The organism is Microbacterium meiriae (assembly GCF_032364335.1).
Classification (GTDB): Bacteria; Actinomycetota; Actinomycetes; order Actinomycetales; family Microbacteriaceae; genus Microbacterium; species Microbacterium meiriae.
Genome location: NZ_CP133984.1, coordinates 113230 through 226690 on the forward strand (window position 1 = coordinate 113230; position 113461 = coordinate 226690).

Consider the following 113461-nt stretch of genomic DNA (forward strand, 5'->3'; position numbering starts at 1 on the left):
AGGCCCGAGAGCGAGATGTCCCGCGTGGAGTTGAAGAACATGACGCCGGCGGGGAACAGCACCACGCCGATGATGAGCACCAGCGCGGGGGCGATCCACGGCAGCGCCTGGAGGAGGTCCCGCCCGCCGGGGCGACCGCGCACGGCCGTCCCGGCGTCCGGGGTGCGGGGGCGGCCGGTGGCCGCCCCCGCGAGGTTCGAGGATTCTGTCGTCTGGCTCATGGGGGATTCCCGAACCTCTCCGTTCCGCGGGTCAGCCGGCGTCCACCTGGTCCTGGATCTGCTTCAGCACATCGGCCGCCGGCTGGTCCTGGATCTGTCCGAACAGCGACTTGAAGGCGCCGTCCGCGGCCGACCACTTCGGGTTGGTCGACGGGTAGAACTGCGCGTCGGGCAGCACGTCGAGGAACGGCTTGAGGGCCTCCTCGCCGGACAGCTCCTCGGCGCCGGACTTCGTGACGGGGAGGAAGCCCTCCGCCTGTACCCACGGCACGTAGACCTCGGGCGAGTAGAAGTAGTCGAGGAACTTCGTGATCGCCTCCTGCTTGTCGCCGTCGTTCTCGAACGCCATCAGCTGGTCCATGACGCCGAGGGTGAACGGCGAGCCGTCCTTCGTCGGGATCGGGACGATGGAGTAGTCGAGCTCCGGGTTGTTCTCGGCGATCTGACCGACCGTCGGCGGCAGGCCGACCTGCATGCCGATCTTGCCCTGGATGAAGATGTCCATCAGCGGGGAGCGCTGCGTGGAGCCGGGGTCGGCCTGGGTCGCTCCGGCGTCGATCATCTTCTTGATCTGCTCGGCGCCGACCAGGTTCTCCGGGGTGTCGATGGTGATCTCCGACGCGTCGCCGAAGGATCCGCCGCCGCCCCAGAGCCACACGGCGGCCTCGGCCTGTGCCTCCTCCGAGCCGAGCGGCATGCCGTAGCCCGCGACACCGCCGCCGAGCCCGGACACCTTGGTCGCCGCGTCGAGCAGGGTGTCCCAGTCGGTCGGCGCCTCGACGCCCGCCTGGGAGAGGAGGTCGTTGTTGACGAACAGGGCGCGCGCGGAGGCGATCATCGGCAGCGCGTAGGCGGTGCCGTCGACCTCGGCGTTGGCGAGGAAGGAGTCCTGGAAGTCGGAGTAGACGTCGTCGGACACGACCTCCTCGACGGGGTAGAGCAGCTCGTCCTCGACGAAACCCGCGAAGGGACCGCCGTTGTAGATGTCGGGCGCCTCGCCGGCCTGGACCTTCGTGGAGATGACCTTCTCGAGGTTGTCCCACGACTGCACCTCGAGGTTGACCTTGATGTCGGGGTTCTTCTCGGTGAACCCGTCGATGACGTCTTCCCAGAGACCCTTCGTGGCGTCGGAGTAGCTGGGGACGAGCAGGTCGAGCGTACTGGTGTCGTCGCCGCCGCCGCTGTCTCCTCCCGATCCACCGAAACCGCAGGATGCGAGCGACAGCGTGGCGACGGCCGCGACCGCTGCGGCCCCGTATCGCCGTGACTTGTTCATGGGCATTGCATTCCTCACTGTGGGTGCTGCTCCAGCGGGCGGGATCCGCTCTCCGGAGAGGGGGGTGGTGCACAGTCGCAGAACACTCCACGCGACGGTGCGTGATGATCGCGCCGCCTGCGCGGTCGTGATCGTCCGAGCGGGGGCTCGGGGGAACTCGTCCTGATTATTTGTCAGGCAAACAAACAAATCAAGATGTTGCTCTCCTGGGACGAAATACTATGATCGGATAACGCCCGAAACAATCACAAGTACGCAACATCTCGTCCGAAAGGCCTCTTCATGACCGCTTCGCTGCCCGGCGCACACATGCGCGCAGAGCTCCGCTCCCAGCCGGAGATGTGGGCCACCGCCGCCGAACTCACCGCCGAGCAGGCTCTGCTGCCGGCCCGGGGTGCACGGGTCGCGGTCGTCGGCTGCGGCACCTCGTGGTTCATGGCGCAGTCCTACGCCGCGCTGCGCGAGTCGTCCGGCCACGGCGAGACCGACGCGTTCGCGGCCTCCGAGGCCTTCGTCGACCGCGGCTACGACGCCGTCGTCGCCCTCACCCGCTCCGGCACCACCACCGAGGTGCTGGAGCTCGTCGACCGCATCAAGGGGCGCACCCGCACGATCGGCGTGATCGGCGACCCCGACTCCCCGCTCGTCTCCCTCGTCGACGATGCCGTGCTGCTGCCGTTCGCCGACGAACAGTCGGTGGTGCAAACGCGCTTCGCCACGACCGCGCTCGCCCTCTTCCGGGCGTCGCTGGGTGAGGACCTCTCCGGAGCCATCGCCGACGCGTCGGCCGTGCTCGCCGAAGACGGGGACGACATCGAGCTGCGCGATGCCGAGCAGTACACGTTCCTCGGTCGGGGCTGGACGATCGGCCTGGCCCACGAGGCCGCCCTGAAGCTGCGCGAGTCGTCGCAGTCGTGGACCGAGGCGTATCCGTCGATGGACTACCGTCACGGTCCGATCGCCATCGCCGCCCCGGGCCGGGTGACGTGGCAGTTCGGAGAGGCACCGGAAGGACTGGCCGCGGAGGTGCGCGCCACGGGCGCCCGTTTCGAGCACCGCGCGATCGACCCGCTCGCCGACCTCGTGCGCCTGCACCGGACAGCCCTCGACCGTGCCGTGGCCCGCGGGCTCGACCCCGACCAGCCGCGCAACCTCACGCGATCCGTCATCCTGGATGCATGACGCCAGCGATCCCCGGAGCCGAGCGATGACCCCGAACGACGCCGCGGACGCGATCCCCGACGTCGCGAGGGACGAGGCCGGCGAGAAGCTCGCCGCGGTGCGCACGCTCGGCGCCGGGTCGCCCGTCCTGGCCTTCGACGTCGGAGGGACGGACATCAAGTCGGCGCTGTTCGATGCGGACGGGCGGGCGCTCGGTCTCCGCCGCACGCCCACCCCCACGGCCGACGGCGACCGCACCCCCGCGCTGCTCGACCGGCTGCAGGTGCTCGCCGCGCAGCTCCGCGACGAGCATCCCGACGTGACGCCGCGCGCCGCCGGGCTCGTGGTGCCGGGGATCGTCGACGCGGCCGCCGGGATCGGCGTGTTCGCGAGCAACATGGGGTGGCGGGACGCACCGCTGCGCGCGCTCGCCGCCGAGCGTCTCGGCCTCCCCGTCGCGTTCGACCACGACGTGCGCGCCGCGAGTTGGGCCGAGCACGAGCTGGGCGGCGCGCGGGCCTACGACGACGCGGTGATCCTCGTGATCGGCACCGGCATCGCCGGGGCCCTGCTCGTCGGCGGCCACCCCTACACGGCCGGAGGCTACGCCGGCGAGATCGGGCACTCCCCGATCGCCGACGGACCGGTGTGCCCGTGCGGTGCCCGTGGCTGTCTGGAGGCCGTGGCCTCGGCGGGCGCCATCGCGCGCCGCTACCGGGAGGCCACGGGGACGACCCCGGACGGTGCCAAGGACGTCATCGCCCGCGCGGCCGCCGGGGATCGGGTCGCCGCCGACATCTGGGACTCGGCGCTGGACGCGCTCACCCTGTCGCTCGCGCAGCTGACCGCCGTGGTCGCCCCCGAGGCCGTGGTGATCGGCGGCGGACTGTCGCGGGCGGGCGGTGCGCTCTTCGACGAGCTGCGGTCCCGTCTCGCCGCCCGCCTCAGCTTTCACCGCCTCCCCGCGCTCGTCCCCGCCGAGCTGTCCGGCAACGCGGGCCTGATCGGCGCCGCCCTCCGCGCCAGGGAGCTCGCATGATCCTCACCGTCACCCCGAACCCGGCTCTGGACCTCACCTGGCGGGTCGATCGCCTCGTCGCAGGCGGGACACACCGCACGGACACCGGGGCGTCCCGCGCCGGCGGCAAGGGCCTCAACGTCGCTCGGGTCGCGCACGCCGAGGGGGCGTCCGTCCTCGCGCTGACCACGGCCGGCGGTCCGGTCGGCGCGGAGTTCGCCGCGGAGCTCACGGCCAGCGGCGTGCCCCATGTGCTCGTGCCCGTCGCGGCCGACACCCGTCGCAGCATCGCCCTCGTCGACGAGGCCGCGGGCGACACCACGATCGTCAATGAACGAGGGGTGAACCCCACCGATGCCGAGTGGGGCGGGCTTCTCGCGGAGATCGTCGACCGGCTTCCCGGCGCCGGGGTCCTCGTGGTCTCCGGGAGCCTCCCCCCGGGAGCGCCGGAATCGCTCGTGCCGATGCTCGTCGCGGTGGGCGCCGACGCCCGGGTCCCGGTGATCGTGGACACCTCGGGCCCGGCCCTCCTGCGCGCCGCCGACGCCGGAGCCACCGTGCTCAAGCCCAATGCCGCGGAGCTCGCCGAGGCCACCGGCATCGACGACCCCGTCGAGGGGGCCCGGTCGCTGCTGGCCCGGGGCGCCGAGCTCGTGCTCCTGTCGCTCGGGGCCGACGGCATGCTCGCGGTGACCGCGACCGATCTCCTGCACGCCCGACTCGACGAGCCGCTCTCCGGCAACCCGACCGGTGCGGGAGACGCCGCGGTCGCGGCCTGCGCCGTGCTCTCCGCGGAGGGCGAGCGTGATCCCGAGGTCATCCTCCGTCGCGCGACCGCGTGGTCGGCGGCCGCCGTGCTCATGCCGCTCGCCGGCGACATCTCTCCCCGCTGGCGCGCGCTCGAGGAGCAGCTCCGCGTGTCCCGCCCCGACCCCGCCTCTTTCCGGAAGGACCCTTCGTGACCCTCGTCTCCGCCCGGGAGCTCGTCTCCGCGGCTGCCACCGCCGGCACCGGCATCGGTGCCTTCAACGTCATCCACCTGGAGACCGCGGAGGGCCTCGTGCGGGCCTCCGCACTCGCACAGCTCCCCGTGATCCTGCAGATCTCGCAGAACTGCGCCGACTATCACGGCGGTCTGGAGCCGATCGCGCTCGCGACGATAGCCGCTGCACGACGCGCGGAGACCCCGGTGGCGGTGCACCTCGACCACGCGGAGCGACCGGAGCTCGTCGACGAGGCGGTGGCCCTCGGCTTCGGCTCGGTCATGTTCGACGGCGGCGCGCTGCCCTACGACGAGAACGTGGCGGTGACCGCCGAGGTCGCCGCCCGGGCGCGCGCTGCAGGGGTCTACGTGGAGGGCGAGCTCGGCGAGGTGGGCGGGAAGGACGGCGCCCATGCCCCCGGCGTGCGCACCGATCCGGTCGAGGCGCGGGCGTTCGTCGCCGCGACCGGGGTGGACGCGCTCGCCGTGGCCGTGGGGTCGTCGCACGCCATGACCGACCGCACCGCCTCCCTCGACCTCGACCTCATCGCCCGCCTGCGGGCGTCCCTCCGCGGTGCCGCCTCCGACGGGACCGACGTGCCACTCGTGCTGCACGGCTCCTCCGGGGTTGCCGACGCCGTGATCGCCGACGCCGTGCGCGCCGGGATGACGAAGGTCAACGTCTCCACCCACCTCAACGGCTTCTTCACGCGCGCGGTCCGCGAGGTGCTCGCCGCCGACGAGCGTCTCGTCGACTCCCGCAAGTACCTCGCTCCCGCCCGCGCCGCCCTCGCGGACGAGGCCGCCCGGATGCTGCGACTGTTCGCCCTGCTGCCGTCGCAGAATCCCGCTCCGGTCGCAGAGGTTCCCGGCAGGGCTGCGACCTCGACGGGAAACGACGACCGGTGAAGCGCGCGGCCCGACTGCACGCGATCCTCGACCTCCTCGCGGCGGACGGGGAGGTGACGGTGGAGGAGCTGGTGGAGCGGTTCGGAGCCTCTCCGGCCACCACCCGCCGCGACCTCGACTCCCTCGCCGAGCAGCGGCTGCTCACCCGCACGCACGGCGGCGCCGTGGCGCAGACCGTCGCCTACGAGCTGCCCCTCCGCTACAAGAGCCATCTCCGCACCCACGAGAAGGAGAGCATCGCACAGACCGCGGCGGCGCTCGTCACCCCCGGTATGGTGGTCGGCCTCTCCGGCGGCACGACGACCACGGCCATCGCGGCCGCGCTCGCCGCCCGCGAGGACCTGGCAGCGGAGGGCGGGATCACGGTGGTCACGAACGCCGTGAACATCGCCGCTCAGCTCGCCACCCGGCCGGAGATCAAGGTGGTCGTCACGGGCGGTGTCATCCACTCGCGCACGTACGAGCTCGTGGGCCCGTTCGTCGAGCAGCTGCTCCGCGGGGTGCGGCTGGACCTCGCCTTCATCGGTGTGAACGGGATGGACGCGACAGCCGGGGCGACCACGCAGGACGAGCGCGAGGCGGCGGTGAACCGGATGATGGCGGAGCGTGCGCGGCGCGCCGTCGTCGTGACCGACGGCAGCAAGCTCGGGGTCGAGGCGTTCTCCACGGTCGGCGGGTCGGAGCTCTTCGCCACCGTGATCACGGATCGAGGAGCCGACGGCGCCGCGGTCGATGCGCTGCGCGCCGCGGGGTACAGCGTCCTCCTCGCCTGAGGCGCTCCGGCCGCCCGCGGACACCCCGAGGGCCTCGGCGTCCCCAGATCGCCGAGGCCCTGCGAGAGCGTCGCGGCTGCATACCGTGACGCTCCCGAGCAGATGGTGTCCGTCTCGTCTTCCCGCTCCCCAGCGGCGTTTCCCCAGAACCGACGGCGCCTCCCTCGGGCCTCTCCCTTCGAGGCCTGTCGCTCGACACCTTCCGAAGAACAGGAGAGGGTGGGTGCGATTCTGATACCTCGGTCCGGCAAAAAAGTCAGAATCCGTTGCCGTGACACTGGAATGGAGCGGAAACCCCCGTCGTCAGCGCGGCGCTCGCCAGGGCGTCGGCGGGAGAAGCGCCGGTCGAGAGGCCGTCGTGGACCGCGGTGAGGAGCTCGCAGGCGTCGTCGTCCGGCACCGTGACCGGGGCCGCGATCACCGAGTCCGCGCCCGCGTGCAACCAGACCCGCGTCATGCCCAGGGCCTCCTCCCCCCAGCGCACGGAGGAGCGCCCCAGCTCGCACGCCGAGAGGATCACGGTCCGTGGCACCCGGGGGATGAGGTCGACGTCGTAGCCGAAGAGCACCCCGTCGGCGAGCTCGAAGCCGGAGAACAGAGGATTGTCGACCGCATGGCGTCCGTGCGCGGCGATGTGGAGCACATCGACGGAACCGGCCAGTGCCGTGGCGGCGGTCACGGTCGCCTCGGTGCCCTGCAGCAGGCGGGTCGCCCCCCGCGTCGTCCATGAATCCGCCGCGCGCCGGACCTCTTCCGCCGCCCGCGGTACCCGTGGTCCCGCCGCGAAGCCCACGCTCGGGGTCGAGGCGGCGGCCGTCGTGCCGTGAAACCAGCGCGAGACCGAGGTCGCGAGGGTGAACGGCACGCCGTGCATGCCGGGGAGCATGGCCCACGGCACCCCGCCGAGGATCCCGGGAACGGTGACGACGAACCGCTCGGCGCCCGCGGCCGCCCGGCGCATCGGCCCGAGCAGCTCGTCGTCCAGGACTGCGAGGCGTGCCGTCAGAGCGCGCGCGGTCACCGGCCCCATCGCGCCGCCCCGCGTGAGCGCGGCCATGTCGAGGTCGGCGCGCAGGCCGTCGAGAGCGGTCCGTACCCGCGACCACGACAGGTCGACGACGGTCGCGCCGTCCGGCCGCACCACCACCCCGTGCAGGCCGGTGCCGGTGTAGACGTAGGCCAGCACCGCCGTATCGGACGGCAGGAGCGCGGAGGTCTCGGCGAGCGTCCGGCGCTCCCTCGTCGCTCCGGAGCCGGTGGCGGACCACTGCCGCTCCCGCACCCGGTCGCGGAGCGCGCGGACGGTGGGGTCGGTCGTCCAGTCCGCCCCCGCGAGGTCGGCGCGCAGCATCCGCAGTTCTGCGAGGTCGGCGGCGAGGGCGTCGTCGTGCGGGGGGCGCACGGGGGCGACCTGTTGGCTGAGGTGCCGGGCGCGCTCGGACCACTCGAAGAGCGTCGCAGGGTCGCGGCGGCGGACGGCGGCGGCGAGCCCGGTGAACACGAGGTCGCTGGCGTGCATGGCGACGGAGGCCTGCAGGTCGAGGGCGCCGAACGACCGCTGCCACGCCGACAGCAGGTCGAGCCCGGCGGCCGCGGCGCGCAGCGCCTCCCCGTCACGGCCGCGTCCGGCGGCGCGGGCCGCGCGGACCTCCTGCGCACGGAGCCGCAGCGGCGTCGGGGCCGAGGCGGGGACGCGGGGAGGCGGCCGGTGCCGTCGCGGCGGGCGCTCAGCCGCAGGGCCGTGGCCTCGGTGCGGAAGCCGCTCCGGTCGAGCTCCTGCGCCACGCGTTCCCACGCGTCCGCATCGAGGGGGCGGTCGGGCCGGATCCGCTGCCGCGCCTCCAGCTGCACCGCGGCGGCTCTGGCCGCCCAGCCGCTGCTGCCGAGGGCGGTGAAGCGTCGGGCGGCGGTGCGGGCGGCGCGCTCGGCCGCCCGAGGGTCGTGCCGGACGAGCGAGCGGGCGAGGTGGAATTCGGCCTCACCACGGGCCTGCCGCATCCGCTGCGCACCGAACTGCACGGCCACGCGGCCGAGCAGCGCCTCCGCCTCGGTCGTCAGGCCCGCGTCGCGGAGCACCTCGGCGCGGTCGAGGTCGCTGATGGCGGTGGCCAGGGCGCTGGTGGCCGCGAACGTCGGCCGGGACGCGGCCATCAGGCGCAGCGCCGACACGAGGTCCCCGCCGAGCAGCGCGGCATAGCCGAGGTTGTGCGTGGCCTCGGCGAGGGAGTCCCGTTCGTCGTGCGCCTCGTAGATCCCGATCGCACGTCGGAGGTCGGCCATGCAGGTGTCCAGCTGATGGCGCTGCATCCGCACCACCGACCGGTTCATCAGACAGTTCGCGAGGGCCGGCGTCTCGGCACCGGCAGCGGTGAGGGCGTCGATCGCGGCGGTCAGGCTCGCCTCGGCCTCCTCCATCCGTCCGCCGTGCATGCGGAGGGCGCCGAGCTGCCCGCCGAGGAGGGCGACCGTCTCGGCCTGCAGTCCGTCCCTGGCCAGGGCCTCCCGGCACAGCGCCTCCGCCGCCGCGGGCTCACCGGTCTGCGCGAGCACATACGCCGTCGTGCCGTCGATCCGCGCGCGGAGGTCGACGTCGTCCGTGCGGGCGGCGGCTTTCTCCAGCTCCCGCCGGGCGCGGGTGAACTGCCGGGCGTTGGCCGCCTCGACGCCGCGTCGGTGCAGCGCGCTCGCGGACAGGGGCATCCGTCCAGGATGCCGTGCCGGGGTGGTCGTGCGGAAGGGTGAGAGGCGTCAGGACCTCTCGTGCGGCGTCGGCAGCGACGTCAGGACGGCGGCGACGGCCTTCGCGGCGACGGCGGGCTTCACACCCTGGGTCGGGACGGCGCCGAGCTGGGCGGCGACCCGTCCGGCGATGCACGGAGCCGCGAAGGAGGTGCCGCTCCACACCGCGAAGCCGCCTCGGTAGTCGTCCGGGTCGAGCGTCTCGCGCGGCAGCCCGTCGACGTCTGCGCGGGTCGCGGCCTGCGCGCCGCCGACGAAGGCCGGCGAGGTGCTGACCACCGCGGCGCCCGGGGCGTACACCTGCACCCACGGGCCGACGTTCGAGAACAGGGCCACGGAGTGCGCCGACGGGTTCAGGGCGCCGACGGAGACGTGCGGAGCCCCGTCGTCGGACCGCAGCCCGTTGTCGGCGCCGGGCCACGGCCACAGCGACGCGGGGAAGGAGGGGCGGTCGATCGCGTCGTTGCCGGCCGAGCAGACGACCACGCAGCCGAGTTCCCTGGCCTTCGCGAGCAGCTCGTACAGCGTCGTGCTGAAGAGCCCGTCGGTCGGGGTCTCGTGGTAGTAGCTGAGGGAGAGGTTCAGCACGTCGATCGGGAAGCCCGTCGTCGGATCCTCCCGATGCCGCCGGAGCAGCTCCACAACCTGCGCCACGGTCTCGAGGAGCGTGCTCTCGTCCACCACCCCGAGCGCGCCGGCGACACGGATCGACAGGATGTCGGTGTCCGGAGCGGCCTGACGCACGAGGCCCGCGATGAAGGTGCCGTGCCCGGCCACCGCGTCGATCTCGCCGTCGAGCTGCCCGTAGAGGTCGGGGTAGCGCTCGGGGTCGGCGTCGTCCGTGAAGCCCACGGGGACGCCGTCGAGCTCCACGTGCCGGGTGACGATGTCGGACGGCAGCCAGGCGTGCTCCCCGCACCCGGTGTCGAGGATCGCCACGACCGGCCGTCGTCCGCGCTTCGGAGCGGCGGCGCGGGCCGGGGCGGGACCGAGCCAGGTGACCGGCTGCCGCGCCCCGCGTCCGGGCTCCAGGTAGTCGTCGCTGCCGCCTCCCCCGGGTGCCGCACCGCGGACGGGGTTCGTCCGGGTGAACGGGTTCGTCCGCGTGAACGGGTTCGTGCGGGTGAACGGGTTGAGCCCGACCGGGTCGATCGACAGCACGTGCTCGAGGCTGGTCCGCGGCATCGTCGAGCGCGACAGACGGCGCGCGCGTTGCAGCACCCGCCAGGCATCGGGCGCCACGGGGGACTCGCCCCTGGTCGGCTCATCCGGCGTGGTCAGGCGCGCCCGCACGAACCCCGCGACACCCGGCACGAGCTCGCCGTTCCCGATCTCGCGCTCCGGCGACTCCAGCTCCAGCCGCCAGCCGAAGGAGTCGGCGGCATCCCTCAGGGCGCGCAGCTCGCGGTCGTACGCCTCCTGCTCGTCGAGGGCGCGCGTGATCAGCAGGCGCTCCGGCAGGTACGCGGTGGGGAACGCTCGGATCCCGTCCACCGGTTCGGTGCTGGGGTCGAGGGCGGTCCCGCGGCGGATCGATCCCTCCGCGCGGTCCTGCCAGGTCCATCCCTGGGGCTGCTCCATCGGTCATCCTCTCCGTGGGCATCGACGGCGACGGCGCCGGCGATGCGGGGTCACAACTCGAACTGCGGGGTCTCCAGGGTGCGGGTCTCGTCGCCGACCGTCGCGGTCAGGCGCACGCGGCTGAGCCCCGACGGCACCTCGTCGAACATGAATCGGCCGGTCTCCGCCGGGGTCGTGCGGCGTTCGCGCTCGCCCTGCAGCAACACGATCTCCGCAGCGGCGGTGTCCACCCAGCCGTCGATCCGTCGTCGTCCGGACGCGGTCGTCGTGACGTGGAGGAGGATGCTCGTGCTGCCGTCGCTGAACTGGAGGGTGAGGGCGTCGGTCTCGCCGCGGACCGTGCCGAGCTGGCCTTCCACGAGGGTGAGCAGCGCGTACTCGCGGTTGAGGCCGTCCGCCGCGACCGCGGCGACCATCCGGTCGATCAGCCCGGCAGGGACCGGATCGACCTCTCCCCAGAGGCTGCGCAGGCGGGCGAAGAGCCGGGCGTCGTCCTCATCGCTCATGATCGTCCCTCCGTCCGACGGGCAGGGGCGTCGAGGAGGTCGCGGAGCTTCGCGAGGCAGCGGCTGCGGGTCGGCCCGATGCTGCCGACCGGCATGGACAGGTCGCGGGCGAGGCGCGCGTAGTCAGGGCGGTCCTCGAAGGCGATCACCCGGAGGAGACGCTGGCAGCGCTCGGCGAGGCGGCGGACCGCGGCCCAGAGCCGTCGGTTCTCGTCGTCCAGCGTGGCGTGCTCCTCGGCGGACGCCTGCTCCGGAAGGAGGGCGTCCAGGTCGTCGGATTCCGCGGTGTCGACGCGACCGTTCGCCTTGCCGACCTTCCAGGCCTCGCGGCGGGCGGTGGTCGTGAGCCACGCGGAGACGGCCCGCGGGTCGGCGATGGCACCGTGGCCGCGCACGAGCTGGAGCCAGGTCGTCTGCACGACGTCTTCCGCGAGGGTGCGTTCGAGGCCGTAGGCGCGCACGACGTGCCACAGCACCGGCGTCATCAGCCGCACCAGGTCGTCCATCGAGCGGCCGTCGCCATCGCGCCACGCATCGAACAGGTCCGCGGCACGTTCCCAGCGTGCGCGCCCGTCGTCGGATGCCGGATCGAAGGCGGCGCCGGGGGCACCGTCGATCATGAAGCCCATTGTGATCACACCTACCAGGAGCACGGCAAGGGCTCGGTGATACATGTCGCGGTCCAAGAATTCCGACGCCCGAATCCGTGGGGCGACGACACCCTCGATAGCGTGGAGGGGTGATCGCTCTCGTCGTCGTGCTGTTCCTCAATGCCGGCTTCAACGTGCTCGTCTGGCCGCGGTTCTACAAGCGGGTCGCGAACGATCCGCGCGCCAGGGACGAGAACGGCAAGGCCACCCCGTTCCTCCGCGTGCACGTCATCCTCATCGCGATCGCGCTGGCGCTCGCCGTGGCCTCCGCGGCGGCGGGGATCACCGTGCTCGCGGTCGCGCTCTAGCGCCCAATCCTCCGCCTCAGCCCGCCTCGTACTGGGCGGCGTGCGCGGCCCACCGAGACTCGACGGGGAGGCTGCGGAGGGCGCGATTCCCGATCGCGAGGGCGGCGGCCAGCACGCACAGGGCTGCGCAGATCAGGATGGTGCCCTGGCGTCCCGCCCACGCGAGGCCGAAGCCGGCGATGAGGGGGGCGAGCGGCATGGCTCCCATCGCAAGCACGCCGATGGCGCTGTTCGCGCGCCCCAGCAGTCGGGAGGGCGTGGCCACCATGAAGTAGCCCATCATCCCCGCGTTCAGGGCGGGGAGGAGGAGCACCGAGGCACCGAGGACGACCGCGACGGCCCACGGCGCGGACACGAACGACAGCACCACGGCGCAGAGGGCGACGACCGTGAGTCCGCCGATCGTCAGCACCCCCGCCGGGATCCGGGGCACGAGGAACGGGGCGACGACCGCGCCGACGAGCATCACGGCGCCGATCGCCGCGCTGACCGTGCCGATGAGCAGTTCGGAGTGCCCCGCCTGCTGCAGGGCGTAGACGACGGTGGTGATCGCGGCGTTGAAGCCGAGGTTGATGATCGTCATGATGAGCATGACGCCGCCGAGGTCGGGGCGGGACAGCAGCCAGCCGAATCCCTCCCGGAACTCCCGCCAGGCGTTCGGGCGGGTGGTGGGCGCGTCGAGGTCCGCGTCCTCCTCGGCACCGGTGTCGGCGATGCCCGCTCGCCTGGTCTGACGGCCGAGCAACCCGGCGGTCACGGCCGCGACGAGGTGGCAAAGGGTCATGACGGCACCGACGAGCCAGCCGCCCACGCCGAGCAACAGCCCGCCCAGGGGTCCGCCCGCGAGCTGGAGGGCGGCGTCGCGCCCCTGGTTCGCGGCCTGCGCCCGCCCCATCGCGTCGTCCGGGACGATCTCCTTCAATGCGCTCTCGCCGGCGACGTCGAAGAGGCCGCTCCGTGCGGCCAACAGCACGTCGATCACGAGGAGGGTCGCGAAGGTGAGAGCGCCGCCGAGAGCGAGGAGCGTGAAGGCTCCGGCCATCACGATCCCCAGGATCGAGCCGACGAGCATGAGCACGATGCGCCGGTGCCGGTCCGCCAGGATGCCGCCGACCAGCGTGAGCAGCAGGCGGGCCACCATGCCCGCACCTGCGATGACGCCGGCCTGCGCGGGGTCGTTCGTGATGATCAGCGCGAGCAGCGGCACGGCGAATCCGAACAGGGCAGACGCCAGGCCTTTGCTCGTGTCGCTGATGAGCCAGGTGAGGTAACGCGTGTTCCGCGACAGGCGGTGGGGGGCGGGCGTCATCGTCATGGCTCGACGATAGTTGCGCAAGACTAATTGCGCAACTATTCGTGCGGAAATGCGTGACTAGGATCGGGGAATGGCCGACGACGCGGAAACGACCTCCCGGGAGGACGCCGCCTTCATGACGTCGGCCATGCTCAAGGCCTACTCGCACCCGTTGCGCCGGCAGATCCTGCGTCTCATCGCCCGGCGGGGATTCCTGCGCGCGGCGGACATCGCGGGCGAGCTCGATGTGCCCGCCAACAGCGCCAGCTTCCACCTGCGAGTGCTCGCCGAGGCGGGGCTCATCGAGGAGGCGCCGGAGCAGGCCAGAGACCGCCGCGACCGCGTGTGGACGGGCCGCAAAGGGGCCCTCAACGTCGGCGGTCCGGAGAACCCCGTGCCCGACGAGGCGCTCGGCGGGGCCGTCGTGGCGGCGCTCGCCGAAGACCACCAGGACCTCGTGCGGCGGGTGATGGCCTGGACGCCGGAGTACGTCTCCGGCCGCACGGCCGAGGTGCACGCGTCATTCGTGCAGCGCACCATCCGCCTCACGGAGGCCGAGTTCGACGACGTGATGCACAACATCAACGACGTGCTCTCCGCCGCCGACGCCGCGCACGACGACACCGACCCGACCGGCCGTTACTGGCAGATGGACATCGTCGTCGCCGACGACACCATCTGAGTCACTCGTCGTCGTCGTCGGGGCGCTCGCCGCTGAGGATGAGGATGCGGCGGAGGTGCATCGCCGTCAGCACGCCCGGTCCCATCGAACTGCGGACGTCGAACGTGCGGTCGTCGACGCGCTCCAGCAGGAGCCGGATCGCCCGCGCCGCCTCGCCGCGACGGCGGTGCGCCGCGCTCGAGGCGGGGTCGTCCTCGGCGATGACGTCGGCGACGGCGTGGCAGGCCGCGGACAACGGCTCGGGCAGCGCGGGGTCGAGGGGCATGCCGGCGGGGCGCTCCCAGATCGTGTCGGCCGTGGCGTCGGCGATGTCGCGGATGAGGTGCGCGATCCGGTCCAGGGTGGAGAGCTGCTCGTGGATGTGGGCGGTTCCCGCGTGCCGACGGCGCGCTCGGGGGTTGTAGCGCACGCTCTCGTCGGCTTCGGCCAGGGCCGCACGGAGGTCGGCAGTGGTCTCGGCGAGCGCGGCGGCATCGTCCGCCCACTGCGCGGTCTCCGGCGGCCAAGATTCGGAGACCGCGGAGCCGATGTCGTGCAGGTGTCCCGCGAGCTGTCGGCGGAACTCGTCCACCCGCGCCTCTGCCGACCCGATGAGCGGTGCGGGCGCGAAGAGAAGGTTCACCACCAGGCCGATCACGACTCCGACCCCCATCTGGGCCAGGTAGCCGACGGAGTAGTCGTCCGCGTTCTGACCGCCGATGATGAGCACGAACAGCGCCGCCATCGGGACGTACTCCTTACCGACGCCGAACCAGCCGGTGCCGGAGACGAGGACGCCGAGGCCGACGACGAGGGGGATCGTCCACCACGTCGGTCCGACGGTGAGCACGATCACCGCAGCCAGACCGATACCGGTGGCCAGGCCGAACAGGGTCTGCAGGCTCGACCGCATGGACCCCATGAGCGTCGGATACATGCTCACGAGCGCGCCGAGGGGTGCGTAGTACGGGTACTCGTCGGTGACTCCCGGCATGTGCGGCGCGATGGTCCACGCGAGCCCGACGGCGAGCGCGGTCTTGACGACGAGGAGCAGGCGGGCGGGGCGGACCGCCTCGCGAATGGTGCGGGCGAGGTACGAGCGGCGCTCGCGGACGCGCAGGCGCGAAAGGTCAGGCGTCACGTCATCCTCTCCTCGCGGCGGTCGGGTGGTCCTCTCTGGCGAGGATAGGGCCGAGGGCCGCCTGCGGCCACCGGGTTGCCCCGGCTCGGGCCGCCGGGTAGAGGCGGTAGGACGCGGATGCCGCGACCGCGCGGGGTGCGCAGCCGCGGCATCCGCGGATTCGGATCCTCACGTCAGGGCGTGGCCCGACGGAACGCGAGGAACGAGATGACGCTGAGGACGGCCACGACCACGAGCCCCCAGAGCGCGAGGCCCACGGCGCCGAGGTCGAGGATGCCGAGCCACACGTCGCCCCACAGCTCGAGCCGTGTCACCAGGAACACGACCCCCACGAGGAGGAGCGCCAGGGCGACGCCGACGATGGTGAGGACCATCGGACCCCAGCTCTTGTAGATGGTCGCGCCGGTGAACCCGACCACGAAGAAGAATAGGGCGAGCGTGAAGTAGACGACGAAGGCGCCGAGCGGGCCGGCCTCCCACAGCCACGGCAGGTGGAAGACCCAGCCGTTCACGCCGTAGCCGTTGGTGGCGAGCTCGATCGCACCGCCCAGGAGGAACAGCACCCCGAGCAGTGCGCTCCCGAGGATCGCGGTCAGCAGCGTCCCGATGAAGAACTCGCGCCGGGTGACGCTCATGGCCTGCGAGAACGGGAAGGTCAGCGTCATGGCCGACAGACCGATCGCGAAGAAGTACCACAGCGGCGCCTGGCCGCCTCCGCCGTATTTGGGGGCATCGCCCGGGATCATCGCGTAGATGAGGACCGAGATCACGACGGCGGAGCCGAGGATGATCAGGGGGACCCAGACGAAGGTCTGCCGGTTGATGAGCTGCAGCCGGATGACGTTGAGTGTGCGTCGCATCAGCGGACTCCTTCCGTGGTGGCATCGGCTCTCGTGGCGCCGCGGCTCTCGGCCTTCTGGGTGAGGCGGACGATGAGCTGCTGCAGCGAGACGGGGGCGAGGTCGAGACCCGCGGCCCGCACGTCGGCGCGGTCGTCGGCGGTGAGGGTACCGAGCACGGTGACCGAGGCGACGCGGCCGAGCTCATCCCGGTGCAGCACCTCGCGGCCGGCGGTCCAGGCGTCGACCTTGGTGGCGTCGCCGACGACGGTCACGGCGCGGTCGCGGACGGCATCGGTGTCCTCGTTCAGGAGGATCTGGCCGTTGTCGATCACGATGACCTTCTCGATGAGGTTCGCGACCTCGTCGATCAGGTGCGAGGAGAGGATGATCGTGCGCGGGTGCTCCGCGTAGTCCTCCACGAGCCGGTCGTAGAAGATCTGTCGGGCGACGGCGTCGAGCCCCAGGTAGGGCTCGTCGAAGAACGTGATCTCGGCGCGGGAGGCCAGGCCGATGATGACGCCGACCGCGGAGAGCTGCCCGCGGGAGAGCTTCTTGATGGTCTGCTTCGTCGGCAGCTGGAACTCCGCGATGAGCTCGTCCGCGAGGTCCTGGTCCCAGTGCGGGAAGAACAGGCGCGCGGCGGCGAACGCGTGCCGCGGGGTCGCGTCGTCCGGGTACTTCTGGCTCTCCCGGACGAAGCAGATCCGGCCGAGCACGTGGGCGTTCTCGTACGGGTGCTCGCCGAACACCTTCACAGTGCCGGAGGACTCGAAGTTCTGCGCCGTGAGGATCGACATGAGTGTCGTCTTCCCGGCACCGTTGCGGCCGAGGAGCCCGTAGATCGAGCCTCCCTCGAGCGAGAGCGACACGTTGTCGAGCGCCCTCTTCTCCTTGTAGCGCTTGGTGAGGTTCTGCACCTCGATGACGGCGGTCATGCGGGGTTCTTCCCTTCTGGGGTGGGGGCGGATGCGGCGCGCTGCCGGAGCAGGTCCGCGAGGTCTTCCGCGCCGAGACCCAGCGTGCGGGCCTCCGCGAGGAGCGGGTCGATGTAGCGGTCGGCGAAGGCCGCGCGGCGCTCGCCGAGGAGCAGTTCCCTGGCGCCTTCCGAGACGAACATGCCGATGCCTCGGCGCTTGTGGAGCACTCCCTTGTCGGTGAGCATGGCGACTCCCTTCGCAGCGGTGGCGGGGTTGATGCGGTAGAACGCGGCGAGCTCGTTCGTCGAAGGGGCCTGCGCCTCCTCGGCCAGCGAGCCGTCGAGGATGGAGTCCTCGATCTGCTCAGCGATCTGGAGGAAGAGCGGCTTGCCTTCTTCGATCACGAGTCCTCCGTGGTTGCTGGGTTACTTACTTGACTAAGTAACCATGGGACCCGGTTCCGTGTCAACCCTCTCCTTCGCGGGCAGGCACAGCTTCGGAGATCTCTGTCGACACGCCGCCTGACGGGCGGTCCGGGCGGCGCGCCGATCGTCAGCTCCGAAGTTGTGCACGGGGAGGGGGTGAGGCGGGCCGCGTACAGTGGGCTGGTGCCGGAGTTCCCCTACAGTCGCCTGCGTCGCTGGCCCGACGTCGAGGCGGACAACCTCCAGGCCCACGATGCGACCGATCTGCTGCTCGTGGAACGGGCGCTCGCCCTCGACGTGCCAGGGTCCGAGACGGTCGTGATAGGAGACGAGTACGGCGCGATCACGCTCGCTCTCACGGCGGCCGGGCGGCGCGGGATCCGTGTGCACCAGGACCTCGCGACCGGACGCCGCGCGCTCGCCCGCAACGCCGAGGAACTCGGGATCGGCGGGTTCACCCCGCATGAACTCGACGAGAGCCTGCTCGCTGGTGCGCGCCTCGTGCTGCTGCAGCTCCCGAAGGCCCTCGCCGAACTGGAGGAGATCGCGGATGCGGTCGCCCGGTGGGCTGCGCCTGACGTGGTGCTCGTCGCAGGCGGTCGGGTGAAGCACATGACTCTGGCGCAGAACGAGGTACTGGGGCGGAGCTTCGCCCGGGTACAGGCGCAGCGCGCCGAGCGGAAGTCGCGGCTGCTCGTCGCCTCCGAGCCGCTCCCGGTGCCCGAGTCGCCGCCGTTCCCGGTCACCGCGCGGCACGGCGACCTCGTCCTCGTGGCCCACGGCGGCGCCTTCGCCGGGTCCCGCCTCGATATCGGCACCCGGGTCCTGCTCGAGGTGCTCGACCTGGGCGGTTCACAACTCAGGAGAACAGAGGTGACACGCGCCGAGAACGAGCGGAACGGCGGCGAGAGCAGCCGTTCTTCCGGAGTTGTGAACGGCGGACGCCGCGTGCTCGACCTCGGCTGCGGGACCGGAGCGCTCGCCGTGTCCTGGGCGCTCGCCCACCCGCGGGACCGCGTCGTCGCCACAGACCGCTCGGCCGCCGCCGTCGCCTCCGCCCGTGCCACCGCGTCGGCGAACGGCGTGGCCGACCGGGTCGAGGTCACGCACGACGACGCGGGTTCGGCGCTCGCCGCGGGGAGCTTCGACACGGTGCTCTTGAATCCGCCGTTCCACCTCGGCGCCAGCGTGCACACCGGCGCCGCGACCCGCCTGTTCGAGGCCGCCGCGCGTCTGCTCCGGCCGCAGGGGGAGCTGTTCACGGTGTACAACTCGAGTCTCGGCTACCGGGCCGAACTGAGCCGTCTGATCGGCCCCACCGACCAGCTCCGACGCACCCCGAAGTTCACCGTGACCCGCACCGTCCGGCGGCCGTGAGCGCGGCGCGCCGAGATTGCTAGACGCTCGTACTATCCCCCGGTCAGCGGCGGAAACCCGGGCACGGCTCCAGAGCAGGATTTGCCGCTGACCGGCCATTTCGTTACGTTGGTCAGCGGGCCTGACGGCCCATAGACCAGTCCGCGGTCACGTCCTTCCTTCGATGAGCTGTGCGGCGAAGAGGCGTGGGCGTACGGTCGATCCCCTCTGCGGCGGATCCGAAATCCGCCGCCTGTGCCGCCACAGCGAAGACGTCGAACGGCCTCGTGAGGATCACCCGGGCGTAACCGAAGCAGGCTCAGCCACCCGAAGGCCGAGCCGCAGGGGAAACGTGTCCGAAACAGCACTCGAAGCGCGCCATCTGTACAAGGTGTTCGGGAGGAATCCGAGCGCCGCCGTCCGCCGACTGAAGGCCGGGGAGAGCCGCACGGCCGTCGCCGACGCGGGGACCGCCGCGGTCATCGACGCCAGCTTCACCGTCAACCGCGGTGAGATCTTCGTCATCATGGGCCTGTCCGGATCGGGCAAGTCGACCATCATCCGCATGCTGAACGGCCTGCACGACATCACCGCCGGCACCGTCACAGTGGGCGGCGACCCGATCACGGGGATCCCGGCCGCGCGCCTGCGCGAGATCCGCCGCGACCGCATCTCGATGGTGTTCCAGCACTTCGCGCTGCTGCCGCACCGCACGGTCGCCGCGAACGTCGCCTACCCGCTCGAGCTCAAGGGGGTCGGCAAGGCCGAGCGCCAGGCCAAGGCCGAGGAGATCCTCGCCCTCGTCGGACTCGAGGGCCAGGGCGACAAGCTGCCCTCCGAGCTGTCCGGCGGTATGCAGCAGCGCGTCGGCATCGCCCGCGCCCTGGCCGCCGACAGCGACATCCTGCTCATGGACGAGGCCTTCAGCGCGCTCGACCCGCTGATCCGCCGCGAGATGCAGGAGCAGCTCCTGGAGCTGCAGCAGAAGCTCCAGAAGACCATCGTCTTCATCACGCACGACCTCAACGAGGCCATGTTCCTCGGCGACCGCATCGCCGTCATGCGCGACGGGCGCATCGTGCAGATCGGCACGCCGGAGGACATCCTCATGGACCCGGCGAACGACTACGTCGAGCAGTTCGTGCAGGACGTCGACCGCGCGCGCGTGCTCACCGCCGCGAACGTCATGGAGCGTCCGCGCCCCGTCGTCGCCGAGTCGGCCGGTCCCCGCACCGCGCTCCGCCAGATGCGGGACGCCTACATGTCGGCGACCTACGTGGTCGGCAAGGATCGCCAGCTGGTCGGCGTCGTCACCGACCGCGATGCCGTGAAGCTCGTCCGTCAGGGCGCCACGCGCCTCGACTCGATCATCAAGCCGGTGCTGCAGAGCGTCCGCGAGGACGACGTCCTCATGAACCTGTTCGTCCCCGCCGTCGAGTCGCCGCTGCCCCTCGCGGTGACGGATGCCGACGGCCGCCTCGCGGGCGTGATCCCGCGCGTCACCCTGCTCGCGGCGCTCGGTCCCGGGCCCGGAGCGACCGAGGAGATCCTGCTGCCGATGACCCCCATGCCCCAGGCTGAGATCGACGCCGTGCTCGACGACGGATGGACGGCCGAGCCCGGCCCTTCGACGAGCTCAGGGACCCAGGGTGGGTTCGGCTCAGAGGCCCAGGTCGACACGGAGGAGGTGCGCTGATGGACGGTTTCCGCATTCCTGTGGGCGACTGGGTCGCCGCCGGCGTCGACTGGATCACCGCCAACCTCGACGGCCTGCTCGACGCGGTCTCGTTCGTGGTGAGCTTCCTGGTCGACGGCCTGACCCGCCTGCTCCTCACCCCGCACTTCGCGGTCATCATCGTGATCGCCGCGCTGATCGCCTGGGTCGTGCGGTCGTGGCAGCTCGCGATCGGCACGATCCTGTCGTTCGGGCTCATCGTCGCCATGGACCTCTGGGTCCCGGCGATGCAGACGCTCGCGCTGGTCCTCGTCGCCGCCGTCGTGGCCGTGCTGATCGCGGTGCCACTGGGCATCTGGTCGGCGCGCAATGCGACGGTGCGCGCGACGTTGAAGCCGGTGCTCGACTTCATGCAGACCATGCCGGCCTTCGTGTACCTGATCCCGGCGATCGTGTTCTTCGGCATCGGTGTGGTGCCCGGACTCGTCGCCACCGTGATCTTCGCGCTGCCTCCCGGCGTGCGCCTGACCGAGCTGGGCATCCGCGGTGTCGACGCCGAGACCGTCGAGGCCGGACACGCCTTCGGAGCGACGCCGAGTCAGATCCTCCGCGGGATCCAGCTGCCGCTCGCGATGCCGACCATCATGGCCGGCGTGAACCAGGTCATCATGCTCGCGCTGTCGATGGCGGTCATCGCCGGTATGGCCGGAGCCGACGGGCTCGGGAAGATGGTCGTCGAGGCGATCTCGACGATCAACATCCCCAAGGGCGTCGAGGCGGGACTGGGCGTCGTGCTCATCGCCGTGTTCCTCGACCGGGTGACCGCCGCACTGGGCGCGCCCGGCGAGAACCGCTCCTCGCTCCTCGGCATGCTGAAGCATCGCGGTTCGTCCCGGCCTTCTGCCCCCGTGGCGTCGGAGCCCGCAGCCTCCGCGCCCGCCGATTCCGCCCCGACCGAGTCCGAGCTCGCCCGCGCCTGAGCGCCCCTCTCCCGCGCCCCCGTTTCCGTCCCCCACCCCCTTTCGTCCGGTGCGGGATGGAAAACGGGCGCCGGGGCGCGGCTCCCGGCACGGTTTCGATCCCGGCACAGCTGTCCCGCGGCCTCGTCCGCACCTCCTGAATCACATACGGAACGCAAGAGAGAGAGTCACATGAAGAAGAAGATCCTGACCATCACCGCCCTCGGTGCAGCCGCAGCGCTCACCCTCGCCGGATGCAGCGGCGACGGCGCCGGCGGCACGAGCGGCGGCGGCGACGGTGCCGAGGACAAGGGCACCATCACCCTCGGGTTCCTGCCCTCCTGGACCGACGGCCTCAGCACCGCCTACCTCCTGCAGGACCAGCTCGAGAAGATCGGCTACACGGTCGAGATGAAGACGCTCACCGAGGCCGGCCCGCTCTACACCGGACTCGCGCAGGGCGACGTCGACATGTACCCGTCGGCGTGGCCGGAACTCACCCACGCCTCCTACATGGACACCTACGGCGACGACATCGAAGACCTCGGCACGTACTACAAGAACGCCAAGCTGACCCTCGCGGTGCCGGAGTACTCCGAGCTCACCTCGATCGAGGACCTCGCGGGCAAGGGCGCCGACTTCGACGGCAAGATCTACGGCATCGAGCCGGGTGCGGGCCTGACCGCCCAGACCCAGAAGATGATGCCCGAGTACGGCCTCGACGGCGAGTACGAGCTCGTCACCTCGTCGACCGCGGCGATGCTCACCGAGCTGAAGACCGCGACCGACAAGAAGGAGGACATCGTCGTCACGCTGTGGCGTCCGTTCTGGGCGAACGACGCCTTCCCCGTGAAGGACCTCGAGGACCCGAAGGGTGCCATGGGCGAGGCCGAGGGCCTGCACTTCCTGGGCACCACGGGCTTCGCGGACGAGTTCCCCGAGGCGGCCGAGCTGATCAAGAAGATCAAGCTGGACGACGAGCAGTACGGCGCGCTCGAAGACCTCGTGGTCAACGAGTACGGCGAGGGCAAGGAAGCCGACGCGGTCGACGCGTGGCTCGAGGAGTACGGCGACCAGTTCGACTGGACCGTCACCAGCTGACACCCGTCGCACGTCTCGAAGGAGGGTCTCCCACAGCGGGAGGCCCTCCTTCGTCGTGGGCGACCCTTTTCGCTCGCGGTCACGGTCATGGTCGCGCTCAGCTATTCCGATCGTCCGGTCTGATCGCGCTGTCCCCCGAAGGGGGGACAGCGCGCCTACGACAGCCCGGGTACTGTCCTGTACAGGCGGGATGTTGAACTCGATACAAGAAGAGGTATCTGATGAATCGACAGAACCGATTCCCGCGCGTCGGTATCGCGACGGTACGGAGGAAGCCGTGGATGTCGTCTCGTCCGCCGCGGAGATCCATCCGCAGGCAGATGAAGTGACGCAGGTGCCGTTGCAGCCTCTGAACGGAGCGCTCGTCTCAGCCGGGGAGGACGCAACCGTATCCGTGCCTCGCGCCTTCTCGGACCCGATTGAAATCTCGCCGGCCGGTACGTGGGGAGGGGAGCTGACGGGCCTCACGATCGGTCTGCCTGAGCAGGTTCAAAGCGCTGAGGTGTCCGTTGCACAGGACGGGAGCGCGGTGGGCGAGGGGTCAGAGGTGACCGGGGTGATTCAGGCACTTGAGGGTGGTTTGCGCATTAGCACGGTCATCACCGGCCCGGATGCGCCCGGACGCTTGTCGTATGCGCTGCCCGACGATGTGGATATCGCGATCAACGAGGACGGCTCGGCTTCATTGAGCAGAACTGCCGTGGACGACGGCACTGAGGTACTCACCGCAATGATCGGAAGGATTGGCACACCGTGGGCTACGGATGCGAGAGGCCAGCGCATCGCGACGCACTACGAAGTCTCCGGCAGCAAGCTCGTCCAGGTCGTCGATCACCATCACGGTGGCGGTTAACGTCACATCCTTGGCAGGCGCGCTCCTTGGCTTCGGTGCGGCACTCCTTAACGTCTGCAACATCAAGAGCCGTGGTGTTTGGGTAGGGCACACCTGGGTGACTGGAGTTCTGCCCTTCGCCCCTACGGTGATGCGGTCCGGCTACTTCTGCGTGCCCAATTAGCGTGAAAGGGTCTCCTGCGGTGGAGAAAACCATGACCAATATGTTGTTAGCGGCGCTGATGGTTTTGTCCACGGGCGCCTTGATGTCGACCGACCTTCGCCATATACGAGTGGTGCACGTAACGCTGTGGGGGCTCATGCTCTCAGAAGTCGCCCTCCTCGCTCTGCTGGTCTTCGTCGATGGAGCGAGTGCTGCGGGGTGGGTGCCGCTGATCCTCTGCATCGTCGCGGGAGTGAACGTCGCATTGTGGATCGGAGCTATCGTCCGGTCGTCGGGAGGAGCCGGTAGCGAGATCTGACACCCGTCGCACGTCTCGAAGGAGGGTCTCCCACAGCGGGAGGCCCTCCTTCGTCGTGGGTGAGCCCCCCTTATGCTCACGCCCGGAAGGTGGAAGCATGGCCCGCACTCGCCGACCCGCCCGGGTCGCGGAGGGGGGAAGAGACCGATGTGCACAGGACTGAGCTTCACGACCGCCGACCACTACTTCGGGAGGAACCTCGATCTGGAGTTCTCCTACAACGAGACGGTGACCGTCACGCCGCGGAACTTCCCGTTCCCGTTCCACCGGCTGCCGTCGTTGCCGACGCATCACGCGATCATCGGGATCGCCACGATCGCCGACGGCTACCCGCTCTACTACGACGCCGTCAACGAGAAGGGGCTCGGCATGGCCGGGCTCAACTTCCCGGACAACGCGCACTATCCGGCACCGGGGTCGGGGGACACCGAGGTCACGCCGTTCGAGTTCATCCCCTGGGTTCTCGGACAGTTCGAGACCGTGGCCGAGGTGAAGGAAGCCCTGCGGTCGGTGAGTCTCGTGGACATCAACTTCAGCCCGGAGTTCCCGCTGTCGCCGCTGCACTGGATCATCGCCGACAAGAGCGCGTCGATCACGGTCGAGAGCGTGCGCGGCGGCCTCAGGGTGTATGACAACCCGTGGGGCGTGCTCACGAACAATCCCACGTTCGACATCCAGAGCTTCCGACTCAACGACTATCAGCACCTCTCGAAGCGGCAGCCGGAGAACACGTTCGCCTCGGACGTGCCGATGGATCTCTACAGCCGGGGCATGGGCGGGATCGGGCTGCCGGGCGACCTGTCGTCGTCGTCGCGATTCGTGAAGGCGGTGTTCACGCGCATGAACTCGGTGTGCGGGACGTCGGAGTCGGAGTCGATCAGCCAGTTCTTCCAGATCCTCGGCTCGGTCGCCCAGCAGCGCGGGTGCGTGCAGGTCGGCGACGAGGACAAGTACGAGATCACGATCTACTCGTCGTGCGCCAACACCGCCACGGGCGTGTACTACTACACGACCTACGAGAACAGCCAGATCACGGGTGTGGACATGCACAAGGAGGACCTCGACGGCTCCGAGCTCGCGGCGTATCCGCTCGTGAAGGGCCAGCAGATCGCGATGCAGAACTGAGCCGCGCTCCGCGCAACCCCCTCATGGGACGGGCGGCCGCGGCGTAGCCTGTGGCCGTGGACGGGTTCGCAGCGGTCGACTTCGGGTTCGCCCGCGAAGTCCTGCAGCGGGGCATCGCGGCGCTGTACCTCGTCGCGTTCGTCTCGACGCTGAACCAGTTCCGTCCGCTCCTCGGCGAGCACGGGCTCCTGCCCGCGCCCGTGCTGCTCGACTGGGTGACGCAGAAGCGCGAGCGCCGGAAGCTGCTGCACCCCACGCTCTTCACCCGCGTCCGCTACACGGACCGGCGCCTGGTGGCCCTGTCCTGGGCGGGGATCGTCGTCGCCGCGCTGCTCGTCGTCGGGGTTCCCCAGCTCGGACCGCCGTGGGTGCCGATGCTCGCGTTCCTCGCCCTGTGGTTCGGCTACATGTCGGTGGTGAGCGTGGGGCAGACGTTCTACTCGTTCGGGTGGGAGATGCTGCTGCTGGAGGCCGGGTTCCTCGCGGCGTTCCTCGGCTCGAACGACCAGCCGCCGCCGACGGTCGTGATCGTGCTGTTCTGGTGGCTGCTGTTCCGGCTGGAGTTCGGCGCCGGGATGATCAAGATCCGCGGCGGACGCGAGTGGCGCGATCTCACTGCGATGACCTTCCACCACGAGACGCAGCCGATGCCCGGGCCGCTGAGCCGCCAGGCGCATCTGCTCCCGCGGTGGTTCCACAAGCTCGAGGTCGTCGGCAACCACATCGCGCAGCTCGTCGTGCCGTTCCTCCTCTTCGCGCCGATCCTGTCCCTCTGGCTCCCTGGTCCGGTGCCGCAGATCGTCGGTGCCGTCGCCGGGGGGATCGTGATCGCGACGCAGCTGTGGCTCGTGCTCACCGGGAACTTCGCGTGGCTGAACTGGGCCACGATCGTGCTCGGGTTCTCCGCGATCGGCCTCCCCGGCATCGGGACTCCGGAGCGGACGCCGGAGACCTCGCTGCCGTGGACGGTGTCGGGCATGCCGCTGTGGTGGGTCGTGGCGACCTCGGCGGTCGGGGTGCTCTTCGTCGTGCTGAGCGTGCCCGCGGTGCGCAACCTCTTCGCGCGACGGCAGCTCATGAACGCGAGCTTCAACCGCTGGCAGCTCGCCAACGCCTACGGAGCCTTCGGCACGGTCACGCGGGAGCGGGTCGAGATCGTCGTCGAGGGGTCGGACGACGAGGAGGGCCGGCACTGGCGGGAGTACGAGTTCCGGGGGAAGCCGGGGGACGTGCGGCGGATCCCGCGGCAGTTCGCTCCGTATCATCTGCGGCTGGACTGGCTGATGTGGTTCCTGCCGCTCGGGCACTCGCTGGACGACTGGTTCTCCGTGTTCCTCGTGCGGCTGCTGGAGGCGGATGCCCCGACGCTGCGGATGCTGCGCGTCGACCCCTTCCACGGCGAGCGGCCGCGGTGGGTGCGAGCCGTGTCCTACCGCTACCGCTTCACGACCCGCGCCGAGCACCGTGCCGACGGCGCGATCTGGGTCCGGACGGGTCGCCGTGTGGTGCTCGGTCCGGTCGGGCTTCGCTGAGGTCGCAGATCCGCACGAGGTCGCACGGATTCCGGGCGAAGCTGCGACCTCAGCGAGAATCTGCGACCTGACGCAACCCGACGCGACGGAACGCGGCCGGGAGAACACGCGCCGAGCGCGGCGAAACGCCCCGGCCGGGGAGAGTCCCCGGTCGGAGCGTTCCGTCTCGCTGGACGTCGATCAGCTGACCTTCTTCCGGTAGGAGATGATCGCGAAGACGTAGGCGACCACGAGGATCCCGACGCACCAGGCGAGCGCGACCCAGATGTCGGACCCGACCGGCTCCCCCGCGAACAACGCCTGGATGGAGTTGACGATCGAGGTCACCGGCTGGTTCTCCGCGAACCACTGCACCGGAGCCGGCATGGTGTCGGTCGGTACGAACGCCGAGCTGATGAACGGGAGGAAGATCAGCGGATACGAGAAGGCGCTGGCCCCGTCGACGGTCTTGGCGTTCAGGCCCGCGATGATCGCCAGCCAGGTGAGCGCCAGGGTGAACAGCATCAGGATGCCGATCACTCCGAGCCAGGCCCAGACGCTCGCCCCGGTGCGGAAGCCCATCAGGAACCCGACCCCGAAGATGATCGCGAGGGTGATCGCGTTCGCCGTGAGGGACGTGAGCACGTGGGCCCACAAGACGCTCGACCGGGCGATCGGCATGGAGTGGAACCGCTCGAAGATGCCGCTCTGCATATCGGTGAACAGCCGGAACGCCGTGTAGGCGATGCCCGACGCGATCGCGATGAGCAGGATGCCCGGCAGCAGGTAGTTCACGTAGTTCTCGGCGCCGGTGCTCTGCTGGAGCGCGCCGCCGAAGACGTACACGAACAGGAGCATCAGGGCGATCGGGGTGACCGCGGTGGTGATGATCGTGTCGGGGCTGCGGAAGATGTGCCGCATCGAGCGGCCGGTGAGCGTCGCCGTGTCGGCGGCGAAGTGCGTGGTCATGCTGCATCTCCTTTCTTCACCTGGGTCCCTGAGCCCGTCGAAGGGTGGGTCCCTGAGCCTGTCGAAGGGCCGATGAGGGTGAGGAAGATCTCCTCGAGGGTGGGCTGCTTCTCGACGTACTCGACCTTCGCGGGCGGAAGGAGCCGCTTCAGTCCGGCGAGGGTGTCGTTCGCGATGATGCGGCCCTCGTGCAGGATCGCGATGCGGTCGGCGAGCTGCTCGGCCTCGTCGAGGTACTGCGTGGTGAGCAGCACGGTCGTGCCGCCGCTCGCGAGTTCCTTCACGACGTCCCACACCTCGATGCGCGACTCGGGGTCGAGGCCCGTGGTCGGCTCGTCGAGGTAGATGACATCGGGGTCGCCGACCAGGCTCATCGCGATGTCGAGCCGGCGTCGCATCCCGCCGGAGTACGTGCCGACCTTGCGACCCCCGGCCTCCGTGAGCCGGAACCGTGCGAGGAGCCGGTCGGCCACCGCACCCGGGTCGGCCAGGTGCCGCAGCTTCGCGACGAGCACGAGGTTCTCGCGTCCGGTGAGGATCTCGTCGACCGCGGCGAACTGCCCGGTGAGGCTGATCCTCTCCCGCACGCCGAGGGGGTCCGCCGCGACGTCGATGCCCTGCACCGACGCGGCGCCGGCATCCGCCTTCAGCAGCGTGGAGAGGATCCGGACCATCGTGGTCTTGCCTGCGCCGTTCGACCCGAGGAGGGCGAAGATCGATCCCCGCTCCGCCTCGAAGTCGACGCCGCGCAGCACGTGCAGGTCCTTGTACGACTTCTCGATGCCGCGGACGGAGATCGCAGGCGTCGTCATGATTCCTCCTCCTTCTTCTTCGCGTCGTCGAACGCCTTGATGAGGCGTGCGCGCTCCTTGTCGATCCACTGGCGACCGCCGTACGCCGCGGCGTAGTTCTCGGCGAACTCGACCGGGTCGTCGCCGACGATCGCGCTGACCGGGGTGCCGTCGATCGCGGCGCGCTCCCACATGTCGGCGATGTCGAGGAACATCTTCACGATGGTGTCGCCGTCGGTGAGGCCCCCGTAGTAGAGGTTGTAGCGCTGCTGGGCCTTCGCCATCTCCCGGTACGGTTCGGGGAGGGCGTTGATGCGGGCCTGCGCCTGCTTGTACTGCTTCTTCTCTTCGAGTGATCCGGTGATCGCTTCGATCCACTTCGCGGCCATGCTCAGTTCTCCTTGTTCTCGGTGTCGCGCTTTTCCAGCTGTTCGATGTGCGTCTTGAGGAAGCTCCAGGTGGTCCAGAACTCCTCCAGCTCCTGTCGGCCCTGGGCGTTCAGGGTGTACACCTTCCGGGGTGGGCCCTTCTCGCTCGGAACCTTCTCGACGTCGACGAGGTTCTTCTGCTCGATGCGCACCAGGAGTGCGTAGATCGTGCCCTCGGCGATGTCGGTGAACCCGTGGTCTCGGATCCGTGCGGTGATCTCGTATCCGTAGGCAGGCTGCTCGGCGAGGAGGGCCAGCACGATGCCCTCCAGGGTGCCCTTGAGCATCTCGGTCATCTGCTTGCCCATCGTCCCCTCCTCTCGTTGTTTGTCTTCCGTTCGGTACTCAGTGTTGCTGGGTACCGGTACAAAGTAACACTGAGTACCGGTACCTAGCAACACCGAATACTGAACTTTCTCACCCCTCTTTTCGCCGAGACCCCGGGTACGCGGCGAGACCCCCGCGTGGCGACGCGAAGAACGCGGGGTCTCGACGACAACCCGGGGTCTCAGCGGGACGGGGGGAGGGACGGGGGGAGGGGCGGGGGGAGGGGGCTAGGGGAAGAGGCGGCGGAGCAGGGGGAGGTCGTCGTCGTGGAGCGCTTGCGTGATCACGGCGGCCGTCTCGGGAGGCATGTCCTTCTCCAGGCGCTGCCACAGCCACCTCGCGGCGCCCAGGTCGGCGGTGGCGACGGCGGTCGAGAACGCCGCCACTCCGTCGTAGTACGCGATCGTGGAGGAGCCGGGCGCGGCGTTGTACGGCCCGTAGATGTCGACGAACGGAAGAGTCGGGTCCGGACGGAGGTAGAGGACGTCGCCCGGCGCGATCGGCTCGAAGCCGCGCACATGGTTGAAGCTGCCGACAGTGACGTAGTCGACGCAGAAGCGCTCGCCGATCGCGATCAGACTGTCGCCGGACTGCACCTCGTACGAGAAGATCCGCCCGTCCGCATCCAGGGTGACGGGTCCGCCCGCGAGCTCCGACGCGCCCATGTCCACGAGCTCGCCGAGGAGCTTCGCGTGCATCGGGGAGCCGTCGTCGCTGCCGATGGTGATGAACGCGTTGGTGGTGCAGTCCCCCGGTCCGCCGGCGGGAACGCTGATGCCGTCACCCAGGTCGACGAGTTCGTCCTCGGCCGTGTCCTCGGCTTTCAGGGCCGCCGGGGTGGGGGTCGGTGACGGTTCGGCGGCGAAGCGCTCCGACGCCCACGAGGTGACGTCGAACGCGGCGGACGCGGCGCTGACCACGACAGGAGCGGCCGCGACGATCAAGCCGGCGACGGCGACGGCGACGACGGCGGCGGTGATCGTGGTGGAGCGCTTCATCCCGGTCAGCATGGCATCGAAGCGCGCCGAGCACCAGGGCGGAAGCGTCAGCCGCGGAGATAGGCGAGGACGGCGAGGACGCGGCGGTGGCCGCTGTCACTGGCGGCGAGCCCGAGCTTGGCGAAGATGTTGCCGATGTGCTTGCTCACCGCGGTCTCCGTCACGAACAGGCGTGCGGCGATGGTGGTGTTGTCGAGGCCCTCGGCCATGAGCCCGAGCACCTCACGCTCCCGCGGAGTGAGGGTCTGCACGGGGTCGTCGGCGCGACGCCGGCTCATGAGCTGCGAGATGACCTCGGGGTCCATCACGGTCCCCCCGGCGGCCACCCGGCGCAGCGCGTCGACGAACGCGGCGACCTTGCCCACGCGCTCCTTCAACAGGTAGCCGAGGCCGTCCGCTCCCGCCGCGAGGAGCTCCCCCGCGTACCGGTCCTCCACGTACGCCGAGAGCACGAGCACCGGGAAGCCGGGGCGGCGGGCTCTCGCCTCGGCCGCGGCCTTGAGCCCCTCGCTGGTGAAGGTCGGCGGCATCCGCACATCGACCACCGCCGCATCGGCCTCGTCGAGGAGGGCGAGGAAGCCCTCCGCGTCCGGCACGGCGCCGATCACGTCGAAGCCCTCACTGCGCAACAGGAGCGCGAGGCCCTCCCGCAGCAGGGTGTCGTCCTCCGCGATCACGATCCGCATGGCAGCTCCGTTCGCAGGATGGTGGGTCCCCCGGCGGGACTCGACAGGTCCATCGTGCCCTCGAACGCCTCCACCCGGCGTCGGATCCCTGCGAAACCTCCGCCCGGACGCTCGACCGCGCCCCCGACCCCGTCGTCCTCCACCGTGATGAGGAGCAGCTCGCCCTCTCGCTCGACCCGCACCGTGGCGCGGGTCGCGGCGCTGTACTTGTTCACGTTGGTCAGCGCCTCCGCGACCACGAAGTACGAGGCCGACTCGACCGCTGCCGGCACCCGACCGACGTCCGCGGCGTCGAGCGTGCACGGGACGACGCTGCGCCCGGCGAGCGAGGCGAGCGCCCCCTCGAGACCCAGTTCGTCGAGGATCGGCGGATAGATGTCGTGCACCGTGCGGCGGAGGCCGGCGAGGGCATCGGTCGCCGCGTCCTGCGCGCGCCGCAGCGGCTCGAGCACGTCGCCACCCGTCTCCTGGGCGCGCTCCGCGATCCCCAGCATCATCACGACGTTCACCAGGCGGTTCTGGGCGCCGTCGTGCAGGTCGCGCTCGATGCGACGGAGCTCGGCGGCATGGGCGTCGAGGGCGGCCGCGCGGCTGAGAGTCAGCGCGTCGACGCGGGCGGCGAGGCGCGACTTCTGCGGCGTCGCGAGGAGCTTCGCCGAGACGAACGCCACCAGCCGGGCGACCACTGGCACGAGGAACAGCGCGGCCACCGCATAGGCGAGGGCGACGAGCGGCATGGTCCACGCCAGCTCCCACGACGTGACCGGGTACGGTGAGCCCACCGGGTCGTCGGCCGGGGCGAACTGCCAGTACCAGGTGGCCGCGAGGCTGTTGACGGCGGACAGCGGCAGCGCGAGCGTCAGCAGCGACAGCCACATCACCGGGAAGGCGTGCACCGTGAGCCACAGCGCGTCTCGGGCGGTGGCGCGGGAGAAGGCGTAGCGGAGCCGTTCGTCGATCGTCGCGCCGCGCGGCAGCGTGCGCGTGAGCGGGGGCAGGTCCTCGCCGCGCCGGCGTCCGATCCGGCGGCGCGCCCGGTCGCTCCAGGCATGCAGCACCTGCACGACCTGCGGGAGCAGCAGCACCCCGCCCGTGATGAGCATGAGCGGCAGCAGCACGAGGATGACGCAGAACAGCGCGAGGGACACGACGGAGGCCCCGAGTTCGACGGCGAGGAACCGCGCATCGGGCAGCCATCCACGCAGCCAGCGGCGCATCCATCCGTCGTTCACCCTGCAAGTCTGCCCGAGCGCCCCGCGTCCCGCGGTAGAGCCAGCTCCACCATCGATGCGGCACCGTGCGGGATGGGAGCCGTCGCGCGGCTTTCCTACCGTCGAAGCATGACCTCCCTCTCCTCTGCGCCGCTCGTCGAAGCGGCCCCCGCCGAGGCCCTGCGCCTCAGCGGCCTCGTCAAGACCTACGGTTCCGGCAGCACCCGGGTGACCGCACTCCGAGGCATCGACCTCGCCATCGCGCGGAGCTCGTTCACCGCGATCATGGGGCCGTCCGGCTCCGGCAAGAGCACGCTGCTGCACAGTGCCGCAGGCCTCGACCGCCCGACCAGTGGCACGGTGCACCTGGGCGGCACCGAGATCTCCGCGCTCACGCCCCGGCAGCTCACGGCCTTCCGCCGCGACCATGTGGGCTTCGTCTTCCAGGCCTACAATCTGCTGCCGGCGCTGAGCGTGGAGGACAACATCACCCTCCCGCTGCGCCTCGGCCGCCGCCCCCTCGATCACGGCCGGCTCGAGACGCTGCTCGACGCGGTGGGGCTCACCGACCGTCGCCACCGTCGCCCTGCCGAGCTCTCCGGCGGACAGCAGCAGCGCGTCGCGATCGCCCGAGCCCTCATCACCCGCCCGCACGTCGTGTTCGGCGACGAGCCCACCGGGGCACTGGACTCCCGCACCGGGAAGCAGGTGCTCGACCTCCTCGCGCACACCGCGAAGGAGCTGCATCAGACCGTGGTCGTCGTCACCCACGATCCCGTGGTGGCGTCCCACGCCGACCGGGTGATCTTCCTCGCCGACGGGGCCTTCGCCGGACATCTCGACGGCGGCACCCCGCAGCAGATCACGGATCGCATGAGCACGTTGGGGGAGTGGTGATGTCGGCCGCGCCGCTCGGGCTCGGACGGATCGTCCGCGCCGACCTCCGTCATCATCGGCGCAGTCTGGCCGGGGTCTTCGTCGCCATCTTCGTCGCGAGTGCGCTCGTCACCGGACTCGGCGTGCTCGTCGAGTCCGGCATCCGCGGCGGCCTCGCCCCGCAGCGCTACACGGCGGCCGAGGTGGTCGTCGGGGCGGTGCAGCAGGTCGACGTGCCGGAGGACCTGCCGGTGCCGCTGCGTGAGCGCGCTTCCGTCCCCGCCGACGCCGCGCGCGAGATCGCTGCGCTTCCGGGCGTCGAGGCCGTGGTCGCCGACGTGACCGTGCCTCTGTCGGTGCCCGGCGGGACGGCCCCTGCCGTGGTCGAGGCGCACCCCTGGTCCGCGACGGCACTCACCGGCTTCACGCTCGCGGAGGGGCGGGAGCCCGCCGCCGACGACGAGGTCGTGGTGGTATCCGGAGCCGGGCATGCCGTGGGCGACTCCCTTGCGCTCGCCCACGGCGGCATCGCGGCGACGTACACGGTCGTCGGTGTGGTCTCGGCGGAGAGCCTGCCGGAGCGCGCGGTGTCGGTGTTCCTGACGGACGAGCGCATCCGCGACCTCGACCCGCACGACGGGGCCCCGCAGGCGCTCGGCGTGTTCGTCGACGGGGACCCCGAGCGCACGGCGGTCGCGATCCGCGAGGCGTTCCCGGATCTGGTCGCCCGGACCGGAGACGCCAGAGGAGACGTGGAGTTCCTCGACTCGGCGGCGGCGCGCACCCTGCTCATCGCTATCGGCAGCGCGTTCGTGGGCACCTGCATCCTCGTCGCCCTCTTCATCGTCGCGGGGACGCTGTCGCTGTCGGTCCAGGCGCGTCGCCGCGAGTATGCCCTGCTCCGCGCGGTGGGGGCGACCCCGTCGCAGGTGCACGCCCTCATCGCGCGGGAGACGCTCGCGGTCGCCGTCGTCGCCGCGCTGCTCGGGGTCGCCCCGGGGTACCTGCTGTCCTCCGCACTGCAGTCGGCGTTCGTGGCCGGAGGAGTCATCCCCGGCGACTTCGCCCTCGCGCTGAGCCCGTTCCCGGCGTTGAGCGCACTGGTGCTGGTGCTCGGAGCGGCCTGGGGAGCGGCGCGCATCGCGGCCCGGCGGCCCGCCCGCCTCGATCCGATCGAGGCGCTGCGCGAGTCCTCGACGGGCCAGGGCCCGATCGGCCTGCCCCGCATCATCACCGGCATCGTGTTCGCCGCCGCCGGCGTCTCGGTCTCGACCGTCCCGCTGATGCTCCGCGGCGACGCAGCGGTCGGCGCCTCCGCCGGTGCCGCGATCATGCTCATCGTGGCGCTCGCGCTCCTGGGACCGTGGCTCGTCGCCCTGTGCGTGCGCCTCGTCGGGCCGGTGCTGCGTCGTTCGTCGGCCGCGGGCTTCCTCGCCGCCGCCCACACCACCGCGGGCGGTCGGCGGATGGCGGCCGCGATCCTCCCGATCGCCCTCGGCATCGGGTTGGGTCTCGTGCAGATCGGCGGGCCGGCGATCGTCGCGGATGAGGCCGCGACCCAGGCCCGGGCCGGGGTCACCGCCGACCTGCGTGTGGCCGCTCCGGCCGGGCTCTCCCCCGACGCCGTCGGCGCGCTGCGCGACGAGCCGGGGGTGACGGCAGCGACCGGCGTGGTCGTCAGCACCGCGGTGCTCGACTCGCTCGACATCGAAGGTCAGATCGAGCGCACGGAGTACGTGCTCCAGGGCGTGGACCCGACGACCGCGGACGGCCTGCTCGACCTGCGGGTGCAGGAGGGGTCCCTCACCGCCCTCGACGGCGGTGCGACCGTCGCGGTGAGCGCCGATGCGGCGCACACGCTCGGCCTCGACGTCGGCGACCCGGTGACGGGCGTCCTCGGCGACGGGGCGCCGCTGGAGGCGACCGTGGTCGGCATCTACGAGCGCGGTCTCGGGTTCGGCGATCTCACCATGGCGGTCGACCACGTCCGCGCGCACACCTCCGCAGCGCTCGACTCGTTCGCCCTCGTGTCGGTGGACGGAGACGCGCCGGCCGACGCCTTCGCCGCCGACGGTCTGCAGGTGGCCCCCGGCTCGGGTCAGAAGCCCAGCATGACCGGGGCCGTGTCGCAGCAGGGGTGGGTGAGCCTCATCGGTCTGCTGGTCATCCTCGGGTACATCGCGATCGCTGTCGTGAACACGCTCGTCATGGCGACGGGGGAGCGGTCCCGGGAGTTCGCCCTGCTGCAGCTCATCGGCGCCTCCCGGGGACAGGTGCGCGCCACGATGCGCACCGAGGCGATCCTGATCGCCGCCCTCGCGATGGTCTTCGGCGTGCTGGTGGCGATCCCGCCGCTGATGGGGATGAGCTACGGCATCTCCGGGCAGCCGCTCCCGGCGATGCCCGTGCTCGGCTCCCTCGCGATCGTCGGCGGCATGGGCGCACTCGCCCTCGTCGCGCTGCGGGTCGCGACAGGGGCCGCGCTGCGCCGCCGCCCGATCGAGGAGATCGGCTCTCGCGAGTAGGCCCGCGACCACCGGGGGGCGCATCGGGATCCCGGTGCGCCCTCCGGCGTGCCGTCCCGGGGTGAAAAGCAGGGGTGAATTCCCCCGGTTCGGTCGGGGGCCTCCGCGGCAGCCGGGCAGGCTGGCGGAGGCCCGGACCGAGTCCACCCTGCCCGAAAGGGTGCTCGGCGGTCGCCTGAGGGGGCGGGGGCTTCCGTGTGCGCGGATGCGTGCCGGAACGCGATGAATGGGGAGAGCAGTCATGGGATTCCGTGTTGCCCGCAAGGACCGCACGTCCGATGGCCTTCCGCCGGAGCGGCACAGCCGCTGGCGGGGCCGGACGAAGAGGCTGATCGGCGGAGCCGTGAGCACGGCGCTCGTCGCGTCGTCGATGATCGTCGTCGGCGGGACGCTGACCGCCGCGCCTGCCGCCGCGGCAGAGCCGTTCCTCTGCACGCCGGGAGCGGTGTACGTGCAGAGCGCCACCGAGGTGCGCGAGTTCGCCGTGAACGAGCAGGGCGGCACCCTCGGCGCCACGAGCATCGGCCTCGGCCACTCCGACAACGGGCTCGGCCTGTCGGCGGACGGAACGTACGCGTACACGGTGACCAACGTCGGCACGGACAAGGTGCTGGCCAAGCACGACCGTCGGGGCGAGGGAACGACGACCCGAACGCCGTTCACGCTGGGAACCAGCCGCACAGACTCCTCTGTCCTCCGAGGGGCCGTGCATCCCGTCACGGGCGTGTACTACTTCGCCAGCGGCACGCTCGATGGCGCCATCAACCTTTATGCGTGGAACGAGAGCGTCACGCCGCAGACCTACGTGCAGGTAGGCAAGCTGCGCCCGACTACCGGCAGCAGCGCCTTCGGGGCCAACGGCGACATGGCCTTCAGTGCCTCCGGTCAGCTCGTGCTGGTCGCCGACCGATACATCTACTCCGCCGACCTGCCCGCAACGCTCCAGCCCAGCACGGCCACGATCGATGCCAAGCAGGTGCACGACATGGGCGCGGGCGTGCAGGGCAACGGCATCGCGTTCGGGAACCTCGGCCACATCTTCGTCTCGGTTGGGGGGACCAACCCGTACATCGTCGAGGTCGATCTGCCCCGCGGACAGACCGTCAACACCACCTCGCTCGGGTCCTTCTCGCCCACCGACATGGCGAGCTGCACGTTCCCGAACACGCTGACGCTGAAGAAGGATCTCCCCGAAGGCCGACACGCCGGGACCGACCAGTTCGGGCTCCGCGTGCAGTCGCCGGTCGGCTACCAGGTCGCGCAGACCGACGCCGTCACCCGTGGCGACCGCTCCGGTCTGCAGCCAGACTACGTCGGCCCCGTGTTCACCAACCAGGGGGACACCTTCCGGCTGTCCGAGTCGGCGGCGGGCTCGACCGACCTCACGAAGTACGACGCCTCCCTCGTCTGCCTGCAGGTGAACGCCGACGGCTCGACCACCCCGGTGGCCGTCACCGCCGACGGACAGGTCACCCAGCCGTCCGGCCCGCTCGGCACCGACGTCACGTGCACCTACACGAACGTCCGCCTCGCGCCGGACCTCGCGCTCCGCAAGACCTCCGACCCCGCCGACGGCGCCGCCGTGCAGGCCGGCCAGCGACTGACCTACACGGTGCAGGCCGAGAACACCGGCAACACCCGCCTCGACCCGGTCACCGTGACCGACGACCTGTCGGGTGTGCTCGCCAACGCCGAGTACCAGGGCGACGTGGCCACGGCGATCGACGGCGACCCGGTGTCGTCCGGCGCCGCCACCGTCACGGGCGACGACCTCGCCTGGACCGGTGCCCTCGAGCCCGGGCAGGTACTCACGATCACGTACTCCGTCGTCGTCGACGAGGGCGTGGAGGGCGCGCGCATCGCCAACCGCGTCACCGTATCCGGCACGCCGCCCGGGGGTCTGCCTCCGATCACCCCTCCGGCCGTCACCACCGAGCACCCCGTCGCCGGCTTCGAGGTCGCGAAGACCTCCGATCCCGCCGCGGGCACCGTGGTGGAGCCGGGCCAGACCATCGAGTACACCGTCACGGGCACGAACACCGGGGCGACCGTCCTGAACCCGGTCACCGTCACCGACGATCTCTCCGGCGTGCTCGCGAGCGCCGCCTTCAACGACGACATCACGACCACGGTCGGCGGCACCACCGTCACCACGGGCGGCGCGACCCTGACCGGAAACGCCCTCGCCTGGACCGGAACGCTTCAGCCCGGACAGACCGTGACGATCACGTACTCGGTGACCGTGGGCGACGACACCTCCGGCGAGATCCTGCGCAACAGCGTGACCGGATCGGGCACTCCCACCACTCCGAACCCGGGCGACCCGACCGGGCCGCAGGTTCCGGGTGACCCCATCGTCCCGCCGACGGTCACCACCGAGCACCCCGTGATCGGCTCCGGCTTCACGATCTCGAAGTCGGCCGACCCCGCCTCCGGCACGGCCGTGTCCGCCGGTGACACGATCACCTACACGATCACCGGGACCAACACGGGCGACACCGACCTCGATCCCGCGGAGATCGTCGACGACCTGTCCGGCGTGCTCGGCTCCGCCGGCTACAACGACGACGTCACGGCCGACCGCGGCTCCGTGCGGGTCGCCGACGCCACCCTCACCTGGACCGGCGCTATCCCGCGCGGGGAATCGGTCACGATCCGCTACACCGTGACGGTGGACGCGGATGTCGAGAAGGCCCTGCTGCACAACGTCGTCACCGGATCGGCCACGCCGCAGATCCCGACCGACCCCGCCGACCCCTCCGGGGCGAAGACCCCGGGGACCCCGATCGTCCCGCCGGCGGCGGAGACGGAGCACCCCGTCGTCGACACGGGCTTCGAGGTCACGAAGTCGGCCGACCCGGCCTCCGGCACCGCCGTCCGCGCGGGTGACACGATCACCTACACGGTCTCGGGCGTCAACACCGGCAACACGGTCCTCGACCCCGCGACGATCGTCGACGACCTCTCGGCCGTCCTCGCGAACGCGGAGTACGGCGGCGACGCGAAGGCCTCGTCCGGATCCGTCACGCTCTCCGGCACCACCCTCACCTGGACGGGGACGCTTGCTCCCGGCGACCGCGTCGACATCACCTACACGGTGACGGTGGACGAGGATGCGACGGGCGTGCTGCTCCGCAACACGGTGTCCGGTGAGGGCACCCCGCTGATCCCGACCGACCCGACCGACCCGGAGAGTCCGACGACGCCGGGCATCCCGGTCGAGACCCCGCCGGCGACGACGGAGCACCCCGTCGCGACCCCCGGGTTCACCGTCACCAAGACGGCCGACCCGGCGACGGGCACGCGCGTCGACCCCGGCAGCGTGATCACCTACACCGTAACCGGCCGCAACACGGGCGACACCGTCCTCGACCCCGTCGAGATCGGCGACGACCTGCGCGCGGCGCTGGCCCACGCGTCGTACAACGACGACGTGTCCGCCACCCGCGGCGACGTCCGCGTGGCTGAGGGCGCCCTCTCGTGGAACGGCGTGCTGCGCCCCGGCCAGGACGTCGTGATCACCTACTCGGTGACCGTCGACTCCACCGCCGGCGGCGAGACCATCGCGAACACGGCGACCGGAGAGGCGACCCCGCTGATCCCCGCCGACCCGAGCGACCCGGAGAGCCCCACGACTCCCGGCACGCCGATCACGCCGCCGCCGTCGAGCACGGAGCACCCCGTGAACGAGCCCGGCTTCGCGTTCGCCAAGACCGTCGACCCCGCCGCCGGTACCGCAGTGGACCCCGGTGACGTGCTCACCTACACGCTGACGGCCGCCAACACGGGCCAGACGGCGCTCGAGCCGGTGACGATCACCGACGACCTGTCCGGCGTGCTGCCGTACGCGACGTTCAACGCGGACGCCGTGGCGAGCATCGCGGGTGCCGCTGCGGCTCCCGCGACCCTGGACGGCACCGAGCTGTCGTGGACGGGGGCGCTCGCGGTCGGCCAGACCGTGACCGTCACCTACTCCGTGACCGTGAGCGCCGAGGGCGTCGGCACCGTGATCGAGAACGCGGCGTCCGCGACGGCGACCCCGCCGGGGGGATCGACGATCACCCCGCCGCCCGGTGTCACGACCAACCCGGTCAACGAGCCCGGATTCTCGGTCTCGAAGAGCGTCGACCCGGCTGCGGGCACGGCGGTCGACCCCGGCGGCGTCCTCACCTACACGGTGACGGGCGTGAACACGGGGGAGACGGCTCTCGACCCTGTCACCATCACCGATGACCTCTCCGGTGTGCTGGCGCACGCGGAGTACAACGACGACGCGGCCGCGACGATCGGCGGCACGGCGACCACCGCGCCGACGGTGGCCCAGGAGGGGCTGTCGTGGACGGGTGCGCTGCAGGTCGGCGAGACCGTCACGATCACCTACTCGGTGACCGTGCGGGCGGATGCCGGCGGGTCCGTGATCGAGAACTCGGCCTCCGGCTCGGCGACCCCGCCGGGTGGCGTGCCGCCTATCGAGACGCCGCCGGCGACGACCGAGAACCCCGTGAACGAGCCGGGCTTCGAGCTGCGCAAGTTCGCCGACCCCGCCTCCGGCACGCGTGTCGACCCGGGCAGCGTCGTCACCTACACGGTGACCGGCGTGAACACGGGGGAGACGGCGCTGGCTCCGGTCCGGATCGTCGACGACCTGTCGGGCGTGCTCGCCCACGCCGCCTACAACGGCGACGCGACGGCGACCCTGAGCGACGGCACCGCCGCGATACCCGTCGTCGCGGGAGATGAGCTCACCTGGACCGGTGACCTCGCGGTCGGCGAGCGCGTCACGATCACCTACTCGGTGACCGTGCACGGCGACGCCGGCGGCGCGATCATCGCGAATACCGTCGAGGGCATGGCGACGCCTCCGGGTGGCGCCGAGCTGACCCCGCCGCCGGTGACGACGGAGAACCCCGTCGGCACCCCGGGCTTCACGTTCGTCAAGTCGTCCGACCCCGCGTCCGGCTCCGCCGTCGCGACGGGCAGCGTCGTGACCTACACCCTCACCGGCACCAACACCGGCGAGACGGGTCTGGACGAGGTCGTCGTCACGGACGACCTGGCCGGAGTGCTGCGGCATGCCGACCTCCGCGGCTCGGCGACCGCCACGGTGGGTGACCGTGCGGTGGCCGCGCCGACGATCGACGGCACGACGCTGCACTGGACGGGCAGCCTCGCCGAAGGGGAGCGTGTCGTGATCACCTACGCGGTGACCGTGCACGCCGACGCGGCGGGGGCGACGCTGCGGAACGTGGCCACCGCCTCGGCCACGCCTCCCGGCGGGGAGACGATCACGCCCCCGACGAGCACGACCGAGAACCCGGTGCTGACGCCGCTCGCCCTCACGGGTGGACAGCTGGCGCCGTGGGTCCTCGGGCTCGCGATCGCCCTGCTGATCGGCGGTGCCGTGCTGCTGCTGGTGCGCCGACGCCGCATGCAGAGCTAGCGGTTCCGCCGGAGAGCCCCGCCCGTCGTCTGCGACGGGCGGGGCTCTCGTCATCCGGGGAGGAGGCCGTGCCGGGCGGCCTGTTCGAGCGCCTCCGTACGGTTGGCCGCGTCGAGCTTGCGGTAGATGCTGCGGAGCTGCGTCTTCAGGGTGTTCGGCGAGACCTGGAGCTCCGCGGCGATCTCGGGCAGCGGCGCCCCGGTGGTGAGCGCGTGCAGCACCACCTGCTCCCGCGAGGAGAGCCTCGGGCGGGCGGCGAACGACGGCAACGCGGATCGGGCGGGCAGCGGAGCGCCGCCGATCGGAGCGAGGTCGGCGCGGACGGCGGCGAAATCCTCGGCGCTGAGCAGCGCCAGCGGGGTGCGCAGTCCGCGGTCGGCGAGCTGGGCGTTCAGCGCCTCGGTCACGGCCTGCGCGGCGGCGGGACTGACCCGGTGGAGGGCGGCACTCTGCACCGCCGCGGCCTCCGCGCGCTCGCGCGAGGTCGTCGGCTCGAGGCGCGTGTGAGAGAGGAGCCGCGCCGCCTCGGGCGCGCGACCGTCGATCAGGGCGACCCTGGCTCGTTCCAGAAGGGTGCCGAAGCGGTCCGTCCCGGCGTCACGCTGCTTGATGCCGCGCGCGGCGCGGATGTCGCCGAGGGCGAGGTGGAGCAGGATCCGCGGCCGGCTCAGCGCCTGGCGGGCCGGCGGAGAGCCGGCCTCGCGTCCGCGCAGCCGGGCGAACGACTCCAGTCGCTCCAGTCCGCCGGCGGCATCGCCCTCGTGCAGCGCGATCCAGGCTTCGACCGTCGCCATCGTCGTCCAGTGCTCGCTCGTCGCCCGGTGCGGGAGGAAGGCGCGCGCGTGGTGCTTAGCTGCGGCGAGGTCGCCGTCCTCGACCGCCAGCATCGCCTCGGCGACGCGGTAGAACGTGCCGCGGTAGCCGTCCAGCTGCGCGGGATCCCACGAGCCGTCGCGGATGATCTCGACATAGTGCCGGGCCTCCGGCAGATCGCCGTTGAGGGCGTGGATCCCGCCGAGGAGGCTGACGGCGTGGAACGCCTTCCCGCTGCCCTGCGACGCCGCGAGGGCGGCGGCCTCGTCGAAGAGGCGCACGGCCTGTTCCCGACGGCCGCCGTAGTAGAGCGAGATGCCGAGGTGCGTGCACAGCAGCGGCATCTCCATCGCGTACTGCTCCCACTGGGACTCGGGTGTCTCGGTGAACAGAGCCAGCGCGCGGGCGGCGACCTGCCCCGCTCTGTCGGGCATCCCGATCACGCGCAGCGCCGCACTCTCGGCAGTCCAGATGAACAGGCGCTCCGTCGGCGAGAGCGTGTTCCGACGGGCGTTCGCGGCGGAGATCGCCATCCGCAGCAGCTGCAGTCCGCGCACCCGCCGGAGCCGGTTGGCATTGAGGCAGATGCCCAGGAGCATGGCCACCAGCGGCTCCTGCTTCAGCCGGGCGAGAGGCAGGTCGCCCAGCAGCGCCACGACCCGGCGACCGTCGTGGTCCAGGAGGTGGCTCCACCCGGACATGATGACGTGGGCCGCGAGGTGGAGGTCGTCCTCCTCCATCGCGAGGCGCAGTCCTTCGAAGGGGGCGCCGCGGCGCAGGGCGCCCTCGATCGCGAGGCGTCGGAGCACGCGGATCTCGGCGGGGAACCGCCGCAGGAGGTCGTGACGCAGCAGAGTGCGGGCCGGCGCGGCGATCGTGAAGGTCCGGCGCCCGGAGTCCGTCGACCACCGGCCGAAGCCGAACGCCTCGGCCTCGTCGAGGGCCGCGCCGATGTCCGGATCGCTGCTGAGGGCCTGCGCCAACGGCAGGTCGACCGTGTCCGTGATGCTGATCCGGATAAGACCCTCCAGGACGCCGGCGCCGAACGTGCCCTCCTCCATGCGGCTGCGGAGGTAGTCGTCGACCGCCGCCGTCGCGACCTCCACGATCGTCGTGCCGTCGGGGGCACGGCCGCGGAGAGCGACGGCACGCACGACCGCCGCGAATCCCTCGGTGGCCGCCCGCACGGCGACGGCGGTGTCCTCGTCCACGTCGAGAGCGCGGCGGATCTCGTCGGTGTCGAACGCGAGGTCTTCCGGAGAGATCAGCGCGGTGTCGATCACGAGGCCGATGCCGTCGCTGTCGAAGGGACTGGGGCGATTCGTGGCGACGATCAGGCGGACGTGCGACGGGACGGCGACCGTGCGGCAGAGGTCGAAGACCGCATCCCGGTCGAGCGCGGCGGCGTCGTCCAGGACGATGACGACAGGCTCCTCGTGATCGCACAGGTAGTGCCCGACGGCGGGCCAGCCGTCCCCGGTGGCCGGATCGGTGCTGCCTGCGCCCGTGTCCGTGTCCGTGCCGCGCAGCACCCGCAGCAGCGCAGGTGCCAGTGCCGGGCTCGTCGCCAGGGCCGGTGTGACCGTGAGCCACACGACCCGGGCGGAGCAGGTGAAGGCCCAGCCGACCAGGGCGGTGGTCTTCCCGGAGCCCGCGGCGCCGCGCAGCAGCGTGAGCGGAGCTCCGGCGTCCAGCACCGCGTTCAGCCGCGGACGCCCGATCACGTGCGCGGAGACCCGCGGAAACCTCGTGTCCCCTTGCGCGCCGAAAGCCGGCATCGTCCCTCCCCAGGTACGCATCCCCACCCCTACGATATCCAAACCCGCACGGTGCAGGACGCTGCGGAGCGAGGGGCGCCGGGAGTTCTAGGCTCGGAGGAGTGAGTGGTCCGATATCGCCCGTGTCCCGCCGTGTGCCGACCAGCGCCCTGCTCGTGAGCGCAGCCCTCGGCGCGGTTCAGGCCCTCGTCTTCCTTGCTGTCGTCCCGGTCACGAGCGTGCTGGCCGCTGCCTCCCCTCCCGCGTATGCCCTGGTCGCGGCCGTGCACACCGCACTGCCTTTCCTCGCCCGCGTCGTCACCCGGGTCCCTGGCATGGCGACGCTGGCCGCCTTCGTGACCGGGGTGCTGACGCTCGCGGTGTCCCCCATCGGGCTGCTCGGGGTGGTACCGCTCGTCCTCGGCGGCGCGGTCCTCGACCTCGCGCTGCCGTTCCGGCGCGACGCCGCGGTCCCCCCGGGTCGTGTCCTGCTCGCCAGCGCCGTGACCGGAGTGGTTCTCTTCCTCGTCGCCCTCCCCGTGTTCTCGCCGGAGCATCTCGTCCCGCCGGTGCTCATCGCCACGCTGCTCGGCCGGGTGCTCGGGGAGCTCGCGGTGGCGGGAGTCGTCCTCGCCGTCCGCCGGCTGCTGCGTCGCGCGGGCGTCGCCCGCTGACTGCGGTCCACTATACCCCCACCGGGTATAGTGGACCCATGGCCGGTCGTCGCGTGCTCCAGAGGGCGCTGCTCGTCGTCCTCCTCGTGGGCGGCGTCGTGCTCGGGCTCCTCGGCATGCACGCGCTCGACACGCACGGCACCCCCGGAGCGCACGCGATGGCGGGCCACGCGGCACCGGGGCCCGCGCACCCCTCGGCGTCGGCGGCGCATGCGGTGTCCGTCGCCGAGGCGGCCGTCGCCCCCGACGCCTCCGCGGGGGATGGCGGCGCGGCCTGCGTCCTCGCGCTCCTCGGCGGACTGCTCCTGGTGCTGCGCCCCACCCGCGCGGCCGTGATCGCTCCCCTGCTGCGCGCCCTCCGCGTGCGCGCGGGAACCGCCGCCGCCCCTCTCCGTCCCCCCTCACTCCACGTCCTCTGCATCAGTCGGACCTGATCGGCGCTGGTGAGCGCCCGGGCTCCGCGACCGCGGACGCCCTTCCGACAGACAGAGATGAGAGAGAAATGAAGAATCGAACCGCTGCCGCCGCCGCCCTCGTGCTGGTCGGAACCCTCGCCCTCGCGGGATGCGCCTCGGCCGCGCCTGCGGGACCGGCTGACCACTCCGGTATGGATCACTCCACCTCGGACGCCCCGCTGGCCGGAGCGAACGAGGCCGATGCGATGTTCGCGTCCATGATGATCGTCCATCACGAGCAGGCCGTCGAGATGTCGGACATCGTGCTCGCGAAGGATGACGTCGACCCACGGGTGACCGACCTCGCCGAACGCATCAAGGCCGCTCAGGGCCCGGAGATCGAGCAGCTGCAGGGATGGCTCGACGACTGGGGTGCCGAGGCGGGTGACCCCGCGGAGATGGACCACGGTGACGGCATGATGAGCGACGACGACCTCGCCGCGCTCGAAGCCGCCGCGGGCCCGGAGGCGTCCCGGCTGTTCCTGGAGCAGATGATCGCCCACCACGAGGGCGCGGTCGAGATGGCCGAGACGGAGGTCGCGGACGGCGAGAACGCCGACGCGGTCGCCCTCGCGCAGGACATCGTCGACGCGCAGACCGCGGAGATCGCGGAGATGAAGGAGATCCTCGCCACGCTCTGACCTGCACCGGGCCCCGCGTCGCCTCCGCGGCGCGGGGCCCGTCGCCCTTCCGCGTCCTGTCCTTTCCGCGCTGTTCTGTACGTTTCGCACTACTATGGACTCATGAGCGAGATCGCGATCACGGAAGCCCGGGGGCGGCTGGCGTCCATCATCGACGAGGCGCGCAAGGAGCCCGTCTATCTCACCCGACGAAACCTCCCGGTGGCGGCTGTCGTCGATGCCAGCCTGCTGGAGCGACTCCTCGAAGACGCGGAGGAACTGGCCGACATCCGCGCGGTCGATGCCGCCTGGGAGGAGACAGCCCGACTCGCCGAGACGCCGATCCCGTGGGAGGAGGTGAAGCGGGACCTCGGGCTCGTGCCGTGACCTACGACGTCCAGGTCCTGCCTGTCGCCGTGCGGGCGATCCGCAAGCTCCCTCCTGAGGCGAGGCGACGTATCCAGGCCGTCATCGAGCTCCTCTCCGAAGACCCTCGGCCCCCCGCAGCACGCAAGCTCACCGGCCGACCGGAGTGGCGGGTGCGGACGGGGGACTACCGGGTTCTCTACCGGATCGAGGACGGGATCCTGACGGTCGTCGTCGTGCACGCCGGCCACCGTCGCGAGGTGTACCGCTAGCGATCGCGGCGGCGCAGGCGGCGCAGGCGGCGCAGCGGGGCAGACAGGCGGTGCCACAGCGTCGGCGCGGGCTCCTCGTCCTCCGCGGGCGGCGGGGCGACGGCGAACTGGACGAACTCCTCCGCGCCATGGTGCACGACGCGGTAGAGCGCCGTGCCGATGAGCACACCCAACGCGATCGACATGACGGAGACGAGGGCGGCGGTGAAGTCGGCGAGACCGTTGTCGGTCGCCACCGCCTCGGTGAGTCCCACCAGCCCGGCCGCTCCCGGCACCAGCAGCCAGAACGCGGGGAGGAACGTGAGCTGCGACGGGGCCCCGTGGCGCAGCCCGGCGATCCAGAACACGACCGGCGTGACGGCGACCGCGCCGACGAAGCCGCCGACCGCCGGGTCGATGAACTCCGTCCCCGCCCACTGGCCGAGGTAGGCGACGACCAGGGCGAGCAGCACCCACCCGAACGTGGACGGCGGGGAGGAGAAGTGCAGGTAGTTGCCGAGCGCGAACACGAGGATGCCCAGCAGCGGCACCCACCAGGGCAGGTACGACGAGGAGGCGTCGAGCGCCTCGTACGAGTCGCTCGAGACGCCCACCACCGCGCCCGCGGCGAGGATGCCGAAGGCGAGGAGGGCGAGCTGCACGAATCCGTAGATGAGGCGGGACGCACCGGAGATCATCTGCCCGGCTGCGAGCTCGACCGTCGCCGTGGTGAGCACGCCGCCGGGGAGGAAGGTCACCAGCGGCGCGATCAGCAGCCGGATCGGGTCGCCGATCTCGATCACCTCCGCGAGCAGGAACACCGCGGCCGCGCACACGAAGGCCGCGGCGATGGGCATGACCAGCTGCAGCGTGGGGGAGCGCACGAGCTTGAGCAGGCCGATCCCGAACCCGAGCACGAAGGCGACGAGCGCGCCCTGCCAGGTCGGCGCGAGCAGGAGCGCGAGGCCGGTCGTGAGGATGGCATGCCCGAGCGTGCGGGTGAACCAGCCGAGCCGCGGGCGCATCGCGCCGATCTCGTTGAGCCGCCGGATGCCGTCCAGCGGGTCCACGCCGCCGGTCTTCGCCTGCGCGATGAGGTCGTACAGCGCGGCGATCTGGTCGAAGCGGAACGAGGCGTTCGTGGCCGAGCGGAACGCGACCCGCTGCTCCTCCGCGTCCCCCGTCTCCACGATGATGATCGTCGGCAGGACGACGAAGTCGGCGCCGTCTCCCCCCGATGCCGTGGCCACCTCGGCGATCGTGTCCCGGATGCGGTCGACGGACTCCGCCGATGCATTCATGCCCTGAGCCAGTCCCAGGAGGAACTGCCGCAGCGCCGACCGGTCGACGACGTCGGTCATGTCACGTGAACAGGAACGACAGCGCCACCCCGACGACGATCGCCGTGCCGACGTAGACGAGGTTCGGCAGCTGGAACGAGTGGTCGATGACGAACTTGCCCATCTTCGTCGTTCCGGTCTGGTCGAACGCGACCGTCGCCACCTGGCTGCCGTTGGCGGGCAGCGTGTAGATGCCCATCGCCGCCGGCCACAGCCCCACCAGCAGGGAGGCGGGCAGACCGATCGTGATGCCGATCGGGACGATCGCGTTCGTGGCGCTCGATTGGCTGGTCGTGAGCATGGCGACCGCGAAGAGCGCCAGCGCGAACAGCAGAGCGCCGAGGAAGGCGGACGATCCGGAGACGACCGAGCCCAGCCCGTCGACGATGAGGGTCTGGTTCGCGGCGACGAACGTGTTGGCGAGCCAGGCGATGCCGAACAGGGCGATGGCCCCGACGATGCCCGCGGGGAACGTGGACTGCTTCGGCACGTCGGCGGCCTTGACCTTGCAGAACACGAAGATCAGCGCGGCGATGATGCCCATGACGACCTCGATGATCACCGTGACGCTCAGGCGGAGCGGGTCGCCGTCGTCATCGGTGCCGATGACCGGACGGAGGTTCTCGAACAGGCCGAAGAAGACGATCACCGCGACGCCCGCGAGGAACAGCGAGGCCGAGAGCACGGCGGTCGGCGGGAGCTTGTTCTCGTGCGCGTCGACGGTGGGCGGCTTGATCTGCCCCTCCGCCAGGCGCTTCTGGTACTCCGGGTCGTCCTCGAGGTCCTTGCCGTGACGCATCATGACCAGGGCGGCGACGAGCAGGCCCGCGATCGAGGCCGGCCACATGATGAGGAGCAGACCGCCGAGGTCGACGCCCTGCGGCGCGAGCAGCACGACCATCGATGCGGTGGCCGCGGAGACCGGCGAGCACAGGATGCCGACCTGCGAGGCGACGGCCGAGACCGACAGCGCCCGCTCCGGCCGGATCTTCTGCTGGTAGGAGACGTCGTAGATCACGGGCAGCAGCGGGTAGAAGATGTTGCCGGTCCCCGCACCGACCGTGAAGAGGAACGACATGGCCGGCGCGAGGAAGACGACGGACTTCGGGCGTTTGCGGATGACCTTCGCAGCCACAGACACCATCCAGTCGATGCCGCCCGCGGCCTGCATGGTCGAGGCCGCGGTGATGACCGTGATGACGATGAACACCGCGTCGACGGGGGCGTTGCCGGGGGCCTCCCCGAACACGAACACGAGCACCGCGACGCCGACGAGGCCCCACACGCCCAGGCCGATCCCGCTCGTGCGGGTGCCCATGAAGATCGCCAGGACGACGACGATGAGCTCGGCGACGAGGATCCAGACGCTGTCGTTCACGACGACGGCCCCTTCACGATCGGCGCCGCCCCGGTGAGGACCTGCACCGGCAGCTCGGTCTCGACGATATTCCCGTCGGCCGCCTCGACCTTCAGCGCCAACGCGTTCTCGACCGGGCTGACCGCCGTGACGAACTCGCTGTTCTCGAAGTGCAACGACTGCAGGTTGCCCACCGCATACCCGGTGGAGAGCTCGCCGCTGAGCAGGGAGGCGTGGAAGAGCGGCCGTCGCTGGTCCTCGGCGTCGTAGTGCGGACAGAAGCTGCCGTGCAGGAACCCGAGGCCCTCGGGGAGCACCTGCAGCGTGGGTCCGTAGCTGTCGGTCGTGCCGCCCTCGAACCAGCAGATGCCGCCCGCGCTGCCTCCCGTGAACACGACGTTCGACGAGGGGTCCTCCCACATCTCGCGCATGATCTCGTCGAGGCCCTGACGCTTCCAGACGTCGAGCATGTTGGCGGTGTTCCCGCCGCCGACGTGGATGACGTCGAAGCCCTTCACGAACCCGGCCAGGTCGTCGACGGCGCGATGGAACAGCGGCAGGTGGTGCGGCGCGCATCTGTCGGAGTCGTACGTGGAGTAGAAGCTCACGATGTAGGCGGTGTCATCGCCGGTCGCGGTGCCGACGAAGAGGACCCGAGGCCGCTCCTTGCCGGTGAGCTTCAGGATGTACTCGTGCGTCGGATCGTTCCGACGTTCCATCATGGCCTTGCCGGCCCCGGTTGCGACGACGTGCGACATGCCCCCACCTCACTGTCGAGTGTGAATGCGCTCAACCTAGCGTCGCGCCGTCACCGCCGTCCAGAGCGGTCACCCTGGCCGGGTGAATCCGGGCCTCTCAGCCGAAGACGCGAGCCGTGCCGACCATGCCTTCCAGGAGGGCGGCTGTGCGGGCGCGCGGTCCCTCCGGCGCGATGCCGAGGACGCGGGCGAGCTCCAGGGCGAGAGCGGCGTGTCCGGCGGCGCTGGGGTGGAAGGGGTCGTTCATGAGGCCCCACGGCATCCCGCCACCGCCCAGCTCCGCGAAGTGCGCGTACTGGTCGACGAGGATCACGTCCTCCGCGGACGCGACCCGACGGACGGCCTCGGCGAAGTCGGCGATCCGCGCCCGCTCCGGCGCGTTGCGGACGTCGATGGCGGGCGGCGTCTGGAGCACCGGGATGGCGCCGAGTTCGCGCACCCGGCTCACGAAGTCATGCAGGGAGGCGGCGTAGTCGTCCGGCGAGATCACCGGTCGGGGCCCGCCGTCCGAGGCGTCGTTGGTGCCGACCATGAGGGTGACGACATCCGGCTGCCAGCCCGAGACCCGACGCTCCCAGTCGTCGAGGATGTCGACGATCCGGTTGCCGCTGATCGCGGTGTTGAGCACGATGTCGCGGACGCGCTCGAGCTCGCCCCTGATCAGCTCGTGGAGGTGCTCCTGGTAGCTGCGCCCGCCCTGGGTGTGCACCAGGCCGTGGGTGATCGAGTCGCCGGTGATGACCCAGTTCAGCGGTGCCGGGTCGCGGAGCGCGTCGGCGAGGCGGCGGAGGTCGTCGTCGGCGGTGGCAGGGGAGGCGGAGGGGGCGATGGGCACGTTTCCGAGCTTATCCGGCGTAATGCTCAGGGGCCGTTCCCGTCCTGTTTGCCGAGGGGCGAGGCTGGGCATGTGAGCGCGGACGGGATCCGTGGCCCAGGACGTCGTCGAATCCCCAACCCGACGACGTGGAGAAATCGAGTCCCTCGTGCGGCGGGCTGCTCCCCCGGCCCGCCGCACATCCCCGGGTCTCGGGGCGTTCCGTCGGCCCATTCCGGAACGCCGATATACGCGCGGCTGCGAACACCTGCGATGCGCCGCATGAGGGGTACCGTCGTTGGCGGCCTGTGCGAGGGAGGGGAACCTTGCGGGCCGGGGGAGAGCTCCGCGGCATCGCCGCGGGCGGAGAGAGTGCGACGCCGCGCGGCGTGGAGACACGTGCGGCGTGCATCGTCGCGTTCCGCAATCCTGCGGAACGCGCGTAGTACGTCGGGCCCCGCCGTGTCTCATCTTCGACCGTGCCCACGTCGCGTGTGCGCGGCTGTCACCGGAGGAACACATGCTGACCCATTCGCCACCCGTCCGACCCCGCTCGGGACGGAGCCGCATCGCCCGCCGCGTCGCCGCCGTCGCCATGATCGTCGGCGGATTCGTCGGAGCCCTGCTCGTCCCCGTCGCGGCGACCGCGGCCCCGCCGTACACGACCGGCGCGACGGTCGAGTCCCTGGCCTTCACGGAGACGGCCGTCGCCAGCGGCACGAAGGCCGAGCTGACCGGCACCTGGTCCCTGCCGGACAACCCGGTCGCACCTGCCGGTTTCGTCGTCGAGCTCCCCGAGGGCCTCCGTGGGCTGCCGGACACCTTCCCGTTGCTCGACGCGGCGGGAGCTGAGGCGGGACGCTGCGTGACGACCGCCGCGCAGCTCGTCTGCGACATCGACAGCGCTTACCTCGAGGAGCACCCCGTCGGTCTCTCCGGAGGCTTCTCCTTCTGGGCGACGGTGACCACCGAGGTGAGCGAGACCACCACGGTCACCTACGACTTCGGTGACGTCACCGCTTCCGTCGATGTGAAGCCGGACCCCTTCATCTGCACGACCGACTGTGACTTCCGAGGCCGCGCGGACTTCAAGAGCGGGGAGTACCAGAACACCTCGGACACCATCGCGTGGGACGTCGCCGTCGGGGCGGGAGCGAAGGGCATGGCCGCGGGTCAGGAAGTCGTCGTCACCGACGTCATCGGCTCCGACCAGGAGCTCCTGCGCGAATCCGCCGCCGGGGAACGCTACCCGTCGCTGTGGGTCGCCACCGGTCTGCAGACCCTCCCCAGCGGTCTCGTCGTCCCGGGGCCGGTCACCGAGGTCGCTGCCGCCGACTACACCGTCTCCGCCGACGGGACCACCGTCACCTTCACCGCCGTCGAGGGCGGCTTCTACAACGTGCACTACCTCTCGCGGGTGACCGACGACGGTGCGGCCGGCACCTACCGCAACGCCGCCGAGATCCGGGTCGGCACCGAGACATCGTCGACGGTCACGTCGGAGGTCACCCGCCACGGCGGCTCGGGGACGGGGAACGGCACGCGCGTCGGGCGCTTCACGGCGCTGAAGACCCTCAGCGGTCCGGCGGCCGCGACCGAGCGGATCCCCGCCGGGACCCGGTACGTGCTGGAGTACACGTACCCGGCGGGGCCGGGCTTCCCGGCGGGCTCGGGGGTGCTCGATCTCGAGGCCGGATCGCCGGTGACGAGCCCGGCGCTGCCTGCCGGCGCGGAGGTCAGGGTCCGCGAGCGGGCGCCGGAGCCCGTGGCCGGCACCGCATGGGGAACGCCGGTGATCAGCCCGGAGCGGTTCACGGTGGGGGACGAGACCGTCACCGTGAGCGTGCAGAACCCGGTGGCCGTCGTGCCCCCGCCGCCCGTTCCGGCCACGCCGAGCACGCCGGCGACGCCGAGCACGCCGGCCACGCCGAGCACGCCGAGCACGCCGGCGGGCACTCCCGGGGGCTCGCTGGCCACGACCGGCGGGGAGATCGCGACAGCGGGTCTGCTCGCCGGGGTGCTGCTTCTGGGGATAGGAGGTGCGCTGGCGGCCGCGCGACGCGCACGCCGCGGGAACCGCTGATCGCACGCGCCGGGCGGGGTGCGGCCGACATCCGTCGGGTCGTGCCCCGCGTCGGCGCGAGAACGCACGGGTGAGGTCTGTCACCTCACCGACACAGGCCCTCGGGGGAAGGGAACACCATGAGCGACCAACGCAGAGACGAGGAGAGGGAACGCGACGCGGACCTGCTGGACCGAGTCCGCGGGGGTGACGAGCAGGCCTATGCGGAGCTGTGGGAGCGCTACGCACCCGCGGCGGCGGCCGTGGCCCGCAGCTACTGGTGGTCAGCCGATGCCGACGACCTCGTCGCAGAGTCCTTCACCCGAATCTATCAGGCGATCCAGGCCGGGAAGGGGCCCACGGCCGCGTTCAAGCCGTACCTGTTCGCCACGATGCGCAACCTCGCCATCAGCTGGGGCCGCGCCCGTCGCGAGGTGCCCATCGAGTACATCGAGGCGGTGGAGGACCCGAACAGCACGGATGCCGCGGCCGACGCCGATTTCGACGCCTCGCTCGTCTCGCAGGCCATCCTGGCCCTGCCGGAGCGCTGGCAGGATGTGCTGTGGTTCGGCGAGGTCGAGCACCTCTCCATGCACGAGATCGGCAAGCGCCTCGACATCAGCGAGCGCGCGGCCGCGGTCCTCGCCTTCCGTGCCAGGGAGGGGCTCCGCCAGGCCTGGATCACCGCGCACGTCGCGGCCCGCCCGCCGGCCTCCCGGGAGTGTCAGTGGACGATGGGGAAGCTGGGCGCGCACGCCCGCCAGCGCCTCACGCCCCGGGACACGGCCCGTGTGCACGCCCACCTCGACGAGTGCGCCGACTGCCGCGCCAAGGCCGAGGAGGCGCGTCACGCCAGCTCGCGCATGCTGTCCGTCCTCTTCCCCGCCGGCATCACGGTGGGGGCCGGTGCGCAGATCTGGCAGTCGCTGACATCTGCCGGACTGTCCGCCAGCGCCGCCCCGCTGCCGCCCGCGATCGCTGCTCCGGTCGCGGGTATCGCTGCCGCGAAGGCCACCATCGGTATCGTGGCCGCGGTCACCGCGACGACGCTCGCGGCGACCGTCGCCGCCACGGTGGTCGGGGGCACCGCCGTGGTCGCGGCGCCCGCCGCCACGGAGGTCGTGACGTGGAGCGTACCCACCCCGGTCCCATCCCCGGAGGCGACATCCGCCCCGGCGGCGACGCCGGTCGCGAGCCCTCCGCCGTCGGCCGCGCCGGAGCCGTCCGCTCCGGCAGCGCCGCCGCCGGAGCCGGAGCCGGAACCCGTCCCCGAGGCGAGCGTGCCGAGCCCTCCTGTCCTCATCGACGTGCCAGGGCAGGTCTCACGCACCGAGCTGCTGTCCGTGACCGTGGCGTGCGAGGTCGGTGCCGACCTCACGGTGTCCGCCTACGGCGCCACCCTGGCGGCGGGGACGTGCGCGGCGAACGAGCGATGGCAGGCGAGCTTCCGCGTCGACGCCTATCCGGTGCCCGCCGGGACCGCGGTGACCCTGAGTTTCGCGCAGTCCAACATCGCCGGGATCTCCGGCGCGGCGAGCGCGGAGGTGGTCATCGTGGATTGATTTCGGAACCGCGCGTAATCACCCCCGCGGATCGCCGTCCTGTAGGAGTCCGCCATCTCCGGATACCAGCGGATGAAGAGATCGAGATTGGAACCACATCGCCATGAGGAAACGATCGGGCGCCTTCGTGCTCGGATTGCTGCTCGCCCTGGGCGCCGTCGCTGCCGCGGCACCCGCTGACGCCGCGACGGGAGCCGCGACCATCGTCGACGCGAACACCGGCCGGTTCACGCTGCCGGACGGCACGATCGCCACCGCCACACTCGCCGGCGGCTCCCGCATCTTCGGCGGCGAGGGTAAGACGCTGAGCTCCTGGAGCGGCACGGACGCCATGTACGCGGCCGGTGTCTCGGCGAAGGACCTCGCGACGCTCGACGTCCACTCGAACGCGAACTGCGGGACGTCGTCGCGCTGCGGCGAGGGGCAGCTCACGATCACGTTCGATCGCCCGGTCGACGATCCCGCGATCCACATCGCCGAGTTCGGCGCCGGGACCGGCGGTACCGGACTCGGCGGGATCTCGGTCGCAGACGGCATCCGTTTCGCCTCCTCCGACGGCGGCGCCACCCGTGCGGTCGTCTCCGACGGCGCCACCTTCGTGGACGGAGGCGACGGCTACTCTCGCGGCGACATGAGGATCTCCTGCACCGCGGCCTCGCGCCCCGGCGGCTGCGGAAGCTTCACCGTCCCGGGCACCAAGATCACCCGGATCGTCTTCGATGTCGCCCGCTTCGCCCTCGGCGGCACGCAGACCGCAGCGCTGGACGGCTACGCCCTCGGGGTGACCGCCACCGCCACGCCGGACCCGAAGGTCGCCGGACTCTCGATCGCCAAGGTCGTCGACAAGGCCGCGGCCGCACCGGGCGACGTCCTCGACTACACCATCACCGTCCGGAACACCGGCGAGGCGGAGGCCCGACAGGTGCCCGTGACCGACACGCTCCCCGCCGGACTGCGCGATGCGACGGCCGATCAGGGCGGCGTGGTCGCCGACGGCGCGGTCGCCTGGACGATCGACGCCCTTCCCGCCGGCGGCACGAGCACCCTGCACGTCTCCGGGACCGTCGACCGCGCAAGCGCGGGCACCACCCTCGTCAACCGCGCCGTGGTGGAGAACCCCGCCGGTGTCCCGGCCGAGACGCCGACGCCCACGTCCTCCACGCCGTGTGCGGACGACGCGAGTGTCGCCTGCGCCTCCACGGTCGTCGCCGCCCTGCCGGCGTTGTCGCTCGCGAAGACCGTCGACAAGCAGGTCGCCGGCCATGACGAAGCGCTGTCGTACACCCTGGTCGTCGGCAACGCCGGGACGGCCCCGGCGACCGATGTCCCCGTGACCGATGTCCTTCCGCCCGCCTTGACCGCGGTCTCGGCCGATCAGGGCGGCGTGGTCGCCGACGGCGCCGTACACTGGACGCTCCCCGAGGTCCCGGCCGGCGGCGAGGTCGTGCTGCACGTGACCGGCACGACGCCGGGAGGGCTCGACGAGGCCCAGCTCGTGAACCGCGCCACCGTGCAGAACTCCGCCGCTGCGCCGAACGGGACGCCCGCGCCGACGGTGACCACCCCGTGTCCTGACGACCCGCAGCAGGCATGCGCCCTGACCGCGGTGGCCCCGCTCGCCTCGTTGGAGATCGACAAGACCGTGGCGCAGTCCGCCGCGCCGGCCGGGTCCATCCTCGACTACACGATCACCGTGTCGAACGTCGGCCCCGGTGCCGCGACGCAGATCCCCGTCGTCGACGACCTGCCCGACGGTGCGCGGTTCATCGCCGCCTCGACCGGGGGCGTCGCCGTGCAGGACAGGGTGGGCTGGGTGGTGCCGGAGCTCGGCCCCGGGGAGTCGGCCACGATGACCCTCCGCGCGCAGCTGCCGCGGGACGCCGAGGGCACCGTCGTCAACCGCGCCACCGTCGCCTATGACGAGTCGATGATCGCCGGCCTGCGGGCAGCGGCTGTCCAGGCCGGGATCGCCGTTCCGGACGACCTGTCCGGCCTGCCCGCGCTGCCGCCGCTGTCGGCGACGCACGCCTGCGCGGACGACGCGCAGTGGTCGTGCGCGGCGACCGTCGTCCGTGCCCCTGCCGCTGCAGGGCTCGCGCAGACGGGCGGCACGCCGCTCTCCGTCCTCCCCGCGATCGCGCTGCTGGCGGGTGGAGCTCTGCTCCTCATCGTCTCCGCGCGTCGCGCGACCCACCGATAACCACTGATCGCGTCAGCCACGGGGGACCTCCCTCCGGGGGCTGATCGAGGTACCCAGAAATGCACTTCTCACAGTCCACTTCGTCCGTTCCGCTGCCGAAAGGCTCCGTCATGATCGTCTTCGGGACCCGTCCCGAGATCATCAAGCTCGCTCCGCTCGTCCGCGAACTGGGAGATGCCGCCTTCGTCGTCCATACCGGGCAGCACTACGACCCGGGGATGTCCCGGGTGTTCCTCCGGTCCTGCGGGATCGAGCGCGTCGATCTCCAGCTGCATGTCGGCGGTCTCCCGCGCGCGGCGCAGATCGGGCGCGCCGCCGAGCAGATCGCCGAGGCCATCACCCGCTTCGAGCCGCGGTACGTCGTGGTCCAAGGCGACACGAACGCGACGTTCGCCGCCGCTCTCGCCGCGAATGCCGCAGGGGTGCGCCTCGGGCACGTCGAGGCGGGACTGCGGGCGAACGATCGCCGGATGCCCGAGGAGCACAACCGGGTTATGGTCGACCACATCGCCGACGACCTGTTCGCGGCGACGGCGGCGAACCGTGCCAACCTCCTCGCCGAGGGCATCGACGAGGAGCGCATCCTCGTCACCGGCAATCCGGTGGTGGAGGCGGTGCGCGCCCAGCGCGCGGGCGCGGCCGGCGATGCGGACGAGCTCGCGCGGCTCGGATTGACGCCTGCCGGCTTCGTCCTCGCCACCCTGCACCGTCAGGAGAACGTGGACACTCCGGAGAACCTCCTGGCCACCCTCCGCGCGTTCAACGCGATCGCGGAGTCGGGGTGGCCCGTCGTGTTCCCCGTGCACCCACGCACCAGGGCGATGCTCACCTCGCTGGACGCCACGCACCTCCTGGACGCACTGACCGCCGAGGAGCCGCTTCCCTACGAGCGGTTCCTGGCGCTCGCCGCCCACGCCGCTCTGCTGGTCTCCGACTCCGGCGGCATCCAGGAGGAGGCGACGGTGATCGGCCGCCCTGTCCTCGTCGTGCGGGACTCGACCGAGCGCCCCGAGGCGCTGGGCGCCTTCACCCGGCTCGTCACCCCGCAGGAGCTCGCTCCGGTCGCCTCCGCCCTGCTCGGCGCGGTGGAGCCGACCCTCGCCCGACTCGCCACCCTGCCGTCCCCCTTCGGCGACGGGCAGGCCACCGCGCGCATCGCGGCGCACATCCGCAGCACCGTCGCCTCGACCCGCACTGAGGAGTCCTGATGTACAGCAACGCCCTGACCACCCCGCTCGCCACGGTCGGCGCCCTCGCCGTCACAGGTCCGGAATCGATGACCACCTGGGTCATGGCGGCGGGGATCGCGGTGACCGTGGGGGCGGGGCTGCTCCTGCGCACCCGCCTGCTGCGGCGGTCGGCGCCGGCTCCCCGCCCGATCCGTCGTTCCGTCGCGCCGGAAGAGGACCCCGCGCGGGGGAGGACCCCCTGATGTTCCCGGTGCTCAACGCGTTCACGGTCCTGCTCGGCGTCGCGTTCGTCACGTACGTCCTGTTCATCCTCATCCCCTATCTCCGTTATCCGAAGACCACCCCGGGCGATCCGGCGAGCTTCGAATGGCACTTCTTCATCCCGTGCCGGGACGAGGAGGCGGTGATCGATACGACCGTGTCGCGGGCGCGGCGGGACTTCCCCGGCGCCCACGTCTGGGTGATCGACGACGACAGCGAGGACGCCACGGCGTCGATCGTCACCCGATGGGCCGGGGCCGACGGGCAGGTGCATCTCGTTCAGCGCCGTCGCCCCGAGGCGCGGACCGGCAAGGGCGACGCACTCAACGCCGCCTATCATCAGCTCCTGGCCTGGCTCCCCGCAGACGCCGACCACGATCGGATCGTCGTCGTCGTCATCGACGCTGACGGCGAGATGGAGCCCAACGCCCTCGAGATCTGCGCCGCCGACGACATCTTCGGCGACGAGAGCGTGGGGGCGGCGCAGATCGCGGTCTGGATGAAGAACCGCGACGACCCGAAGCCCTACCCGCACGGCGGGCGGTTCGCCAACACGTTCGCGCGGTTCCTGCTGCGGATGCAGGATCTCGAGTTCCGCACCACCATCGCCGCGATGCAGTCGCTCCGGGCGAAGACCGGGACCGTGGGGCTGGGCGGCAACGGCCAGTTCACCCGGCTCTCCGTGCTCGATGCGATCGGCGACACCTTCGGCGAACCGTGGCACGGCGCCCTGCTCGAGGACTACGAGCTGGGCGTCCATGTCGTGCTGGCGGGCTACCAGGTCCGCCACGTCTACGACACGCACGTGAACCAGGAGGCGCTGCCCTCGATCCGCCGTCTGCTCACGCAGCGCACCCGGTGGGCGCAGGGGAACATCCAGTGCGTCAAGTACATCCGCGAAGTGGTGAAGTCGCCGTACGTCGACAACGCCGGGGTCATCGAGACCGTGTACTACCTCGTGCTGCCCTTCCTCCAGATGCTCGGAGGGCTCTCGTTCCTCATCCTGTTCGGCGCCCAGGTCGGGTACTGGGTGCAGCAGCCGGAGCTCTTCCAGGTCGCGCTCGGCGACACCCTCGGCGTCCTCGGGCTGCTGTTCGCCTTCTCCGTCGCCCCGTTCGCCGTCTGGGGGTTCGTCTACAAGATCCGCTGCGAACCCCAGGCGAGCTGGCTGACGGCGCTGGGGTGGGGGCTCGGGGTGTGGCTCTACGTCTATTACATGTACATCTGCATCGCGCGGGCGTTCCTGCGCATCGTCCGGGGCAAGAACGGATGGGCCAAGACACGCCGCAATGCGGAGGCCCACGTCGTCGTCAACGGATCCGTCGCCGTGGAGGCCTGATGACCACCGTCACCGAGACCCTGCCCGCCCTCCGCGCCCGTCGACTGGATCGGGTGTCGCCGCCGAACCGTGCCGCGCGGGTGGTCGTGGCCCTGCTGATGCTCGCCGCGGGCGGAGCGCTCCTGGCGGTCAACACCTCCTTCCGCGCCGTCGAGGCGGTCGTCGCGACGTGGCTGCTCTCGCCGTTCGTCGAGGGCCAGCGCGCGGCGATCGGCGAGCACTATCTCGTCTGGACCCCGACCGGAGACCTGATCGCTCTGCAGATCACGGTCGAGTGCACCGCACTCCTGATCGGGCTCCCGCTCACCGTCGTCGCCGCGGTGATCCTCGCCTTCACCCGCGTGCGGTGGAGCCGGCTGTTCGGCGGGCTCGCAGCCATGTGGGGCATCGTCTTCGCGGTCAACATGCTGCGGCTCGTCCTGATCGGCTGGGCCACCCAGACCTGGGGTCTCGATCCGGGCTACAAGGTGAGCCACGTGTTCGTGGGTTCCCTCGTCGGCGTCCTGGGGTACGTCGTCGGACTCGTCGTGATGCTCCTGATCATCGGCGTCCGTGCCCCGCAGCGCCGGAATACTCGCCGTCCGCGGGCGTAATCGACCCCCGTCCCCACCGTCTCATTCGCGGCGAAGCACTCTGCTCGTCGTGTCCACATCAAGAAAGAGGCTTCATCATGAAGAGCATCCTCAAGACCGCGTGCAGCGCCGGTGTCGGCCTGCTGATCGTCGGGGGCTCGCTCCTCGGCGCGCAGGGGGCCATGGCCGCCGACCAGCCCGACTCCACCGACGGCGCATCGAGCGGCGGCATCTCCTCGGTCCGCAGCACGGAAGACGTCGACGGTCAGGCCTCGACCCGCGGCTACCTGGGTCGTGCCACCCAGACGGCCGCGACGGGCGTGACGCCGGGGTCGGAGATCAAGGAGGGCGCGATCGTGCAGCTCGTCAACGACGAGCAGATCGACGGCGTCTACAAGGTGATCCTGCCCGTGCCGGCGCACACGACCTTCGCATCGGCGACCAGCGGCGGTCAGCTCGTCGGTGGGAACGTCGTCTGGACGTTCAACGTCACGCACGACGGCGGCACCAGCATCGTCACCCCGATGGCGACGTTCACCGTCGACGCCGACTACTGGGGTCCGCAGATCACCAACAGCGCCAAGGTGCTCTACACCGGCGGCGTCTTCACCGACGACCACCGCTTCACCTACAACTACAGCCACACCTTCGCCGAGCGTCCGCCGGTGCCGGTGGCCGATCCTGCCGTCGGACTCGCGGGTGCCGGTGTGATCGCCGTCGGAGCCGCCGGCGCGTTCGCGCTGCGTCGTCGTCCCTCGGCGACCCGGTGACGGGCGCCGGACAGACACGGAGGAACAGAGACCTGTGAAGAAGACATCCTTTCTTCGGGGTGCGCTGACCGTGGGGGTGCTCACCGCTCTGGCGGCGGGCGCCCTCGCGGGTGCCCCCGCCGCCTCGGCGGCCGACGTCAACGGCTGGAGCGGATCGGGAGACACCCGCACCGCGTCGGCCGCCGGAGCGACGGCCCGCATCACCACCACCGACAAGGTGCAGATCAAGAGCTCCGGTGACGTCGTCAATCTCGCCACCGTGCGCGACGGCGGGGAGCTCGGGCTCAACGTGATCGGCCTCAACGAGGGCTACCCCTGCAAGAACGGCATCGAGTGCGTCCGCGGGAACGTCGTGGTCGACTTCGGCCAGCAGGTGACGAACCCGAAGATCACCCTCGCCAACCTCGGCGGTGACGTCTACTCCATCGGCGGCGTCGTGCAGTCCTCGGCGAAGTACACGCTGAAGACCCCCGGGGTGAGCCTCAGCGCCGTGAGCGGCAACCTCGACGTGACGTCGAACACGATCACCTCGACCTCCTTCGCCGCCAAGACCGGCACGGTGCAGGTCAACGGCACCGTCTCGAAGGTGGAGTTCCAGCTCAGCATGCGCTCGAAGGGCGCGTTCCTCGGGCTCGTGCCGACCTGGACGAAGGTGCCGAGCGACCTGCACAGCATCGACATCGACGTGGACAAGCCGACGGCGCCCGCGCTGACGGTGGACAAGAACGATCACCGCGACAGCGCCGTGATCGGCGACCAGCTCTCGTACGACATCGTGGTGCGCAACACCGGCACCGCTGCGGCGAGCAACGTCGTCGTCAGCGACGACCTGCCGGCCGGACTCACCGGTATCACCGCCTCGTACACCGCTGGCACGACCGGTCAGGTGTCGGTCACCGGGCAGCGCGTCCAGGGCACGATCCCATCGCTCGCTCCTGGCGCGTCCTCGACGATCACCGTGAAGGCGACCGTCGGGGCATCCACGCCGATCGGGAACCTGCGCAACAACGCCTGCGCCGTGGGAACCGCCACGAACCAGGCCTGTGACTGGGACGACACCACCATCACCAAGAAGACCACGCCCGTGCTGACGATCAGCAAGGACGACGGTCAGGGTGATGTGAAGCTCGGCCAGGACCTGACGTACGACATCGTCGTGCGGAACACCGGCGACGGTGCGGCCACGAACGTCGTGGTCAGCGACCCGCTCCCGGCCGGTCTCGACTTCGTCTCGGGCAGTGGCCCGTCGGGTGTGACGGTGAGCGCCTCCGGGCGCACCGTGACCGCCAACCTCGGCACGCTCGAGGCAGGGCAGTCGGTCACGCTGAAGGTGAACGCCAAGGTCAACCAGTCGGCTCCTCCCGGGGTGCTGACCAACCAGGCCTGCGCGATCGCCGGTAACGCGGCGAACGTCTGCGCGACCGACACCGACACCGTCAAGCGCGAGTTCTTCCAGTACACGTTCAACTCGAACCCGACCGACCCGACGCCGGGCCAGGCCGTGACGTACCGGATGGAGTTCGGCAACAACGGCAACGTCGACTCGGCGAACGCGGAGATCGCATACACGCTGGCGGGCATCCTCGACGATTCCAGCTGGAACCCGTCGAGCGTGACGGCCAATCGCGGCACCGTCACCGTGAGCGGCGACAGCATCGACTGGAAGGGACCCCTCGCCTCGGGTGAGACGGTCGTGATCACCTTCACCGGTGTCTGGAACGGGAACGGCGACGGTTTCGCCTTCCCCAACGTCACCTACTACGGCAGCGCGCGCTAGCCGGAACTCAGGCGAACGCGCGGGTGCAGGCCCATTCCTCTGGGGTGGCCTGTGCTCGCGCGTTCGCCTGTTTCCGCGCGTCGGCGGGGTCAGTCGCGGTCGGCGCGGCTGATGAGGTCCATCAGCTCGTCGAGCGTGTCGACGTCGATGACCTCGGTGCCGTCGGGCTCGCGCACCTCGATGCCGTCGACCTCCAGCTCCTCATCGAGCTGCACGAGGATGCGCGACTCCGGGAACTGCCGGGGGGCGACGAACGCGAGCAGCACGGCGTCCGCGAACACCACGACCGACGTGGCCTCGAGGTCGTCCCGCAGGTCGACCTGCTCGACCACCGGCTCCTCGTCCACCGCATCCTCGATGTCGAGCGCGACCTCCTCGACGATCGCCCGCCACCGCTTCTCGCTCATCGAGAGCACGCGCGCGATGGCCGCCACGAGCTCGTCCGGATCCATGTCCTCCGCGCTCTCGTCGCCGTCGAGCTCGGGGTCCACGTTCACGTTCACGACGGTGCCGGCGGCGTCCAGGCTCGCCCGTCCGTAGACGAGACCGTTCTCGGAGACGGGGTCTTCGAGCAGACCGCTCTCGACGATGCGGGACAGGAGGATTTCGAGCGCCATGCTTCCAGTCTCGCGCATCCTGCCTTCCGCGGCCTCTGGTTCTTCCGCGACCTCGGCCCAGGGTCGCGCGTAATCGAACACCCCTTCGCGCCTCTTGTTCACTGGACCATCCCGACTCGACGGCCCAGGGCCGCGTTCGAAAGGCAGGCTGCTGTGATCCGTCCCCTCTCCCGTGGCATCGGCGTGGCGCTCGCCGTCGGTGCCGTTCTCGCCCTCGCGATCCCGTCATCCCCGCTCCCGGCGGCTGCGGAAGTCGCCCCCGACACCCCCGCCCTGAACTGGGTCGTGAACACCGCCCCCGGCGGTCCGAGCGAGGAGACGCTGCGTGCGGCCCTCGCCGACGCGGGAGGGACGTTCCTGATCTCGTACCCGGAGATCGGTGTCACCGTCGTCCGGGCGCCCGAGGGCGGGTTCGCCGCGCAGCTCCGCGACCTCCCGTGGGTGCAGTCCGTCGGTCCCACCCGCACGTCGACCACGCCCGACCGCCTCCCCGACCCCGCCGAGTCCGCGGCAGGCGTCACGGAGGAACCCGAGGCGATGCCTGCCGAGGGCACCGCGTGGGACACGGTCGCCGTCGGCGCGACGACCCCGGGCGGCGCAGGTGTGGTCGTCGGGGTCGCGGACAACGGCATCGATGCGGGGCACCCCGACCTCGCCGACCGCATCGACCCCGCTCTCTCGGTCGGCTGCGGCATCAACGGCGTCCCGGACACCCGACCGGCGGCGTGGGCTCCGGGAGCGGGACTCTCCGGAGCCCACGGGACGCATGTGGCCGGCAGTATCGCGGGTGCTGCCGACGGCGCCGGCATCCGGGGGATCGCCCCGGACGCGCGGGTCGCCGCCATCAAGGTCGACAACCAGACCGGGCACATCTACCCGGAGGCCAGCATCTGCGCCACGATGTGGGCGGTCCGGCACGACATCCCGGTCGTGAACCACAGCTATTACGTCGACCCCTGGTACGTCTGGTGCGCCGGCGACGAGACGCAGTCCGCCGCGCTCGAGGCCCTCCGCCGCACATACGCGTACGCGCATGAGCAGGGCGTCGTCACCGTCGCCGCCGTGGGCAACGAGGCGCAGGACCTCGCCACCATGACCACCGACGTCGTCAGCCCCAATGACGGTGCACCCGAGCCGCGGCCGGTCGACTCGTCGTGCCTGAAGGCCCCGGCCGGGCTGCCCGACGTGATCTCGGTCGCCGCCGCCGACCAGGACGAGACCAGCGGCGCCGTCGTCATGGCCCGATTCTCCAACTACGGAGCGGGCACGGTCACCGTCACCGCACCCGGCGTCGTCTGGTCTGCCGTGACCCGTCAGGACGACGGCTCGATCTACGCGCTGTTCCCCGGCACCTCCATGGCCTCCCCGCACGTCGCGGGGCTCGCCGCGCGGCTGCTCGCGGCCGACCCGACGCTCACCCCGGACGAGGTCACGCGCCGTATCACGGCAACGGCCGACGGGGTCGCGGACGAAGGGCCGGACCGGATGGGCGCAGGCCTCATGGACGCCGACATCGGCGCCTCCGTCCCCGCTGTCGGCGTCTACTCCCGTGTCGCCCTCACCGGCCAGCCGTTCCGGGTGACGGGCAGCGGGTATCCGCCGCGGAGCAGTGTGGAGCTTCGCGTGGGCACGGCCACCATGCCGGTGCGGACCGACGGGCAGGGACGGTTCGCGACCGTGTTCCCCATCCCGGCGGATGCCCCTGCGGGCGTGAGCACTCTGACCGCCGGCGCGGCCCGTGCGCCCATCGTCATCCGCACTTCTCCGGCTGCGCCGACCATCCTCACCCCGAAGGCCGGAGCCACGGTCGCGGCGACCACCACGACGATCTCGGGTACCGGCGTACCGGGCTCGCGCGTCCGCGTGCACGTGCGCGACGGGGAGCTCACGCCGTTCCTGCGGTTCGTGACCGTGCGCGACGACGGCACCTGGACGGCGGACGCGCCGCTGACGCAGGGGACCTACGAGGTCGTGGCCCGGACGGTCATGGGCACCGACACCTCGGCCACCACCGCGCCGATCCGGTTCTCGGTGCACACGAAGTCGGCGATCGGCTACTCGGTCGAGCTATCCCCGCAGCCGGGAGCCGCGCAGGACACGCTGATCGTCCTGGACCTCGCCAACGCCGGGGCGGTGGGAGGACGGGCTGTCGTGGACATCGATCTGACGGCGTTCGCGGATGTCGAGGTCCCCGTGCCGCCGGTGGGCGAGGTCGAGCGGACGGCTCGGGGGCTGCGGTGGACCCTCACGCTGGACTCGGCGCAGAAGGCCCAGCTGCAGATCCCCGCGACCTCCGGCGACGACCCGGCGTTCCCCGTGATCGCCGTTCGATGAGACAGGCGGTCACGCCGGTTCAGGCGCTTTCCGGAAGCGATGGCCTGAATCGGCGTGACAGCCTGCGCGTCACAACCACTTCTTGTACTTGAACACCCCGAACAGGCCGACGGCGAAGGCAAGCATCGCCCCGATCGCCATCGGATAGCCGAACGCCCAGTGCAGCTCGGGCATCACGTCGAAGTTCATGCCGTAGACGGTGCCGACGAGGGTGGGCGCGAAGATGATGGCCGCCCACGAGGAGATCTTCTTGATCTCATCGTTCTGGGCCAAACCCGCCTCCGAATGCCGCCGGGCGACGAGCGCCGACTGCACGGTGAGGGCGTTCTCCAGGATCGCGCGGAACGAGTCCACGCGCTCGTTCACGCGGATCGTGTGGTCGAGCACATCCCGGAGCGAGCGCTGCAGCTCCTCATCGATGCGGTACTTCTCCGACCCGCGGCGCAGCCACTCCAGCATGCCGCTCAGAGGGTGCACGGCGCGCTGGAAGTTGATGACCTCGCGGGAGAGCTCGTAGATGCGGCGGGAGAGGGCGTCGTCGTCGCTGTCGCCGAAGAGCTGATCCTCGATCTCATCGATGTCGTTCTCGAGGCCGGCGACGACGGGCTCGTACTCGTCCACGACCTCGTCGAGGATCGCGTAGAACACCGCCTCCGGTCCCATCGCGAGCAGCTCCGGGTTCGCCTCCATCCGGCGGCGGACCGCGGCGAGGTTCGGCGACTCGGCGTGGCGGATCGTCACCACGAAGTCGGGGCCGATGAACAGGTGCAGCTCCCCGAACTCGATCGACTCCTCCTTGTCGCGGTACCGCGCGGGGCGCAGCACGGCGAAGAGGGTGTCGCCGTAGCGCTCCACCTTCGAGCGCTGATGGCCCGAGAGCGCGTCCTCGACGGCGAGCGGGTGCAGATCGAACTCGCGAGCGACGGAGGCGACCTCCTCGGGACTCGGTCGGTACAGCCCGATCCACGCGATCCCGCCGGCGGCATCCAGCATCCGGTAGGTCTCGTCCAGGTTCTTCGGGGTCTCCACGCGACGTCCGTGGACGTACACGCCGTTGTCGATGAGCGCCATGATGCGGCTCCGTTCTCGCGGGTGCACGCAGACGCGGGTCTGCGCGCGGGTTCGTCAGGGGGCGGGAGACGCCGCCGATGACTGCGAGGCGAGAGGCACGGACGCGGAGCGGGAGCTCAACGCGCAGATGCAGGGAAGCGCGACGCAGCGAGGGCGGCGTCGTTACTATCGTCGGACATCGCCATCACCGCCTCTCCGTGCTTCTCCGGGGGCCAGCTTACCCCTCCGTTTCGAATCGCCCGAATGGCCCCATTCCGACCGGAGATGCCGCCACGTGCGCGATTCGAAGGATCAGGGGATGATGGCGTCGATGTAACCGCCGTCGACGCGGACCGCGGCGCCCGTCGTCGCCGAGGCGAGCGGGGACGCGAGGTACGCGACCATGTTCGCGATCTCCTCCGGCTCGATGAGCCGCTGCAGCAGGGACTGGGGGCGGTGCACGCGCATGAACTCACGCTGCGCCTCCTCCCACGGCAGCTGCGGATCCACGAGCGAGTACACGAAGTCCTCCACGCCGCCGGTGTGGGTCGGGCCCGCGAGCACCGAGTTCACCGTCACGCCCGTGCCGGCCGCCTCCTTCGCGAAACCCCGGGACACCGCGAGCAGCGCCGTCTTCGACATGCCGTAGTGGATCATCTCGGCGGGGATCACGACCGCGGAGTCGCTGGCGATGTCGAGCACCCGACCCCAGCCGCGCTCGGTCATGCCGGGCAGGGTCGCGCGGATGAGCCGGACGGCGGCGAGCACGTTCACCTCGAAGTACCGCCGCCACTCGTCGTCGGAGATGTCGAGCGCGGGGGTCGCTCCGAAGATGCCGAGGTTGTTGACGAGGATGTCCACGTCTCCGGTGGCGGCGAGGACGGCAGCGGCACCGTCCTCCGTGGTGACGTCGCCCGGGGCCGGCACGAGGTTCCGGTCCGGATCCTCCGCCTGCAGCGTGGCGATGACCGACGACACGGTCTCGGGGTTCCGGCCGTTGACCGCGACCCGCGCTCCCGCGTCGGCGAGGGTCGTGGCGATGGCGAGTCCGATGCCCTGAGTGGAACCCGTGACGAGGGCGGTTCTCCCGGCGAGGTCGATGCGCATGATGTCTCCTCCGTGTCGCTGCGGCCTCCGGTGCAACACCCGCCGCGCCGGTTTCATGCCCGCTCGCTCGCCCGCCACGGAAGGGGCGGGGAGGCGGGCATGCGCGCACGGTGTGCCTGCGCGAGGGCCGGAGTGGGACGTGCCGTCTCCGTGCGGGACGGGAATCGCACCCGCGGGCCCTGAGTCAAGCGCGTTCTCGATCGGGCACGTGTCGACCCAGCGGGCCGGGAACTCGGCCATGCCGGTGGGTGCGGGACCGGAAACGGGCCCGGGACGGGAGCGGAAGGCGCGGTTTTGATCCCGCATGGCGGGACGCGGCACGTGCGGGACCGGAAACGGGCCTGGAGGGACGGGAGTGGGACCGTTTTCGATCCCGCGAGGTGCCGGTGGGAGGTGCGCACGCCCCGGGGGGCTAGAGGGGGATGGGGGTGCCGGCGCGGGACGCGGACTCCTGGGCGGCCTTCACGATCTCGACGGTGCGGATGCCGACACCGGCGTCGGGCTGGGGCTGACGGCCCGCGCGGACGGCCTGCACGAACTCCTCGAGCAGCAGGGCGTCGAGGTCGGCCCCGACCGGGGTCCAGGTCTCGCCGTGGGCATCGTGCCCGGCCACGCCCTTCGCGAAGGGGCTCACGGTCACGGTCCCGCGCTCTGCCACGACCTCGAGGGTGAGGCCGCCCCAGGTCGCCGAGCTCATCGGCCAGCTCCACGAGCAGTCGATCGTGGCGACCACGCCGCTCGGATACTGGATCGTCACGAGGCCCCCCGTCTCGACCGCGAGGTCGCGCTCCCCGTGCAGGATGCTGTTCGACACCGCGCGGACGGTCTGCGCACGCTCTCCCAGGAGCTCGTCGAGGAGGTCGGCGCAGTGCACGACGTGGTCGACCAGGGCACCGCCGCCGGCGAGCTCGGGATCGGTGAACCAGGCCCGGTCCTGCGGCAGCTTGCCGTTGTTGATGCCGGTGACGCCGAGGATCGCCCCGAGGCGTCCGCTGCGCAGCTCGGCGACCGCATCACGCACCGCGGGGGAGAAGCGCACCGGGTACGCGACCATCAGCAGCACGCCCGCGCGGTCGCAGGCGTCGCGCATCGCGACCGCGTCCTCGACCGTCGTCGCCAGCGGCTTCTCGCACAGCACGTGCACGCCCGCCGCGGCGGCCTGTTCGACGAGGGCGCGGTGACGGGAGTTCTCGGCGGCCACGACCACCGCGTCCGGGCCCCAGGCGAAGGCCTCGTCGTAGGTCTCGACGTAGGCGACCCCGAGCTCCGCGGCCAGAGCGGCGCCGCGCGGAGCGTCGTCCGGGGCGGAGGCGCCGTCGCGGTCGGCGGCGATCAGCTCGACGTCGGGCATCTGCTGCAGCGCGTGCACGTAGCTGAGGGCGTGCGTGTGCGCGAAGGACAGCACGGCGATCCGCAGCGGGCGGGGAGCGGTCATCGGGTGGCCTCCTCGGCGACGGCGACGGCGGGGGACGAAGCGGGGAGGGCGACCGGGGCTCCGGATGCGATCGAGGCGTAGGCGGCCTCGGCGACCGCGACCGCCCGGATCCCGTCCTCCGGGGTGACGGCGGCGTCGCGTCCCTCCGCGATCGCGGCCACGAAGTCGGCGATCTCCGCGTAGTACGGGCTCTCCTCCGGTGACATCGGCGGCAGGTAGTCGGTCGCGCCCTCGACGAGCACGGCGTCGGTGCGCAGCGTGTGGTCCTCGGCGCTGTCGTAGCGCAGGCGCCCCTCGGAGCCGGCGACCTCGACGCTCGTGCGGAAGGGCATGCCGGGCTGCACCCAGCTCGCGTGCACGTGGCTGATGACCCCATTGCGATGGGTCAGCACGACGTGCGCCGTGACCGGGGCCGGCACACGGTCGTCGACCGTCGGCGGGTTCTGCACGGCGTAGACGCTGTCGACCGGGCCGGCGAACCACAGCGCCTGATCGATGTCGTGGATCATGAGGTCGCGGATGACGCCGCCCCCGGCGCGCTCCGAGAAGAACCACGGGGCCTGGGGCGCGGCGCCGAGGCGACGGAAGCGCTGCATGGCAGGGGTGCCGATCTGCCCGGCGTCGATGCCGGCCTTGATCCGGGCGTACTCCCCCATGTACCGGACGACGTGGGCGGGGAACAGCCGCACTCCCGCGGCGGCTGCGGCGGCGGTCACCTCGGCGGCGGCCTCCGCGGTCGCGGCGAGCGGCTTCTCGCAGATCACGTCGAGCTTGCGGGCGATGGCGCGCAGGGCGAAGTCGGCGTGGGTGCTGCTGGGGGTGACGATGTCGACGACGTCGACCTTCTCGAGGAGCGCGTCGACGTCGGCCACGACCTCGAAGCCGTACTCGGCGGCGATCTCCTCGGCGCCCTCCTTCGAGGTGACGAAGCCCTGCACGCCGAGCGCCCGCCAGGCGTCGGCGTGCACGCGGGAGATCCCGCCCGCGCCGATGAGTCCGACCTTCAACGTGCTCATTGCTTCTCCTCGGGGTCGTCGCCGGCCGCGGGGTCGTGCGGCAGGGGGGTGATCGGTGGGGCGGGCATGTCCTCGATGCCGTAGATGTCGCCCGGATGCCGCTGGAACGCGTGCACGACGGCGCCGTGGGCGGCGGCTTCCGCTCCGAGCCGTGCCTCCGCGACGGGCACCTGGAACGGCAGTCCGAGGTGGCCGGGCAGAGCGGCGCGCAGGGGGTCGAGCAGCTGTTCGTGCGCGGCCGAGAGTCCGCCGCCGATCACGACCATGGCGGGGTCGACCGTCATGATCAGGGTCGCGATCCCGTGGGCGAGTTCATCGATGAAGCCGTCGAGCTCCTCCTGGGCGGCCTGCTCTCCGGTGCGCGCCAGGGCGAACACCTCGGCGGCCGTCGGGGCGGTGCGCCAGGAGATCTGCCCGGTCTCGGTGTTGAGGCCACGGAACGCCAGGCGACCGATGTCTCCCGCCGCGTTGTGGATGCCGCGTCGGGGACGGCCCCCGAGGATGAGGCCCATGGCGATGCGGTTGCCGACGGACAGGTAGATGACGTCGTCGACGAGCTGCGCGACGCCGAGGTGGTGCTCCGCGACGGCCGCGAGTCGCACGCCGTTGTCGACGGCCACGGGGCAGCCGAACGCCTGACGCAGCTGCGAGCCGATGTCGATACCGGACCACTCCGGGATGACGACCGACGTGGTGACCCGTCCGTCGTCGTCGACGATGCCGGGCAGGGAGACGCCGATCGCGCGCAGGCCGGTCCGCGGCAGCGAGAGCGGCGAGAGCGTGCGCCGGACGTCGTCGATCACCGCGGCGAGCTTGGCCGGGCCGTCCGGCTGCTCCGCGACGCCGGGGAACGCCCGCTGGGCGATGACCACGCCCGCGAGATCCGCGACGACGACCCGCACGCTCGCGACCCCGATGTCCACGCCCACCACCACACCGGCCGTGGCGTGAAAGGAGTAGCGGCGGGCCGGGCGCCCCGCGCCGCCGCCGTTCTGCGCGGGAGCGTCGACGAGGAGTCCGGAGTCGGAGAGCACCGCCACGGCGTTCTCCACCGAGGTGCGAGAGACCTCGAGCGAGCGGGAGAGGTCGCTGACGGTCGCCGGCCCCGCGTCCCGCAGCCGGAGTGCGGACCGCGCCACGATCGAGAGCGGACTGGTCGCGCCCATCGGGTCCCTCCTTCGTCTCCGCCGTTGGTGCGATCAAATTAGCACACCCGATTCTCAGATCGGGGATTGTTGTTCACGGCCGAGAAACACGGTCGAAACAAGCCTCTGAGAACTTGTGCTTGACGAATTATCCAAAGCCAATGTCATAATGAACCGTACTCAGCACGGTTTACGCAAAGGAGCACCATGCGCGTCAGCAAGATCACCGGCGTCGTCGCGGGAGTCGCGGCCGCCACCCTGTTGGCCGGATGTTCGGCCGGCGGAGGCAACACCGCAGAGGGCGAGCAGGACATCACGGTCTGGCTCTACCCCGTCATCGCCGACGAGGCGATGCACAAGGACTTCTGGGACTCGACCATCGAGGCGTTCGAGAAGGAGAACGAGAACGTCAACGTGAAGTACGAGATCTTCCCGTGGGCGAACCGCGACGAGGCCCTGCAGACGGCGATCGCCGCCGGCAAGGGACCGGACGTCGTCTACCTCATCCCCGACCAGCTCGCGGCGTACCAGAAGTCGATCGCGCCGCTGAACGACCTGCTCAGCGAGGAGCGCCAGGGCGACCTGCTCCCCAACGTCAAGGAGTCGGTCACGCTCGGCGGCGACATCCTCGGCGCCCCGATCCTCACCAGCGCGCAGCCCCTCATCTGCAACGCGGCCGCGTTCGAGGCCGCCGGCGTGACCGAGTACCCGGAGACCTGGGACGACATCGCCGAGATGGCCCCGGCCTTCGTCGACAAGGGCATGTACGCCCTCAACTACCCGGCGTCGGCCGAGAACACCCTCAACCTCACCTACTACCCGCTGCTCTGGCAGGCCGGCGGGGAGGTCTACACCGAGGACGGCGAGGTCGGCTTCGACAGCAAGGCCGGCGAAGAGGCGCTCACCTTCCTGACCGACCTGGCCGAGGAGGGCGCGCTCGACCCGGAGGCCCTCACGACCAACGTCCCGCTGGAGCAGACCGCCATCGCCCAGGGCAAGGTCGCCTGCACCTGGAACAACGCCGTGACCGAGGTCGCGCCGTTCTGGGGCGAGGAGAACGTCAAGGTCCTCGCGCCGCTGACCGATGAGGAGTCCGTCGCCTACGGCACCGTCGGCTCGCTGTCCGTGCTCAAGGGCTCGAAGGCCCCCGAGGCCGCAGCCGCGTTCGCCGAGTTCGCGACCGGCGCCGACGTCGTCGAGCCGTACCTCAAGGCCGCCGGCTACTTCTCGGCCCTCAGCACCACCGAGCCGCTGTACGCCGACGACCCGCTCCTCGGCGAGGTCGAGAAGTACGTCCCCGACACCACGGTGGGCGAGCTCGACGCCAGCTCCCGTGCGCTCATGGGCGTGCTCTCGCCGGAGATCCAGGCCGCCCTGCTCGGCCAGAAGTCCCCGGCCGACGCCCTGAAGGACGCCGCGGCCGCCGCAGCCCCGCTGCTGCAGAAGTGACACCCCGGGGGCGTGCGGGTACCCGCCGCACGCCCCCTCTCTCTGCCCCCCCACGTGAGGAATCGACAATGACGACGGCCACCACGGCGCCGAAGCCCGCAGGACGGGTCGCCCGGGTGCTCGCCCGACGGGAAGCGCGCGTCGCATTCCTGTTCGTGCTCCCCGCCTTCCTGCTGTTCATCGCCTTCCGCTTCGGCCCGAGCATCGCGGGTGTGGCGCTGAGCTTCTTCGACTACGACATCTCCGGCGAGATCGCCTGGCGCGGCCTCGACCACTTCCAGCGCCTCATCGCCGACCCGCTGTTCTGGCGGGCGCTGGGGACCACCCTCATCTACACGGTCTTCGCCGTGCCGATCGCGCTCGTGCTGTCGACGATCATGGCCCTCGGCGTGCGACGTGCCTTCCGCGGCGCCCGGTTCTTCCGCTCGATCTTCTTCCTCCCCGTCATCACCTCGCTCGTGCTGGCCGGCTCGATCTTCGTCTGGATCTTCTCCGCCAACGGTCCGTGGTCCGCCCTGATGACCCCGCTCGGCCTCGGCGGCTCCTGGCTCGGCAGCACGGTGCTCGTGATCCCCGCGATCGTCGTCGTCGGCGTCTGGTCCCGGTTCGGCTACGGGATGATGATCCTCATCGCCGCCCTGCAGGACGTGCCGCGCGAGCTGGAGGAGGCGGCGCTGGTCGACGGCGCGAACGCCTGGCAGCGCTTCCGGTGGATCATCCTCCCGCACCTGCGCCCGACGTTCTTCTTCCTCGCGGTGATCGAGACGACGGCCGCCTTCCAGGTCTTCGACGTCATCTACGTGATGACCCAGGGCGGGCCGGCGAACGCGAGCTACTCGCTCGTCTACATGCTCTACGACCAGGGCTTCCGCTACTTCGACTACGGCTACGCGGCCGCGGTGGGCGTGGCCCTGTTCATCATGACCCTCGTGGTCGCCCTCATCCAGCGCCTCGTGATCGGAAAGCAGAAATGACCGCCCTCCTGCAGCCGCCGACGCAGACGACGCCGCCCGCGACGCGTCCCGCCGCGCGGAAACGCCGCTCGTTCCGCGCGCTCGAGCCGACCGGCTGGGGCATCGCCGTCCGCTGGATCTGGCTCAGCCTCGCCGGCATCCTCAGCTTCTTCCCCTTCTACGCCATGGTCGTGCTGAGCCTGAAGCCGGGCATGCTCGTCGAGCTCCCCGGCTCGCTGCTCCCGTGGAACGACATCTCCTTCGAGGCGTACGAGCAGGTGCTCGGCGGGCAGAACATCCTCGTCTGGCTGTTCAACACGCTCGTCTACTCGCTCGTCTCGGTCGTGGCGGTGCTGTTCCTCTCCGCGCTCGCCGGCTACGCCTTCGCCAAGAAGCGCTTCCGCGGCAAGGAGGTCATGTTCTGGTCGTTCCTGGCGATGGTCATGGTGCCGTTCCACGTGACGCTGATCCCGACGTTCATCCTCATGGCGAACCTCGGCGGCATCGACACGTACTGGGGGCTCATCCTGCCGACGCTCGCGAACGCGCAGGCGGTCTTCCTCATGCGCCAGTTCATCCAGGGCCTTCCGGACGAGCTCTTCGAGGCCGCCCGCATCGACGGCGCCGGCGAGTTCCGCATCTTCCTGCGGATCGTGCTGCCGCTGTGCAAGCCGATCCTCGCGACGCTCGGGATCTTCGTCTTCCTCTGGCACTGGAACGACTTCCTCTGGCCGCTCATCATCGCCAAGTCCAACTCGATGTTCACCCTCACCGTGGGCATCTCGTCGCTGCAGCAGCAGGATGTGCCGCTCAGCACCATGCTCGCCGGCTCCGTCGTGGCGCTGCTGCCGATCTTCCTCGCGTACCTCATCGCTCAGCGGTACGTGCAGGAGGGCGTCACCGGCACCGGGATCAAGGGCTGAGAAGAAGGGAACCGCACCACCATGACGCAGTACGCATTCGCCTCCGAGGCCGAGCTCGAGGAGGCGCTCGCCACCCCGAGCGACGGGCTCGTGGCCGACCTCGCGCAGGGCTCCGGAGACCTCGTGATCCTCGGCGCCGGCGGCAAGATGGGCCCGACCCTGGCGATGCTCGCCCGGCGCGGCCTGGACGCCGCCGGCCGCACCGACGACGCGGTGTACGCGGTCTCCCGCTTCGGCGACGCCGCCATCCGCGAGCGCCTGGAGGCCGCGGGGGTGCGCGTCGTGCCGTTCGACCTCATCGAGAACGACGACCTCTCCGGTCTCCCCGATGCCCCGAACGTGGTGTTCATGGTGGGCGCGAAGTTCGGCGCCGCGACCAACGCCTCCTGGGCCTGGGAGGTCAACGCGGCTCTGCCCGACCGCATCGCCCGCCGCTACCGCGACAGCGCGATCTCGGTGCTCTCCACCGGGAACGTGTACCCGTTCGTCCCCGCCTCCTCCGGCGGCGCCGACGAGGAGACCACGCCCGCGCCGATCGGCGAGTACGCGCAGTCCTGCCTCGGACGGGAGCGCGTGTTCGAGTTCGGGGCGCAGGAGCGCGGCACCAAGGTCGCGATCATCCGCCTGAACTACGCCGTCGACCTCCGCTACGGGGTGCTCGCCGACATCGGCAGCGCCGTGCACGCGGGGGAGCCGGTCTCGGTCGCCACCGCCAACGTCAACGTGATCTGGCAGGGCTACGCGAACGAGGTCGTGCTGCGGAGCCTCGTGCACGCCTCCACCGACCCCTTCGTGATCAACCTCACGGGACCGGAGCTGCTCAGCGTCTCCTCGATCGCCCACCGTTTCGGCGCCCTGTTCGAGCGGGAGGTCGAGATCGTCGACGAGCCGATGCCGACCGCGCTGCTCAGCGACGCCCGGCGCTGCATGGCCCTGTTCGGCTACCCGTCCGTCTCCGCCGAGGAGCTCATCCGCATGCAGGCCGGCTGGATCAGCGACGGACTGCCGATGATCGCCAAGCCCACCAAGTGGGCCGTGCGGGACGGGAAGTTCTGATGACCGACGCCGCTGCGCACACGGCGACCGTGCCGTCGCTGCGCCCTGAGGCCGCCGCGACCCTGGCCCGCGGCGCCGTGATCCCGGCCCATCCGCTCGCCCTCACCGCAGAGCGCACGCTCGACGAGCGGCGGCAGCGGGCCCTGTCCCGCTACTACCTCGACGCCGGGGCCGGTGGTCTCGCCGTCGGCGTGCACACGACGCAGTTCGAGATCCGCGACCCGGAGCACGCGCTCTTCGAGCCGGTGCTCGCGCTGGCCGCGGAGGAGATGAACGCCCGCGGCGACGCGACCCTCGTGCGCATCGCCGGAGTGGCGGGCGACACCGCGCAGGCGGTCGCCGAGGCGGAGCTCGCCCGCTCCCTCGGCTACGACGCCGTGCTGGTGAGTCCCCGCGTCGCGGGTGCGGACGAGCGTGCCCTGCTCGACCGCGCCCGCGCCGTCGGCGAGGTGCTGCCGCTGGTCGGCTTCTATCTGCAGACCGCGATCGGCGGGCCCGTGCTCGACCGCGAGTTCTGGCGGGAGTTCGCCGCGATCCCGTCCGTCGTCGCCGTGAAGGCGGCGCCCTTCGACCGTTATCGCACGCTGGAGCTCGTGCGCGGCGTGGCCGCCTCGGGACGCGCCGACGAGATCGCGCTGTACACCGGCAACGACGACGCGATCGTCGCCGACCTGCTCTCCGAGTTCCATGTCGACTCCCCGTCCGGGCGGCGCACCCTCCGGTTCGTCGGCGGGCTGCTGGGCCAGTGGGCCGTCGGCACGCATGCGGCCGTCGCGCTGCTGGAGCGTGTGCACCGAGCCCTCGCGGGAGACGCGGAGGCCTACCGGGAGGTGGGACGCCGTGCCTCGGACATGGTGGACGTGAATCAGGCCGTTTTCGATCCGGGCAACGACTTCCACGGGGTCATCGCCGGGGTGCACGAGATGCTCCGCCAGCAGGGCCTCCTCGAGGGCATCTGGTGCCTCGACCCGGCCGAGGGCCTCTCCCCGGGGCAGGCGGAGGAGATCGCCCGTGTCCGGCAGGCGTACCCGGAGCTCAACGACGACGCGTTCATCGCCGAGAACCTCGAGGCCTGGCTGCGATGACCGCGAGGACGGGCGCACCGACCGTGGTCGCGGTCGTCTCCGCCGAGCTGTTCGCGGAGTTCTTCTCGACGGACGATGCGGCGCGTCTGGAGGACGTCGCGGCGCGGCTCGGCGGGTCGTTCGTGCGGGTGGACCGCCTCGCGGAGGCAGTGCTCGACGAGGCGCGCGTCGTGGTGACGAGCTGGGGCGTGGGTCCTTTCGACGACACCGTGCTCGCCACCCTCCCGAAGCTCGAGCTCATCGCGCACACCGGCGCCACGATCAAGCCCTTCGCCACCGACGCGCTGTTCGACCGCGGCGTGCGGGTGACGCAGGCCGGAGCGGGGATGGCGCGGTCGGTGGCGGAGGTGTCGCTGACGTTCACGCTCGCCCTGCTGCACCGCGTGCCGGAGATGCACGACGCCCTGCGCGCCGGCGACGGCTGGTGGGACGCGGACGCCGTCGGGGTGCAGCACGAGATCCTCGGGGCGCCCATCGCGGTCATCGGCGCCTCCCGGACCGGGCGGGCGTACCTCGAGCTGATCCGGGCGCTCGGCGCGCAGCCGCTGCTCGTCGACCCCACGCTCGACGCGGCCGAGGCGTCGTCCCTCGGGGCGGAGCTCGTGGCGCTCGACGACGCGCTCCGCGGCGCGCAGATCGTCGCCGTGCACGCCCCGACGCTGCCGGAGACGCACCACCTGATCGGTGCGCGCGAACTCGCCCTGATGCCGGATGGCGCGGGCCTGGTGAACACGGCGCGCTCGTGGCTGGTCGACGAGGCCGCCCTGCTCGCCGAACTCCAGCGCGGTCGGTTGAGCGCGGCCATCGACGTGTTCGACGAGGAGCCGTTGCCCGAGGGGAGTCCCTTCCGCTCGGCACCGCGGGTGCTGCTCACCCCGCACCGCGCGGCCGGGACCAGGGAGGGGCGGCTGCGGCAGGGGCGGATCGTGGCGGACGAGCTCGACGCCTTCGCCGCAGGGCAGCCCCTCGGACACGCCGTCGACCGCGACCAGCTCTCCTCGATGGCATGAGCGCCGTGCTCGTGCGGTCGGCGCGCGCGGAGGATCAGTCCGCCCTCGCTGCACTGTGGGCGGCCGCCTTCACGCCGCCCCTCGCGCCGGACCAGTGGCTGGTGGACGACGAGCGGCTGTGCCGCACCGTCGTCGCGGAGGACGAGGACGGCCTGTGCGGGTCGATCTACGGGTTGCCGAAGCGCCTGCGGGAGTCGGACGGCGGCGTGGCGCAGGTGCACGCGATCGGCAGCGTTGCGGTCGCCGAGCGGGCTCGCGGTCGGGGGCTGGCCCGCCGGCTCGTGGCGGCCACCCTGGACGCGGCGGGCGACGCCGACTGGGCCCTGCTGTTCACCGGGACTCCCGAGGTGTACCGGTCGAGCGGCTTCGCGACCATCTCGATGCCCCGCACGATGGCCGGGCCGTGGACGGCGTCGGCGACGGCCGCAGAGCACGCCTCGGTCCGCCGTGAGTCCGTGGGACTCGGTGTCCTCGGCCCGGTGCGCGAGGTCTACGAGCGCTCCCGCACCGGTGCGGTCGTGCTCGCTCCGGTGCGCAGCGACCGCGACTGGACGATGGCGGAGGTGCGGCTACGGGGCGCGACGCTGTACCGGCTCGCCGAGGCGGAGACGACGGTCGGCTACGCGGTGGCGGAGGTGCGCGACGGCGTCGGGCTGCTGCACGAGAGCGCCGCCGATCCCACCGTGGCCGATCCTGCCGCGGTGCGTCGCGCTCTGCTGGACGCGGTGGCCGCGGACTGGGCCGCGGCGGGCGTCCGCACCTGCGAGCTGGCCGTCCCCGCGCTCGCCGCGGAGGAACGCGCCGTCCGCGCGTTCGCTCCGGCGGCCGTGCGGCAGGACGACCGCACCGGGATGATCCGGCCGCTGCGCCGCGAGGCCCGGGTGGACGGCATCCGCCACTTCACGGCGGGCGACTACTTCTGAGCATCCGCTCGGAGAGCGCTGGGGATCGGGGACTGATCGGTGACCGCGATCCGGCCGAGGGCCGGACGCCTGACCGCGGCGAAGACGCCGCAAGGAGGATGAGCATGACCCAGCTGGACACCACCACGGAGACCGCCGCGCTGCGCAGTCGACGCATGCTGCTCGCCGGTTTCGGCGCCGCCGCCCTCGGCGGGGTCGCGGCGATCGGCGCTCCCGCCGCCGCCCAGGCCGCAGGGCCCGCCGTGCCGCAGGAGTCGTCGGGCTCCAAGAACGTCGCGCACGGAGGCCTCGCCACCGCTCTCGCGACGCGCAAGGGCAAGGACGGAGACCTCGTGCGCACGAGCGGCTACGCCGCCCCGGGTGACGGCGGCGACGGGCTCTACCGGTTCGTGAAGAAGGACGCCCCCGCGGCCAACGGCGGCACGGTGCTTGCGGGGCCGAAGGGCGGCGCGTGGGTGCTCGTGCACGACGGCACGGTCGACTTCCGGAAGTTCGGCATCATGGACGCCTCCGTCCCCGCCGACGACGCGCTCGACGCGATGGTGGGCGACGCCCGCGTGCGGCGCGTGGAGGCGCATTCCGACCTCAACTTCGTCCGCCGCCACAAGTTCTCCCGGTCGAACATCGCCTTCGATTTCGGGCACCACCTGATGACGACCGAGGGCATCGAGAACGCCGGGAAGGACGACCCCTTCGCGGCCGTCATGTTCTTCCGCGGCGAGGTGACCGACGCGGTGCAGGAGGCGAAGCTCGGTGAGGACGTGCCCGACCTCGCCGACATCTTCCCCGTCGCCGACTCGTCGTTCTTCGCGGTCGGGGAGTGGTACGCCGCCGAGGTCAACGCGCTGTCGGGCCGCTGGGAGCGCGAGCTGCAGCGGCTGGTGCAGGTGACCCAGATCGTCGACGGCCGGCACATCCGCGTGAACTACAAGAACGGCTGGCCGCTCGGCAAGGACCGCACGATGACGTGGCGGCACGTGAAGCCGGTGCAGGACGTGACGGTGTCGAACCTCAAGTTCCTCGGCAAGGGGACGGACGAGTACACCGGGTCGCACCCGCTGGCCTTCGAGTACGCGGTGCGCTGCGACGTGGACCACATCGACGGGACGGCGACGTTCTGGCCGCTGATCCAGCGCCGGTGGAACACGTACTTCACCACGGAGAGCTGCACGCTGAAGAACCCGACCTCCGTCACGTGGGGTGGCGCCGGCTACCTGACGCAGCAGATCTACTGCCTGTACGGGTATGTCGCCAACTGCCACACCGCCAACGCCCGGCACCTCAACGACTTCACCGCCAGCGCCTACTGCCTCGTGGAGAACTGCCACGGCGACGGCGACGACCAGGGACCGTTCGTCACGCACGGCCAGTACGAGCACGACCTCACCTACACGGGCAACTCCGGTCTCATGACGTTCGCGAACTCCGGCGCCGCGTGGGGGTCGGCCGCGAAGCGCATCACCGTCCGCAAGCACGTGTGCTCGTGGTTCGTCGCGCGCGTGCGCATCACCGATCTGACGCTGGAGGACGTGCAGGTGATCGGCAAGCCGTCGCTCTCAGGTTCCGGGATGCTGTGGATCAACGCGGACGGCGCGCAGCTGCGGGGCTGCACCGCGTCGGACACGCTCGTCATCACCCAGGCCTCCGACAACTCCGCCCGGCCGACCGTGATCGCCGACTCGCATTTCACGTTCGTCGCTCCCGGCGAGCTCACCAATGCGACGGTGAAGACGCCCGTGACCTTCGTCGACACGGTGCTCGACCGGGTGGGCGGCATGAAGATCAATGGGCCGGGCGCGGTCACCTTCCGCGGCTCGACCCTCACCGCGGCGGACGACGCCGCCCCCATCGCCTCGGCGACGGCGAAGCTGCGCGTCGAGGGCTCCACGCTCCGCAACGCCCGCATCGCGGCCGCATCGAAGGACCGTCAGGTCGTCGAGATCGCGGGCTCCGAGGTGTCGGCGAAGGGCGGGACGACGGTGTCGCGGTCGGGCGCGGGCGAACTGCACCTGACGCTCGCCGACAGCACCTTCCGGGCGGAGGGGGCGACCACGCACGTCGCCGTGACGAGCGGCGCGACCCACTACCGCGCGGCCGGCAACCGGTTCGAGGGCGGCGCCCTGGAGCTCCGCGACGACGCCTTCGGGTCCGGCTCGACGCTGCTGCACACCGGCAACGTCGAAGCCGGTGTCACGCGCACGGCGTTCCCCGCCGAGGGCGACCGGGTCGTCGACACCGCCAACCTCGTCGTCGGCTGATCCCCCGGGCACGACTTCGGAGCTGCGGCGCGACTCGCCGCCTCCCCGGCCCCGCCTACGGCGTGTCGCCGGGGGTCTCCGAAGTCGTGCCCGGGCGGTGCCGGGGGCTGTCCGGGTTCAGGAGCGAGTGCCGGCGGCTGTAGGCGAAGTAGACGACGAGTCCGATCACGAGCCAGACCCCGAACCGGAGCCACGTCTCGGGGTGGAGCCGCGAGATGAGGAAGAGCGAGAAGCCCACGCCGACGATCGGGACCACGGGCATGAACGGCAGCCGGAACGTCCGCGGCGCATCCGGCTTCGTGTAGCGGAACACGATCACGGCGATGCAGACCACGACGAAGGCGGCGAGGATGCCGATGTTCGTGAGGTCGGCGACGGCGCGGATGGGGAACACCCCCGCGAAGAACGCCGCTCCCAGTCCCGCGATCCAGGTGACCCGCTGGGGGACGCCGCGGCGGTCGACCCGCGCGAAGCAGCCGGGGAGCAGTCCGTCACGGCTCATGCTGAACCACACGCGAGTGGCGCCGAGCAGGAACGTGAGCATCACGGTGAGGATCGACACGACGGCGAACACCGAGATGACGGAGGCGACGACCGGGAGCCCGACACCCGTGAACGCCGAGGCGAAGCCCGCCTTCGGATCGATGTCCCGGTAGTTCTGCATGCCCGTGAGCACGAGCGTCGCGGCGACGTAGAGCACCATCGCGATCACGAGCGACAGGATGATCGCCTTCGGCATGTGCCGGCGCCCGTCCTTCGCCTCCTCGGCGGCCGTGCTCATCGCGTCGTAGCCGAACACCGCGAAGAACACCGTCGCGGCGCCGGTGAAGACGGGTCCGAAGCCGTTCGGCAGGAACGGGTCGTAGTTGGCGGGGTCGATGAAGAAGACGCCGAGGACGACGATGAACACCACGAGGAGGATCTTGATGGCGACGGCGACGAGCTCGAAGCGGCCGAACGTGCGGGTGCCGCGGCTCAAGAGGAACGTCACGAACAGGCAGATGAGGATGGCCGGGATGTTGATCACGCCGCCTGGTTGGTCGGCGGTCTCGGTGATCGCGGTCGGCAGCTCCAGCCCGAATCCGGAGAGGAACGCGTCGAGATAGCCGGAGATGCCGATCGCGACGACGGCCACGATGGCGACGTACTCCAGGAGCAGGTCCCAGCCGATGAACCAGCCGACGAGCTCGCCGAGCGCGACGTAGCCGTAGCTGTAGGCGGAGCCGGCCCGCGGGATCATGCCGGCGAACTCGGCGTACGACAGCGCGGCCGCCGCCGATGCGAGCCCGGCGATGAGGAAGGAGAGGACGACGGCGGGACCCACGGCGGGCGTCGTCGCGTCCCCGTGGGCGACGAGTCCGGCGAGCGAGAAGATCCCGACGCCGACGATGCCGCCGACGCCGATCGCGGTGAGCTGCCAGAGTCCGAGCGTCCGGAACAGACCGCTCCCGCCCGACTCCTCCGTCATGTCGCTGACGGGCTTGCGGCGCCACACGGACGTCGTGGGACGGGGTCGATCGGTCCGGGGCATCGTCGCCTTCTCTCCTCAGGAACGGTAGAACGTTACCTCCCTGGATGAGGGGTCACAATATCGGAACCAAGCTACTTCGCCGCGAGAAACGGAGGGAGAACCTACATGTCACGCCGATTGCTAGCGCTTGCGGCGGAACTCGGGGACACATTCCCGGTCTGGGAGAGAACGCCCGGTGAAGAAGCCGGGCCCGTAGACCCCGAGACCTCGGGCCTCTCAGAACGACTCATTCAGGATCTCATCGCCTGGAACTCTCAAGGGGAGGAACTCCTCTACTTCGACACCCCCGTAAGCGATAACCAGTACGACGACGAGAAAGAACTGTCTCAGTGGCGGAAAGAGGGCCGCAGCCTCGCCAAACGCATCGAGATCGAACTCGGGAGAGAGATCGACGTGCACGTCACCTACGAGTCCTGATGCGGCTACTCAGGCCTCGGGGAGCCCGACGAGCTCGGCGCTGCGCCGCCAGAGGGCCTCGGCGAGAGCGGGATCGTTCACCTGCGGGTTCACGCGGGTGCTGAGGACGCGCTCGTCGTAGTAGCCGCCGGAGATCCAGGTCTCGCCCGGCGTGCCCTCCAGGAACCAGCGCAGCGTCGCGCCACCGCGGTCGCTGCCGATGAGGACGAGGCGGCGCAGCGGGGTGCGGTAGACGAGGCGCATGATGCTCGACGACTCGGCGGCGAAGTTCGTCGCCACGGTGCCGGGGTGGAAGGCGACCGCGCTGAGCCCCTGCGCATGGAACTTCTCGTGCAGGCTCTTCGCCATCAGGACGTTGGCGAGCTTGGCGTCGCCGTAGGCCTTGTTCGGGGAGAACCGGCGGGTGTTGTCGAGATCGTCGACGTCGAGGTGCCCGAACAGGCGATGGGCGACGCTGGAGGTGTTCACGACCGCGCCGCCGGCGGCGAGCAGCTGCGGGAGCAGGAGGTTCGTCAGCAGGAACGGGGCGAGGTGGTTCACCTGCATGGTCTTCTCGTGCCCGTCGATCGTGGGGGTGCGGTCGCCGAAGATGCCGCCGGCGTTGTTGGCCAGCACGTCGATGCCCGCCGCTCCCACGGCGTCCGCGAGCTGCGCGGCGAGGGTGCGCACGTCGTCGAGGCGTGCGAAGTCGGCAGTGAACCACTCCGCGCCGGTCTCGTCCGCCACGGCGCGCATCTTGTCGGGCGAGCGGCCCACGAGGAGCAGGCGGTGCGGGGATCCGGCGAGCTGGCGGGCGGCGGCGGCGCCGATCCCGTCCGAGGCTCCGGTGAGGACGATGGTGCGCGCGGCCACGGCGGCGCTCACTCGGCCGACGGCGTGATGCGACGGACGGCCCTGGTCACGTGCTCGGCGATCACGGCGCGCGCCTGCTCCGGATCCCCGGTCGCGATGGCGTCGACGATCTGCTGGTGGCTGCGCACGTGCTCCTCCTGCTCGGCGGGGTCGAGGGCGGAGTTGGCCGCCTGGATGAACCCGGCGATCCGGCCGCGGAGCTGGGCGCTGAGCTCGTCGAGGAACCGGTGCTCGGCGAGGTCGGCCAGGGTCTCGTGGAAGAGGCGGTCCTGGCGCAGGACCTCGGCCACATCGCCCGGCGCCGCAGCCGCCATCGCCTGGATGATGGCCTCCAGCCGTGCCGCCGATTCGTCGTTCCAGCGTTCCTGCACCCGGATCGCCATGAACTGCTCCAGCACGATCCGCAGGCTCGAGATCTCCTCCAGGTCCTGCGCGCTGAGCTGGGCGACGCGGGCGCCGCGGCGGGGCTCGCGGGTGATGAGGCGTTCCTCGGCGAGCCGGGTCAGGGCCTCGCGCACGGGGATGTGGCTGACACCGAGACGGTCGGCGAGCTTGCGCTCCACGAGGCGCTCGCCGGGGGCGAGTTCTCCGGAGTGGATCGCCGCCCGGAGCTCGTCCGTGACCTGCTCGGCGATGTTCTGATCCGACACGCTGCGCATCCGGGGCCCTTCTCGATCTCGCGCGGCCCGGTGCTCGTCGAGCGGGGGCTCCTTCGCTCGGTCGATGCTATGGCATGAGGCCGGGACTGGACAGGAACCGCGCGGTGCTAGATGCTATAGCAAAACCCGAAACCGATGACGAAGGAGTTGTCATGTCCGGCAGAGAGACGCTCGCGCAGGCGCGCGCCGCGGAGGACGCGGTGGGAGCCGCCGCCATGAAGAAGGCGATCTGGAGGCTGGGTCCGTTCCTCGGACTGCTCTACCTCGTCGCCTACATCGACCGGAACAACGCGGGCTTCGCGAAGCTGGAGATGACCGCCGCCCTCCAGATCACTGAGGCCGCCTTCGGCTTCGCGGCGGGCATCTTCTTCATCGGCTACCTGTTGTTCGAGGTGCCGAGCAACCTGCTGCTGGAGAAGTTCGGCGCCCGCAAGTGGATCGCGCGCATCATGATCTCGTGGGGCATCGTCGCCGCGCTGACCGCCTTCGTGCAGGACGCGACGCAGTTCGCGATCGCGCGCTTCATCCTCGGGATCGCGGAGGCCGGGTTCTTCCCCGGCGTGCTGCTCTACCTCACGCTGTGGTTCCCGCGGCAGTACCGCACGCAGGTGCTCGCCGTCTTCGTGCTCTCGAACCCGATCGCCAACGCGGTCGCCGCGCCGCTGTCCGGCTGGATGCTGGAGCTGCACGGGCTGTGGGGGCTCGAGGGCTGGCAGCTCGTCTTCCTGCTGCAGGGCGTCCCGGCCGTGCTCCTCGCGTTCGTCGTGTTCTTCTGGCTCCCCGACCGCCCCCAGGACGCGCGCTGGCTGAACCCCGCCGAGCAGCGCTGGATCACCGACACGCTCGCCGCCGAGACCCAGGCGACCGAGCAGCGGCACGGACGTCTTCGTCTCGGCGAGGTCTTCCGCAACGGGCGCCTCTGGACGCTCATCGTGCTCTTCTTCGGCGTCGTGTTCGGTGCGTACGGGCTGGGGATGTGGCTGCCGACCATCGTGAAGAGCATGGGCGACTTCTCGAACTCCACCACGGGGTGGCTCGTGGCGCTGCCGAACCTGTGCGCGGCCCTCGTGATGCTGCCTTGGGAGCGCGCCGCCCGGAAGCAGGGCAACCTCCCGCTGCAGATCGGCATCACGCTCAGCATCACCGCCCTCTCGCTCATCGCAGCGGTCGCGGCGCAGGGCACGCCGGTGCTCGCGCTCGCAGCGCTGTGCGTCGGGATGTCGGCGCTCTTCTCGACCACCCCGCTGTTCTGGAGCCTGCCGCCCATGGTGCTCACCGGCACGGCGGCCGCGGCCGGCCTCGCCTTCATCAACTCGGTCGGCAACCTCGCCGGCTTCGCGGGACCCTACGCGATCGGCTGGATCAGCGAGACCACGGGGTCGGCGGTGTGGGGCCTGCTCCTCATCTCGGGGCTCACGCTGCTCGGGGCGACGATCGCCTTCGTGCTCAGCCGCCGCACGGACTTCACGACGGCGCCCGACCTCGCCGTCGAGGCGTCCACGGCCCGGCGATGACCGGGTCGGGTCGGCGGCCGTGACGAGAACGTGACCCCGCCGGCCCGGTTCGCTCTAGACGCCTCTCCGCTTTTGCTACATGCTATAGCGCAACACCCTTACCCGAAGCACCACCCGACCTTGGAGGCACCCATGTCGCGTCGTCGTGTTCGGCTCGGCGGAGCAGCAGTGCTGCTGACCGCCGCGCTCATCACCGCTGGTTGCAGCACCTCATCCACCCCCGACGGCCAGGCGCAGGAGGGCGGCACGCTCACCGTCGCCGCCGCGCAGGGCATCCCGCAGCTCAATCCCGCCATCCGTACGTTCGCGTGGGAGGAGGTGCTGTTCCCGCTGCTGTGGAACGGCCTGACCACGACCGACGAGTCCGGCGAGATCGTCGGCGACCTCGCTGAGACGTGGGAGGCCTCGGAGGACCAGAAGACCTGGACGTTCACCCTCCGCGACGGCGTGACGTTCTCGAACGGTGAGGACTTCACCGCCGACGACGCCGTGGCCGCCTTCGACTACTACCTCGACCCGGAGACGGCGACGCAGGAGAAGAACAAGATCTCGATGGTCACCGACGTCGCCGCGCCGGACGAGAAGACCGTCGTGGTGACGCTGTCCGAGCCCATCGCGACCTTCCCCGCGGGCATCGTCTGGGTGAAGATGATCGACGTCGACGCGCTCGACACGATCGACAAGGAGCCCATCGGCACCGGGCCGTACGTCGTGGACGCCTTCACGCCCGACGACAGCCTCACCCTCGTCCCCAACCCGGAGTACTTCGGCGAGGCGCCGGCGCTCGACGAGATCACGATCGTGAAGGCCGCCGAGTCCACCGCCGCCGTCACCGGCCTCCGCTCCGGCGACATCGACGTGCTGTGGTCGGTGCCGCAGGGGGATGTGGCGGGTCTGGAGGGCGGCGACATCGCCCTGGTGAAGCCCGAGAACCCGAGCCAGTGGCCCTCGTGGGAGATCGACACGACCTCGCCGCCCTTCGACGACGTGCGCGCCCGGCAGGCCCTAGCGTACGCGATCGACCGCGAGGCCATCCTCGACGCCGCCTACTACGGCCAGGGCACGGTCTCGCCGACGAACAACGCGCTCGGCGAGGTGAACCCGTGGTTCGGGGGCGAGCTGACCGACTACTCCTACGACCTGGACAAGGCGAAGGAGCTGTTCGCCGAGGCCGGGGTAACCGAGGGCAGCACGCTCACCTGGTGGGGCGTGGCCGGACAGTACCCCGAGTGGAACACGAGCGGCGAGATCCTGCAGGCGAGCCTGAAGGAGATCGGCATCACGCTGAAGATCGACAACAACGACATCGGCACCTGGGTCGACGCGTTCTACCCCGCGGGCAAGAGCTACCCCGGGTACATCGTGCCGAACTTCCAGTCCACGCCGCCCGAGCCGGCCTACTCGCTGAACTTCTACCTGGAGGGGCGGTGCGAGTGCAACTGGGTCGACCCCGACTTCCAGACGGCGTTCGCCGACGCCGTCGCCGAGCCGGACGAGACCGCGCGGGCCGAGAAGTGGGGCACGGTGCAGACCATCATCAACGAGCAGGTGCCGCTCATCGTGCCGCTGCAGTCGACGGTCGTCACCGCCACCAGCACGGCGGTCGACGGGGTGTGGGTCGAGGGCGGCGGACAGCTGCACCTCGAGGGCACGCAGCTGAAGGGCTGACGTGGTCCTCTCCGTCCTCCGGCGGGTGGCGATCAGCATCGCGATGCTGATCGCCACCTCGCTCCTCGTCTTCGTCGTGCTCCGGCTGCTGCCGGGCGACCCCGTCATCACCCGCCTCGGCTCGACGCCGGGCGTGGATGCCGAGACCATCGCCCGGCTCCGGGAGGAGGCAGGCCTCGACGCCCCCGTCATCGAGCAGTACCTGCGGTGGATCGGCGGCGTCTTCACGGGCGACTTCGGCCAGTCCTACTTCAACCAGTACTCGGTGACGGAGCTCATCGCGCAGCGCCTGCCCGCGACGCTGGAGCTCACGCTCATCGGGGTGCTGCTGGCCGTGCTCATCGCCACCCCGGCTGCCGTGTTCGCCTCACTGCGTCCGCTCGGCGTGGTCGACAGGGTGCTCACCGCGATCTCGACCGCGGGCATGGCCCTTCCGCAGTTCCTCATCGGCATCGTGCTCATCGTCGTGTTCGCCGTGCAGCTCAAGGTGCTGCCGGCCCGCGGCTACACGCCGTTCGCGGAGGACCCAGCCGAGAACCTCGTGCGCATGATCCTCCCCGGCCTCACCCTCGCCTTCGCGGCGGCGCCGCTGCTCATGCGGTTCCTCCGGGCCTCGATGGTCGAGGTGCTGGACGCCCCCTACATCCGCACCGCGAAGGGCAAGGGACAGTCGGCGAGTGGCGTGGTGCTCGGCCACGCGCTCCGCAACGCCCTGATCCCCGGACTCACCATGCTCGGCCTGATCGTCGGCTACACCCTGGGCGGCGTGGTGATCGTGGAGTACGTGTTCGGCGTCCCCGGACTCGGCTCGCTCGCGATCGACGCGGTCTTCAAGCGGGACTACGCGGTGCTGCAGTCGGTCGTGCTGCTGATCTCCGCGATGTTCATCCTCACCACGCTCATCGTCGACCTCCTCTACGGGGTGCTCGATCCGCGTCTTCGTGCAAGGAGCAGCCGTGGCTGACACCCTCACCCTCGCGCTGCGCTCCGCGCGTCCCCGCCGACGGGTCGCCGTCGCCTCCTGGATCCCGCTGGGGCTGCTGGCGATCATCGTCCTCGCCTGCGTGCTCGCCCCGCTCCTGGCCCCGTACGACCCCGCGGCCCAGTCGTCCGACCGGTTCGCCGGTCCCTCGGCCGCGCACCTCTTCGGGACCGACGAGCTGGGCCGCGACCTCTTCAGCCGCGTGCTCTACGGCGGCCAGCTCACCGTGTTCATCGCCGGGGGCGCGACGCTCGTGGCCATGGTCCTCGGGATCGCCTGGGGTATGGCGGCGGCGTTCGGACGCGGCTGGGTCGATGAGATCCTCATGCGTCTCGCCGACACGGTCATGGCGATCCCGCAGATCCTGTTCGCGCTCGTCTTCATCTCCGCGTTCGGCGCCGACCCCGTCAAGCTCGCCGTCATCATCGGGGTGCTCCTCACGCCGACCACCGCGCGGCTCGTGCGGTCGTCGGTGCTCAGCGAACTGCAGGAGGACTACTTCACGGCCGCTGTGGCGTTCGGCTCGACCCGGCGCCGTCTGCTCTTCGCCGAGGTGCTGCCGAACGCCAAGGGGCCGATCGTCGTGCAGGCGGCCATCAACGCCGCCAACGCGATCCTCCTGGAGGCGTCGATGAGCTTCGTCGGGCTCGGCATCGCGCCGCCCGAGGCCACCTGGGGCACGCTCGTGCAGCAGGGCTACCAGAAGATGTACCAGTCCATCGGGTACGTGCTGTTCCCCGCCCTGTTCATCTTCGTCACCATCTGGCTGCTCAACGTGCTCGCCGACCAGTTCGGCGGCGATCGGAAGGGGAGGGGCCGATGACCGACCTCACGCCCGTCCTGCAGGTGCAGGATCTCACCGTCTCCTACGGCGACGTCATGCCCGTCCAGGGCATCACGTTCGCGGTGCGGCCCGGTGAGCGCATCGGCCTCGTCGGCGAATCCGGCTCCGGCAAGTCGCTCACGGCGCTGTCGATCATGCGGCTGAACGACGGGGCGACCCTCGGCGGCAGCATCCGGCTGCGCGACCGCGAACTGCTCACGCTGAGCCCGCGGGAGATGACCCGCGTGCGCGGAGGCGAGATCGCGATGGTCTATCAGGACCCGATGTCGTCGCTGAACCCGGTCCGCACGATCGGGCACCAGCTCGTGGAAGCGATCCGGCTGCACGACCGGGTCTCGGCGGCGGCCGCCCGCGCGCGGGCCGTCGAGCTGCTGACCGAGGTCGGGGTGCCGCTGCCCGAGGAGCGTCTGGGCCAGTACCCGCACGAGTTCTCCGGCGGGATGCGGCAGCGCGTCATGATCGCGATGGCCATGTCCTCCCGGCCCGCCGTGCTCATCGCGGACGAGCCGACCACGGCCCTCGACGTGACGACGCAGTCCCGGATCATCGACCTCCTCGATCGGCTTGCGGAGGACCACGGGACCGCGGTCGTGCTCATCACGCATGACCTCGGCGTCGCCGCCGGGTTCTGCGAGCGCATCCACGTGATGCGGCACGGGCGCGTGGTCGAGGAGGGGCCGGTCGACCGCATCTACACGGCCCCGGAGCATCCGTACACGCAGGCGCTGCTCGGCGCGGTCGTCGACCTCACGGTGGACGTGCAGCAGCCCATCCGCACCGCCGCGGAGGTGCTCGAACGCGGGACGGAGCCGCTCGCCGAGGCCGGGTCGATCAGCGCGGTGGATCGGGCGCGGGAGTCCGGCGACGTGCTGGTGGACGTGCAGGGCGTCTCGAAGGTGTTCACGCTCGGCTCCGGGCGCCGGGTGACCGCGGTCGACGACGTGTCGTTCCAGATCCGGCGCGGCGAGACGGTCGGGCTCGTCGGCGAGTCGGGCTCCGGCAAGTCGACCGTGTCGAAGGCCGTGCTCGCGCTCGGCGGCATCGACGGAGGCACGGTCGTCTTCGACGGGCAGCGCCCGCACGACCTCCGCGGCGAGGAGCTGCGGCGGCTGCGCAAGCGCATGCAGATGGTGTTCCAGGACCCGTTCTCGGCCCTGAACCGGCGGCAGACCGTCGCGCAGATCATCGAGGCGCCGCTGCGCGCCCACGGCATCGGCACCCGGGCCTCCCGCGCCGAGAAGGTGCGCGAGACCATGCACCGCGTGCGTCTGGACGAGGAGTTCGCGCACCGGCTGCCGCGCTCGATGTCCGGCGGGCAGTGCCAGCGCGTGTCCATCGCCCGGTCGCTCGTGCTCGAGCCGGAGTTCCTCGTGCTCGACGAATCGGTGTCGGCGCTCGACGTGTCGATCCAAGCGCAGGTGCTCAACCTGCTCCGGGAGCTGCAGACGGAGCTCGGCCTCACCTACCTCTTCATCAGCCACGACCTGGCGGTGATCCGGTACATGTCCTCGACGGTCGCCGTGATGCAGCAGGGCCGCATCGTCGAGATCGGGGCGCGCGACGCGCTCTTCGCGAACCCGCAGCACGAGTACACGCGCGGGCTCATGGCGGCGATCCCCATCGCCGACCCGGTCCTCGAGCGCCGACGGCGCGCGGAGGCCGCGGCGCTCTGGCAGGCCCAGGGCGGGCAGACGGGCGCGGTCCCTGCCGCGCTCGCAGGACGAGGAGGACGACGATGACCACCATGGATCAGGAGACGGGGCCCTCGACGGACGCCGCGGGCGCCGGCGCGGCGGTGCGGTCGACCGGCCGCCGCGCGCTCATGGCCGGGCTCGGCGCGGTCGCGCTCGGCACGGCGGGCGTTCTCGCGAGCACCGCACCGGCGCAGGCCGCGCCGGTCGCCGCCGGCGCCAAGGACGTCACGCGAGCGGAGTCCGTCGCCGACCTGGCCCGTCTCCGCGCCCGCGACGGCGAGGTGGCGGTCGTCGCCGGGTACCGGAAGCCCGGCGACGCCGGACTGCTCGTGTACGTGGGCAGCGAGAACGCGAAGACCAAGGTCAACGGCGGCACCGTGATCGCGGGGAAGCACGACACCCGGTGGGTGCTGCAGCACGACGGCACCGTCGACTTCCGGGTCTTCGGTATCACAGGACCGGAGAAGCCGGCCGACGATGCGCTCGCGGCGATGGTGAACGATCCCCGCATCCGCCGCATCGAGGCGAGCACCGACCTCCTGTTCCGGCGTCGGCATCGCTTCACCCGGTCGTACGTCGAGATCGACTTCGGCGGACACGTCATCACGACGGACGGCATCGAGAAGAACACCCACGACAACCCGTTCGGTGCCGTGATGTTCTTCACCGGAGTGCCGAAGGACGTCACGGTCGAGCACGCGCTGGCCGAGGCCTGGCCGGAGTTGACCGACGCGGTCGCCGTGCCGGACGCGTCCCGGTTCCCCGTGGACTCGTGGTGGGCGGTGCAGTGCGACCCCGTCGCCGGAGGAGGGGCTGATGAGCGCGAGCTGCAGCGGTTCGTGCAGGTGACGCAGCAGATCGACGGCACCCACATCCGCATCGATTACCTCAACGGCTGGCCGCTCGACACGGGGCGGAAGCTCATCTGGCGGCAGATGGCACCGGTCGCGGGCGTGCGGATCGCGAACATGCGGTTCCTCGGTGCCGGTCCCTTCGACGGTCCCACCGACGGCTCCTTCCCCGACTCTCGCGAGCTCACCGGCTCCCACCCGATCGCCTTCGAGTACGCGATCCACTGCGACGTCGCCGACGTGCACGCGAGCCGCACCTGGTGGCCCGTGATCATGCGCCGCTGGAACACGCACTTCACGACGGAGCGCTGCTCGGTGGAGAACCCGCCGACCGTGTTCTACGGCGGCGCGGGCTACCTCACGCAGCAGATCTACAGCCTCTATGGACGGGTCAGCGACTGCACGTCGTCGAACGCCCGGCACCTGAACGACCTCACCGCCAGCGCCTACTGCCTCGTCGAGAACTGCCACGGCGACGGCGACGATCAGGGCGGCAACCCCTTCACCACGCACGGCCAGTACGAGCACGACCTCACCTTCATCGGCAACTCCGGGCTCATGGACATCGCCAACTCCGGCGCGCAGTGGGGCACGGCCGCCAAGCGCATCACGGTGCGCGACCACGTCTGCTCCTGGTTCGTCGCCGGCACCAAGATCAGCGATCTGACGCTGGAGAACGTGCGGGTCATCGGCCGCTCCACCTTCGATCCGCAGGCGACCATGACCATCAACGCCGACGGCGCCCAGGTGCGCGGGTGCACCGCCGGACTCCTGGCGATCGGACAGCGGTCGCAGCGCTCGTCGCGGCCGACCGTGATCGCGGACTCCACCTTCGCGCTGCCGAAGGACCAGGTGCTCGTGCAGACCCCGGTCACGGCTCCCGTGCGCTTCGTGGACTGCACGATCACCGGGATCGACGGGGTGAAGGCCCGTGGGTCCGGTCCGGTCGAGTTCGTGGACTGCCGCCTCAGCGGCCCGGCGGCGGGTGCGCCCTTCGAGCTCGGCGCCGCCACGGTCACCATCCGCGGCGGTTCCGTGCGCGACGTGCGCCTGACCGCGACCGCGGTGCGCGATCAGCTCGTCGCTCTGGACGGGGTCGACCTCTCCACGGAGCGCACCGACGGCGCGCTGCTGAGCAGGGCTGCCGGTGCCGGCGTCGTCACCTGGCGGGTGAGCGGGGTGACCTCGACCGTGCCGAAGGGCGCGGCCCACCTCGACATCGGCACGGGCGTCAACCACGCCCGCGTCACCGGCAGCCAGTTCGTCGGCGGAGGACTGCGGCTGGCGGACGGATTCGCCGAGCCGTCGACGCTGCTCTACAGCGACACCGTCGAGCGCGGCGTCGAGACGGCGCTGCCGGAAGCCAGACCGCGCGTCGTCATCGCGGACGTGCTGGCGAGCGCGTGACGGACGGCATCATGGACATCAGGGAGGACCACGCGTGAACGACACCGCAGCGGCGACGCACCTCGGAGACCGCATCCGCATCCCCCGCACGCGGGCGCGCATCGGCGTCGCCCGGCGCGACATCACGCCGCCCGTCGGCATCCGCGCCAAGAACTGGGGCCCGGCCGACTGGGAGCGCTCCGAGGGGGCGCACCGGCCGTTCGAGCTGACCGCGCTCGCCGTGGTGGCCGCGGACGAGCGGCCGCGGGTGCTGCTCGCCGTCGACGGCACCTGGTGGCGCCGAGTCGCCGATGAGCAGGGCGTGCGCGGGGCGATCCTCGACGGCCTGGGCCTCGCGCCTGATCAGCTCATGCTCTCCCTGTCGCACACCCACGCGGGGGCCGTGCTCTGCGCCGCGGATGCGCATCTGCCGGGCGGCGAACTCATCCCCGGGTACCTGGAGGCTCTTGCTGCCGCGGGTGTCGCGGCCGGGCGCGAGGCGCTGGAGGCTGCGCGACCGGGACTGATCGAGTGGACCACGGGCACCTGCACCCTCGCGGCGGAGCGGGAGCTCGACCTCGACGGCCGCGCGCTCGTCGGCTACAACCCCCAGGGCACCGCTGACGACACGGTGACCATCGGCCGGATCAGCATCGACGGGGAGGTGCGGGCGACGCTGGTGAACTACGCCTGCCACCCGACGACCCTGGCCTGGCAGAACCGAGAGGTGTCCCCGGACTACGTCGGCGCGATGCGCGAGATCGTGGAGGCCGCGACCGGTGCACCGTGCCTGTTCGTGCAGGGGGCCTCGGGCGAGCTGGCCCCTCGGGAGCAGTACACCGGCGATGTCGCGGTGGCCGACCGGCACGGACGTTCGCTCGGGCACGCGGTGCTCGCCGCCCTGGACGGGCTTCCGGTGCCCGGCGAGGAGCTGACGCTGGACGGGGTCGTGGAGTCGGGGGCTCCGCTCGCGATCTGGACCGGGACCCCCGCGGACGGCGGCGACGGGGCGGCGGGAGTCGTCTCGGCGGTCGAGCTGCCGCTGCGCGACCTGCCCACCCTGGACGAGCTCGCGGAGGAGTGGAAGGACATCGACCCCCGGTCCCGGGAGGAGCGCCTCGGACGGGCCCGGAACCTCCGTGACGGCTACATCGACGGTCCGACCGTGGCGCATCCGGTGTGGGCCTGGCGGCTCGGAGACGCCGTGATCGTGGGGCATCCGGGCGAGGCGTACTCGCGGCTGCAGACGACGCTGCGGGAACGGTTCCCGGAGACGCCGATCGTGGTGATGAACCTCACGAACGGCCCGGGGTTCGTGTATCTCCCGACCCGCGAGGCCTACGACCGCGGTGCCTATCAGTCCTGGCAGACGCCCCTGGCCCCCGGTGCCCTGGAGCTCCTGGAGGCCCACGCCGTGTCGTTGGTGGCCGGACTGCGGGGGTAGCCCCTTTCGAATCGCCCACTTTGCTCCATTTCCGGCCGAGATCGAACCAGTTGCGCGATTCGAACCGGATAGAGTTGCTATAGCAAATCCCCGAGGTAGAGGAGAGACATGACCGCGCGCCCCGTCGCCATCGTCACCGGAGGCTCGGCCGGCATCGGCTGGGAGATCGGACAGCGACTCTCCGCGGACGGCTACCTTGTCGTCGCGACCGACCGCGTCCCCGGGCTCACCGCGGGTGAGAACCCCGCCGGGATCCTGTGGCGGGAGCTCGACGTCACCGACCACGCCGCCGTCGACCGGGTCTTCGGCGAGATCGAGGCGGAGCTCGGCCCCATCGAGGTGCTCGTGAACAACGCCGGCATCCAGCGGCACCGCGGGATCGAAGACCTCACGTGGGACGAGTGGTCCGCGGTCGTCGACGTGAACCTGCACGGGGTGTTCTCCGCGCTCCAAGCTGCAGGGAAGCGGATGCTCGACCGGGGCGAGGGCCGCATCGTCAACATCTCGTCCATCTCCTCGCGAGGCTCCGCGGGGCGGGCGCCGTATGCCACGACCAAGGCCGCCGTCATCGGCCTCACCTCCACGGCCGGAGCGGAGTGGGCGTCGCGAGGGGTGCGAGTCAACGCCGTGGCCCCGGGCTATGTCGACACCGGCGTCTTCCGGCAGGGCGTCGAACAGGGGACGCTGAGCCTCGACACGATCCTGTCCCGCATCCCCGCGAAGCGCCTCGCCGACGCGAGTGAGATCGCCGCGGCCGTGAGCTTCCTCGTGTCGGACCAGTCGCGCTATATGAACGGGCAGACCCTGTACGTCGACGGCGGGTTCATGGTGGACTACGGCGTGCCCCTCGCGAAGAAGCCCGAATGACCACCGTCGCCCGGATCGACACGGCCACGGCGGTCCTCCCCCTTCCGGCACCGCTGCAGCTCGGTGCGATGACGGTCACGCGACGGGAGTATTCCGCGGTGCAGGTGACGGCGGACGACGGCACCACCGGGGTCGCCTACTGCCTATCGCGCGAGGCCCCGATGGCGGAGATCGTCGAGCGCCTGGTGGCTCCGCACGCAGTGGGGCTCGACGCCGACGACCCGGCGGCCGCGTGGGACCGGATGCTCCGCGGCAGTGCGATCGTCGGACGGGTGGGGCTCGTGCGGCGGGCGATCGGTCTCGTCGACATCGCCCTGTGGGACATCGCGGCCCGTCGTGCCGGCGTGCCGCTGTGGACCCTGCTCGGCACCGGTGACGCCCCGCGGGAGGGGATGCTCGTCGCCGCGTATCCCTCTCCGCAGCGGACGCCGCGGGAGGTCGCCGATGAGGTGCTCGCGCAGGCGGACGGCTGGGCGCAGGTGAAGATCTCCCGCATTCCCGATCCGGCATACATGCGCGAACTGCTCGCGATCCTCGGCGCCGAGCTGCCGTCCGCGACCGGTCTCGTCGTGGACGCGGGCTTCGGCTGGCCCGATGCGGAGGCTGCAGTGGCGGAGGTCGCGCAGTGGGGCGACCCGCGCCTGGCCTGGCTGGAGGACCCGCTGCTCCCCGAGGACGCGGCCGGCGTGACCCGGATCCGCCGGGAGACCGGATTGCCGGTGGCGGTGGGCGACGAGGTGACGGACCCCGCCGTGCTCCGGGCTCTCGTGGAGGTCGGCGAGGTCGATGCCCTCCGCCTCGACGTCGTCGCGATCGGCGGCATCACGCCCGCCAGGGAACTCATCTCCTGGGCGGCAGAGCGCGGCGTCCCGGTGTCCGGACACGTGTACCCCGAGGTCACGGCCCACCTCGGCATCCAGGTGGAGACCTTCGCCCGCGGGGTGAACCCCTACGACCCCGCGCCCTCGTTCGTGACGGGCGGTCCGGAGTTCGCCGGGACCGTGACGCCGCCTGCAGGTCCGGGGCTCGGCTTCGGCCTCGATCCCGCCGTCTTCCGATTCGAGAGGGACTGACATGACAGACTCCCCGCGTAGCGTCGTGGTGACCGGCAGCGGCAAGGGCATCGGGCGCGCGGTCGCCGAGCGGCTCACCGCCGACGGCTGGATCGTGGTCGGGCTCGAACGCTCGCCCGGCTCCGGCACCGTCGAGGACGGCATCGTCGCCGAGGTGGTGCTCGGCGACGCCTCCGACCGCACGGCTCATCAGCAGGCGGCCGCCGCGGCGCGCGCCAGGGCTCCGCTGGCCGGCTGGGTCAACAACGCCGGCATCACGAAGCGCACGCCGCTGCACGAGCTCGACGAGACGGTCGTGCGCGAGATCGTCGACATCAACGGCTTCGGCTACCTCTGGGGCTGCTCGACGGCCGTGTCCGCGTTCCTCGATCAGGGCGTGGCGGGCGCGATCGTGAACATCGGGTCGATCCACGGTCGATCGAGCTTCGTGGACCACGCGGCCTACGAGTTCACGAAGGGCGGCATCGACGCCCTGAGCCGCAGCGTCGCGGTGACATATGGCGGATTGGGCATACGGGCGAACACCGTCGCGCCGGGCGGCGTGCGCACTCCGCATCTGGAGGCACAGATCGCCAGGGCCGCCGACCCCGAGGCGGAGGAGCGGCTGCTCGCGGAGGGCCCGCCGATGGGACGCATCGCCCGCGCGGAGGAGGTCGCCGCGGTGACGGCGTTCCTGCTCTCCGACGAGGCCCCCTACCTCTCGGGCCAGTCCATCGCGGTCGACGGAGCCTGGACCGCGTCGTTCGGGGACATCGCGCTCGACCCCGCGCTGCGGGAGCGGTTCGCGGCGCCGTCGGCTTCCTGAGCCCCGGCCACGCCGATGTCCCCGGTCCGTGCGACGATCCGCTCGTCGACGGGAGAACGGGATGCGCGGGGAAGCGACGGTTCTGCATGCCGATCTCGATGCGTTCTACGCCTCGGTCGAGCAGCGTGATGCGCCGGAGCTCCGCGGGCGCCCGGTGATCGTCGGCGGCGGGGTCGTGCTGGCCGCGAGCTATGAGGCGAAGGCACGCGGCGTCCGCACGGCGATGGGCGGACGGCAGGCACGAGAGCTGTGCCCCGACGCCGTCGTCGTGCCGCCGCGGATGGAGGCCTACTCCGCCGCCAGCAAGGACGTCTTCCGCATCTTCCGCGACACCACCCCGCTCGTGGAGGGTCTCTCGATCGACGAGGCGTTCCTCGATGTCGGCGGTCTGCGTCGCATCGCCGGCACTCCCGAGGCCATCGCCGTGCGGCTGCGGGAGCGGGTGCGCGCCGAGGCGGGCCTGGCCATCTCGGTCGGCGTCGCCCGCACGAAGTTCCTCGCCAAGGTCGCGAGTGCGGTCAGCAAGCCCGACGGACTCCTCATCGTCGAGCCCGACCGGGAGGAGGAGTTCCTGCTGCCGCTTCCCGTCGAGCGGCTGTGGGGCGTCGGCGCCGTGACGGCGGAGAAGCTGCACCGGTACGGCATCCGCACGGTCGGCGAGCTCGCGGAGCTCGAGGCCGCGACGGCGGAGCGGATGCTCGGAAAGGCGACCGGAGCGCACGTCCTTGCTCTCGCCCGCCTGCGGGATCCGCGCCCCGTGGACACGACGCGGCGCCGCGGGTCGATCGGGTCGCAGCGGGCGCTCGGGACCCGTCCCCGGTCGACCGACGAGCTCGACGTCATCCTCACCCAGATCGTCGACCGGCTCGCGCGGCGTCTCCGCGACGGCGGCCGCGTGTGCCGGACGGTCGTGCTGCGGCTGCGCTTCGGCGACTTCACGAAGGCCACCCGCTCGCGGTCGCTGCGGGCGCCGACCGACCGCACCGCCCTGCTGCTCGCCGTCGCCCGCACGCTCCTCGCCGCGGCGCAGCCCGAGATCAGCGGTCGCGGGCTCACTCTGCTCGGCCTCTCGTTCACCCAGCTCGATGCCGCGGACAGCGTCCCGCCCGAGCTGCCGATCGACTGGGGCGACGAGTCCCGTCTGGACACCGTGCTCGACACGCTCCGTGACCGCTACGGCTCCGCCTCGGTCTCCCGCGCCGCCCACCTCGGCCGCGACCCCGGTTGGTCGTCCCCGGTGCTCCCGGAGCACCACTGACCCCTTTCGAATCGCCTGACTGGTCCCATTTCGGCCGGAGATACAGCCGATCGGGCGATTCGAAGCGGGTCAGGCCTTGAGCATCGACGCCCGCGAGATCACGCCGTCGACCACGTCGAAGGTCGCGATGGTCTCCGTGGCGACGCCGGCGTTGATGACCTGCTCCTGCGCGACGACCCAGCGGGAGCCGAACAGGACGCTCGTGTCGATCACGCAGGAGAGCTCCGGGTTCTGCAGCCGCGGCTCGTAGAAGGCACGGATCGCGGCCGAGCCGACGAGGGGTTCCGGCGCGACCCCGGTGACCACGGCATCGTCGGCATATGTCGCGACGAAGGCGTCGAGGTCGTGCGCGTTGAAGGCGTCGAGCTGCGCCTGCACGGTGTCGAGAGCGGAACGGTCGAGGGTGGCGCGGTCAGTCAATGCGAACTCCTCCGTTGACGTCGTAGGTGGCTCCGGTGATGAAGCGGGCCCGCTCCGAGGCGAGCGAGGCGATGATCCAGGCGACGTCCTCCGGCTGACCGAAGGCGCCGAGGGGGATGCCCGACTCGAGCTTCGCGCGGCCTTCACCCTGGAGCTGATCGGTGATCGCGCTGGCGACCGGTCCGGGGGTGACGGCGTTGACGCGGATGCCCTCGGCGGCGAGGTGCCGGGCGAAGCTGCGGGTGATCGCGAGGATCGCCCCCTTGCTGGCCGCGTAGTGGATGCCCGTCTGCAGTGCGCCGACCTGCCCGGCGATCGAGGCGATGTTGATGACCGAGCGGTCGCCGTCGGCAGCCCGAAGCAGGGGGAGCGCCGCGCGGGTGAGCAGGAAGGTCCCGCGGGCGTTCGTCTCCAGGACGAAGTCCCACTCCTCGATGTCGATCTCGGGATACGGGGTGTACGGGCACACGCCGCCGTTGTTGACGAGGACGTGCAGGTCGCCCCAGGCGTCCGTGACCTCGGCGATGAGCGCGGCGATGGAGGCCGGTTCGCGGAGGTCGAGGCGCGACACGTGGACGTCCGGGGAGCCCGCCGCGCGGCACTCCTCCGCCACGCGGACGGCTTCGGCCTCGCGTCCGGCGTAGGTGATCCAGAGGGCGACGCCCTCGCGGGCGAGTTCGAGGGCGGCGGCGGTTCCGATGCCGGAACTGGCGCCCGTGACGAGTGCGCGGCGAACAGTCATGCCTAAACGCTATAGCAAGAAGCGGTCTCGCGACAGCGGCTGTACGCGAGCTTGCTAGATGCTATAGCATCGCATCCATGACCGCGCCGCTCATCCTCGTCACCGACTGCGACCTCCCGGGAATCGTCATCGAAGACACCCTCCGGGCCGCCGGCCTCCGTGCCGAACGGGCCGCCTCCGGGAGCCCGGACGACATCGCCTCCGCCGGAGCCGACGCCGAGGCGCTGGTCGTGCAGTGGGCGCGCATCGACGGCCCCCTCATGGACCGCCTGCCGAACCTCCGTTTCATCAGCCGGGTCGGCATCGGCTACGACATGATCGACGTCGAGGCCGCCACGGCCCGCGGCATCGCCGTCGCGAACACGCCGAGCTACTGCATCGAAGAGGTCGCCGCGCACACCGTCGCGATGATCATGACCCAGGCCCGCGGCCTCTCCGCCTACGACCGGGCCGTGCGCGACGGCGTCTGGAAGGCCGTCGACGCCCGGCCGCTCGCCGTGCGGCCGTCCTCCACCACCGTGTCGGTGCTCGGGTTCGGGCGCATCGGATCGATCGTCGCACGCGGGTGCCGGGCGCTCGGCTTCCGTGTGCTGGTGGCCGACCCGTACGCTCCCGACGACGCCGTGCGCGACGCGGGCTGCGAGCCCGTCGACATCCCGTCGGCGATCGCCCGCGCCGACATCCTCACCCTGCACGTGCCGCTGACGGACGAGACCCGCCACCTGATCGACGCCGCGGCCCTGGCGACGATGAAGCGCGACGCCGTGATCGTGAACACCTGCCGCGGCCCGCTCATCGACGAGGACGCCCTGGCCGCGGCGCTCCGCGACGGGCGGCTCGCCGGTGCCGCCCTCGACGTCTTCGCGGAGGAGCCCCTCCCCGCGACCTCCCCGCTGCGGGCGCTCGACACCGTGCTCCTCACGCCGCACGCCGCCTGGTACTCCCCGGAGGCCCTGGCGGATCTTCCCGTGCACGCCGCCGAGAACGTGATCCGCTCGCTCGCCGGCGAGGCCGTACCCATCGTCAACCCGAGCTTCGCCGCCGCGCGCTGAGAGGACCCTCATGGAACTGCTGCGACTCGGCGAGATCGGCCACGAGCGCCCCTACGTCCGCGATGACGAGGGCGTGGTGCGCGATCTCGGATCCCTGACCCGCGACATCGACGGCGCCTTCCTCGCCGCGGACGGCATCGCCCGCGTGCGGGCGGCGCTCGCGGACGGCTCGCTGCCGCAAGCGGAGACGACGGGACTGCGCGTCGGCGCCCCTGTGGCGCGGCCGACCGCCGTGATCTGCATCGGCCAGAACTACGCGGCGCACGCGGCGGAGTCGGGCGCCGAGCCGCCCGCGCACCCGGTGGTGTTCTTCAAGCACCCGAACACGGTCGTGGGCCCGGACGACGTCGTGCTCCTGCCGCCGGGCGCCGAGAAGGTCGACTGGGAGGTCGAGCTCGCGGTCGTCATCGGTCGCACGGCGCGGTATCTGCCCTCCGTCGAGGCCGCGCGCGACGTGATCGCCGGCTACACCATCTCGAACGACGTATCCGAGCGGGCGTATCAGCTCGAGGTCTCCGGCGGACAGTGGTCGAAGGGGAAGTGCTCCGAGACGTTCAACCCCCTCGGCCCCGCGCTGGTGCCCGCCGACGAGGTCGACCCCCAGGCGCTGCGCCTGCGGTCCTTCGTGAACGGCGAGCCGCGGCAGGACTCCTCCACCGCCGACATGATCTTCCCCGTGCTGCAGCTGGTGCACGAGCTCAGCCACTACCTCGTGCTCGAACCCGGGGACGTCATCAACACCGGCACTCCGCAGGGCGTCGCGCTGTCCGGGCGCTTCCCCTATCTGCAGGACGGCGACGAGATGACCATCGAGATCGAGCGGCTCGGCCGTCAGCACCAGCGCGCGGAGCGGGTCCGGCTCGGGTGAGGCCTGTGCCCGGGGCACGGTTCCTTTCGCTGAGTGCAACCGTGTCCCGGGTAGAGGCCTCTCCCAGGCCCCCGCGGCCACAGGCATCCGCGCCGGCTCAGGCGGGTGGAGGGGAAAGGTGCCTGATGCCGCGCGAGCGCCTGACCCCGCGCGAGGGTCAGCCGGCGAAGGGGAGGACCGGGAGGCCGTGCACCCCGGGACGCACCGCGAAGACCGACCCCGCGGCGGTGCCGTGATCGGGCGGCAGGCCCTGCGCGGAGGTCGTGATGAAGAGCGTGCCGAGGTCGTCGCCGCCGAACGTGCAGGCACTGACCTGGGGCACCGGCAGCACGATGTCCTCGCGCACGGCCCCGGACGGCTCGAAGCCCCGCACACGGCTCCCGCCCCACAGCGCGACCCAGACGCTGCCGTCCGCGGCGACCGTGAGGCCGTCGGGCACGCCGTCGTCTTCGGGGATGTGCGCGAACACCCGGCGTCCGCGGAGGTCGCCCTCGGCCACGTCGAACACGTCGATCCGCCCGGTGTCGGTGTCCACGTAGTAGACGCGGCGGCCGTCCGGGGAGTAGCTGACCCCGTTGGACGAGGTCACGCGGGGGAGCACCGTGGTCACGTCGAGCGCGGCGTCGATGCGCAGCACGGTCCCGGCACCCTCGGTGGAGTCCGTGGACATCGATCCGGCCAGGAGTCGCCCTCGCGGGTCGCAGCAGCCGTCGTTCATACGTACCGCGCCGTCGTCGAGGAGGGTCGCGGCGGGACGGGCCTCCGCATCGGGGCCGCCGGCGAGGTACAGGGTACGCGCGCCCACCGCCACGAAGCCCCCGGACGTGCGCGGACGGAAGAACGCGAGGTACTCGTCGTCGACGTGCTGGCGGACGATGTCGTCGCCGCGGAGGGTGAGCAGGTCGCCCGCGTCTCCGTCGACCCAGCGCAGCCCGCCCCACCCGGGCCACCAGACCGGGGCTTCGGCGTGGACGGCGACCGGGCCGGTCACGTTCTCGGGAGTCATGCGCCCTCCGCCGTCCGCCGCGGGTCGGTCACGGGCAGCGGCTGCGGAACGGGCTCCGCGTGATCCGCCGCTGCGGCACGGGCGGACGGAAGCTCTTTCGCGACCTGCTTCTCGAGCACGGTCACGGCCTCGTCGGAGAGCAGGATGAGGCCGTCGAGCTCCTCGCGCACCCGCTTGTACGCGATGTTCCGCTCGGACTGCGTCGCCGACTCGTCCACCGCCACCTTGAGGAGCTGCTGAGCGCGGTCGAGCCGCTTGCGCTCGGCCTCGGTGAACGTCGAGTCACGCAGCCGGCGGGCGTCCTTCTCCGCGATCTCGAACGCGACCGCGTAGTCGCCGACGGCCTGCAGGTACTCCGCGATCTGCTGCTCCGACAGCGTCGCGTCGGCGGAGGCCGGGCGCAGCGCATCCGCGGTCTTCTTCGCGCGGAGGAAGGCGGCCGTCAGCGGCTGGCGACCGTCGCTCATCGCGGGGAACGCGATCAGCTTGGCGACGTCGAGCTCGTAGTCGAGCCAGCGCGCGGTGATCTCGTCGTGCTCGGCGAAGAGGCGGGCGAGCAGGTCGCCGGGCGCCACCGACGCGGTGGTGTCGACCACGGTCGGACCCTGGCGCTTCGCCTGCCGTCCGGCCGCGCGCGCCTCGATCTCGGCCGTCTTCAGCTGCGCCTTCATACGCAGCGTCTCCAGCCGGCGCTCGTGCCGACGCTTGGAGCTGCGCTCCCAGGCCTTGGCGGCGCCGCCGGCCATGCCCATGATCGGGAAGATGAGCCACCAGTAGTCACCCGCGAAGTTCCAGAAGCCCCGGATGAACTCGTCCATGATGGGTTCAGCCTACTGCGCGACGGCGGGTCGCCGGGGGCCCGCACGCGAGGGAGGGCGGCCGCATGAAGAGCGTCGGCATCGCCGGGATCGAGAACAGCCACGCCACGGAGATCGTCCGCTTCCTGAACGCCGAGGCGGCGGACGTGCCCGTGCGGATCACCGCCCTCGTGGCAGGGGAGCCGGAGCGCACGCGGGAACTGGCCGCGCTCGGGGGCATCGAACGCGTCGTCGAGGAGGCGGGCGCGCTCCTCGGCACGGTGGATGCGCTCATCGTGACCGCCCGCGACGGTGCCGATCATCGCGCCATCGCCGTCCCCTTCCTGGAAGCCGGGGTGCCGGTCTGGGTCGACAAGCCCCTCGCAGCAGCGGTCGCCGATGCCGACGCGATCCTCGCCGCCGCGCAGCGTGGGCGGGCGCCCGTCACCTCATCGTCCACGCTCCGCTGGCTCGCCGACACCGCGGAGCTCACGGCGGAGGCGGGTCGCATCGGGGAGGTCCAGGCGGTCACCGTCACGGGGCCTGCCGATCCGGACAGCCCGTACAGCGGCATCTTCTTCTACGGCATCCACATCGCCGATCTCGCCCAGGTTCTGCGGCCCGGCATCGCGGAGGACGTCGAGGTGCAGTGCCTGCCGGCGGGTGTCGTCGCCCGCTACCGGGTCGGCGGGGTGCCCGTCACGCTGGAGTTCGTGCGGCCGGACGGCGACCGTCAGGTGCCGTTCCGGGCGACCGTCGTCGGCCGACGGGGCATCGCCAGCCGGGAGATCCCGATCGGCCCCGGGTACGTGCAGCCCGGCGTCCGTGCCTTCGCCCGGATGCTCGAGACCGGTGAGCCCCCGGTTCCCGCGTCCGAGATGCGCGCCCCGATCGCCGTGCTCGACCAGGTCGCCGAGGTCCTCGCCTCCCGCTGACCCGGGCACAGCTTCGGAGATCCGGGCCGACACGCCGTCGACAGGTTCCGTTCGGCGGCGTGTCGCCTGCGGTCTCCGAAGCTGTGCCCGGCCGAGCGGGTTCAGGCCTTCGTGAGGTCCTGCGCGAGCATGAGGATGATGCCGCTGGGACCGCGGAGGTAGGTCAGCCGGTAGATGTCCCGGTAGTTCGCGACGCCGCGCAGGGGATGGAACCCGTGCCGCGCGGCGATGGCGAGGGAGGCGTCGATGTCGTCGACGGAGAAGGCGATCCGGTGCATGCCGATCTCGTTCGGTCTCGTCGGCTCCGTCTCGATCGCGTCCGGATGGATGTACTCGAAGAGCTCGATCTGCCCGCGCCCGTCCGGGGTCTGCAGCACGGCGATCCGCGCGTGGTTCCCGTCGAGTCCGACCGCGGTGGACGCCCACTCGCCGCTGACCTCGTCCCGTCCGACCACGGACAGCCCCAGGTCGGTGAAAAAGGCGATGGTGGCGTCGAGGTCGCGCACGGCGATCCCGATGTTCTCGAGGGCGATGGCCATTCCCGCGATGCTACTCCGGCGTCAGCGACCGAGCTTCTCGGCGCAGGCCACGCAGTATTCCGCGAACGGCCGTACCTCCAGGCGCTCCGGCGGGATGGGCTTGCCGCAGTGCGCGCAGATGCCGTAGGTCCCGGCGTCCATCCGCATCAGCGCCTCGTCCACCTGGCGGAGCTCCGCCTGCGCCGCCTCGGCGAGCCCCGACAGCCGCGACCACTCCGACGAGAGCGTCACCCCCTCCGGGTCGTGCTCGTCGTCGTCGTTCGAGCCCTCGCGATCGTGCATGAGCTCCGCGAGGGTGGCCGCCGTAGCCGTGACGCGAGCTGCGGCCTCGGCGCGACGCTCTTCCAACAGCGCTCGCAGATCCATCCGCCCACTCTAGGCCCGGCGACACTCACGTCGTCGCGGGTCCAGGCGTCCGCGCGGATTCAGGCGACACTGGCAGGAAGCTGCCTGAACTGCCGTGCCTGCCTGCCCTCTCGGGACAGCCTGCGCCCGCGACCGCGCGCGCAGGGTCAGGCGCCCGCGCGGCATCAGGCGACACCAGCAGCAGATGCCTGAACCCGCGCGAACGCCTGAACCCGCGCGTGACCGCGATTCAGCCGCGGGTGCGCGGAGCCTCCAGGGTGGGCACGGAGTCGGTGTGCACGCTGGGGTGATCCCGCTCCAGCGCCGCGCCCTCCATGTCGACGTTCGGGATGATGCGGTCGAGCCACTTCGGCAGCCACCAGGCCGAGCGTCCGAGCAGGTGCATGAGCGCAGGCATCAGCAGCATCCGCACGACAAACGCGTCGAGCAGCACGCCGAACGCGAGGCCGAACCCGATGGACCGGATGATGGTCGACTCCGAGAACACGAACCCGCCGAACACCGACACCATGATGAGCGCGGCGGCGATGACCACCGAGCGCCCGGCTCGGAAGCCCTGGGCCACGGCATCGCGCGCGGAGGCGCCGTGCACATAGGCCTCGCGCATCCCCGAGGCGAGGAAGAGCTGGTAGTCCATCGCCAACCCGAACAGGATACCGACGAGGATCACCGGCAGGAAGCTCAAAATCGGACCGGTGCTGTGCAGCCCGATGAGGTCGGCGCCCCAGCCCCACTGGAACACCGCGACGATGAGCCCGTACGTCGCGAACAGCGACAGCACGAACCCTCCCGTGGCGATGAGCGGCACGAGCAGCGAACGGAACACGACGATCATGATGAGCAGCGACAGGCCCACGACGACCACGAGGTACAGCGGGAGCACGCTCGCCAGGGCCTCGGAGATGTCGATGTTCGTGGCAGCCTGCCCGGCGACGCCGAGGGTGATGCCGCCGTCGATCTCGGGGAGACCTCGCAGATCCTGCACCAGTTTCTCGGTGGAGGCGCTGTTCGGGCCCTCGGCGGGCAGCACCTGGAAGGCGAGGAGCGTGTTGTCGTCCGACGTCGCGATGGGAGCGACCGCGACCACGTCGTCCTGCTCCGCGATCTTCTCGGCCACGGTCACCTGGGTGGCCAGCAGGTCGTCGTCGCTCACGGCGTCGTCGAGGGTCGCGGTCACCAGGAGCGGCCCGTTCGCACCCTCGCCGAACTGCTCGTCGACGGTCTGGAACGCGCGGTAGCTGGTGGAGTCGGCGGGTTCGCTCGACCCGTCCGGGAGGCCGAGGCGCATCGACATCGCGGGGATCGCGATCACGAGCAGCGCGACGATGCTGACGAGGGCGGTGACGACCGCGCGCAGCGTCGACATCCGGCGCACGGGCTTTCCGGCCGCGTGCTCCTGGCCGATGGTCGCCCGCGCCTTGCGGCCGAGCAGGCGGGTGCCGACGAGGCCGAGGATCGCCGGGGCGAGGGTCACGGCCACGAGCACGGCGACCGCGACGCAGACCGCGCCTACCGTGCCCATGAGGCCGAGGAACGGCACGCCCGTCACGTTGAGGGCGAGGAGCGCGACGATGACCGTGGTCCCCGCGAACACCACCGCGGTCCCGGAGGTGCCGGTGGCCAGACCGATGGACTCGCGCACGGGCGACCCGGCCAGCAGCTGCTTGCGGTGCCGGTTCACGATGAAGAGGGAGTAGTCGATGCCGACCGCCAGCCCCAGCATCACGCCGAGGACGGGAGTGACCGAGGCCATGTCGACGACGCCGGAGAACGCGAGCGACGCCGTGACGCCCACGCCGACGCCGACCACGGCCGTGACGATCGGAAGGGCCGCACCGATCAGCGAGCCGAGCATGACGATGAGCACGACCGCGGCGAACGCGAGACCGATGGCCTCGCCGACGCCGAAGATCTCCGGCACGCCCTGGGCGATGTCGGTGCCGAAGTCGACCGTGACGCCGTCGATCTCCTCGTCCTGGAAGTGGGCGATGGTGCTCTGCTTGGTCTCTTCGGCGAGTTCCAGGCGCGGGTCGACGAAGGAGACGTTGACGATCGCCGTGGAGCCGTCCTCCGAGACGACGCCGATGCCGTCCGAGAGGTCGAGGAGGGTCGTTCCGAGCTCCAGCTGCGCCGCACTGTCGGCGAGCTCGTCGCGGTTCGCGTCGATGGTGGCCTGCTGGGCCTCGAGCTGCGCGAGCTGGGCGTTCAGCTCCGCGAGCTGCGCGTCGAGCGCGGCGGTCTGCTCGGGCGGTGCACCGGCGGCGTCGGCCTGAGCCCGCGCTCCCTCGAGCTGGGTGATCCCGGTCTCGAGCTGGGCGCGGCCGTCGTCGAGCTGGGCCTGGCCGGCGTCGAGCTGGGCGCGGCCGGCGTCGAGCTGGGCCTGGCCGTCTGTCAGCTCCTTCGCCTGCTCGTCCTGCTGCCGCTGGGCGTCGAACGGGTCGACGACGGAGGCGACGCCGTCGAGGTGCTCCGCGCTCGCGGCGAGGTCGGAGATCGCCTGCTTCTGCTCGTCGGTGAACGGCTCGCCGTCGTCCGTCCGGTAGACGACCGTCCCGGTGCCGCCGGCGGTGTCCGGCAGCTTGTCGGCGAGCTGATCGGTGACCTCGCCGGACGCGGTGCCCGGGATGTCGAAGCTGTTGCTCAGCGTGCCGCCGAACGTGAGGAAGGCGCCGACGCCGAGCCCAAGGATGAGCACCCAGGAGACGATCACCGTCCATGCTTTGCGCGCAGCGAAAGAACCCAGACGGAACAGCAGTGAAGCCACGTGATCTCCTTCAGACGAAAAGAGCATACGGCACGTCTCGTCTAGGGATCTGTGGCTATCCTGAACGCATGGTGAACGAGCATCGTAGCGGCCCCGTGCGCAGCACCGCGGCTCGCGAGGCGATCCTCGACGCGACGGCCCGGCTCTTCCACAATCAGGGGTACGACCGGCTCACGATCGAAGGCATCGCCAAGGAGGCCAAGGTCGGCAAGCAGACCATCTACCGCTGGTGGCCGTCGCGGGGTGCGCTCATCGGGGAGTGCCTGGCCGAGGGGCGACTCATCCCCGTGGACTTCGTCGTGCCCGACACCGGAGACCTCTCCGCCGACGTGGAGACCTGGCTGCGGAGCGTGCTCTCCATCCTCGAGAAACCCCAGGGCGGGGTGCTGCTGCGGTCGCTCGTGGCCGCGGCGACCGAGGACGCCTCGGTCGGCGCGCACCTCGGGGAGAGCCTCGGGGTGGAGAAGTACCTGTCGGAGCGCCTCCGCGGGGGCATCCGGGACGGTCAGCTGCCGGAGGACGCCCCGGTCGAGCAGCTCGGCCGCGCGATCCTCGGGGCCATCATCGTGGAGTCCCTCGGCCGCGAGGCCCACGATCCGGGTTCCGTCGTCGCCCTGACCCGCTACCTCTTCGCCCGCTGAGGTCGCGGATCCGCACGAGGTCGCATGGGTTCCTGGAATCCCTGCGACCCGGGTGCGAATCTGCGACGTAAGGCCAGGTCAGCCGAGGAGGATGGTGAGCACGGTCGCGCCGCCGCCACCGAGGATCAGTGCCACGATGACGGTCCACGCGATGATGCGGATGCGCCGGTTGCGCTTCTCGCCGAGGTCGCCGTAGTCCTCGCTGAGGCCGTCGCCGCTCATCAGGCCACCGGCTCCGTGACGGTCGGACCGAAGTACGACGGCAGCGTGGCCTGCGAGCGCTCGCGGAGCTCGGCGGCCGAGACGGTGAAGACGTCCTGCACCTCGAGCTGTGGCTCGCTGTCCGTGACGCCGATGCGGGCGACCGGGTAGCCGCGGCCCTCGCAGAGACCTCGGAACTTCACGTCGTCCTCGCGGGGGACGGTCACGAGCACGCGGCCGGTCGACTCGGAGAACAGGGCGGTCGCGGCGTCCACGCCGTCGCGCTCGATGATCTCGTTCAGCCAGACGCGGGCACCGACGCCGAAGCGCATGACACCCTCGGCCAGGGCCTGCGCGAGACCACCCTCCGAGAGGTCGTGCGCCGAGGAGATGAGCCACTCGTCACGGGCCGCGGCGAGCAGGCCGGCCAGGCGCTTCTCGCCCGCGAGGTCGACCTTCGGCGGGCGGCCGCCGAGGTGCTGGTGCACGACGTCGGCCCACGCGGAGCCGGACAGCTCGGTCGAAGTCGTGCCGAGCAGGTAGATGTTCTGCCCCTCGTCCTGCCAGCCGGACGGGATGCGGCGGGAGACGTCGTCGATGATGCCCAGCACGCCGACGAGCGGCGTCGGGTGGATCGGCACGTCGCCGGTCTGGTTGTAGAACGAGACGTTACCGCCCGTGACCGGGGTGCCCAGCTCGTAGCAGCCGTCCGCGAGGCCGTCGACGGTCTGCCCGAACTGCCACATGACCTCGGGGTTCTCGGGGGAGCCGAAGTTCAGGCAGTCGGTGATGGCCGTCGGCACGGCACCGGTCACGGCGACGTTCCGGTAGGCCTCGGCGAGCGCGAGCTGCGCGCCCGCATAGGGGTCGAGCTGGCAGTAGCGGCCGTTGGCGTCCGTCGAGACCGCGAAGCCCAGGCCGGATTCCTCGTCCACGCGGATCATGCCGGCGTCGTCGGGGAAGCTCAGGGCCGTGTTGCCGAGCACGTAGTAGTCGTACTGGTTCGTGATCCAGCTCGTGTCCGCGAGGTTCGGGGAGGCGACGAGGGCGAGGAACTGTTCGCGCAGCGTCTCCGGGTCGTTCGCCCGCGGCAGGTTCTCGGCGGCGTCCGCCTGCAGGGCGTCGATCCACGTCGGGTAGGCGACGGGACGGTCGTAGACGGGGCCGTCGACCGCGACGGTCGAGGGGTCGACGTCGACGATGCGCTCGCCCTGCCAGTCGATGATGAGCCGTCCGTCGCCGGTGACCTCGCCGAGCACGGAGGTCTCGACCTCCCACTTGTTCACGACGGTCAGGAAGGCGTCGAGCTTCTCGGGGGCGACGATCGCCATCATGCGCTCCTGCGACTCCGACATGAGGATCTCCTCGGCCGTGAGCGTGGGGTCGCGCAGCAGCACGTTGTCGAGGGAGACCTTCATACCGCTGTTGCCGTTGGCCGCGAGCTCGCTCGTCGCGCACGAGATGCCGGCGGCGCCGAGGTCCTGGATCGCCTCGACGAGCTCGCCGCGGTACAGCTCCAGGCAGCACTCGATGAGCACCTTCTCGGCGAACGGGTCTCCCACCTGCACCGCGGGGCGCTTGGTGGGGCCGCCGTCGGCGAACGTGTCGGAGGCCAGGATGCTGGCACCGCCGATGCCGTCGCCACCCGTGCGGGCACCGAACAGGACCACCTTGTTGCCGACGCCGGTGGCGTTCGCGAGCTTGAGGTCTTCGTGGCGCAGCACGCCCACCGCGAGCGCGTTCACGAGCGGGTTGGCCTGGTAGACGCTGTCGAAGACGGTCTCGCCGCCGATGTTCGGAAGGCCCAGGCAGTTGCCGTAGAAGCTGATGCCGCTGGTCACGCCGTGCACGACGCGGGCGGTGTCCGGGTGGTCGATCGCGCCGAAGCGCAGGGCGTCCATGACCGCGACCGGGCGTGCGCCCATCGAGATGATGTCGCGGACGATGCCGCCGACGCCGGTGGCCGCGCCCTGGAACGGCTCGATGAACGACGGGTGGTTGTGCGACTCGGCCTTGAAGGTGACGGCCCAGCCCTCGCCGACGTCGACGACGCCCGCGTTCTGGCCCATGCCCACCATGAGACGTTCCTTCATCTCGTCGGAGACCTTCTGGCCGAAGCGGCGCAGGTAGTTCTTGCTCGACTTGTAGGAGCAGTGCTCCGACCACATCACCGAGTACATCGCCAGCTCGCCCGAGGTGGGGCGGCGGCCGAGGATCTCCTTGATACGCGCGTACTCGTCGTCCTTGAGCCCGAGGGCGCCGTACGGCTGCTCCTTCTCGGGCGTCGCGATCGCGTTCTCGACGGAGTCGGGGACGTGCTGGGGGGAAGGTGCAGGGGCGGTGGTCACGCGCACTCCAAAGGAAGGGGCCGGCGGGGCGTGTTCAGTCTACCGGCGCGGTCGGGGCCGTTCTCTCGTGCGTGCTGTCGGACCGGGTCGGCGTCAGGAGGAGGAGGAGTGCGCTGCCACGAACCGCTGCGCCAGCATCCCCGCCGCCTCGCGCAGCGCCTCGGGCCCGACCACCGTGAACGGTGCGTCGAACCGGGCCACCGCGGCGAGCACACCCGTCCACGACCAGGAGCCGACCGTAAGGCGGCACGAGCCGTCCGACAGGGGCACCACCTCGCCGTCGCCGACCCACGGCATCACCTCTCGCGCAGGCAGGTCGAGGTCCACCTCGCCCGTGCACGGCCAGCGGTCCTCGGTCGTCGAGCCCTTGGCGCGCGCGGCGAGGAGTGTCTGCGCGTCCGCGGCGGGGAGAGGCCGCGGCGTGAAGGAGGGTCCGGTCGGCGTGCGGGGCCGCAGCCGATCGAGGCGGTACGTGCGCCAGTCGGCCGCGTCGAGGTCCCAGGCCAGCAGGTACCAGCGGCCTTCCCGCGCCACGACGGCATGGGGCTCCGTGCGCCGGGGCGGGCGGTCCCGTGCGGAGCCGTAGTCGAATCGGAGCACCTGTCGGTCGCGCACGGCCGCGCTCGCCGCCTCCAGCACGGCCGGGTCCACGCGGACCTCGGCGGGCGCTCCGGTGAAGCGGATGCCGTCGATCCGGTGTCGCAGGCGTGAGGGCATCACCTGGCGGACGGTCGCGAGAGCACGCTGTGCGGCCTCGGCGACCTCGACCCCGGTCGCACCCGCGTTCTGCAGGGCGACGGCGATCGCCACGGCCTGATCGTCGTCGAACAGGAGCGGCGGCATATCCGATCCCGCTTCGAGCCGGTAGCCGCCGTACGGACCCTTGCTCGAGCCGATGCGGTAGCCGAGTACGCGCAGCCGATCGACGTCGCGGCGCACCGTGCGCGGAGTGACGCCGAGACGGTCGGCGAGTTCCCCGCCCGGCCAGTCCCGTGTCGCCTGCAGCAGGGACAGCAATGCGAGCATGCGCGAGGAGCTTCCGGTCATGGCTCCATTCTGTGTGGGAAGCGGACAGAAATAGACCTCTACTGCTGTGAGGGTGGGGTCACACGGCCCGATCGGCGGGCCGGGACACGGAGGACACCATGACTCTCACGACCACCACCCACCTCAACTTCCGCGGCACGGCTCGGGAGGCGCTCGACTTCTACGGGTCGGTCTTCGGCGGCGAGGTCACCGCGGCGACCTACGGGCAGTTCGGGATGCCGGAGGGGGTTCCCGGGTTCGACAAGGTCGTGTTCGGGCAGCTCGACGGACCCGTGCGGCTGATGGCGTACGACATCCCGGGTGCGGACGACACCGCTGCGCCCTCGGGAGCCACCCGCCGCGAGAACGGGATGACGATCACCGACCGCTCCTTCTTCCAGTCGCTGCGGGCGGATTCCCTCGCGGAGCTTCAGCCCGTGTGGGATGCCCTCGCCGACGGCGCGACGCTGGTCGAGCCCCTCACCGCCTCCGCGTGGTCGGCCGGCTTCGGCATGCTCACCGACCGCTTCGGCGTGACCTGGGTCCTCGACGTCGCCTGACCGCCGACCCACCCCCTTGCGGTCGACCCGGCCCCTTCCGGTCGTCCGCAAGGGGCCGGGATGCACAGAACGGGGTGGGTCGGCGCCCGCGCGCGACACGACATGTCAAGGGCCTCTTCGCTGTCGGTCGCCTCACGTAGAAAGGAGGGAGACGAAAGGCAGGGCATGGCCGCAGGAGACATCGAGACGTTCTCGCGCAACGGCATCTGGTTCAACCGGATCCAGGGCGAATCGCACACGCTGGGCAGCAGCTTCGAGTCGATGGAGGAGGCGGTGAAGGTCGGCCGCGGGGCGGCGACCGCGCGCCAGGTGCAGCACTTCGTCCGCACGGAGGAGGGGCCGTCGGAGGACGTGGCCCCGAACGAAGCGCACCCGCGCGACCTCATGTGGTGAGGCGCAGATGATCGTGCAGGCCTGTGTGAACGGTGCCAGAGACGTCGCGGAGCACCCGTGGCTGAGCGCCGACGAGACGGTGGTCGCTCAAGACGCCGCGGCGGCCGTCGATGCCGGGGCTGCGGAGATCCACGTGCACCCGAAGGACGCCGCCGGCCGCGACTCCCTCGCGCCCGAGGATGTGCAGCGGTGGCTCGGGGCCGTCCGCGCCGCGGCGCCGGGAGTGCCCGTGGGCGTGACGACCGGGGCCTGGGCCGAGCCCGACGTATCGCGAAGGCTCCAGGCCATCGGAGGCTGGACGGAGCTCCCTGACTATGCTTCCGTGAACTGGCACGAAGACGGGGCCGACGAAGTGGCCGTGGCGCTGGGTCGACGGGGCATCGGCGTGGAGGCGGGTATCTGGGACGCGGCGGGACTCGAGGCGTGGCGGGTCTCCCCGGTCCGCGGCGACTGCCTGCGCGTGCTCGTGGAGCTTCCGGCGGAGGCGGCCGACGTCGTCCGTTCGCACGCTGAAGGTCTGATCGCGCACGTGGCTCGCGAGGAGCCCGACCTGCCGATCCTGCTGCACGGGGAGGAGCTGTCGACCTGGTCCGCCCTCGACCTCGCCGCGGAGCTCGGCCTCGACACGCGGATCGGCCTGGAGGACACACTCCTCCTCCCGGACGGCTCCGAGGCTCCGAGCAATGCCGCCCTCGTCCGCGCCGCCCGCGCCCGCCTCCCCCGTTCCTAGCCCCTCGCCCACGCCGCGTCGCCGCGCCCTGCCGGTTCGGGTGCAGGAACGCGCCTCCCTCTGTCGCTTCACGCCCCTTTTCGCATTCCTCACCTTCGGCCGCGTCCCTCCTTTCGCGTGAGAGTGCAGGAACGTCCCTACGGCCACCGGATCCGGGGCGTTCTCGCACTTCTGACCGCAACGAGGTGGCGATCCCCTGCCACCTACCCTCCCCGGAGCAGGACCGCCCCTAC

General features: G+C 71.2%; 103 protein-coding genes (1 of these 103 cut by a window edge). 61 read left to right on the top strand and 42 right to left on the bottom strand.

The window, feature by feature from the left end; translation table 11 throughout:
- Positions 1 to 221: the 5' end (the start) of a carbohydrate ABC transporter permease gene (locus RI211_RS00540; RefSeq protein ID WP_060923387.1), read on the bottom strand. Its footprint begins 751 nt before the window's first position; the window shows 221 of its 972 coding nt (coding positions 1-221); the start codon lies at positions 219 to 221; its stop codon lies off the left edge, out of view.
- Between the two features lie 31 nt (positions 222 to 252).
- Positions 253 to 1497 (bottom strand): extracellular solute-binding protein, encoded by a 1245-nt coding sequence (locus tag RI211_RS00545; protein ID WP_315636831.1) that lies wholly within the window; start codon positions 1495 to 1497, stop codon positions 253 to 255.
- 282 nt (positions 1498 to 1779) lie between these two features.
- Between RI211_RS00545 and RI211_RS00550 the strand changes: the two genes are divergently transcribed.
- From RI211_RS00550 to RI211_RS00570, 5 genes are read left to right on the top strand one after another with little or no spacing between them, the layout of a single operon-like run.
- Positions 1780 to 2679, top strand: coding sequence for an SIS domain-containing protein (locus RI211_RS00550; RefSeq protein WP_259951719.1), 900 nt, complete (start codon positions 1780 to 1782; stop codon positions 2677 to 2679).
- Positions 2680 to 2704: 25 nt separating this feature from the next.
- On the top strand, positions 2705 to 3697 hold the full coding sequence (locus RI211_RS00555) for an ROK family protein (protein ID WP_315636832.1): 993 nt from the start codon (positions 2705 to 2707) through the stop codon (positions 3695 to 3697).
- Complete coding sequence (locus tag RI211_RS00560; protein WP_268777545.1) at positions 3694 to 4638, top strand: 1-phosphofructokinase family hexose kinase; 945 nt, start codon at positions 3694 to 3696, stop codon at positions 4636 to 4638. Before RI211_RS00555 ends, RI211_RS00560 begins: the two co-directional genes overlap by 4 nt.
- On the top strand, positions 4635 to 5567 hold the full coding sequence (locus RI211_RS00565) for a class II fructose-bisphosphate aldolase (RefSeq protein WP_315636833.1): 933 nt from the start codon (positions 4635 to 4637) through the stop codon (positions 5565 to 5567). The genes RI211_RS00560 and RI211_RS00565 overlap by 4 nt, the downstream gene beginning before the upstream one ends.
- Positions 5564 to 6340, top strand: a complete 777-nt coding sequence (locus RI211_RS00570) for a DeoR/GlpR family DNA-binding transcription regulator (RefSeq protein WP_315636834.1) — start codon at positions 5564 to 5566, stop codon at positions 6338 to 6340. Before RI211_RS00565 ends, RI211_RS00570 begins: the two co-directional genes overlap by 4 nt.
- Before the next feature lie 256 nt (positions 6341 to 6596).
- Here RI211_RS00570 and RI211_RS00575 read toward each other — a convergent pair whose 3' ends face one another.
- A complete protein-coding gene (locus tag RI211_RS00575; RefSeq protein WP_315714474.1) occupies positions 6597 to 8135 on the bottom strand; it encodes a CHAT domain-containing protein in 1539 nt (512 codons plus the stop codon).
- Between the two features lie 146 nt (positions 8136 to 8281).
- Between RI211_RS00575 and RI211_RS00580 the strand changes: the two genes are divergently transcribed.
- On the top strand, positions 8282 to 9082 hold the full coding sequence (locus RI211_RS00580) for a hypothetical protein (RefSeq protein ID WP_315714476.1): 801 nt from the start codon (positions 8282 to 8284) through the stop codon (positions 9080 to 9082).
- A gap of 6 nt (positions 9083 to 9088) precedes the next feature.
- Here the strand turns inward: RI211_RS00580 and RI211_RS00585 are convergent, their stop codons facing one another.
- Genes RI211_RS00585 through RI211_RS00595 form a run of 3 tightly spaced genes read right to left on the bottom strand, consistent with a single transcriptional unit; the run spans position 9089 to position 11786 of the window.
- A complete protein-coding gene (locus RI211_RS00585) occupies positions 9089 to 10660 on the bottom strand; it encodes a S8 family peptidase (RefSeq protein WP_315638306.1) in 1572 nt (523 codons plus the stop codon).
- Between the two features lie 50 nt (positions 10661 to 10710).
- A complete protein-coding gene (locus RI211_RS00590) occupies positions 10711 to 11166 on the bottom strand; it encodes a hypothetical protein (protein ID WP_268777540.1) in 456 nt (151 codons plus the stop codon).
- Positions 11163 to 11786 (bottom strand): RNA polymerase sigma factor, encoded by a 624-nt coding sequence (locus tag RI211_RS00595; protein WP_232089144.1) that lies wholly within the window; start codon positions 11784 to 11786, stop codon positions 11163 to 11165. Before RI211_RS00595 ends, RI211_RS00590 begins: the two co-directional genes overlap by 4 nt.
- A 119-nt stretch (positions 11787 to 11905) precedes the next feature.
- On the opposite strand from RI211_RS00595, the gene RI211_RS00600 reads away from it, so the two are divergent.
- The gene (locus RI211_RS00600; protein ID WP_315638305.1) at positions 11906 to 12124 is read left to right on the top strand and encodes an SCO4848 family membrane protein; all 219 of its coding nucleotides are present in this window, start codon (positions 11906 to 11908) and stop codon (positions 12122 to 12124) included.
- Positions 12125 to 12140: 16 nt separating this feature from the next.
- On the opposite strand, the gene RI211_RS00605 is transcribed toward RI211_RS00600, so the two are convergent.
- Positions 12141 to 13439, bottom strand: a complete 1299-nt coding sequence (locus RI211_RS00605; RefSeq protein WP_315638304.1) for an MFS transporter — start codon at positions 13437 to 13439, stop codon at positions 12141 to 12143.
- A 70-nt stretch (positions 13440 to 13509) separates the two neighbouring features.
- Here RI211_RS00605 and RI211_RS00610 point away from each other — a divergent pair, with 70 nt between their 5' ends.
- Positions 13510 to 14100 (top strand): ArsR/SmtB family transcription factor, encoded by a 591-nt coding sequence (locus RI211_RS00610; protein ID WP_187662885.1) that lies wholly within the window; start codon positions 13510 to 13512, stop codon positions 14098 to 14100.
- A 1-nt stretch (position 14101) separates the two neighbouring features.
- On the opposite strand, the gene RI211_RS00615 is transcribed toward RI211_RS00610, so the two are convergent.
- The 4 genes from RI211_RS00615 to RI211_RS00630 form a co-directional block, all read right to left on the bottom strand.
- Positions 14102 to 15220: an FUSC family protein gene (locus RI211_RS00615; protein ID WP_259951730.1), complete on the bottom strand. Its 1119-nt coding sequence runs from the start codon at positions 15218 to 15220 to the stop codon at positions 14102 to 14104.
- A gap of 173 nt (positions 15221 to 15393) precedes the next feature.
- The gene (locus RI211_RS00620) at positions 15394 to 16080 is read right to left on the bottom strand and encodes a hypothetical protein (protein ID WP_268777537.1); all 687 of its coding nucleotides are present in this window, start codon (positions 16078 to 16080) and stop codon (positions 15394 to 15396) included.
- The gene (locus tag RI211_RS00625; RefSeq protein ID WP_315638303.1) at positions 16080 to 16997 is read right to left on the bottom strand and encodes an ABC transporter ATP-binding protein; all 918 of its coding nucleotides are present in this window, start codon (positions 16995 to 16997) and stop codon (positions 16080 to 16082) included. Before RI211_RS00625 ends, RI211_RS00620 begins: the two co-directional genes overlap by 1 nt.
- The gene (locus RI211_RS00630; RefSeq protein ID WP_025104181.1) at positions 16994 to 17383 is read right to left on the bottom strand and encodes a GntR family transcriptional regulator; all 390 of its coding nucleotides are present in this window, start codon (positions 17381 to 17383) and stop codon (positions 16994 to 16996) included. The genes RI211_RS00625 and RI211_RS00630 overlap by 4 nt, the downstream gene beginning before the upstream one ends.
- 204 nt (positions 17384 to 17587) lie before the next feature.
- On the opposite strand from RI211_RS00630, the gene RI211_RS00635 reads away from it, so the two are divergent.
- The 8 genes from RI211_RS00635 to RI211_RS00670 all read left to right on the top strand — a co-directional run bounded on the left by RI211_RS00635 (position 17588) and on the right by RI211_RS00670 (position 26466).
- Positions 17588 to 18781: a class I SAM-dependent methyltransferase gene (locus tag RI211_RS00635; RefSeq protein ID WP_315638302.1), complete on the top strand. Its 1194-nt coding sequence runs from the start codon at positions 17588 to 17590 to the stop codon at positions 18779 to 18781.
- A 331-nt stretch (positions 18782 to 19112) separates the two neighbouring features.
- Entirely contained in the window at positions 19113 to 20456 is a 1344-nt protein-coding gene (locus tag RI211_RS00640; protein ID WP_232089145.1) for a quaternary amine ABC transporter ATP-binding protein, read from the top strand.
- Positions 20456 to 21415 carry an ABC transporter permease gene (locus RI211_RS00645; RefSeq protein ID WP_315638301.1) on the top strand — a complete coding sequence of 320 codons (960 nt, stop codon included), beginning with the start codon at positions 20456 to 20458 and terminating at the stop codon, positions 21413 to 21415. The genes RI211_RS00640 and RI211_RS00645 overlap by 1 nt, the downstream gene beginning before the upstream one ends.
- Before the next feature lie 171 nt (positions 21416 to 21586).
- Positions 21587 to 22495 (top strand): glycine betaine ABC transporter substrate-binding protein, encoded by a 909-nt coding sequence (locus RI211_RS00650; RefSeq protein ID WP_259951737.1) that lies wholly within the window; start codon positions 21587 to 21589, stop codon positions 22493 to 22495.
- A 277-nt stretch (positions 22496 to 22772) separates the two neighbouring features.
- Complete coding sequence (locus RI211_RS00655; protein WP_315638300.1) at positions 22773 to 23348, top strand: hypothetical protein; 576 nt, start codon at positions 22773 to 22775, stop codon at positions 23346 to 23348.
- Between the two features lie 182 nt (positions 23349 to 23530).
- Entirely contained in the window at positions 23531 to 23809 is a 279-nt protein-coding gene (locus tag RI211_RS00660; protein WP_280565816.1) for a hypothetical protein, read from the top strand.
- Between the two features lie 147 nt (positions 23810 to 23956).
- Positions 23957 to 24934, top strand: coding sequence for a choloylglycine hydrolase (gene bsh, locus RI211_RS00665; protein WP_315638299.1), 978 nt, complete (start codon positions 23957 to 23959; stop codon positions 24932 to 24934).
- Between the two features lie 56 nt (positions 24935 to 24990).
- Complete coding sequence (locus RI211_RS00670; protein ID WP_315638298.1) at positions 24991 to 26466, top strand: lipase maturation factor family protein; 1476 nt, start codon at positions 24991 to 24993, stop codon at positions 26464 to 26466.
- A gap of 180 nt (positions 26467 to 26646) precedes the next feature.
- Here the strand turns inward: RI211_RS00670 and RI211_RS00675 are convergent, their stop codons facing one another.
- The 7 genes from RI211_RS00675 to RI211_RS00705 all read right to left on the bottom strand — a co-directional run bounded on the left by RI211_RS00675 (position 26647) and on the right by RI211_RS00705 (position 31876).
- Positions 26647 to 27414, bottom strand: coding sequence for an ABC transporter permease (locus RI211_RS00675; protein WP_101847789.1), 768 nt, complete (start codon positions 27412 to 27414; stop codon positions 26647 to 26649).
- Positions 27411 to 28226, bottom strand: coding sequence for an ABC transporter ATP-binding protein (locus RI211_RS00680; protein ID WP_315638297.1), 816 nt, complete (start codon positions 28224 to 28226; stop codon positions 27411 to 27413). Before RI211_RS00680 ends, RI211_RS00675 begins: the two co-directional genes overlap by 4 nt.
- Positions 28223 to 28594, bottom strand: a complete 372-nt coding sequence (locus RI211_RS00685) for a DUF1048 domain-containing protein (protein WP_187662897.1) — start codon at positions 28592 to 28594, stop codon at positions 28223 to 28225. The genes RI211_RS00680 and RI211_RS00685 overlap by 4 nt, the downstream gene beginning before the upstream one ends.
- Before the next feature lie 2 nt (positions 28595 to 28596).
- Positions 28597 to 28941 carry a PadR family transcriptional regulator gene (locus RI211_RS00690; protein WP_187662898.1) on the bottom strand — a complete coding sequence of 115 codons (345 nt, stop codon included), beginning with the start codon at positions 28939 to 28941 and terminating at the stop codon, positions 28597 to 28599.
- A 246-nt stretch (positions 28942 to 29187) separates the two neighbouring features.
- Positions 29188 to 29958 (bottom strand): LysM peptidoglycan-binding domain-containing protein, encoded by a 771-nt coding sequence (locus RI211_RS00695; protein WP_315638296.1) that lies wholly within the window; start codon positions 29956 to 29958, stop codon positions 29188 to 29190.
- 47 nt (positions 29959 to 30005) lie between these two features.
- On the bottom strand, positions 30006 to 30644 hold the full coding sequence (locus RI211_RS00700) for a response regulator transcription factor (RefSeq protein ID WP_187662900.1): 639 nt from the start codon (positions 30642 to 30644) through the stop codon (positions 30006 to 30008).
- On the bottom strand, positions 30632 to 31876 hold the full coding sequence (locus RI211_RS00705) for a sensor histidine kinase (RefSeq protein ID WP_315638295.1): 1245 nt from the start codon (positions 31874 to 31876) through the stop codon (positions 30632 to 30634). Before RI211_RS00705 ends, RI211_RS00700 begins: the two co-directional genes overlap by 13 nt.
- 108 nt (positions 31877 to 31984) lie before the next feature.
- Here RI211_RS00705 and RI211_RS00710 point away from each other — a divergent pair, with 108 nt between their 5' ends.
- The 3 genes from RI211_RS00710 (at position 31985) to RI211_RS00720 (ending at position 40696) form a co-directional block, all read left to right on the top strand.
- Positions 31985 to 32752 (top strand): ABC transporter ATP-binding protein, encoded by a 768-nt coding sequence (locus tag RI211_RS00710; RefSeq protein WP_315638294.1) that lies wholly within the window; start codon positions 31985 to 31987, stop codon positions 32750 to 32752.
- Positions 32752 to 35256 (top strand): FtsX-like permease family protein, encoded by a 2505-nt coding sequence (locus RI211_RS00715; RefSeq protein ID WP_315638293.1) that lies wholly within the window; start codon positions 32752 to 32754, stop codon positions 35254 to 35256. Before RI211_RS00710 ends, RI211_RS00715 begins: the two co-directional genes overlap by 1 nt.
- A gap of 241 nt (positions 35257 to 35497) precedes the next feature.
- On the top strand, positions 35498 to 40696 hold the full coding sequence (locus tag RI211_RS00720; protein ID WP_315638292.1) for a DUF7927 domain-containing protein: 5199 nt from the start codon (positions 35498 to 35500) through the stop codon (positions 40694 to 40696).
- Between the two features lie 50 nt (positions 40697 to 40746).
- Here RI211_RS00720 and RI211_RS00725 read toward each other — a convergent pair whose 3' ends face one another.
- Positions 40747 to 43308, bottom strand: a complete 2562-nt coding sequence (locus RI211_RS00725; RefSeq protein ID WP_315638291.1) for a LuxR C-terminal-related transcriptional regulator — start codon at positions 43306 to 43308, stop codon at positions 40747 to 40749.
- A gap of 80 nt (positions 43309 to 43388) precedes the next feature.
- Between RI211_RS00725 and RI211_RS00730 the strand changes: the two genes are divergently transcribed.
- The 5 genes from RI211_RS00730 (at position 43389) to RI211_RS00750 (ending at position 45653) form a co-directional block, all read left to right on the top strand.
- The gene (locus RI211_RS00730) at positions 43389 to 43940 is read left to right on the top strand and encodes an ECF transporter S component (RefSeq protein WP_315638290.1); all 552 of its coding nucleotides are present in this window, start codon (positions 43389 to 43391) and stop codon (positions 43938 to 43940) included.
- Between the two features lie 38 nt (positions 43941 to 43978).
- A complete protein-coding gene (locus RI211_RS00735) occupies positions 43979 to 44374 on the top strand; it encodes a DUF6153 family protein (RefSeq protein WP_315638289.1) in 396 nt (131 codons plus the stop codon).
- A gap of 68 nt (positions 44375 to 44442) precedes the next feature.
- A complete protein-coding gene (locus RI211_RS00740; RefSeq protein WP_280565792.1) occupies positions 44443 to 45036 on the top strand; it encodes a DUF305 domain-containing protein in 594 nt (197 codons plus the stop codon).
- A gap of 102 nt (positions 45037 to 45138) precedes the next feature.
- Complete coding sequence (locus RI211_RS00745; protein ID WP_268777520.1) at positions 45139 to 45402, top strand: type II toxin-antitoxin system Phd/YefM family antitoxin; 264 nt, start codon at positions 45139 to 45141, stop codon at positions 45400 to 45402.
- On the top strand, positions 45399 to 45653 hold the full coding sequence (locus tag RI211_RS00750) for a type II toxin-antitoxin system RelE family toxin (RefSeq protein ID WP_315638288.1): 255 nt from the start codon (positions 45399 to 45401) through the stop codon (positions 45651 to 45653). The genes RI211_RS00745 and RI211_RS00750 overlap by 4 nt, the downstream gene beginning before the upstream one ends.
- Here RI211_RS00750 and RI211_RS00755 read toward each other — a convergent pair.
- The 4 genes from RI211_RS00755 to RI211_RS00770 all read right to left on the bottom strand — a co-directional run bounded on the left by RI211_RS00755 (position 45650) and on the right by RI211_RS00770 (position 49922).
- Complete coding sequence (locus RI211_RS00755; RefSeq protein WP_315638287.1) at positions 45650 to 46993, bottom strand: threonine/serine exporter family protein; 1344 nt, start codon at positions 46991 to 46993, stop codon at positions 45650 to 45652. The two genes, RI211_RS00750 and RI211_RS00755, sit on opposite strands and share 4 nt — an antisense overlap.
- Before the next feature lies 1 nt (position 46994).
- Positions 46995 to 48350, bottom strand: coding sequence for an anaerobic C4-dicarboxylate transporter family protein (locus RI211_RS00760; RefSeq protein ID WP_187662909.1), 1356 nt, complete (start codon positions 48348 to 48350; stop codon positions 46995 to 46997).
- The gene (locus tag RI211_RS00765) at positions 48347 to 49087 is read right to left on the bottom strand and encodes a Type 1 glutamine amidotransferase-like domain-containing protein (RefSeq protein ID WP_187662910.1); all 741 of its coding nucleotides are present in this window, start codon (positions 49085 to 49087) and stop codon (positions 48347 to 48349) included. Before RI211_RS00765 ends, RI211_RS00760 begins: the two co-directional genes overlap by 4 nt.
- A 97-nt stretch (positions 49088 to 49184) precedes the next feature.
- Complete coding sequence (locus RI211_RS00770) at positions 49185 to 49922, bottom strand: SGNH/GDSL hydrolase family protein (protein WP_315638286.1); 738 nt, start codon at positions 49920 to 49922, stop codon at positions 49185 to 49187.
- Positions 49923 to 50421: 499 nt separating this feature from the next.
- Here RI211_RS00770 and RI211_RS00775 point away from each other — a divergent pair, with 499 nt between their 5' ends.
- The 9 genes from RI211_RS00775 to RI211_RS00815 all read left to right on the top strand — a co-directional run bounded on the left by RI211_RS00775 (position 50422) and on the right by RI211_RS00815 (position 61634).
- On the top strand, positions 50422 to 51984 hold the full coding sequence (locus RI211_RS00775; RefSeq protein ID WP_315638285.1) for a DUF5979 domain-containing protein: 1563 nt from the start codon (positions 50422 to 50424) through the stop codon (positions 51982 to 51984).
- A gap of 119 nt (positions 51985 to 52103) precedes the next feature.
- On the top strand, positions 52104 to 53525 hold the full coding sequence (locus RI211_RS00780) for a sigma-70 family RNA polymerase sigma factor (RefSeq protein WP_315638284.1): 1422 nt from the start codon (positions 52104 to 52106) through the stop codon (positions 53523 to 53525).
- A 103-nt stretch (positions 53526 to 53628) separates the two neighbouring features.
- On the top strand, positions 53629 to 55725 hold the full coding sequence (locus RI211_RS00785; protein ID WP_315638283.1) for a DUF11 domain-containing protein: 2097 nt from the start codon (positions 53629 to 53631) through the stop codon (positions 55723 to 55725).
- Between the two features lie 110 nt (positions 55726 to 55835).
- Positions 55836 to 56933, top strand: coding sequence for a non-hydrolyzing UDP-N-acetylglucosamine 2-epimerase (gene wecB, locus RI211_RS00790; RefSeq protein WP_315638282.1), 1098 nt, complete (start codon positions 55836 to 55838; stop codon positions 56931 to 56933).
- On the top strand, positions 56933 to 57157 hold the full coding sequence (locus RI211_RS00795) for an LPXTG cell wall anchor domain-containing protein (RefSeq protein ID WP_315638281.1): 225 nt from the start codon (positions 56933 to 56935) through the stop codon (positions 57155 to 57157). Before wecB ends, RI211_RS00795 begins: the two co-directional genes overlap by 1 nt.
- Positions 57157 to 58515 (top strand): XrtP-associated glycosyltransferase, encoded by a 1359-nt coding sequence (locus tag RI211_RS00800; RefSeq protein WP_315638280.1) that lies wholly within the window; start codon positions 57157 to 57159, stop codon positions 58513 to 58515. The genes RI211_RS00795 and RI211_RS00800 overlap by 1 nt, the downstream gene beginning before the upstream one ends.
- A complete protein-coding gene (locus RI211_RS00805) occupies positions 58515 to 59108 on the top strand; it encodes an exosortase/archaeosortase family protein (RefSeq protein WP_187662918.1) in 594 nt (197 codons plus the stop codon). The genes RI211_RS00800 and RI211_RS00805 overlap by 1 nt, the downstream gene beginning before the upstream one ends.
- Before the next feature lie 77 nt (positions 59109 to 59185).
- Positions 59186 to 59857, top strand: coding sequence for a hypothetical protein (locus tag RI211_RS00810; protein WP_187662919.1), 672 nt, complete (start codon positions 59186 to 59188; stop codon positions 59855 to 59857).
- Positions 59858 to 59891: 34 nt separating this feature from the next.
- Positions 59892 to 61634: a DUF7927 domain-containing protein gene (locus RI211_RS00815; RefSeq protein WP_315638279.1), complete on the top strand. Its 1743-nt coding sequence runs from the start codon at positions 59892 to 59894 to the stop codon at positions 61632 to 61634.
- Positions 61635 to 61723: 89 nt separating this feature from the next.
- On the opposite strand, the gene RI211_RS00820 is transcribed toward RI211_RS00815, so the two are convergent.
- Positions 61724 to 62251 (bottom strand): cytochrome C5, encoded by a 528-nt coding sequence (locus RI211_RS00820; protein WP_259951761.1) that lies wholly within the window; start codon positions 62249 to 62251, stop codon positions 61724 to 61726.
- A gap of 153 nt (positions 62252 to 62404) precedes the next feature.
- Between RI211_RS00820 and RI211_RS00825 the strand changes: the two genes are divergently transcribed.
- On the top strand, positions 62405 to 64585 hold the full coding sequence (locus tag RI211_RS00825) for a S8 family peptidase (protein WP_315638278.1): 2181 nt from the start codon (positions 62405 to 62407) through the stop codon (positions 64583 to 64585).
- Between the two features lie 69 nt (positions 64586 to 64654).
- Here the strand turns inward: RI211_RS00825 and corA are convergent, their stop codons facing one another.
- The 5 genes from corA to RI211_RS00850 all read right to left on the bottom strand — a co-directional run bounded on the left by corA (position 64655) and on the right by RI211_RS00850 (position 70359).
- Entirely contained in the window at positions 64655 to 65656 is a 1002-nt protein-coding gene (corA, locus tag RI211_RS00830; RefSeq protein WP_187662923.1) for a magnesium/cobalt transporter CorA, read from the bottom strand.
- Positions 65657 to 65947: 291 nt separating this feature from the next.
- Positions 65948 to 66742: an SDR family NAD(P)-dependent oxidoreductase gene (locus tag RI211_RS00835; protein ID WP_315638277.1), complete on the bottom strand. Its 795-nt coding sequence runs from the start codon at positions 66740 to 66742 to the stop codon at positions 65948 to 65950.
- A gap of 412 nt (positions 66743 to 67154) precedes the next feature.
- A complete protein-coding gene (locus RI211_RS00840) occupies positions 67155 to 68177 on the bottom strand; it encodes a Gfo/Idh/MocA family protein (protein WP_315638276.1) in 1023 nt (340 codons plus the stop codon).
- On the bottom strand, positions 68174 to 69193 hold the full coding sequence (locus RI211_RS00845) for a Gfo/Idh/MocA family protein (protein ID WP_315638275.1): 1020 nt from the start codon (positions 69191 to 69193) through the stop codon (positions 68174 to 68176). Before RI211_RS00845 ends, RI211_RS00840 begins: the two co-directional genes overlap by 4 nt.
- On the bottom strand, positions 69190 to 70359 hold the full coding sequence (locus tag RI211_RS00850) for an ROK family protein (protein ID WP_315638274.1): 1170 nt from the start codon (positions 70357 to 70359) through the stop codon (positions 69190 to 69192). Before RI211_RS00850 ends, RI211_RS00845 begins: the two co-directional genes overlap by 4 nt.
- Before the next feature lie 186 nt (positions 70360 to 70545).
- Between RI211_RS00850 and RI211_RS00855 the strand changes: the two genes are divergently transcribed.
- From RI211_RS00855 to RI211_RS00890, 8 genes are all read left to right on the top strand, one after another.
- Positions 70546 to 71787: an ABC transporter substrate-binding protein gene (locus RI211_RS00855; protein ID WP_268777503.1), complete on the top strand. Its 1242-nt coding sequence runs from the start codon at positions 70546 to 70548 to the stop codon at positions 71785 to 71787.
- A gap of 68 nt (positions 71788 to 71855) precedes the next feature.
- Positions 71856 to 72761 carry a carbohydrate ABC transporter permease gene (locus RI211_RS00860; protein WP_315638273.1) on the top strand — a complete coding sequence of 302 codons (906 nt, stop codon included), beginning with the start codon at positions 71856 to 71858 and terminating at the stop codon, positions 72759 to 72761.
- Positions 72758 to 73663 carry a carbohydrate ABC transporter permease gene (locus RI211_RS00865; protein ID WP_312674201.1) on the top strand — a complete coding sequence of 302 codons (906 nt, stop codon included), beginning with the start codon at positions 72758 to 72760 and terminating at the stop codon, positions 73661 to 73663. Before RI211_RS00860 ends, RI211_RS00865 begins: the two co-directional genes overlap by 4 nt.
- Positions 73664 to 73684: 21 nt before the next feature.
- Positions 73685 to 74719, top strand: a complete 1035-nt coding sequence (locus RI211_RS00870) for an NAD-dependent epimerase/dehydratase family protein (RefSeq protein ID WP_315638272.1) — start codon at positions 73685 to 73687, stop codon at positions 74717 to 74719.
- Positions 74719 to 75804, top strand: coding sequence for a dihydrodipicolinate synthase family protein (locus tag RI211_RS00875; RefSeq protein ID WP_315638271.1), 1086 nt, complete (start codon positions 74719 to 74721; stop codon positions 75802 to 75804). Before RI211_RS00870 ends, RI211_RS00875 begins: the two co-directional genes overlap by 1 nt.
- Positions 75801 to 76814 (top strand): hydroxyacid dehydrogenase, encoded by a 1014-nt coding sequence (locus RI211_RS00880; RefSeq protein ID WP_315638270.1) that lies wholly within the window; start codon positions 75801 to 75803, stop codon positions 76812 to 76814. Before RI211_RS00875 ends, RI211_RS00880 begins: the two co-directional genes overlap by 4 nt.
- On the top strand, positions 76811 to 77737 hold the full coding sequence (locus tag RI211_RS00885) for a GNAT family N-acetyltransferase (protein WP_315638269.1): 927 nt from the start codon (positions 76811 to 76813) through the stop codon (positions 77735 to 77737). Before RI211_RS00880 ends, RI211_RS00885 begins: the two co-directional genes overlap by 4 nt.
- A gap of 104 nt (positions 77738 to 77841) precedes the next feature.
- Positions 77842 to 79995, top strand: coding sequence for a peptidase C14 (locus tag RI211_RS00890; RefSeq protein WP_315638268.1), 2154 nt, complete (start codon positions 77842 to 77844; stop codon positions 79993 to 79995).
- A 55-nt stretch (positions 79996 to 80050) separates the two neighbouring features.
- Here RI211_RS00890 and RI211_RS00895 read toward each other — a convergent pair whose 3' ends face one another.
- Complete coding sequence (locus RI211_RS00895; RefSeq protein WP_315638267.1) at positions 80051 to 81526, bottom strand: APC family permease; 1476 nt, start codon at positions 81524 to 81526, stop codon at positions 80051 to 80053.
- Between the two features lie 105 nt (positions 81527 to 81631).
- Here RI211_RS00895 and RI211_RS00900 point away from each other — a divergent pair, with 105 nt between their 5' ends.
- The gene (locus tag RI211_RS00900; RefSeq protein WP_315638266.1) at positions 81632 to 81943 is read left to right on the top strand and encodes an immunity protein CdiI family protein; all 312 of its coding nucleotides are present in this window, start codon (positions 81632 to 81634) and stop codon (positions 81941 to 81943) included.
- 9 nt (positions 81944 to 81952) lie between these two features.
- On the opposite strand, the gene RI211_RS00905 is transcribed toward RI211_RS00900, so the two are convergent.
- Positions 81953 to 82795, bottom strand: coding sequence for an SDR family NAD(P)-dependent oxidoreductase (locus tag RI211_RS00905; RefSeq protein WP_315638265.1), 843 nt, complete (start codon positions 82793 to 82795; stop codon positions 81953 to 81955).
- A gap of 8 nt (positions 82796 to 82803) precedes the next feature.
- Positions 82804 to 83454 carry a GntR family transcriptional regulator gene (locus RI211_RS00910; protein ID WP_060922906.1) on the bottom strand — a complete coding sequence of 217 codons (651 nt, stop codon included), beginning with the start codon at positions 83452 to 83454 and terminating at the stop codon, positions 82804 to 82806.
- A 152-nt stretch (positions 83455 to 83606) separates the two neighbouring features.
- Here RI211_RS00910 and RI211_RS00915 point away from each other — a divergent pair, with 152 nt between their 5' ends.
- From RI211_RS00915 to dinB, 11 genes are all read left to right on the top strand, one after another.
- Positions 83607 to 84968 (top strand): MFS transporter, encoded by a 1362-nt coding sequence (locus tag RI211_RS00915; RefSeq protein ID WP_315638264.1) that lies wholly within the window; start codon positions 83607 to 83609, stop codon positions 84966 to 84968.
- Positions 84969 to 85100: 132 nt separating this feature from the next.
- Entirely contained in the window at positions 85101 to 86636 is a 1536-nt protein-coding gene (locus RI211_RS00920; RefSeq protein ID WP_315638263.1) for an ABC transporter substrate-binding protein, read from the top strand.
- 1 nt (position 86637) lies between these two features.
- On the top strand, positions 86638 to 87600 hold the full coding sequence (locus RI211_RS00925; protein WP_025104137.1) for an ABC transporter permease: 963 nt from the start codon (positions 86638 to 86640) through the stop codon (positions 87598 to 87600).
- Entirely contained in the window at positions 87593 to 88441 is an 849-nt protein-coding gene (locus RI211_RS00930; RefSeq protein ID WP_216353864.1) for an ABC transporter permease, read from the top strand. Before RI211_RS00925 ends, RI211_RS00930 begins: the two co-directional genes overlap by 8 nt.
- Positions 88438 to 90201, top strand: coding sequence for a dipeptide ABC transporter ATP-binding protein (locus RI211_RS00935; RefSeq protein ID WP_313362809.1), 1764 nt, complete (start codon positions 88438 to 88440; stop codon positions 90199 to 90201). Before RI211_RS00930 ends, RI211_RS00935 begins: the two co-directional genes overlap by 4 nt.
- Positions 90198 to 92414, top strand: a complete 2217-nt coding sequence (locus RI211_RS00940) for a peptidase C14 (RefSeq protein ID WP_315638262.1) — start codon at positions 90198 to 90200, stop codon at positions 92412 to 92414. The genes RI211_RS00935 and RI211_RS00940 overlap by 4 nt, the downstream gene beginning before the upstream one ends.
- Positions 92415 to 92448: 34 nt before the next feature.
- Positions 92449 to 93837 carry a hypothetical protein gene (locus RI211_RS00945; protein ID WP_315638261.1) on the top strand — a complete coding sequence of 463 codons (1389 nt, stop codon included), beginning with the start codon at positions 92449 to 92451 and terminating at the stop codon, positions 93835 to 93837.
- Positions 93838 to 93945: 108 nt separating this feature from the next.
- Complete coding sequence (locus RI211_RS00950) at positions 93946 to 94704, top strand: SDR family NAD(P)-dependent oxidoreductase (protein ID WP_085604421.1); 759 nt, start codon at positions 93946 to 93948, stop codon at positions 94702 to 94704.
- Complete coding sequence (locus tag RI211_RS00955; protein ID WP_315638260.1) at positions 94701 to 95777, top strand: enolase C-terminal domain-like protein; 1077 nt, start codon at positions 94701 to 94703, stop codon at positions 95775 to 95777. Before RI211_RS00950 ends, RI211_RS00955 begins: the two co-directional genes overlap by 4 nt.
- Before the next feature lies 1 nt (position 95778).
- The gene (locus tag RI211_RS00960) at positions 95779 to 96582 is read left to right on the top strand and encodes an SDR family NAD(P)-dependent oxidoreductase (protein WP_315638259.1); all 804 of its coding nucleotides are present in this window, start codon (positions 95779 to 95781) and stop codon (positions 96580 to 96582) included.
- 61 nt (positions 96583 to 96643) lie between these two features.
- Positions 96644 to 97840, top strand: a complete 1197-nt coding sequence (gene dinB, locus RI211_RS00965; protein ID WP_315638258.1) for a DNA polymerase IV — start codon at positions 96644 to 96646, stop codon at positions 97838 to 97840.
- Between the two features lie 69 nt (positions 97841 to 97909).
- Here dinB and RI211_RS00970 read toward each other — a convergent pair whose 3' ends face one another.
- On the bottom strand, positions 97910 to 98260 hold the full coding sequence (locus tag RI211_RS00970; RefSeq protein ID WP_315638257.1) for a nuclear transport factor 2 family protein: 351 nt from the start codon (positions 98258 to 98260) through the stop codon (positions 97910 to 97912).
- Positions 98253 to 99002: an SDR family NAD(P)-dependent oxidoreductase gene (locus tag RI211_RS00975; RefSeq protein ID WP_315638256.1), complete on the bottom strand. Its 750-nt coding sequence runs from the start codon at positions 99000 to 99002 to the stop codon at positions 98253 to 98255. Before RI211_RS00975 ends, RI211_RS00970 begins: the two co-directional genes overlap by 8 nt.
- 77 nt (positions 99003 to 99079) lie before the next feature.
- Here RI211_RS00975 and RI211_RS00980 point away from each other — a divergent pair, with 77 nt between their 5' ends.
- Together RI211_RS00980 and RI211_RS00985 are read left to right on the top strand one after the other, a co-directional pair.
- Positions 99080 to 100054 (top strand): C-terminal binding protein, encoded by a 975-nt coding sequence (locus RI211_RS00980; RefSeq protein WP_315638255.1) that lies wholly within the window; start codon positions 99080 to 99082, stop codon positions 100052 to 100054.
- A gap of 10 nt (positions 100055 to 100064) precedes the next feature.
- On the top strand, positions 100065 to 100922 hold the full coding sequence (locus tag RI211_RS00985) for a fumarylacetoacetate hydrolase family protein (RefSeq protein ID WP_315638254.1): 858 nt from the start codon (positions 100065 to 100067) through the stop codon (positions 100920 to 100922).
- 157 nt (positions 100923 to 101079) lie between these two features.
- Here RI211_RS00985 and RI211_RS00990 read toward each other — a convergent pair whose 3' ends face one another.
- Positions 101080 to 101928: an SMP-30/gluconolactonase/LRE family protein gene (locus RI211_RS00990; RefSeq protein ID WP_315638253.1), complete on the bottom strand. Its 849-nt coding sequence runs from the start codon at positions 101926 to 101928 to the stop codon at positions 101080 to 101082.
- Positions 101925 to 102746, bottom strand: a complete 822-nt coding sequence (locus tag RI211_RS00995; protein WP_315638252.1) for a hypothetical protein — start codon at positions 102744 to 102746, stop codon at positions 101925 to 101927. Before RI211_RS00995 ends, RI211_RS00990 begins: the two co-directional genes overlap by 4 nt.
- 65 nt (positions 102747 to 102811) lie before the next feature.
- Between RI211_RS00995 and RI211_RS01000 the strand changes: the two genes are divergently transcribed.
- Positions 102812 to 103660 (top strand): Gfo/Idh/MocA family oxidoreductase, encoded by an 849-nt coding sequence (locus RI211_RS01000; RefSeq protein ID WP_315638251.1) that lies wholly within the window; start codon positions 102812 to 102814, stop codon positions 103658 to 103660.
- Positions 103661 to 103761: 101 nt separating this feature from the next.
- Here RI211_RS01000 and RI211_RS01005 read toward each other — a convergent pair whose 3' ends face one another.
- The 3 genes from RI211_RS01005 to RI211_RS01015 form a co-directional block, all read right to left on the bottom strand.
- Positions 103762 to 104199: a VOC family protein gene (locus tag RI211_RS01005; protein WP_268777478.1), complete on the bottom strand. Its 438-nt coding sequence runs from the start codon at positions 104197 to 104199 to the stop codon at positions 103762 to 103764.
- A 21-nt stretch (positions 104200 to 104220) separates the two neighbouring features.
- Positions 104221 to 104565, bottom strand: coding sequence for a TraR/DksA family transcriptional regulator (locus RI211_RS01010; RefSeq protein WP_259951788.1), 345 nt, complete (start codon positions 104563 to 104565; stop codon positions 104221 to 104223).
- A gap of 229 nt (positions 104566 to 104794) precedes the next feature.
- Positions 104795 to 107329, bottom strand: coding sequence for an MMPL family transporter (locus tag RI211_RS01015; RefSeq protein WP_315638250.1), 2535 nt, complete (start codon positions 107327 to 107329; stop codon positions 104795 to 104797).
- A gap of 68 nt (positions 107330 to 107397) precedes the next feature.
- Here RI211_RS01015 and RI211_RS01020 point away from each other — a divergent pair, with 68 nt between their 5' ends.
- A complete protein-coding gene (locus tag RI211_RS01020) occupies positions 107398 to 107970 on the top strand; it encodes a TetR/AcrR family transcriptional regulator (protein WP_025104106.1) in 573 nt (190 codons plus the stop codon).
- Between the two features lie 78 nt (positions 107971 to 108048).
- Here the strand turns inward: RI211_RS01020 and RI211_RS01025 are convergent, their stop codons facing one another.
- From RI211_RS01025 to RI211_RS01035, 3 genes are all read right to left on the bottom strand, one after another.
- The gene (locus RI211_RS01025) at positions 108049 to 108192 is read right to left on the bottom strand and encodes a hypothetical protein (RefSeq protein ID WP_187662960.1); all 144 of its coding nucleotides are present in this window, start codon (positions 108190 to 108192) and stop codon (positions 108049 to 108051) included.
- Complete coding sequence (gene purL / locus RI211_RS01030) at positions 108192 to 110519, bottom strand: phosphoribosylformylglycinamidine synthase subunit PurL (RefSeq protein WP_315638249.1); 2328 nt, start codon at positions 110517 to 110519, stop codon at positions 108192 to 108194. Before purL ends, RI211_RS01025 begins: the two co-directional genes overlap by 1 nt.
- Before the next feature lie 93 nt (positions 110520 to 110612).
- Positions 110613 to 111566 (bottom strand): helix-turn-helix transcriptional regulator, encoded by a 954-nt coding sequence (locus RI211_RS01035; protein WP_315638248.1) that lies wholly within the window; start codon positions 111564 to 111566, stop codon positions 110613 to 110615.
- Positions 111567 to 111664: 98 nt separating this feature from the next.
- Between RI211_RS01035 and RI211_RS01040 the strand changes: the two genes are divergently transcribed.
- From RI211_RS01040 to RI211_RS01050, 3 genes are all read left to right on the top strand, one after another.
- The gene (locus RI211_RS01040) at positions 111665 to 112105 is read left to right on the top strand and encodes a VOC family protein (RefSeq protein ID WP_315638247.1); all 441 of its coding nucleotides are present in this window, start codon (positions 111665 to 111667) and stop codon (positions 112103 to 112105) included.
- A 165-nt stretch (positions 112106 to 112270) separates the two neighbouring features.
- Positions 112271 to 112498, top strand: coding sequence for a hypothetical protein (locus RI211_RS01045; RefSeq protein ID WP_187662965.1), 228 nt, complete (start codon positions 112271 to 112273; stop codon positions 112496 to 112498).
- Positions 112499 to 112505: 7 nt separating this feature from the next.
- Positions 112506 to 113228, top strand: coding sequence for a 3-keto-5-aminohexanoate cleavage protein (locus RI211_RS01050; RefSeq protein ID WP_315638246.1), 723 nt, complete (start codon positions 112506 to 112508; stop codon positions 113226 to 113228).
- Positions 113229 to 113461 lie beyond the last annotated feature (233 nt).

Excerpts from the sequence above, each read along its gene's own strand:
- RI211_RS00740 (WP_280565792.1), top strand. The coding sequence starts at position 44,443 with ATGAAGAATCGAACCGCTGCCGCCGCCGCCCTCGTGCTGGTCGGAACC.
- RI211_RS01005 (WP_268777478.1), bottom strand. The coding sequence starts at position 104,199 with ATGGCCATCGCCCTCGAGAACATCGGGATCGCCGTGCGCGACCTCGAC.
- RI211_RS00875 (WP_315638271.1), top strand. The coding sequence starts at position 74,719 with ATGACCGACGCCGCTGCGCACACGGCGACCGTGCCGTCGCTGCGCCCT.
- RI211_RS00700 (WP_187662900.1), bottom strand. The coding sequence starts at position 30,644 with ATGCGGATCGTGATCGCGGAGGACGACACCCTGCTGCGGGAGGGCCTC.
- RI211_RS00685 (WP_187662897.1), bottom strand. The coding sequence starts at position 28,594 with ATGGCCGCGAAGTGGATCGAAGCGATCACCGGATCACTCGAAGAGAAG.
- RI211_RS00715 (WP_315638293.1), top strand. The coding sequence starts at position 32,752 with ATGTCGGCCGCGCCGCTCGGGCTCGGACGGATCGTCCGCGCCGACCTC.
- RI211_RS00860 (WP_315638273.1), top strand. The coding sequence starts at position 71,856 with ATGACGACGGCCACCACGGCGCCGAAGCCCGCAGGACGGGTCGCCCGG.
- RI211_RS00880 (WP_315638270.1), top strand. The coding sequence starts at position 75,801 with ATGACCGCGAGGACGGGCGCACCGACCGTGGTCGCGGTCGTCTCCGCC.
- RI211_RS00885 (WP_315638269.1), top strand. The coding sequence starts at position 76,811 with ATGAGCGCCGTGCTCGTGCGGTCGGCGCGCGCGGAGGATCAGTCCGCC.
- RI211_RS01050 (WP_315638246.1), top strand. The coding sequence starts at position 112,506 with ATGATCGTGCAGGCCTGTGTGAACGGTGCCAGAGACGTCGCGGAGCAC.
- RI211_RS00940 (WP_315638262.1), top strand. The coding sequence starts at position 90,198 with ATGACCACCATGGATCAGGAGACGGGGCCCTCGACGGACGCCGCGGGC.
- RI211_RS00920 (WP_315638263.1), top strand. The coding sequence starts at position 85,101 with ATGTCGCGTCGTCGTGTTCGGCTCGGCGGAGCAGCAGTGCTGCTGACC.
- RI211_RS01020 (WP_025104106.1), top strand. The coding sequence starts at position 107,398 with ATGGTGAACGAGCATCGTAGCGGCCCCGTGCGCAGCACCGCGGCTCGC.
- RI211_RS00735 (WP_315638289.1), top strand. The coding sequence starts at position 43,979 with ATGGCCGGTCGTCGCGTGCTCCAGAGGGCGCTGCTCGTCGTCCTCCTC.
- bsh (WP_315638299.1), top strand. The coding sequence starts at position 23,957 with ATGTGCACAGGACTGAGCTTCACGACCGCCGACCACTACTTCGGGAGG.
- RI211_RS00585 (WP_315638306.1), bottom strand. The coding sequence starts at position 10,660 with ATGGAGCAGCCCCAGGGATGGACCTGGCAGGACCGCGCGGAGGGATCG.
- RI211_RS00985 (WP_315638254.1), top strand. The coding sequence starts at position 100,065 with ATGGAACTGCTGCGACTCGGCGAGATCGGCCACGAGCGCCCCTACGTC.
- RI211_RS00935 (WP_313362809.1), top strand. The coding sequence starts at position 88,438 with ATGACCGACCTCACGCCCGTCCTGCAGGTGCAGGATCTCACCGTCTCC.
- RI211_RS00605 (WP_315638304.1), bottom strand. The coding sequence starts at position 13,439 with ATGACGATGACGCCCGCCCCCCACCGCCTGTCGCGGAACACGCGTTAC.
- RI211_RS00550 (WP_259951719.1), top strand. The coding sequence starts at position 1,780 with ATGACCGCTTCGCTGCCCGGCGCACACATGCGCGCAGAGCTCCGCTCC.
- RI211_RS00650 (WP_259951737.1), top strand. The coding sequence starts at position 21,587 with ATGAAGAAGAAGATCCTGACCATCACCGCCCTCGGTGCAGCCGCAGCG.
- RI211_RS00690 (WP_187662898.1), bottom strand. The coding sequence starts at position 28,941 with ATGGGCAAGCAGATGACCGAGATGCTCAAGGGCACCCTGGAGGGCATC.
- RI211_RS00590 (WP_268777540.1), bottom strand. The coding sequence starts at position 11,166 with ATGAGCGATGAGGACGACGCCCGGCTCTTCGCCCGCCTGCGCAGCCTC.
- RI211_RS00555 (WP_315636832.1), top strand. The coding sequence starts at position 2,705 with ATGACCCCGAACGACGCCGCGGACGCGATCCCCGACGTCGCGAGGGAC.
- RI211_RS00680 (WP_315638297.1), bottom strand. The coding sequence starts at position 28,226 with ATGACGACGCCTGCGATCTCCGTCCGCGGCATCGAGAAGTCGTACAAG.
- RI211_RS00610 (WP_187662885.1), top strand. The coding sequence starts at position 13,510 with ATGGCCGACGACGCGGAAACGACCTCCCGGGAGGACGCCGCCTTCATG.
- RI211_RS00785 (WP_315638283.1), top strand. The coding sequence starts at position 53,629 with ATGAGGAAACGATCGGGCGCCTTCGTGCTCGGATTGCTGCTCGCCCTG.
- RI211_RS00980 (WP_315638255.1), top strand. The coding sequence starts at position 99,080 with ATGACCGCGCCGCTCATCCTCGTCACCGACTGCGACCTCCCGGGAATC.
- RI211_RS00720 (WP_315638292.1), top strand. The coding sequence starts at position 35,498 with ATGGGATTCCGTGTTGCCCGCAAGGACCGCACGTCCGATGGCCTTCCG.
- RI211_RS00835 (WP_315638277.1), bottom strand. The coding sequence starts at position 66,742 with ATGCGCATCGACCTCGCCGGGAGAACCGCCCTCGTCACGGGTTCCACT.
- RI211_RS01025 (WP_187662960.1), bottom strand. The coding sequence starts at position 108,192 with ATGAGCGGCGACGGCCTCAGCGAGGACTACGGCGACCTCGGCGAGAAG.
- RI211_RS00910 (WP_060922906.1), bottom strand. The coding sequence starts at position 83,454 with ATGCGCAGCGTGTCGGATCAGAACATCGCCGAGCAGGTCACGGACGAG.
- RI211_RS00805 (WP_187662918.1), top strand. The coding sequence starts at position 58,515 with ATGACCACCGTCACCGAGACCCTGCCCGCCCTCCGCGCCCGTCGACTG.
- RI211_RS00865 (WP_312674201.1), top strand. The coding sequence starts at position 72,758 with ATGACCGCCCTCCTGCAGCCGCCGACGCAGACGACGCCGCCCGCGACG.
- RI211_RS01035 (WP_315638248.1), bottom strand. The coding sequence starts at position 111,566 with ATGACCGGAAGCTCCTCGCGCATGCTCGCATTGCTGTCCCTGCTGCAG.
- RI211_RS00870 (WP_315638272.1), top strand. The coding sequence starts at position 73,685 with ATGACGCAGTACGCATTCGCCTCCGAGGCCGAGCTCGAGGAGGCGCTC.
- RI211_RS01040 (WP_315638247.1), top strand. The coding sequence starts at position 111,665 with ATGACTCTCACGACCACCACCCACCTCAACTTCCGCGGCACGGCTCGG.
- RI211_RS00995 (WP_315638252.1), bottom strand. The coding sequence starts at position 102,746 with ATGGACGAGTTCATCCGGGGCTTCTGGAACTTCGCGGGTGACTACTGG.
- RI211_RS00840 (WP_315638276.1), bottom strand. The coding sequence starts at position 68,177 with ATGACCGCTCCCCGCCCGCTGCGGATCGCCGTGCTGTCCTTCGCGCAC.
- RI211_RS00775 (WP_315638285.1), top strand. The coding sequence starts at position 50,422 with ATGCTGACCCATTCGCCACCCGTCCGACCCCGCTCGGGACGGAGCCGC.
- RI211_RS00795 (WP_315638281.1), top strand. The coding sequence starts at position 56,933 with ATGTACAGCAACGCCCTGACCACCCCGCTCGCCACGGTCGGCGCCCTC.
- RI211_RS00900 (WP_315638266.1), top strand. The coding sequence starts at position 81,632 with ATGTCACGCCGATTGCTAGCGCTTGCGGCGGAACTCGGGGACACATTC.
- RI211_RS00765 (WP_187662910.1), bottom strand. The coding sequence starts at position 49,087 with ATGTCGCACGTCGTCGCAACCGGGGCCGGCAAGGCCATGATGGAACGT.
- RI211_RS00755 (WP_315638287.1), bottom strand. The coding sequence starts at position 46,993 with ATGACCGACGTCGTCGACCGGTCGGCGCTGCGGCAGTTCCTCCTGGGA.
- RI211_RS00820 (WP_259951761.1), bottom strand. The coding sequence starts at position 62,251 with ATGGCGCTCGAAATCCTCCTGTCCCGCATCGTCGAGAGCGGTCTGCTC.
- RI211_RS00990 (WP_315638253.1), bottom strand. The coding sequence starts at position 101,928 with ATGACTCCCGAGAACGTGACCGGCCCGGTCGCCGTCCACGCCGAAGCC.
- RI211_RS00695 (WP_315638296.1), bottom strand. The coding sequence starts at position 29,958 with ATGAAGCGCTCCACCACGATCACCGCCGCCGTCGTCGCCGTCGCCGTC.
- RI211_RS00780 (WP_315638284.1), top strand. The coding sequence starts at position 52,104 with ATGAGCGACCAACGCAGAGACGAGGAGAGGGAACGCGACGCGGACCTG.
- dinB (WP_315638258.1), top strand. The coding sequence starts at position 96,644 with ATGCGCGGGGAAGCGACGGTTCTGCATGCCGATCTCGATGCGTTCTAC.
- RI211_RS01045 (WP_187662965.1), top strand. The coding sequence starts at position 112,271 with ATGGCCGCAGGAGACATCGAGACGTTCTCGCGCAACGGCATCTGGTTC.
- RI211_RS00645 (WP_315638301.1), top strand. The coding sequence starts at position 20,456 with ATGGACGGTTTCCGCATTCCTGTGGGCGACTGGGTCGCCGCCGGCGTC.
- RI211_RS00800 (WP_315638280.1), top strand. The coding sequence starts at position 57,157 with ATGTTCCCGGTGCTCAACGCGTTCACGGTCCTGCTCGGCGTCGCGTTC.
- RI211_RS00810 (WP_187662919.1), top strand. The coding sequence starts at position 59,186 with ATGAAGAGCATCCTCAAGACCGCGTGCAGCGCCGGTGTCGGCCTGCTG.
- RI211_RS00915 (WP_315638264.1), top strand. The coding sequence starts at position 83,607 with ATGTCCGGCAGAGAGACGCTCGCGCAGGCGCGCGCCGCGGAGGACGCG.
- RI211_RS00850 (WP_315638274.1), bottom strand. The coding sequence starts at position 70,359 with ATGGGCGCGACCAGTCCGCTCTCGATCGTGGCGCGGTCCGCACTCCGG.
- RI211_RS00890 (WP_315638268.1), top strand. The coding sequence starts at position 77,842 with ATGACCCAGCTGGACACCACCACGGAGACCGCCGCGCTGCGCAGTCGA.
- RI211_RS00595 (WP_232089144.1), bottom strand. The coding sequence starts at position 11,786 with ATGATCGACGGTGCCCCCGGCGCCGCCTTCGATCCGGCATCCGACGAC.
- RI211_RS00950 (WP_085604421.1), top strand. The coding sequence starts at position 93,946 with ATGACCGCGCGCCCCGTCGCCATCGTCACCGGAGGCTCGGCCGGCATC.
- RI211_RS00845 (WP_315638275.1), bottom strand. The coding sequence starts at position 69,193 with ATGAGCACGTTGAAGGTCGGACTCATCGGCGCGGGCGGGATCTCCCGC.
- RI211_RS00960 (WP_315638259.1), top strand. The coding sequence starts at position 95,779 with ATGACAGACTCCCCGCGTAGCGTCGTGGTGACCGGCAGCGGCAAGGGC.
- RI211_RS00620 (WP_268777537.1), bottom strand. The coding sequence starts at position 16,080 with ATGCGACGCACACTCAACGTCATCCGGCTGCAGCTCATCAACCGGCAG.
- RI211_RS01000 (WP_315638251.1), top strand. The coding sequence starts at position 102,812 with ATGAAGAGCGTCGGCATCGCCGGGATCGAGAACAGCCACGCCACGGAG.
- RI211_RS00745 (WP_268777520.1), top strand. The coding sequence starts at position 45,139 with ATGAGCGAGATCGCGATCACGGAAGCCCGGGGGCGGCTGGCGTCCATC.
- RI211_RS00975 (WP_315638256.1), bottom strand. The coding sequence starts at position 99,002 with ATGACTGTTCGCCGCGCACTCGTCACGGGCGCCAGTTCCGGCATCGGA.
- RI211_RS00725 (WP_315638291.1), bottom strand. The coding sequence starts at position 43,308 with ATGCGTACCTGGGGAGGGACGATGCCGGCTTTCGGCGCGCAAGGGGAC.
- wecB (WP_315638282.1), top strand. The coding sequence starts at position 55,836 with ATGATCGTCTTCGGGACCCGTCCCGAGATCATCAAGCTCGCTCCGCTC.
- corA (WP_187662923.1), bottom strand. The coding sequence starts at position 65,656 with ATGGCGCTCATCGACAACGGCGTGTACGTCCACGGACGTCGCGTGGAG.
- RI211_RS00895 (WP_315638267.1), bottom strand. The coding sequence starts at position 81,526 with ATGCCCCGGACCGATCGACCCCGTCCCACGACGTCCGTGTGGCGCCGC.
- RI211_RS00955 (WP_315638260.1), top strand. The coding sequence starts at position 94,701 with ATGACCACCGTCGCCCGGATCGACACGGCCACGGCGGTCCTCCCCCTT.
- RI211_RS00855 (WP_268777503.1), top strand. The coding sequence starts at position 70,546 with ATGCGCGTCAGCAAGATCACCGGCGTCGTCGCGGGAGTCGCGGCCGCC.
- RI211_RS00675 (WP_101847789.1), bottom strand. The coding sequence starts at position 27,414 with ATGACCACGCACTTCGCCGCCGACACGGCGACGCTCACCGGCCGCTCG.
- RI211_RS00625 (WP_315638303.1), bottom strand. The coding sequence starts at position 16,997 with ATGACCGCCGTCATCGAGGTGCAGAACCTCACCAAGCGCTACAAGGAG.
- RI211_RS01010 (WP_259951788.1), bottom strand. The coding sequence starts at position 104,565 with ATGGATCTGCGAGCGCTGTTGGAAGAGCGTCGCGCCGAGGCCGCAGCT.
- RI211_RS00545 (WP_315636831.1), bottom strand. The coding sequence starts at position 1,497 with ATGAACAAGTCACGGCGATACGGGGCCGCAGCGGTCGCGGCCGTCGCC.
- RI211_RS00560 (WP_268777545.1), top strand. The coding sequence starts at position 3,694 with ATGATCCTCACCGTCACCCCGAACCCGGCTCTGGACCTCACCTGGCGG.
- RI211_RS00710 (WP_315638294.1), top strand. The coding sequence starts at position 31,985 with ATGACCTCCCTCTCCTCTGCGCCGCTCGTCGAAGCGGCCCCCGCCGAG.